The sequence below is a fragment of the Aeromonas popoffii genome (assembly GCF_037818705.1).
GTDB classification, from domain to species: domain Bacteria; phylum Pseudomonadota; class Gammaproteobacteria; order Enterobacterales; family Aeromonadaceae; genus Aeromonas; species Aeromonas popoffii.
In genome coordinates, this window is record NZ_CP149129.1 from 1 (window position 1) to 82,500 (window position 82,500).

At 58.6% G+C, this 82,500-nt stretch carries 74 protein-coding genes, 4 tRNA genes, 3 pseudogenes and 1 riboswitch; of the genes and pseudogenes, 41 read left to right on the forward strand and 40 right to left on the reverse strand.

Features of this window, described 5'->3' with window-relative positions; translation table 11 throughout:
• Genes dnaA through gyrB form a run of 4 tightly spaced genes read left to right on the forward strand, consistent with a single transcriptional unit; the run spans position 1 to position 6,010 of the window.
• Entirely contained in the window at positions 1-1,371 is a 1,371-nt protein-coding gene (dnaA, locus tag WJM78_RS00005) for a chromosomal replication initiator protein DnaA (protein WP_043135284.1), read from the forward strand.
• A gap of 18 nt (positions 1,372-1,389) precedes the next feature.
• Entirely contained in the window at positions 1,390-2,493 is a 1,104-nt protein-coding gene (gene dnaN / locus WJM78_RS00010; RefSeq protein ID WP_005319542.1) for a DNA polymerase III subunit beta, read from the forward strand.
• A gap of 2 nt (positions 2,494-2,495) precedes the next feature.
• Positions 2,496-3,599 (forward strand): DNA replication/repair protein RecF, encoded by a 1,104-nt coding sequence (gene recF / locus WJM78_RS00015; protein ID WP_339012412.1) that lies wholly within the window; start codon positions 2,496-2,498, stop codon positions 3,597-3,599.
• Positions 3,596-6,010 (forward strand): DNA topoisomerase (ATP-hydrolyzing) subunit B, encoded by a 2,415-nt coding sequence (gyrB, locus tag WJM78_RS00020; RefSeq protein ID WP_042037145.1) that lies wholly within the window; start codon positions 3,596-3,598, stop codon positions 6,008-6,010. Before recF ends, gyrB begins: the two co-directional genes overlap by 4 nt.
• Before the next feature lie 119 nt (positions 6,011-6,129).
• Here gyrB and WJM78_RS00025 read toward each other — a convergent pair whose 3' ends face one another.
• The 4 genes from WJM78_RS00025 to WJM78_RS00040 form a co-directional block, all read right to left on the reverse strand.
• The gene (locus tag WJM78_RS00025; RefSeq protein WP_339015980.1) at positions 6,130-6,507 is read right to left on the reverse strand and encodes a VOC family protein; all 378 of its coding nucleotides are present in this window, start codon (positions 6,505-6,507) and stop codon (positions 6,130-6,132) included.
• Positions 6,508-6,576: 69 nt separating this feature from the next.
• The gene (locus tag WJM78_RS00030) at positions 6,577-7,281 is read right to left on the reverse strand and encodes a helix-turn-helix transcriptional regulator (RefSeq protein ID WP_275929695.1); all 705 of its coding nucleotides are present in this window, start codon (positions 7,279-7,281) and stop codon (positions 6,577-6,579) included.
• Positions 7,282-7,343: 62 nt separating this feature from the next.
• On the reverse strand, positions 7,344-7,547 hold the full coding sequence (locus WJM78_RS00035) for a hypothetical protein (RefSeq protein ID WP_339016001.1): 204 nt from the start codon (positions 7,545-7,547) through the stop codon (positions 7,344-7,346).
• Between the two features lie 98 nt (positions 7,548-7,645).
• Entirely contained in the window at positions 7,646-8,416 is a 771-nt protein-coding gene (locus WJM78_RS00040) for an MBL fold metallo-hydrolase (protein ID WP_339012417.1), read from the reverse strand.
• Between the two features lie 280 nt (positions 8,417-8,696).
• Here WJM78_RS00040 and WJM78_RS00045 point away from each other — a divergent pair, with 280 nt between their 5' ends.
• Positions 8,697-9,110: an Hsp20 family protein gene (locus tag WJM78_RS00045; protein ID WP_042037136.1), complete on the forward strand. Its 414-nt coding sequence runs from the start codon at positions 8,697-8,699 to the stop codon at positions 9,108-9,110.
• Between the two features lie 92 nt (positions 9,111-9,202).
• The gene (locus tag WJM78_RS00050) at positions 9,203-9,640 is read left to right on the forward strand and encodes an Hsp20 family protein (RefSeq protein WP_339012425.1); all 438 of its coding nucleotides are present in this window, start codon (positions 9,203-9,205) and stop codon (positions 9,638-9,640) included.
• A gap of 56 nt (positions 9,641-9,696) precedes the next feature.
• On the opposite strand, the gene WJM78_RS00055 is transcribed toward WJM78_RS00050, so the two are convergent.
• Positions 9,697-10,950: a valine--pyruvate transaminase gene (locus tag WJM78_RS00055; RefSeq protein ID WP_339012428.1), complete on the reverse strand. Its 1,254-nt coding sequence runs from the start codon at positions 10,948-10,950 to the stop codon at positions 9,697-9,699.
• Positions 10,951-11,242: 292 nt separating this feature from the next.
• On the opposite strand from WJM78_RS00055, the gene WJM78_RS00060 reads away from it, so the two are divergent.
• Positions 11,243-11,476, forward strand: coding sequence for a hypothetical protein (locus WJM78_RS00060; RefSeq protein ID WP_339012431.1), 234 nt, complete (start codon positions 11,243-11,245; stop codon positions 11,474-11,476).
• Here the strand turns inward: WJM78_RS00060 and WJM78_RS00065 are convergent.
• The gene (locus tag WJM78_RS00065) at positions 11,406-12,230 is read right to left on the reverse strand and encodes a helix-turn-helix transcriptional regulator (RefSeq protein ID WP_339012434.1); all 825 of its coding nucleotides are present in this window, start codon (positions 12,228-12,230) and stop codon (positions 11,406-11,408) included. The two genes, WJM78_RS00060 and WJM78_RS00065, sit on opposite strands and share 71 nt — an antisense overlap.
• Positions 12,231-12,322: 92 nt before the next feature.
• Here WJM78_RS00065 and WJM78_RS00070 point away from each other — a divergent pair.
• Positions 12,323-13,449, forward strand: a pseudogene (locus WJM78_RS00070) (multidrug effflux MFS transporter).
• 4 nt (positions 13,450-13,453) lie between these two features.
• On the opposite strand, the gene WJM78_RS00075 reads toward WJM78_RS00070, so the two are convergent.
• From WJM78_RS00075 to WJM78_RS00120, 10 genes are all read right to left on the reverse strand, one after another.
• Positions 13,454-14,137, reverse strand: coding sequence for a response regulator (locus WJM78_RS00075; protein WP_212514619.1), 684 nt, complete (start codon positions 14,135-14,137; stop codon positions 13,454-13,456).
• An 86-nt stretch (positions 14,138-14,223) separates the two neighbouring features.
• The gene (locus WJM78_RS00080) at positions 14,224-16,812 is read right to left on the reverse strand and encodes a sensor histidine kinase KdpD (protein ID WP_339012437.1); all 2,589 of its coding nucleotides are present in this window, start codon (positions 16,810-16,812) and stop codon (positions 14,224-14,226) included.
• A 119-nt stretch (positions 16,813-16,931) separates the two neighbouring features.
• Positions 16,932-17,441, reverse strand: coding sequence for a potassium-transporting ATPase subunit C (locus WJM78_RS00085; protein WP_042037124.1), 510 nt, complete (start codon positions 17,439-17,441; stop codon positions 16,932-16,934).
• A gap of 60 nt (positions 17,442-17,501) precedes the next feature.
• Positions 17,502-19,559 carry a potassium-transporting ATPase subunit KdpB gene (kdpB, locus tag WJM78_RS00090; RefSeq protein ID WP_042037123.1) on the reverse strand — a complete coding sequence of 686 codons (2,058 nt, stop codon included), beginning with the start codon at positions 19,557-19,559 and terminating at the stop codon, positions 17,502-17,504.
• A complete protein-coding gene (gene kdpA, locus WJM78_RS00095) occupies positions 19,559-21,241 on the reverse strand; it encodes a potassium-transporting ATPase subunit KdpA (protein WP_042037122.1) in 1,683 nt (560 codons plus the stop codon). The genes kdpB and kdpA overlap by 1 nt, the downstream gene beginning before the upstream one ends.
• Before the next feature lie 275 nt (positions 21,242-21,516).
• The gene (gorA, locus tag WJM78_RS00100; protein WP_339012444.1) at positions 21,517-22,866 is read right to left on the reverse strand and encodes a glutathione-disulfide reductase; all 1,350 of its coding nucleotides are present in this window, start codon (positions 22,864-22,866) and stop codon (positions 21,517-21,519) included.
• A gap of 76 nt (positions 22,867-22,942) precedes the next feature.
• The gene (locus WJM78_RS00105) at positions 22,943-24,910 is read right to left on the reverse strand and encodes an ATP-binding protein (RefSeq protein WP_209418510.1); all 1,968 of its coding nucleotides are present in this window, start codon (positions 24,908-24,910) and stop codon (positions 22,943-22,945) included.
• A 121-nt stretch (positions 24,911-25,031) separates the two neighbouring features.
• Positions 25,032-28,112 (reverse strand): multidrug efflux RND transporter permease subunit, encoded by a 3,081-nt coding sequence (locus WJM78_RS00110; protein ID WP_339012448.1) that lies wholly within the window; start codon positions 28,110-28,112, stop codon positions 25,032-25,034.
• A gap of 15 nt (positions 28,113-28,127) precedes the next feature.
• Positions 28,128-29,234: an efflux RND transporter periplasmic adaptor subunit gene (locus WJM78_RS00115; RefSeq protein WP_339012450.1), complete on the reverse strand. Its 1,107-nt coding sequence runs from the start codon at positions 29,232-29,234 to the stop codon at positions 28,128-28,130.
• Entirely contained in the window at positions 29,231-29,821 is a 591-nt protein-coding gene (locus WJM78_RS00120) for a TetR/AcrR family transcriptional regulator (protein WP_042037108.1), read from the reverse strand. Before WJM78_RS00120 ends, WJM78_RS00115 begins: the two co-directional genes overlap by 4 nt.
• 259 nt (positions 29,822-30,080) lie before the next feature.
• Here WJM78_RS00120 and WJM78_RS00125 point away from each other — a divergent pair.
• The 5 genes from WJM78_RS00125 (at position 30,081) to WJM78_RS00145 (ending at position 31,241) form a co-directional block, all read left to right on the forward strand.
• Positions 30,081-30,157 (forward strand) — tRNA-Arg (locus WJM78_RS00125).
• A gap of 51 nt (positions 30,158-30,208) precedes the next feature.
• Positions 30,209-30,284: transfer RNA gene (locus tag WJM78_RS00130), tRNA-His, on the forward strand.
• Between the two features lie 20 nt (positions 30,285-30,304).
• Positions 30,305-30,390, forward strand: a tRNA-Leu gene (locus WJM78_RS00135).
• 75 nt (positions 30,391-30,465) lie between these two features.
• Positions 30,466-30,542 (forward strand) — tRNA-Pro (locus WJM78_RS00140).
• 186 nt (positions 30,543-30,728) lie between these two features.
• Entirely contained in the window at positions 30,729-31,241 is a 513-nt protein-coding gene (locus WJM78_RS00145) for an RICIN domain-containing protein (RefSeq protein ID WP_339012453.1), read from the forward strand.
• 28 nt (positions 31,242-31,269) lie between these two features.
• Here the strand turns inward: WJM78_RS00145 and pyk are convergent, their stop codons facing one another.
• Positions 31,270-32,748: a pyruvate kinase gene (gene pyk, locus WJM78_RS00150; protein WP_339012455.1), complete on the reverse strand. Its 1,479-nt coding sequence runs from the start codon at positions 32,746-32,748 to the stop codon at positions 31,270-31,272.
• A gap of 67 nt (positions 32,749-32,815) precedes the next feature.
• Complete coding sequence (locus tag WJM78_RS00155; RefSeq protein ID WP_042037103.1) at positions 32,816-34,153, reverse strand: MFS transporter; 1,338 nt, start codon at positions 34,151-34,153, stop codon at positions 32,816-32,818.
• 358 nt (positions 34,154-34,511) lie between these two features.
• On the opposite strand from WJM78_RS00155, the gene WJM78_RS00160 reads away from it, so the two are divergent.
• The 4 genes from WJM78_RS00160 to WJM78_RS00175 all read left to right on the forward strand — a co-directional run bounded on the left by WJM78_RS00160 (position 34,512) and on the right by WJM78_RS00175 (position 40,087).
• The gene (locus tag WJM78_RS00160; RefSeq protein WP_287145629.1) at positions 34,512-35,726 is read left to right on the forward strand and encodes an ABC transporter substrate-binding protein; all 1,215 of its coding nucleotides are present in this window, start codon (positions 34,512-34,514) and stop codon (positions 35,724-35,726) included.
• Positions 35,723-38,176, forward strand: coding sequence for an ATP-binding protein (locus WJM78_RS00165; RefSeq protein ID WP_339012459.1), 2,454 nt, complete (start codon positions 35,723-35,725; stop codon positions 38,174-38,176). The genes WJM78_RS00160 and WJM78_RS00165 overlap by 4 nt, the downstream gene beginning before the upstream one ends.
• The gene (locus WJM78_RS00170; protein WP_212514605.1) at positions 38,160-39,437 is read left to right on the forward strand and encodes a sigma-54-dependent transcriptional regulator; all 1,278 of its coding nucleotides are present in this window, start codon (positions 38,160-38,162) and stop codon (positions 39,435-39,437) included. Before WJM78_RS00165 ends, WJM78_RS00170 begins: the two co-directional genes overlap by 17 nt.
• 335 nt (positions 39,438-39,772) lie before the next feature.
• The gene (locus WJM78_RS00175; protein WP_212514604.1) at positions 39,773-40,087 is read left to right on the forward strand and encodes a hypothetical protein; all 315 of its coding nucleotides are present in this window, start codon (positions 39,773-39,775) and stop codon (positions 40,085-40,087) included.
• 59 nt (positions 40,088-40,146) lie between these two features.
• Here WJM78_RS00175 and WJM78_RS00180 read toward each other — a convergent pair whose 3' ends face one another.
• From WJM78_RS00180 to WJM78_RS00210, 7 genes are all read right to left on the reverse strand, one after another.
• Positions 40,147-40,959: a Cof-type HAD-IIB family hydrolase gene (locus tag WJM78_RS00180; protein WP_042035626.1), complete on the reverse strand. Its 813-nt coding sequence runs from the start codon at positions 40,957-40,959 to the stop codon at positions 40,147-40,149.
• A 90-nt stretch (positions 40,960-41,049) separates the two neighbouring features.
• Positions 41,050-42,090 (reverse strand): alpha/beta fold hydrolase, encoded by a 1,041-nt coding sequence (locus WJM78_RS00185; protein WP_339012464.1) that lies wholly within the window; start codon positions 42,088-42,090, stop codon positions 41,050-41,052.
• A gap of 70 nt (positions 42,091-42,160) precedes the next feature.
• Complete coding sequence (gene trmH / locus WJM78_RS00190) at positions 42,161-42,892, reverse strand: tRNA (guanosine(18)-2'-O)-methyltransferase TrmH (protein WP_339012466.1); 732 nt, start codon at positions 42,890-42,892, stop codon at positions 42,161-42,163.
• Between the two features lie 150 nt (positions 42,893-43,042).
• The gene (gene spoT / locus WJM78_RS00195) at positions 43,043-45,160 is read right to left on the reverse strand and encodes a bifunctional GTP diphosphokinase/guanosine-3',5'-bis pyrophosphate 3'-pyrophosphohydrolase (protein WP_042035607.1); all 2,118 of its coding nucleotides are present in this window, start codon (positions 45,158-45,160) and stop codon (positions 43,043-43,045) included.
• Positions 45,161-45,295: 135 nt separating this feature from the next.
• Positions 45,296-45,571 (reverse strand): DNA-directed RNA polymerase subunit omega, encoded by a 276-nt coding sequence (gene rpoZ, locus WJM78_RS00200; RefSeq protein ID WP_005307060.1) that lies wholly within the window; start codon positions 45,569-45,571, stop codon positions 45,296-45,298.
• Between the two features lie 79 nt (positions 45,572-45,650).
• On the reverse strand, positions 45,651-46,277 hold the full coding sequence (gene gmk, locus WJM78_RS00205) for a guanylate kinase (protein WP_287145636.1): 627 nt from the start codon (positions 46,275-46,277) through the stop codon (positions 45,651-45,653).
• 299 nt (positions 46,278-46,576) lie between these two features.
• Positions 46,577-47,644: a glycosyltransferase family 9 protein gene (locus WJM78_RS00210; RefSeq protein WP_339012472.1), complete on the reverse strand. Its 1,068-nt coding sequence runs from the start codon at positions 47,642-47,644 to the stop codon at positions 46,577-46,579.
• Positions 47,645-47,817: 173 nt separating this feature from the next.
• Between WJM78_RS00210 and WJM78_RS00215 the strand changes: the two genes are divergently transcribed.
• A complete protein-coding gene (locus WJM78_RS00215; protein WP_042035611.1) occupies positions 47,818-48,531 on the forward strand; it encodes a 3-deoxy-D-manno-octulosonic acid kinase in 714 nt (237 codons plus the stop codon).
• Positions 48,532-48,601: 70 nt separating this feature from the next.
• Positions 48,602-49,465 (forward strand): GGDEF domain-containing protein, encoded by an 864-nt coding sequence (locus WJM78_RS00220; RefSeq protein ID WP_339012476.1) that lies wholly within the window; start codon positions 48,602-48,604, stop codon positions 49,463-49,465.
• Here the strand turns inward: WJM78_RS00220 and WJM78_RS00225 are convergent.
• Positions 49,462-50,316, reverse strand: a complete 855-nt coding sequence (locus WJM78_RS00225) for a carboxylate/amino acid/amine transporter (protein ID WP_339012479.1) — start codon at positions 50,314-50,316, stop codon at positions 49,462-49,464. The genes WJM78_RS00220 and WJM78_RS00225 overlap by 4 nt on opposite strands.
• Before the next feature lie 39 nt (positions 50,317-50,355).
• Here WJM78_RS00225 and WJM78_RS00230 point away from each other — a divergent pair, with 39 nt between their 5' ends.
• Complete coding sequence (locus WJM78_RS00230) at positions 50,356-50,817, forward strand: DUF6314 family protein (protein ID WP_339012482.1); 462 nt, start codon at positions 50,356-50,358, stop codon at positions 50,815-50,817.
• 124 nt (positions 50,818-50,941) lie between these two features.
• Here WJM78_RS00230 and WJM78_RS00235 read toward each other — a convergent pair whose 3' ends face one another.
• Positions 50,942-51,103 carry a hypothetical protein gene (locus tag WJM78_RS00235; protein ID WP_157013301.1) on the reverse strand — a complete coding sequence of 54 codons (162 nt, stop codon included), beginning with the start codon at positions 51,101-51,103 and terminating at the stop codon, positions 50,942-50,944.
• Positions 51,088-51,987 (reverse strand): DMT family transporter, encoded by a 900-nt coding sequence (locus WJM78_RS00240; protein ID WP_339012486.1) that lies wholly within the window; start codon positions 51,985-51,987, stop codon positions 51,088-51,090. Before WJM78_RS00240 ends, WJM78_RS00235 begins: the two co-directional genes overlap by 16 nt.
• Before the next feature lie 91 nt (positions 51,988-52,078).
• Between WJM78_RS00240 and WJM78_RS00245 the strand changes: the two genes are divergently transcribed.
• A complete protein-coding gene (locus tag WJM78_RS00245; protein ID WP_275929671.1) occupies positions 52,079-53,038 on the forward strand; it encodes a LysR family transcriptional regulator in 960 nt (319 codons plus the stop codon).
• Here WJM78_RS00245 and trpS read toward each other — a convergent pair.
• Both trpS and WJM78_RS00255 read right to left on the reverse strand, forming a co-directional pair.
• Positions 53,017-54,030 carry a tryptophan--tRNA ligase gene (gene trpS, locus WJM78_RS00250; RefSeq protein WP_339012489.1) on the reverse strand — a complete coding sequence of 338 codons (1,014 nt, stop codon included), beginning with the start codon at positions 54,028-54,030 and terminating at the stop codon, positions 53,017-53,019. The genes WJM78_RS00245 and trpS overlap by 22 nt on opposite strands.
• A 192-nt stretch (positions 54,031-54,222) precedes the next feature.
• Positions 54,223-54,657: a universal stress protein gene (locus tag WJM78_RS00255; RefSeq protein WP_042035619.1), complete on the reverse strand. Its 435-nt coding sequence runs from the start codon at positions 54,655-54,657 to the stop codon at positions 54,223-54,225.
• 377 nt (positions 54,658-55,034) lie between these two features.
• On the opposite strand from WJM78_RS00255, the gene fabV reads away from it, so the two are divergent.
• Positions 55,035-56,222 (forward strand): enoyl-ACP reductase FabV, encoded by a 1,188-nt coding sequence (gene fabV / locus WJM78_RS00260; RefSeq protein WP_339012493.1) that lies wholly within the window; start codon positions 55,035-55,037, stop codon positions 56,220-56,222.
• A gap of 21 nt (positions 56,223-56,243) precedes the next feature.
• On the opposite strand, the gene WJM78_RS00265 is transcribed toward fabV, so the two are convergent.
• Positions 56,244-57,341 carry a GGDEF domain-containing protein gene (locus tag WJM78_RS00265; protein WP_339015983.1) on the reverse strand — a complete coding sequence of 366 codons (1,098 nt, stop codon included), beginning with the start codon at positions 57,339-57,341 and terminating at the stop codon, positions 56,244-56,246.
• 208 nt (positions 57,342-57,549) lie between these two features.
• Here WJM78_RS00265 and ftnA point away from each other — a divergent pair, with 208 nt between their 5' ends.
• From ftnA to WJM78_RS00285, 4 genes are all read left to right on the forward strand, one after another.
• Positions 57,550-58,074: a non-heme ferritin gene (gene ftnA / locus WJM78_RS00270; protein WP_042035624.1), complete on the forward strand. Its 525-nt coding sequence runs from the start codon at positions 57,550-57,552 to the stop codon at positions 58,072-58,074.
• 75 nt (positions 58,075-58,149) lie between these two features.
• Positions 58,150-58,536 (forward strand): hypothetical protein, encoded by a 387-nt coding sequence (locus tag WJM78_RS00275; RefSeq protein WP_339012496.1) that lies wholly within the window; start codon positions 58,150-58,152, stop codon positions 58,534-58,536.
• 10 nt (positions 58,537-58,546) lie between these two features.
• Complete coding sequence (locus WJM78_RS00280) at positions 58,547-59,731, forward strand: NAD(P)/FAD-dependent oxidoreductase (RefSeq protein ID WP_339015985.1); 1,185 nt, start codon at positions 58,547-58,549, stop codon at positions 59,729-59,731.
• Between the two features lie 477 nt (positions 59,732-60,208).
• Positions 60,209-60,622 (forward strand): hypothetical protein, encoded by a 414-nt coding sequence (locus tag WJM78_RS00285; protein WP_339012499.1) that lies wholly within the window; start codon positions 60,209-60,211, stop codon positions 60,620-60,622.
• 781 nt (positions 60,623-61,403) lie between these two features.
• On the opposite strand, the gene WJM78_RS00290 is transcribed toward WJM78_RS00285, so the two are convergent.
• Entirely contained in the window at positions 61,404-61,613 is a 210-nt protein-coding gene (locus WJM78_RS00290) for a hypothetical protein (protein WP_339012502.1), read from the reverse strand.
• A gap of 158 nt (positions 61,614-61,771) precedes the next feature.
• Between WJM78_RS00290 and WJM78_RS00295 the strand changes: the two genes are divergently transcribed.
• The 7 genes from WJM78_RS00295 (at position 61,772) to WJM78_RS00325 (ending at position 67,625) form a co-directional block, all read left to right on the forward strand.
• A complete protein-coding gene (locus tag WJM78_RS00295; RefSeq protein ID WP_339012504.1) occupies positions 61,772-62,284 on the forward strand; it encodes a hypothetical protein in 513 nt (170 codons plus the stop codon).
• Positions 62,285-62,534: 250 nt separating this feature from the next.
• A complete protein-coding gene (locus tag WJM78_RS00300) occupies positions 62,535-63,206 on the forward strand; it encodes a fimbria/pilus periplasmic chaperone (RefSeq protein WP_339012506.1) in 672 nt (223 codons plus the stop codon).
• A gap of 75 nt (positions 63,207-63,281) precedes the next feature.
• A complete protein-coding gene (locus WJM78_RS00305; protein WP_339012509.1) occupies positions 63,282-65,795 on the forward strand; it encodes a fimbrial biogenesis outer membrane usher protein in 2,514 nt (837 codons plus the stop codon).
• A 52-nt stretch (positions 65,796-65,847) separates the two neighbouring features.
• Positions 65,848-66,303 carry an AfaD family invasin gene (afaD, locus tag WJM78_RS00310; RefSeq protein ID WP_339012512.1) on the forward strand — a complete coding sequence of 152 codons (456 nt, stop codon included), beginning with the start codon at positions 65,848-65,850 and terminating at the stop codon, positions 66,301-66,303.
• Positions 66,304-66,392: 89 nt separating this feature from the next.
• A complete protein-coding gene (locus tag WJM78_RS00315) occupies positions 66,393-66,881 on the forward strand; it encodes a hypothetical protein (RefSeq protein WP_339012515.1) in 489 nt (162 codons plus the stop codon).
• A 72-nt stretch (positions 66,882-66,953) separates the two neighbouring features.
• A complete protein-coding gene (locus WJM78_RS00320) occupies positions 66,954-67,178 on the forward strand; it encodes a hypothetical protein (protein ID WP_339012518.1) in 225 nt (74 codons plus the stop codon).
• Positions 67,179-67,247: 69 nt separating this feature from the next.
• Positions 67,248-67,625, forward strand: a complete 378-nt coding sequence (locus WJM78_RS00325; RefSeq protein WP_339012521.1) for a PLDc N-terminal domain-containing protein — start codon at positions 67,248-67,250, stop codon at positions 67,623-67,625.
• A gap of 131 nt (positions 67,626-67,756) precedes the next feature.
• Here WJM78_RS00325 and WJM78_RS00330 read toward each other — a convergent pair whose 3' ends face one another.
• Together WJM78_RS00330 and WJM78_RS00335 are read right to left on the reverse strand one after the other, a co-directional pair.
• The gene (locus WJM78_RS00330) at positions 67,757-68,614 is read right to left on the reverse strand and encodes an IS5 family transposase (protein WP_339015987.1); all 858 of its coding nucleotides are present in this window, start codon (positions 68,612-68,614) and stop codon (positions 67,757-67,759) included.
• Between the two features lie 119 nt (positions 68,615-68,733).
• Positions 68,734-68,973: pseudogene (locus tag WJM78_RS00335) on the reverse strand (transposase); the annotation flags it as partial.
• A 289-nt stretch (positions 68,974-69,262) separates the two neighbouring features.
• Between WJM78_RS00335 and WJM78_RS00340 the strand changes: the two are divergent.
• Both WJM78_RS00340 and WJM78_RS00345 read left to right on the forward strand, forming a co-directional pair.
• Complete coding sequence (locus WJM78_RS00340) at positions 69,263-69,934, forward strand: winged helix-turn-helix domain-containing protein (protein ID WP_339015989.1); 672 nt, start codon at positions 69,263-69,265, stop codon at positions 69,932-69,934.
• Entirely contained in the window at positions 69,918-70,397 is a 480-nt protein-coding gene (locus tag WJM78_RS00345; protein WP_339012524.1) for a hypothetical protein, read from the forward strand. The genes WJM78_RS00340 and WJM78_RS00345 overlap by 17 nt, the downstream gene beginning before the upstream one ends.
• A gap of 90 nt (positions 70,398-70,487) precedes the next feature.
• On the opposite strand, the pseudogene WJM78_RS00350 reads toward WJM78_RS00345, so the two are convergent.
• Positions 70,488-70,872, reverse strand: a pseudogene (locus WJM78_RS00350) (IS66 family transposase); the annotation flags it as partial.
• A 164-nt stretch (positions 70,873-71,036) separates the two neighbouring features.
• On the opposite strand from WJM78_RS00350, the gene WJM78_RS00355 reads away from it, so the two are divergent.
• The 3 genes from WJM78_RS00355 to WJM78_RS00365 all read left to right on the forward strand — a co-directional run bounded on the left by WJM78_RS00355 (position 71,037) and on the right by WJM78_RS00365 (position 74,800).
• Complete coding sequence (locus WJM78_RS00355; RefSeq protein ID WP_181364877.1) at positions 71,037-72,710, forward strand: sensor histidine kinase; 1,674 nt, start codon at positions 71,037-71,039, stop codon at positions 72,708-72,710.
• Between the two features lie 46 nt (positions 72,711-72,756).
• Positions 72,757-73,500 (forward strand): LytTR family DNA-binding domain-containing protein, encoded by a 744-nt coding sequence (locus WJM78_RS00360; protein WP_339012528.1) that lies wholly within the window; start codon positions 72,757-72,759, stop codon positions 73,498-73,500.
• A gap of 109 nt (positions 73,501-73,609) precedes the next feature.
• Positions 73,610-74,800: an L-lactate MFS transporter gene (locus WJM78_RS00365; RefSeq protein WP_339012531.1), complete on the forward strand. Its 1,191-nt coding sequence runs from the start codon at positions 73,610-73,612 to the stop codon at positions 74,798-74,800.
• A gap of 73 nt (positions 74,801-74,873) precedes the next feature.
• Here WJM78_RS00365 and WJM78_RS00370 read toward each other — a convergent pair whose 3' ends face one another.
• The 4 genes from WJM78_RS00370 to WJM78_RS00385 form a co-directional block, all read right to left on the reverse strand.
• Complete coding sequence (locus WJM78_RS00370) at positions 74,874-75,998, reverse strand: 5-(carboxyamino)imidazole ribonucleotide synthase (RefSeq protein WP_339012534.1); 1,125 nt, start codon at positions 75,996-75,998, stop codon at positions 74,874-74,876.
• On the reverse strand, positions 75,995-76,504 hold the full coding sequence (purE, locus tag WJM78_RS00375; protein WP_339012537.1) for a 5-(carboxyamino)imidazole ribonucleotide mutase: 510 nt from the start codon (positions 76,502-76,504) through the stop codon (positions 75,995-75,997). The genes WJM78_RS00370 and purE overlap by 4 nt, the downstream gene beginning before the upstream one ends.
• A gap of 63 nt (positions 76,505-76,567) precedes the next feature.
• Positions 76,568-76,870 (reverse strand): P-II family nitrogen regulator, encoded by a 303-nt coding sequence (locus tag WJM78_RS00380; RefSeq protein ID WP_005321666.1) that lies wholly within the window; start codon positions 76,868-76,870, stop codon positions 76,568-76,570.
• 4 nt (positions 76,871-76,874) lie between these two features.
• Positions 76,875-77,801 carry a sodium-dependent bicarbonate transport family permease gene (locus WJM78_RS00385; protein ID WP_339015991.1) on the reverse strand — a complete coding sequence of 309 codons (927 nt, stop codon included), beginning with the start codon at positions 77,799-77,801 and terminating at the stop codon, positions 76,875-76,877.
• A 110-nt stretch (positions 77,802-77,911) separates the two neighbouring features.
• On the opposite strand from WJM78_RS00385, the gene WJM78_RS00390 reads away from it, so the two are divergent.
• The 3 genes from WJM78_RS00390 (at position 77,912) to murI (ending at position 81,824) form a co-directional block, all read left to right on the forward strand.
• Positions 77,912-78,814: a LysR family transcriptional regulator gene (locus WJM78_RS00390; protein ID WP_042036231.1), complete on the forward strand. Its 903-nt coding sequence runs from the start codon at positions 77,912-77,914 to the stop codon at positions 78,812-78,814.
• A gap of 36 nt (positions 78,815-78,850) precedes the next feature.
• A riboswitch (cobalamin riboswitch) is annotated at positions 78,851-79,028 on the forward strand.
• A gap of 52 nt (positions 79,029-79,080) precedes the next feature.
• Complete coding sequence (locus WJM78_RS00395) at positions 79,081-80,916, forward strand: TonB-dependent receptor domain-containing protein (protein ID WP_339012542.1); 1,836 nt, start codon at positions 79,081-79,083, stop codon at positions 80,914-80,916.
• Between the two features lie 116 nt (positions 80,917-81,032).
• Positions 81,033-81,824 (forward strand): glutamate racemase, encoded by a 792-nt coding sequence (gene murI, locus WJM78_RS00400; protein ID WP_339012545.1) that lies wholly within the window; start codon positions 81,033-81,035, stop codon positions 81,822-81,824.
• Positions 81,825-81,842: 18 nt separating this feature from the next.
• On the opposite strand, the gene WJM78_RS00405 is transcribed toward murI, so the two are convergent.
• The gene (locus tag WJM78_RS00405; RefSeq protein WP_042036224.1) at positions 81,843-82,334 is read right to left on the reverse strand and encodes an RNA recognition motif domain-containing protein; all 492 of its coding nucleotides are present in this window, start codon (positions 82,332-82,334) and stop codon (positions 81,843-81,845) included.
• Positions 82,335-82,500 lie beyond the last annotated feature (166 nt).

Below are 82,500 nucleotides of genomic sequence, written 5' to 3' on the forward strand. Positions count from 1 at the left end.
GTGACTGCTTCGCTATGGCAGCAGTGCCTTAACCGGCTGCAAGATGAGTTGCCCTCGGCAGAATTCAGCATGTGGATCCGGCCGCTTCAAGCGGAGTTGAGTGACAATACTCTGACCCTGTATGCACCGAATCGCTTTGTTCTGGACTGGGTACGAGACAAGTATCTCATCCGGGTTAATGGCATCATCAACGAACTCTGTGGGGTCGACGGCCCCACCCTGCGTTTTGATATAGGTAATCGTCCCCATCCTGTCGCGGTCGCAAGAGCGCCGGCGCGGGGTGCTGCGCCTGTGAATAACTTGCAGAAGAGCTGGGAAAGCAAGGCTGAAGCCAAGCCTGAGCCGAACCACAAAAGCAACACCAACGTGAACTATACCTTTGAGAACTTCGTCGAGGGTAAGTCCAACCAGTTGGCCCGTGCGGCTGCCCGTCAGGTAGCCGACAACCCGGGTGGCGCTTACAACCCGCTGTTCCTCTATGGCGGTACCGGCCTGGGCAAGACCCACCTGCTGCACGCCGTTGGCAACGCCATCAAGGAGCGCAAGAAAGACGCCAAAGTCATCTACATGCACTCCGAGCGGTTTGTGCAGGACATGGTGAAGGCGCTGCAGAATAACGCCATTGAAGAGTTCAAGCGTTATTACCGTAGCGTCGATGCCCTGCTCATCGATGACATCCAGTTCTTTGCCAACAAGGAGCGCTCCCAGGAGGAGTTCTTCCATACCTTCAATGCATTGCTCGAAGGTAACCAGCAGATCATCCTGACCTCGGATCGCTATCCGAAGGAGATCAATGGTGTCGAGGATCGCCTCAAGTCCCGCTTCGGCTGGGGCCTGACGGTGGCGATCGAGCCACCGGAGCTGGAGACCCGTGTCGCCATCCTGATGCGCAAGGCGGATGAGAACCAGATCCACCTGCCGGACGAAGTGGCCTTCTTCATTGCCAAGCGTCTGCGATCCAACGTCCGTGAACTGGAAGGCGCCCTCAACCGGGTGATCGCCAATGCCAACTTCACCGGTCGTGCCATCAACATCGATTTCGTGCGCGAAGCGCTGCGCGATCTGCTGGCGCTGCAGGAGAAGCTGGTCACCATCGACAACATTCAGAAGACGGTGGCGGAGTACTACAAGATCAAGCTGGCGGATCTGCTGTCAAAACGCCGCTCACGCTCCGTTGCCCGTCCACGCCAGCTGGCGATGGCACTGGCCAAGGAGCTGACCAACCACAGTTTGCCGGAGATAGGTGATGCCTTTGGTGGCCGTGACCACACTACCGTTCTTCATGCCTGCCGCAAGATCGAGCAGCTGAAGGAGGAGAGCCACGACATCAAGGAAGACTATTCCAACCTGATCCGAACCCTTTCCTCCTGATAAGAACGGAGAGCACAGATGCAGCTCGAAATTAGCCGTGAGGCCCTGTTACGTCCTCTGCAACTGGTGTCCGGTGCCCTGGGTGGCCGGCCGACCCTGCCGATCCTTGGCAATGTGCTGCTTGATGTCAGCCAGGGTCTGCTGTCGCTGACCGGGACTGACCTGGAAGTTGAGATGATAGGTCAGGTCTATCTCAATAATGAGAGCCAGGATGGCCGCACCACAGTGCCGGCGCGCAAGCTGCTGGATATCTGTCGCGGCCTGCCGGAAGGGGCGGACATCCGCCTCAACACCGAAGGCGAGCGCCTGATCATCCGTTCCGGTCGTTCTCGTTTCAACCTGTCGACTCTACCGGCCAGCGAATACCCGAATATCGAGGATTGGGAATCCGTGCTCGAATTCGACATCGGCCAGCTGGAGCTGAAGAAGCTGATCGATGCCACCCAGTTCTCCATGGCCAGCCAGGACGTGCGTTACTACCTGAACGGCATGCTGTTCGAGAGCGAGGGCCACGGCCTGCGCACCGTGGCGACTGATGGCCACCGTTTGGCGACCTGCCGTCGCGAGGTAGTGGAAGAATCGCTGCCCGATCATCAGGTTATCCTGCCCCGTAAAGGTGTGCTGGAGCTGGTGCGTCTGCTGGAAGCGGAAGACAAGCCGGTACGGCTGCAGATCGGTCGCAGCAACCTGCGCGCTGCGCTGGACGGCTTCATCTTCACTTCCAAGCTGGTGGATGGCCGATTCCCGGATTGGCGCCGGGTTATCCCGCGCAACAGCGACAAGGCCCTGATCGCCGGTCGTGAGGATCTGCGTCAGGCATTTGCCCGTGCGGCCATCCTCTCCAACGAGAAATTCCGTGGAGTGCGTCTCAATCTGCAGGAAAACCTGCTGCGCATTACCGCCAACAATCCGGAACAGGAAGAAGCCGAAGAGCTGCTTGACGTACAATACGAGGCCAGCGAGATGGAGATAGGTTTCAACGTCTCTTATGTGCTGGACGTGCTGAATACGTTAAAATGTGACCAAATTCGGATTAGCCTGAGCGATTCCATCAGCAGTGCCATTATTGAGGATTTTGATCATCAGGATGCTCAGTATGTGGTGATGCCGATGCGGATCTAGTCGTGGCCCTGGTCAAACTCCAGCTCAGCGACTTTCGCAATATCCAGCAGGCCAGTCTCAAGCTGTCCCCCGGCCTCAACATCCTGGTAGGGTGCAATGGCAGTGGCAAGACCAGCGTGCTGGAAGCCATTCACTACCTTGGCCTTGGTCGCTCCTTTCGTACTCACCTGACCGGGCGGGTCATCCGCCAAGGGGAGCGGGCCTTTACCCTGTTTGCCCAGTGCGAACTGGAGGGGCGTCAGGTACCCATTGGACTCGCCAAGGACAAGAGTGGCGAGACCCAGCTCAAGATCGCCGGGGCCCAGGCCCAGCGACTGGCCGATCTGGCCGAGCTGTTGCCGGTGCAGTTGATCCATCCTGATGGCTTCAACCTGCTGACGGGCGGTCCCCAGGCTCGCCGGGCCTGGCTGGATTGGGGGGTCTTCCATCAGGAACCGACCTTTTTCTCCCTGTGGGGACGAGTGCGGCGGTTGTTGAAACAGCGCAACGCCCTGCTGCGTCAGAGTACCCAGTATCGCCAGCTGGCGTTCTGGGATCAGGAGCTGGTGCGGCTCGGGGGGGAACTGGCCATGTTCCGTGCGAGCTATTGTCAGGCCATTACGCCCCTGATCAAGGAGATGACGGCAGATTTTCTGCCGGAATTCGACATCAGTCTCGGTTTCTATCGGGGCTGGGAGAAAGAGACTCCCCTCGGCGACTTGCTGGAGGCGGGGTTTGAGCGGGATCGTTCGCTGGGTTACACAGGGGTAGGCCCACAGAAGGCTGATGTGCGACTCAAGGCGAATGGTGTGCCCGCTCAGGATATTTTGTCCAGGGGTCAGCTGAAGTTGTTGGTCTGTGCCATGCGACTGGCCCAAGGGCTCTATTTGAATCAACATAGCAGCCGTGGCTGTATTTTTTTAATTGACGATTTTGCCTCTGAACTGGATGTCGACAAGCGCCGCTTGCTGGCCGCAAGGCTGAAGCAGTGTGCGTCCCAGGTGTTTATCACCGCCATCGATACCGGTCAGCTCGCAGACATGATGGATGCGAATGACTGCAAGTTGTTCCACGTGGAACAAGGCAAGATCTCCGAAACGTTAGAGAAGGCAGAGAGTAAGCTATGAGTGAAAATACTTACGACTCCTCGAATATCAAGGTACTGAAGGGCCTGGATGCGGTCCGCAAGCGCCCGGGGATGTACATCGGCGATACGGATGATGGCTCAGGTCTGCACCACATGGTGTTTGAGGTCGTCGATAACTCCATTGACGAGGCTCTTGCTGGCTACTGCTCCGATATTCTGGTCAAGATCCATTCCGACGGTTCCGTTTCCGTGCGTGACAACGGCCGGGGTATCCCGGTAGACATGCACGAAGAGGAGGGCCGCTCCGCCGCAGAGGTCATCATGACCGTGCTGCACGCTGGCGGTAAGTTCGATGACAACTCCTACAAGGTGTCAGGTGGCCTGCACGGCGTGGGCGTCTCAGTGGTTAACGCCCTCTCTGACAAGCTGTTGCTGACCATTCGTCGCAACGGCCATGTCTACGAGCAGACCTATCACCTGGGTGAGCCGCAGGCGCCGCTCAAGCAGATTGGCGACAGCAGCAGTGGCACGGGTACCGAGGTGCGCTTCTGGCCGAGCCCGACCATCTTTACCGATACCCTGTATCACTACGAGATCCTGGCCAAGCGTCTGCGCGAGCTCTCCTTCCTTAACTCCGGTGTTTCCATCCGTCTGCAGGACGAGCGGGATGGCCGCGAGGTGCATTTCTGCTACGAGGGCGGTATCAAGGCCTTCGTGGAATACCTGAACCAGAACAAGACCCCGATCCACCCCAAGGTGTTCCACTTTTCCATAGAGCAGGACGGCATCGGCGTCGAAGTCGCCATGCAGTGGAACGATGCCTATCAGGAAGGGGTTTACTGCTTTACCAACAATATCCCGCAGCGGGATGGTGGTACTCACCTGGTAGGGTTCCGGACCGCGCTGACCCGCACCCTCAACACCTATATGGACAAAGAGGATTACAGCAAGAAGGCCAAGTCGGCCGCCAGCGGCGACGACGTGCGTGAAGGTCTGATTGCGGTCATCTCGGTCAAGGTACCGGATCCCAAGTTCTCCTCCCAGACTAAGGACAAGCTGGTCTCTTCCGAAGTGAAGACTGCGGTTGAACAGGCGATGGGCGAGAAGCTTGGCGAGTTCCTGCTGGAAAACCCGGGCGATGCCAAGATTGTGGTCAACAAGATCATCGATGCGGCCCGTGCCCGTGAAGCGGCCCGCAAGGCGCGCGAGCTGACGCGCCGCAAGGGTGCGCTGGACATCGCCGGCCTGCCCGGCAAGCTGGCAGACTGCCAGGAGAAAGACCCGGCCCTCTCCGAACTCTACATAGTGGAAGGGGACTCTGCTGGCGGCTCCGCCAAGCAGGGTCGCAACCGCAAGAACCAGGCTATTCTGCCGCTCAAGGGCAAGATCCTGAACGTGGAGAAGGCCCGTTTCGACAAGATGATCTCCTCGCAAGAGGTGGGCACCCTGATCACCGCCCTGGGCTGCGGCATCGGTCGTGACGAGTACAATCCGGACAAGCTGCGTTACCACAACATCATCATCATGACGGATGCGGACGTCGATGGTGCGCACATCCGTACCCTGTTGCTTACCTTCTTCTATCGTCAGATGCCGGAGATCATCGAGCGTGGCTACATCTACATAGCCCAGCCGCCGTTGTACAAGGTCAAGAAGGGCAAGCAGGAGCAGTATCTGAAAGATGAAGATGCACTGCTGCAGTACCAGACCGCCATGGCGCTGGATGGTGCAACCCTGCACGTCAACGAGTCTGCCCCGGCCATCGGTGGCGAGGCGCTGGAGCGTCTGGTCAACCAGCACCGTGCCGTGTCTCACCTGATCACCCGTATGTCCCGTCGGGCGCCGGATGCCGTATTGACCCAGCTGATCTATCAGCCTGAGTTGAACGAAACCCTGCTGGCCAGCGAGAGCGACTTGCTGGCCTGGTGTCAGGGCATGGAGGCCGTGCTCAACGAGAGCAACCATGGTATCCAGTACCAGATCCAGGTGCGTCGTGACGAAGAGCGTCGTCTGTTCGTCCCCCATGCCGTGGTGCGTCAGCACGGGGTCGACCGTGAATACGCGATCAGCTACGACTTCCTGCAGTCAGGTGAGTACCGTCAGCTTGTTTCACTTGGCAAGGAGATCGCCAACCTGATCGAGGAAGGCGGTTTCATCAAGCGTGGCGAGAAGGTCAAGCCGGTTGCCAACTTCGTGGAAGCGGTCGACTGGCTGATGGGCGAAGGCAAGCGCGGCATCTACATCCAGCGCTATAAAGGGCTGGGCGAGATGAACCCGGACCAGCTGTGGGAAACCACCATGGATCCGGAAGCGCGTCGCATGCTGCGCGTCACCATAGACGATGCCGTCGGTGCCGACCAGCTCTTCTCCACCCTGATGGGTGATGCAGTAGAGCCCCGTCGTGACTTTATCGAGACCAACGCCCTGCGGGTCGCCAACCTCGACGTCTAATCGACGCAGTCAGACAGCAAAAAGCCGCTCCTTGTGAGCGGCTTTTCTCGTTTTCAGGGGCGGGGAAATCGTACGTTTCACGTGAAACGTGAAACCGCCTTGGTGTTGATGATACCGACTTAGCCCAGTTCCGGAGCCAGGCAGTAGAGGCGCAGGCGATGACCATCGGGGTCAAGCGCCATGCCGGTATAGCCAAACTCCATTCGGCTCGGCTGCTGGATGATGGTCAGGCCGCGCGCCTGCCATTCGGCCAAGCCAGTATCAACACTGGCTTCATCTGGCAGCGGGAAGGCCAGCTCCATGGCACCAGCACTCTGGGTAACGGCGGGCGCGACCGTGGCACTGGACCAGAGCGCCAGTTTTGCCCCCGATTCGAATACGAACATGGCAAAGGTAGGGGATTCTTCTACTGGCGGACGACCAAACAGCTCGCGATAGAAGAGGGCGCTGAGAGCCGGATTGGCGACATAGAGAATGGTGAATGGCGGGACTAACAACATGGTGACGCTCCTTGATTCGGGGAGGGCGCATCTGCGCCGACCCCGTCAGCATGGCGCTACCTGCTGTCAGTTTCTGTCAGCAATGAATGTTGGTTGCGGGATCTGCTGGGCGGCGCGCCACTCCTTGAGCAAGATAGCCCTGCTCCTGGGATAGCCTGTCTGCTCCAGTGTCAGCTGGCTGATGCGGTCCACCCGGAAGTGGCGAAAATCCTGCCGTAGTTCGCACCAGGCCACCAGTACCCGCACCTGCTCGAAGTAGCCAAGGGCAAATGGCCAGACGGTGCGCTCGGAACTCGCTTCCCTCAGGTCGCGGTAGCTCAGGGTTATCTTGCGCTGCTGACGAATGGCACTGCGCAGGGGGGCTTCATCGGTGCAGGCGTCGTGGCGGGATGAGCCGATCAGCAGGGTATTGGCGTGGAGCTGCTGGCGGTACTCGTCGGGCAGCACGGCCTCTATCTTGGCCAGCGCACTGCGGGCACCGGCACTCAGGGCGCTGTCGGTATGTTCGGCCACCCAGCGGGAACCCAGCACCAGCGCTTCCAGCTCCTCTTCACTGAACATCAGCGGTGGCAGCATGAAGCCGGGGCGCAGCACATACCCGATACCCGGCTCACCCTCGATATGGGCACCTTGCGCCTGCAGGGTCGCCATGTCCCGGTAGAGGGTGCGCAGGCTAATGCCAAGCTGGCTGGCCAGCTCTGTGCCGGTGATGGCGTAACGGTGGCCGCGCAGCAGCTGGAGCAGGGCCAGCAGGCGTTCGGAACGGGACATGGTGTGACTCCTCGGGATCTCTGGTTAGCCTGCCATAGCGGGGTGAGCGGGTACAGCGGGCGTCATAAAGGGTTGTGGCCGTGAAAAGCGCGTCGCCACTCGCTGGGGGAGATGGCAAAACAGGCCCGGAAGTGATTGCGCAGGGCGGTGGCACTCTTGAAGCCGACCAGCTCGGCCAGGATATTGCCGAAGATAAGGCAGGGGATGGCGCAGTGAAAAGGGCTGAAGTGATCGAAGGTCACCACGGCAACGATCGGGGTGGTCATGGTGTTGGCTCCTCTCTGCGCGCAGACCCCTCATCATAAGCGTTCGGCAGTGAAAGCCGAAGGGCCATGTCTGGCATGGCCCTCCGCCCTCTTGCGGATCACAGCGATATCACCTCGCCATCTTGTGGCACCCGTACCCGATCCATCATGCTCTGTTTCGCCAGATAGTCGCGCAGCTCCTTGCGTGACAGCAGGGCGTGGTTGACTGCCTCCATATGGCTGGCGATCAGCGTGGCTTGCGGTGCGGCCTGATAAACGGCGGCGACATCCTCCTTGCCCATGATGATGGAACCGAGCCCCGGCACCTGGGCATCGCCGCAGTTGAGGATGATCACCTTAGGCCCGTGTAGCCGCAGGCTCTGTGCGACCATCTCGTTCCAGACGGTATCACCCGCCAGATAGAGGGTTTTCTCTTGCGGGTGGGAGAAGACCACACCGCACACCTCACCCAGCCGCTCGGCCAACACAGCCATGACCTGATCGTTGCCGTGTTGCCCCTCGGTCTGTTGCAGGAGGATGCCGGCAAATTCGGCCTGCTCGCTCAGCAGGCGCACATCTGTAAAACCGCTGGCGCTGATGGTGTCGGCATCTTTCTGATGTTGTACAAACAGCGGCAGATGCTTGGGGAGCTGCTGCTGAGCGACCGGGTCCCAGTGGTCCAGGTGATCGTGGGTGACGATCACCGCATCCACATCGAGTATCTCCGCCAGGGATAGAGGCAGCTCGACCAGCGGGTTGCGCAGGTGGCTGTTGGCTGTTCCGGCGAAGGCGGGCAGTGTGCCCTTCGCTGCCAGCATGGGGTCGATCAGAAAGCGGGTGCCGGCGTAGTTGATCAGCAGGGTAGCGTTGCGAACCTGGGTAATTTGCATTGTGTAGCTCCGTGATAGCGGCGAGGTGTGCAACCAGTATGACGGGGGATGCGGGGAGCCATGAGTGGCCCGCGGGTCGATTATCGATCCTATCGGGCCAGCTGAACGATACGATTGTGTGCTGGACAAACTCGAAAAATTTCTTTGATTCTCGCCCTTGAAAGCAAAAAGCCGGACCCTATATAGGTAACAAGGCCGGAACGCTCGACAGAGGTTTCGACCATACGCCCGTCCGACAGGAGGGCAAACCATCCGTTATCGCTCATAAGAGGGTAATACTATGCGTTCTATCGACTTTTCTCCGCTCTATCGTTCTGCCATCGGTTTCGATCGTCTGGCCAATCTCATCGAGTCTGCGGCCAGCAATGGCAATGCCGGATATCCCCCCTACAACATCGAGCAGCTGGGTGACAGCGACTACCGCATCAGCATGGCGGTGGCGGGTTTTACCCAGGAAGAGCTGGAGCTGAGCTTCCAGGAAAATCTGCTGACGGTGAAGGGTAACAAGCAGGCTGAGACCGACCGCAACTATCTGTATCAGGGCATAGCCGAACGGGGTTTCGAGCGCCGCTTCCAGCTGGCCGACTATGTGCGGGTAAAAGGTGCCGACCTGAAAAACGGCTTGCTGCATATCGAGCTGGTGCGTGAAGTGCCCGAGGCGATGAAGCCGCGCAAGATCGAGATCAACGGCTGATAGCCCGAATTCACTGCGATTTTCAAATTTCCCGGGTGCCGATGACGGGCCTGTGGAGAACCAAACCTGTTGCTTGTTAGAAGGATAGGATTATGCGTAACCTCGATTTTTCTCATCTCCATTCCAATGCCGTCGGCTTCGAGCGGATGGCCCGTGAGCTGGAAGGTCTGTTCGATCAGAAGACCGCCGCTTACCCCCCTTACAACATTGAAAAGCGCGATCACGACGGCTATTGCATCACGGTCGCGGTGGCCGGTTTCGAGCGCGAAGAGCTGGAGCTGGAAACCGAAAACGGCACCCTCAAGGTGAAGGGGCGCAAGGCAGCTGCCGGTGAGCGTCAGTTCCTCCATCAGGGTATTGCCGAGCGCGACTTCGAGCTCGCCTTCAAGCTGAGTCAGCACGTTGAGGTGCAGGGGGCCAAGCTCGAGCATGGTCTGCTGACCATAGATCTGGCACGCGAACTGCCGGAGGCGCTCAAGCCTCGCGCCATCCCCATCGGCAAAGCCGAGCCACTGGCGCTACCAAACTAAGCCATGGGAAATGAAAAGGCCTGCGATTGCAGGCCTTTTTGTTTTTGGCTCGCAGGTTAGTTGCTGCCGTAGAGGTCGTTGATCTCGTCCGCCAGTATGGCGATGCCACGGCGCACCAGCTCCTCGCTCTGGGAGTAGTTGAGGCGTATGCACTCCTGGCTGTGGCGCCACTCGGGGTCGTCGATGCCGGGGAAGAAGTAGTGACCCGGCACTATCAGCAGGTTCTTCGCTTTCAGTCGCTCGTAAAGCTCCTGACAGTGAATGGGCAGGTCTTCGAACCAGAGCCAGAGGAAGAGGGCGCCTTCCGGCTTGTGGATGTGGAAGCGCGGATCCGGTATCGCCTCACGCAGCAGCTGCACCACCAGCTCGGCCTTCTGCCGGTAGAAGGGTTTCACTACCTGCTCGCTCAGGGCGATGATCTCGCCGCTCTCGATCATGGGGATGGTAATGGCTGGCCCCAGGCTGCCCGGCGCCAGGTTGATGATGCCGCTCAGGTTGGTGATGGCCTGGATGATCTTCTCATCGGCGATGACGATGCCGCAGCGGGTGCCCGGCAAGCCCAGCTTGGAGAGGCTCATGCAGAGGATGGTGTTGGCGTTCCAGAACGGCTTGGCTTCGCTGAAGATGATGCCCGGGAAGGGCACGCCGTAGGCGTTGTCGATCAGCAGCGGAATGCCCTTGTCGCGAGCGATCTGATCCAGGTGCTCTATCTCGTCATCGGTCAGCACGTTGCCAGTCGGGTTGGTTGGACGGGAGACGCAGATCACCCCGATATCGTCGCCCACCTGCAGGCTTTCGAAATCCACATGGTATTTGAACTGGCCATCGGGCAGCTTCTCCATGGTGGGTTTGTACGCCACGAAGTAGTCATCGGTGAGGGCAGAGTCGGCGTAGCCGATATATTCCGGGGCCAGCGGGAACAGCACTTTCTTCTTGCGGCCATCGGCGAACTCGCCAGCCAGCAGGTTGAACAGATAGAAGAAGGCATTCTGGCTGCCGTTGGTCAGCGCGATATTTCGGGCCGAAATATCCCAACCCAGCTCTTTGCTGAGCAGGGCTGCCAGCGCCTTGGTGAACCTGTCCTTGCCTTGGGGGCCGTCGTAGTTGGCCATGGCTTTGACCAGTTCACCATTGTCGAGCAGGGTTTTGGCCTCGGCCTGAAAGCGCTCCAGCATGGCGGGGATGGGGGCCGGATTACCGCCACCCAGCATGATGGCGTCCGGATTGGTCAGCCCCTGATTGAGGTCATCCATGAGTTGGGTAATACCGGCGTGGCGAGTGAACTTCTCGCCGAACAAGGAAAATTCCATTCGGTGACGGATCCAGAGTCAGTTACGGGGATGTAGCACCATAGCTCAGTTTAAAAGCGGGTGTCGATCAAAAAAACGGGACGTTCCACGTGGAACAGGGCCAAAAATTTAAGCGTGGTTAAAAGCACCAACTGTTGGTTTTAAAATGACCGAGCAGGATGCATTTTGCGACTCATTTTGGTATCGATAGAGGGTAAATTTAAACAAAATCATCATGTTATATGTTTTTTGAGGGTTGGCACAACAATTGGAATAGCTAGCTGGTCATCTCAACCACACCGGAGCAAACCAGATGAAAACCCTGATAGCCACCCTGATTGTGAGTGCCCTGAGCCTGAACGTGATGGCCAACGACAACCCGAGACCCGAGCTGGAGAGTGCCAAGCTGGAGCAAGATGTGCAGAGCGAGCTGCAGCAGGCATCCCATGCCGTGGTGCAGGATGCGCTGCACAACCTCAAGCCGCTGGCGCTGGATACCCTGATGGTGGAGGCGAGTCAGGCGGTGGCGACTCACCCCGAGAGCTGAGATAGCGCAGGGGAGTCTGCCCCGTATGTTGTTTGAAGAAGCTGATGAAGGCGCTGTCGCTGGAGAACTCCAGCGCAGCGGCAATCCGGCTGATGGGCTCGCTTTCTGCCAGCAACTCCATGGCGCGCAACAGCCGCCACTGCTGACGCCATGCCTGATAGCTCATGCCGGTCTCCCGTATGAAGATGCGGCCAATGGTCTTGTCACTGGCACCCACCCGTTCGGCCAGCCGGTTGAGCCGCTCGGGCAGGGCATCTCCCCGTTTCAACTGCTGTAGCCAGCCGCCCAGTCTGGGATCTGTCGGTAGCGGCAACTGCCACGATTCTCGCGGCGCCAGCCCCAACTCCTCCATAAACAGCGCCACTGTTCGCTGCTGCTCTGCTTGCGGTGTGTCCCACGGCCAGAGCGCCATCCGCTCGATCAGTTCGTGCAGCAGCGGATTGACCGCCAGCACCTCCACCGTGCCGGGCAACTCGGGGTACGGCTGGAAATAGAGGGAGCGGTAGGCCACCACACCACGCATCAATATCCGGTGGGCGGTGCCCGCTGGCAGCCAGGCGGCGCGGGTGGGTGGCAGCAGGCAGACCCGACCTTCCAGCTCCATTGTCATGCAGCCGGATTGGGCAAACAGCAGCTGATGGCGTTGATGCTGATGCAGGCCCGAGTCGTGCCAACCGAGCGCGGAGGCAATGCCGATCACGCTGCCCGTCAGCTGATCAGGGTCAAAAGGGTGATCGGGAAGAATAAAGGCCATATGTCCGATTTTTGATGTTTATAGTCCTGCTTATTGTAATCAGACAATCGGCATCTCTCTAGAATGGCGACCTCTTGTGAAGGAGGTTTGTCATGAACAACAAGTTGCCACCGCTCTGGCTGGTGGTGGGATTGATGATGTTTCCCCAGATCGTGGAGACCATCTACAGCCCGGTACTGACCCAGATCGCTACCCAGTTTCGGGTGAGCGACGGACAGGCATCCCAGACCTTGTCGGTCTATTTTCTGGCGTTTGCGGTGGGGGTGGTCTGCTGGGGACGGCTCTGCGATCTGATCGGGCGGCGTCCCGCCATGCTGGCGGGTCTGCTCACCTATGGCGTTGGCACCTTGCTGGCGCTGCTGGCCAACCAGTTTGAAACCCTGTTACTGGCCCGTGTCATCTCGGCCTTTGGCGCTGCAGTGGGATCTGTGGTGACCCAGACCATGCTGCGCGACTGCTATCAGGGGAGCGAGCTGGCGCGGGTCTTCTCGGTGATGGGCATAGCGCTCTCCCTGAGCCCTGTGCTGGGGCTGGTGAGCGGCGGCTTGTTGGCCGAGCAGTTGGCTATCTCGGTGTCTTCAGTGGCTTGCTGTTGCTGGCCCTGATACTGGGGGGGATCGCCCGTTGGCGGCTGCCGGAAACCCGTCCTGTGATAACCACTCGGGTTGCCCTCTGGCCATTGGCGTGTCGCATGGTGCGGGATGGCGGACTATGGTGCTGCGCTGTGCTGGTCGCCCTGTTCAATACCATGCTGTTTGGTTACTACAGCCTGGCCCCCTTCCTGTTTGCCGAATTGGGATTGAATGCCCGTGAGTTTGGCTATTCCGGCCTGGTGTTGGCGCTGGCGACTCTGATCGGCAGCCTGCTGAACAAGCATCTGCTGGGGAAAGGTTGGCAGCCGTCATCTCTGGTCAGGCTGGCTTGCGTGCTGGCGCTGGTTGCCGGGCTGCTGGTCTGGACGAGTCAGGATTCGCTTTGGTTCCTGCTGCCCATGATGGGCGTCGTCGTGGCTTTTGGGATTGCCATCCCCAATGTGTTGAGTCAGGCCTTGCTGGGCTATCGGGAGGTAGCAGGCAGCGCCGGTGCCCTGTTCGGGCTGGCCTACTACCTGCTGCTCAGCCTGGGATTGGCACTGGCGGCCACTTTGCAGGATCTGGGTATGCTGCTCCTTGGCTGTGGCCTGGTGGCCGTACTGTGCAGCGGACGGCGTTCCACGTGAAACATCAGTTACCAATAAAACGGTAGCCGATGCCGGATTCGGTTTCGATCAGACTGGGTTGTTGGGGATTATCCCCCAGTTTCTTGCGCAGGCTGGCGATGACGATGCGCAGGTAGTGGGTATCTTCCTTGTGGCTCGGTCCCCAGATGTCGTTGAGCAGCTGGGTCTGCATTACCAGCTTTCCAGGGTGGCACACCAGCGCCTGCAGCAGGGCGAACTCCTTGCGAGACAGGGGGATCTCTTCATCCCTCATGGTCACTTTGTGGCTGCTGGCGTCCAGGGTCAGGCCGCATTGGGGGAAGTGGCGACATTCACCGCTGCTGACCCCGACTCGCTGGCGCAGCAAGACGCGGATGCGGGCCATCATCTCCCCAATGCCGAACGGCTTGCTCATGTAGTCGTTGGCGCCTGCGTCCAGCAGCCGCACCTTCTCCTGCTCCGAATCCCGCGCCGACAGCACCAGTACCGGGTGCTGATGGTGCTCACGAATCGTCTGCAGAATCTGGATGCCGTCTCCGTCCGGCAGGCCGAGATCCAGGATCACCAGATCGGGATTGAGGTGGCGATATTGCTCCAGTCCCTCATTGACGCCCACCGCCTCGCTGACCTGATGCCCCTCGGCGATCAGGCTGATCCGCAGAAAGCGGCGGATCGCCGCTTCATCATCAATGACCAGGATATGAGCCATCTAGCCTCCAGAGGCGAATGTTGGGTAGGGAACATATTATGGCAGAATGAACTCGCTACAGCCCTTATGACAAAGGATGGGATCCATCATACCTCCGGTGAGTTGAGGGTGAGCGGCAGGGAGATGCGCATGCAGGTGCCGTTGCCATTGGGGCCAGAAAACGCCCAGATGCGACCGCCATGAGCCTCTATCATAGCGCGGGAAATGGCGAGGCCAAGCCCGGTGCCGCGACTGCCGCAATCACCGACCGGCTGGGTGTAGAAGAGATTGAAGATCTTGTCCCGATCCGACTCGGCGATGCCGACCCCTATGTCGATGATATCGATGATGAGATCCGGGTCTGCCAGCATTACCTTGAACTCGATGGGCGTGCCGGCTGGCGAGTAGCGGGAGGCGTTGTCGAAGATATTGACCAGCACCTGCTCGATCAGGGCGCCGTGCACATAGAGCTGGGGGATCTGCTGATCGAAGTGCACCAGCAGTTTGTGCTGGCGCCAGGAGGAGTCCAACCGCTTGCGGGCACTCTCCACCAGATCTGCCAGGTCGACCCAGTCCCGTTTCAACTGGAAGTCCGGCGAACCTATGCGGGTCATGTCCAGCAGGTTCTGCACATAGCTGTGCAGGCGGCGCGCCTCGTCCTGCACCGAATGGAGCAGTTCGCTGCGATCCTCTGCGCTTATCCGATCACCGTATTCCAGTAGGGTGCTGCCAGCCCCCATGATGGTTGCCAGCGGCGTCTTCAGATCGTGGGAAACCGACGAGAGCAGGGCTGCGCGCATCCGATCCGTCTCTGCCTGCAGCTGGCTGTCGGCCAGCCGCTCGTTGAGGTCGATCCGGGCCAGGGCGGCGCGGATGTCGGTGAGCAGGGCCTGCAACTGGTGTTCAGCCGAAGAGGCGAGCGGATTGACCAGCCGGATGCCGAGCACCAGATCATCGGTGAGATGGTGATATTGCGCCTCGGCGGCATTGAGGGTGGCTGTGTGGGCACCCGCGCTCTGCTTCTGGGCCAGGCACCAGTCGATGGCTGCCTTGTCGGTCTGTCCGGGTCTGTGCTGAGCCGATCCCGCCCTGTGCTGATAATCCTGATCGAGGGCAAAGACCGGTTGGATCAAGGCCAGAGAAATGGCCTGGGTGCCTTGCCTGAGCACCTCTTCCGGGCTGCTGGCGGTGGCCAGTCCCTGACTGAGGGAGAGCAGGGCGTTGCCGAGCTGCTGAGTCTCGCGCAGGCCGATCAGCTGTTGTCGCTGGCGGGAGGCGAGTCGTCCCGCCGTCATGCCGACGATAAGCAGCACAAACAGGGTGAGTAGATCGCTGTGGCTGGCCACGCTCAGGGAGAAGTAGGGGGCAGTGAACAGCAGATTGTGAGCGACGAAGCCCAGTACGGCCGCCAGTATGGCGGGCACCAGGCTGGTGGTAAGCGCCGTCGCCAGCACCCCCAGCACGAACAGCAGGGGCAGGGACGCGGGCGGCAGCCAGTGGGAGAGTCCCCAGGCGGTGGCCGAGGTCACCGCCATGATGGTGATGGCCAGCAGGCTCTGGCGTATGTCCTTGGGGTGGAGTGGTTGCAGTCCCAGGCCGGGTTTGCGCTTCTCTGTATCCACCAGTGTGATTTCGAGCCCCTGCGCCTGCTTGAGCAGGTGTTGGACCAGGGAACGGCGCCAGGGGGCCTTGTGGGGTTTGCCAAGCAGCAGTTGCGAGACCTGTTGCTGCTCTGCGGTTTCCAGCAGCGTATTGGCCACCGCCGGGCTGGAGAGGGTCAGCACCTTGGCACCGAGGTGAGAGGCCAGCGCCAGCGCCTGCTCCAGCTCGGCGGAGCGTTGCCCCTTGCTGTCGATGTGCACCACCAGCCAGGGCAGCTGGCGGCGCTGGGCGAAGCGGTGGCCGTAGCGTACCAGCGCCGAGCCGTGCTGATCGCCGAGGCAGACCATCAGCTTGCCCCGCAGCGGCAGCGTGGTCTTGCCCGCAGCCTGCCACTGCAACTGCAGATCCCCCTCCACGTGGCTGGCGGCGGTCTGCATCGCCAGCTCGCGCAGGGCGGTCAGGTTGTTGAGGGAGAAGAAGGATTGCAGGGCGGCCTTGGCCTGATGGGGCACATAGACCTTGCCCTCCTTGAGCCGGCCGAGCAGCTCCTTGGGAGGCAGGTCGATCAGTATGATGCTGTCCGCCTCCAGCAGCACTTGATCCGGCAGTGTCTCCTTGACCCTGACCCCGGTCAGTTGCCACACCAGATCGTTGAGGCTCTCCAGGTGCTGCACGTTGAGGGTGGAGTAGACATCGATGCCGGCACCAAGCAACTCCTCCACATCCTGCCAGCGCTTTTCGTGACGGCTGCCCGGGGCATTGCTGTGGGCCAGCTCATCCACTACGACGATGGCGGGTTTGCGTTCGAGCAGTGCATCCAGATCCATCTCCTCGAGCCGTTGCTGGCGATGGAGATGGAGCTTGCGCGGCTGGATGGCAAGCTTGTCGAGCAGGGCCAGGGTCTCCTGACGGCCGTGGGTTTCCACCACGCCGATCAGGATGTCGACCCCTTCCCGTGCCTGTTCCCGTACTGCTTGCAGCATGGCGTAGGTCTTGCCGACGCCGGGCGCGGCGCCGAGAAAAACCTTCAGCTTGCCTTTGTGTTCCTGCTCCAGACTCGCCAGCAAGGCGTCGGCCCGCACCTCATCACGCATCCCAGGACTCCTGCTCCATGCTTGCCATCAGGGCACCAGCCTTTACCTCATCACGCATTATGATCCTTATCGAGCAACCGCTGGCTCAGTTCGAAAATGTGGGATCCCCGTCCTCTCTATCAAGCGTCCTTGTCGAGCTGCAGGTTGAGCTGGAGGATGTTGACCACTTGCGGGCCAAGGATACCAGCTTGCACTCTGGACTTGACCTGCTCCGTCAGCAAGGCGGGATCCAGCCCTCGTTGTTTGGCCACTCTTTCTACCTGAGCCAGCACGGCATCTACCGGCAGATGGGGGTCCAGGCCGGAGGCGGAGCGGGTCAGCATGGTGGGGGACTGAACATTGCCCTGCGCCTCGGCGAACTCTCTGCGCAGTGGTGAGCCCATCCCCAGATTGCTGGCACTGCCGCCAATGGTGGCGAAGTCGCTGGCGGAGGGGCGGGAGTGGAAGTACTCGGCCCGATCGAATTTCTGCGCCAGCAGGGCACTGCCGATCAGCTGTTGGTTACCGTTGGTCAGCTGGCTGCCGTTGGCCTGCCAGGGGAACATCAGCTGGGCCAGCCCGGTCACCGCCAGTGGGTAGCCGACGCCCAGCAGCAGGGTCAGGGTCAGCAGGGTTCTGATTGCTATCATGATTTTCTTGCTCCAAACAGGTTGATGGGGGGCAAGCCAGGCTTGCTCCCCGCTATAGCGTTACACCAGACCCAGGCCAGTGATGACCAGGTCGATCAGCTTGATACCAATGAAGGGCACCAGCAGACCACCGACACCGTAGATCAGCAGGTTGCGGCGCAGCAGGCTGGCGGGGGATCCCTTCAGGCTGACACCGCGCAGGGCCAGCGGCACCAGCGCCACTATGATCAGGGCGTTGAAGATGATGGCCGACAGGATGGCGCTCTGCGGGCTGCCCAGCTGCATCAGGTTCAGCGCACCCAGCTGCGGATAGGCTGCGATGAACAGGGCTGGCAGTATGGCGAAGTACTTGGCCACGTCGTTGGCGATGGAGAAGGTGGTCAGTGCCCCCCGGGTCACCAGCAACTGTTTGCCGACCAGCACCACGTCCAGCAGCTTGGTGGGGTTGGAATCCAGATCCACCAGGTTGCCCGCCTCCTTGGCGGCCTGAGTACCCTCGTTCATGGCCAGACCCACGTCGGCCTGGGCCAGCGCCGGGGCGTCGTTGGCACCGTCACCGCACATGGCGACCAGGCGGCCATCGGCCTGCTCCTGGCGGATATAGGCCAGCTTCTTCTCGGGGGTGGCTTCGGCGATGAAGTCATCCACCCCGGCCTCGGCGGCGATGGCGGCGGCTGTCAGCGGGTTGTCACCGGTGATCATCACGGTGCGGATCCCCATGTGACGCAGGATCTGGAAGCGGGCCTTGATGCCGGGCTTGATGATGTCCTTGAGGAACACAACTCCCATCAACTTCTCGTGGGTACAGACCAGCAGTGGAGTGCCGCCCTGGCGGGCGATGTTGTCGACCGACTTGAGGATCAGCTCGGGCACCGCCTTGCGCTCGAGGGAGAGATAGTTGAGCACAGCATCCACAGCCCCCTTGCGATATTGATGACCGTTGCGATCCAGCCCGCTCAACCGGGTCTCGGCGCTGAACGGGATCAGTTTGTCACTCTCCAGCTGGCTCGGCTTGGCCATGCTCTTACCTGCCAGGGTCAGGATGGACTTGCCTTCCGGCGTATTGTCCCCGAGGGAGGCCAGCATGGCCGCCTGGGCCAGCAGGGAGGGATCCACACCGGGGGCCGGGATCAGCTCGTCGGCCATGCGGTTGCCGAAGGTGATGGTGCCTGTTTTGTCCAGCAGCAGGGTACGTACATCACCGGCGGCCTCCACTGCGCGGCCCGACTTGGCAATCACGTTCAGTTTCACCAGCCGATCCATGCCGGCGATGCCGATGGCGGAGAGCAGCCCGCCTATGGTGGTCGGGATCAGGGTGATGAAGAGGGCGAGCAGGTAGATCCTGGGTACCTGGGTACCGTTGTAGTTGAGGAACCAGGGCAGGGTAGCCACCACCAGCAGGAAGATCAGGGTCAGACCCACCAGCAGGGCATCGAGCGCCATCTCGTTCGGGGTCTTCTGGCGCTTGGCTCCTTCCACCAGCGAGATCATCCGATCCAGCGTGCTCTCACCCGGATTGTTGCTGACGCGCACCCAGATCTCGTCCGAGACCACAGTGGTGTTGCCGGTCACGCCACTGCGGTCGGTACCGGATTCGCGGATGACGGGGGCGGATTCACCCGTGATGGCCGCCTCGTTCACCGAGGCAATGCCTGCCACCACTTCACCATCGGCCGGGATCATTTCACCGCTGCGTACCAGTACCAGATCACCTTTCCGCAGGCTGGTGGCGGACACCCATTCACCCTGCCCATCCTTGGCATCCGTGACCCGGCGTGCCTTGAGCTGGCTCATGCCAGCCTTCAGGCTGTCGGCCCTCGCTTTGCCGCGGCCTTCGGCCAGGGTCTCGGCGAAGTTGGCAAACCAGAGGGTCAGCCAGAGCCAGGCGGTCAGCTGCCAGGCCAGGCTGGGGGCGACCCCGGAGAAGGGTTGTCCCAGCAGCGATTCTACGGTCGCCATCACGGCAGCCAGCCAGAGGGTGAACAGTATGGGGCTGCCAAACAACGCCTTCGGATTGAAGCGATAAAGGGCTTCAATCATTGCCTGCATGACTTGCGATTTCTGTTTTTTGGCCTTCACCTTCTCGGTGCGGGCTGTCATGGAGATGGATTTGCTCATTAGAACGCTCCCTGTATCAGGCTTAGATGTTCGGCCACGGGTCCCAGTGCCAGCAGTGGCAGGAAGGAGAGGCCGCCAATCAGCAGGACTGTGATGATCAGCAAGGTAATAAACAGTGGCCCCCGGATCGGGAAGTCACCTTCACCCGTCTCCTGGCGCGGAGCGCGGGCGAGCTGGCCGGCGATGGCCAGCACCGGGATGATGTAACCGAAGCGTCCGAGCAGCATGGCCAGCGCGATGGCGATGCACTGCCAGCTATCGGCGGCGGCAAAGCCCGCGAAGGCGGAACCGTTATTGCCGGCAGCCGAGGCGTAGGCATAGATCAGCCGTGACAGGCCATGCGGGCCTTCATGACCTATGACGGTGTCGGCATTCGGCATCAGCAGGGTTACGCCACCGATCACCAATACCCCGACAGGCATCACCAGCATGCTGGCGACCACCCACTTCATCTCAGTGATGCCGAGGCGTTTGCCCAGATAGGTGGGTGTACGACCCACCATGAGGCCACACAGGAACACGGTCAGCAGCACGAACAGCATCATGCCGTAGATACCGGCACCCACGCCGCCGAACACCACTTCACCCAGCAGCATGTTGATCATGGCGACCATGCCGGCGAGGGGGGCAGCGCTGTCGTGCATGGAGTTGACCGAGCCGTTGGAGGCGGCCGTGGTCGCCACTTTCCAGATGCTGGAGAGCACGGGGCCGAAGCGGCTCTCCTTGCCTTCCCAGTTGCCCATCTGAGTGGTGAGGTGAGCGAGGTTGGGATCCGGCTTTATCTCCTGGGAGAGGGAGAGGGAAAGGCCCAGCACCAGCATGATGGTCATGGCGGTGAGGATGGCGCGACTATGGGCCACGTCCTTCACGTAGCGACCCAGCGTGCAGACCATGGCGGCGGCTATGGTGAGCAGGGCGACCATCTCCAGCCAGTTGGTCAGTGCGGTCGGGTTCTCGAACGGGTGAGCCGAGTTGATGCCGAAGAAGCCACCGCCGTTGGAGCCGAGCTGCTTGATGGCGATCTGGGACGCGGCAGGGCCCAGTGGCAGCAGCTGCTCCTGACCTTCCAGGCTGTGGAATGGCAGATAGGCCGACAGCGTCTGGGGCACGCCCTGCCATACCAGCAGCAGCGCCATGATCAGCGCCATCGGCAGCAGCACATAGAGACAGAAACGCACCAGATCCTGCCAGAAGTTGCCAAGGTTGGTGGTCTGTTGGCGGGCGATACCACGGAACAGCGCGACGGCAACGGCGGCGCCAGTGGCGGCGGAGACGAAGTTCTGGGTGGTCAGGCCTACCATCTGGCTGAAGTAGGAGAGACTGGCTTCACCGGAATAGGCTTGCCAGTTGGTGTTGGTCATAAAGCTGACCGCGGTGTTGAAGGCGAGTTGCCAGCTCATGCCCGGCATTTGCTGCGGGTTGAGGGGCAGCAGGCCTTGCGCCATCAGGATCAGGAACAGCAGGCCGAAACCGGCCCCGTTGAATGCCAGCAGGCTGAGGGCGTAGGACTTCCAGTCTTGCTCCCGTCCGTCCGTGCCGCAGCAGGCCAGGGTGGCACGCTCTATGGGCGACAGCCAGCGGCTCTGCCCCTCGAATACCCGATACAGGTAGCCGCCAAGCAGAGGTGCCGGCAGCAGGATTAGCAGCACAAAGGCCACCGGATAAATCACTTCTTGCCACATATTCAGTTCCTCACTCGTGGCTGCGTGTTAACGCACGCAACAGATAACCCAGCAGGGCGAGGACCAGCAGCAGATATAGCCAATTCATATCGACTCCATAGGTGTAATTGACGCTGAAATGGTATGTAAAACAGGCGTAAAGGCGCCATAAAGCGCCATGGGGCAGGCGTAAAATCGGCGTAAAGAACACAGGTGTTGCGAGGGAACTGGCGAGGAGGGATCAAAAAACCCGGCCTGAGCCGGGTTTGGGTGAAGGGTTATATCGTTGTATGCGTTTAGCGCATGGTCACAAACTCTTCCGCACTGGTCGGATGGATAGCCACGCAGTTGTCGAAGTCGGCCTTGGTGGCCCCCATCTTCATGGCCACGCCGAAGCCTTGCAGTATCTCGTCCATGGCAAAGCCGATGCCGTGCAGACCGACCACTTTTTCTTCCGGCCCGACGCACACCAGCTTCATCCGGGTAGGCTGGCGATGTTGGGTCAGGGCCGAATACATGGCGGTGAACTGGCTGCGGTAGACCTTCACCTGGCTCTCGCCATACTCGGCGATGGCTTCCGGTTCGGTCAGCCCTATGGTGCCTATGGGTGGGTGGCTGAACACCACGGTCGGCACCAGATCGTAGTTGAGGTGCTCGTTCGGTTTGTTGTTGAACAGCCGCTCACTGAGGCGACGGCCGGCGGCCACGGCCACCGGGGTGAGCTGGATACGGCCCGTGTTGTCACCCACCGCATAGATGTTGGCGACGGAGGTGTTCTGGAACTTGTCGCTCGGGATAAAGCCCTTCTCGTCCAGCGCGATGCCGGCGGCAGAGAGGTTGAGATTGTCGGTGGCCGGAACGCGGCCTATGGCCCAAATCAGGCAATCGACGGTCAGGTGGCGACCATCTTCCAGCTGCAGGGTCAGGCTGTCATCGGCGTTCTTGACTACCGCCTTGGGGATGGCATGGGTGTGCAGTTTAGGCCCTTCCTGCGCCATGATTTCCACCAGAGTCTCGTGGATCATGGGGTCGAAGTTGCGCAGTGGCGCGTGCTTGCGCACCACCAGATGGGTCTCGGAGCCAAGTGCCTGCATCACGCCGGCGATCTCGACCGCGATGTAGCCGGCACCGACCACGGCAACCCGCTTGGGTTGGCTTTGCAGGTCAAAGAAACCATCGGAATCTATACCCAGTTCGGCACCGGGAATGGCGGGTATTTCGGGACGACCACCGGTGGCGATCAGGATATGATCTGCGGTGTACTGCTCGCCATTGACCTCGATCGTGTTGCTATTGACGAAGCGGGCGAATCCTTTGACGACAGTGATTTGATTCTTGCCCAGCACATTCTGATAGGACTGGTGGATGCGGCCAATATAGGCCTGGCGGGACTCGACCAGTTTGGTCCAGCTGAAGTGGCTGAGTGTGGTGTCGAAGCCGTAGTCGGCACCATATTTCAGGGCATCGGCGATCTGGCCGGCATACCACATGGCCTTCTTCGGCACGCAGCCTACGTTGACGCAGGTTCCACCCAACTCTTTGGCTTCAATCAGGGCGACTTTCTTGCCGTACATGGCAGCCCGGTTGGCCGAGGCGATGCCGCCGCTGCCGCCACCGATGGCGATATAGTCAAAATGCTGTGCCATTGCGAGGTTCTCCGCTCATTAAGAATGCAATCACAGCATGATGGGGATAAAGCGGCTGGCTCACAAGAGCCAGCGTTCAGTTATGTTGGATCGGCATACGGATATGGAACTGGGCGCCGTTGCCTGGCTCACTGACGCAGTTGATGCGGCCACGCAGCAGTTGTACCACCAGGTTGTAGATGATGTGGGTGCCGAGCCCGCTGCCGCCCTGGCCCCGCTTGGAGGTAACAAAGGGGTCGAAGATGCGCGGCAGTATTTCGGGCGGGATACCGCGGCCGTTGTCGCTGTAGTCGATCATCAGATCCTCACCTTGCTGCTCCACCTTGATGGTGATCTTCTTCGGCTTGTCCCAGTCATCAAAACCATGGTTGATGGAGTTGAGGATCAGGTTGGAATAGATCTGGGTGAAGCTGCCGGGGAAGGAGAAGATCGACAGCTTGGAATCGCACTGGATGTCCACCTCGCACTGGGCCTTCTTCAGCTTGTGGCCGAGGGAAACCACCACCTGATGCAGGTTGTCGGCGAGGTTGAAGTTGTAACGCGCCTCGGACGACTGATCGACTGCCACCTGCTTGAAGCTGGCAATCAGCTCCGAGGCGCGCCTCAGGTTGCCCTGCAGCAGCTGCATGGACTCGTCGAGATTGACGGTGAACTCGTTGAGATAGGAGCGGGAGAGCTGCTTGGAGTCGATGTGCAGCTTGAAGTCGGCCACCCGTTCCTGCAGATAGGAAGAGGCGGTCACACTGATGCCAATGGGGGTGTTGATCTCGTGTGCCACCCCGGCTACCAGCGATCCGAGGGAGGCCATCTTCTCCGATTCCACCAGGGTCTGCTGCGCCTGTTTCAGGTCGTCGTAGGCCTTGCCCAGCTGATTGTTGGCGTCGCTCAGGCTGCGGGTTCGCTCCACCACCTTGCCTTCCAGCTGTTCGTTGAGGGAGATGATCTCCCGCTCTACCTTCTTGAGGCGGGTGATGTCATAGCCGAACCCGATCAGGTACTTGAGGTTGAGGCCCTCGTAGAAGGGGGCAAAGGTCCACTGCAACACCAGCTCATGGCCCTGCTGGTCATACATGATGATCTCTTTGTCCTCGATGGATCCATGATCGGCCAGGATCAGAGCCAGCTCTTCACGCTGTTCCTGGCTGACGAACAGATCCAGCCAGCTGTGCTGCAAGATCTCCTGTTGGTGGTAGCCGGTCAGCAGTATGGCGGCCGGGTTGATGCTGGCGATGGTGAGGTTGGGTTCCATGCAACAGATGAGCATGTTGGCCGAGTTGATCAGGGTGGCGGAGAAGTCCCGCTCTTGTTGCAGCTGTTCCGCCGCCTGATGGCGCGCCGCAAATTCGTCGTTCAGCCGTGTTCGCATCTGGTTGAGGGTGGCGACCAGGGTATCCAGCTCATCGGGTTTCTTACGGGGCAGGGGGCGCCCCTCCAGCGTCAGCTCGATGGCCAGCCGATCCAGATTGAATTTCTGGGCATAGGTGGCGATGCGGTTGAGGTGACGGACCACCAGATAGTAAATGATGAGCAGGATACAGAACGAGACCACCAGCGTCTTGATGGTCTGGGTGACCATGATGATCACGGATTTTTCGATCAGGCGCTGGTAGATCTGATCGAGGGAGGCGGCGACGAACAGCTTGCCGACCACTTCACCCTGATAGGTGAGATTGAATTCGCGGGAGATGTCATAGCTTTCACGCTCCACCCCCTGGATCAGCAACGGCACTTCCGAGTTGCCGAGCATCTCCTTGACCATCACGAACTGCATGTTGGGCAGGTTCATGATGCCTTCTATCTGTACCTTGACCTGCTCCTCGTCCAGGTTCCACAGACTGGCGGCGATGGGCTGCAGGAAGGAGGCTTCGATCTGGCCGATGCTGTCCTCAATGACGGCGACGTCCTTGCGGTAATCCCAGGCAAGTTGCAACACCGTAATGATCATCGCCAATACGGTACTGCACACCAGAATGTAGGAGAGCAGGCGGTATGAGAGCCCGTTACGTCCGATGGCCCTCGCGGTCTTGGAGAAAAGTCCTGACATGGCGTCCTTGCGGTCTGGAAATAATGCCATTTAGTTTAACTGCTTCATGTACTTATGTCGTGTGTCGTTAGTGGGATAAAAAAAGACCCCGAATCGGGGCCTTTTGCATTCAAGTCGGTAATCAATGACTCCCTTTCGCCTTGGGCGGAATGGATTCATCAAACACAGGCAAGGGTTTGTGCTCGGAGGCCAGGTAGGTGTAAATCACCGGCAGCACGAACAGGGTGAAGATGGTACCGATCGCCAGACCGGCCACTATCACTATGCCGATGCTGAAGCGCTGGGCTGCGCCTGCGCCAGCCGCGTAGAGCAGCGGGATCAGGCCCGCGATCATGGCCGCCGTGGTCATCAGTATGGGGCGCAGCCGCACTTTGGCCGCCTGCATCACAGCTTGGGTCCGGTTCAGACCGTTCAGTAGCTGCTCCTCCTTCGCTACCTCACAGATCAGGATCCCGTGCTTGGTAATCAAGCCTACGAGCGTGATCAGACCCACCTGGGAGTAGATGTTCATCGTGGCCAACCCCCATGCTAGTGCAATCAAGGCGCCACTGATGGCAAGCGGGACCGACACCATGATCACCAGCGGGTCACGTACCGATTCGAACTGGATGGCCAGCACCAGGAAGATGATGGCCAGTGCCAGTGCGAAGGTGGCATAGAGGGCGTTGCCTTCGGTCACGAACTGGCGAGCCTCACCCATGAAGTCGTAGCGATAGCCTTGCGGCAGCTTCTCTTCGGCTGTGGTCTTGAACCAGTTGATCGCGTCCCCCATGGCCACACCCGGTGCCGGTACGGCGCCGATGGTGGCGGAGTTCAGCTGGTTGAAGTGGGGCAGGGCACGGGGCTCGCCCACGACTTCGATGTTGATCAGGCTACCCAGCGGGATGGATCTGCCGTCGGCCGCACGCACGTAGTAACCCTTCATGGATTCCGGGTTCATACGGTATTTGCGCTCGACCTGGGGGATCACCTCGTAGGAGCGGCCATCCAGGTCGATGCGGTTGACGTAACCGTCCGCCATCATGGTGCCCATGGTGATGCCTATGTCCTGCATGGTGATGCCGTAGGCACCTGCCTTGTCCTTGTCGATCTTGATCCTCATGGTGGCGGAGTCGTAGTTCAGATCGAGATTCGAATAGACGAACTGGCCATTGGCCTGGGTGGCCGCCAGCATCTCGCTGGCGATCAGGAACAGGCTCTCGAAGCTGTTCGGGGTGGTGATGACGAACTGGATCGGCAAGCCGCTCGATGCACCCGGCAGTTCAGGGAACTGGAAGGTGGTGATGGCCATCCCGGGGATGTCCTTCACCAGTCCGGCGACCCGATCCAGCACCTCTTTCTGGCTCGCGTCACGCTGGCTCCAGGGCACCATAGAGGCGATACCAAATGCCTGATTGGCGTTGAATACCCCGGAGAAGACCTGGGAGTAGGCGATTTCCGGCTGCTCATCCAGGATCTTGTTCACGTCCGCCATGGTGTTTTCGATGTAGTCCAGGTTGGCGTTGGAGGGCGCAGTACCCAGCACCGCCATGACGCCCTTGTCTTCCGCCGGTGCCAGCTCACTCGGTATGAACTTGAACAGCAGCGGCAGGCTGCCGAATACGATGACGGCGAACACCAGGACCACGATGCGCTTCTGCATTACGGCGTGCAGCATAGTGCCGTAGCGTTCTGTCATCCGATCCAGCAGGTGGTGCACAGTGCGCTCGAACTTGCCTGGCTGCTCGTTGGCTTTGAGCATCTTGGCGCACATCATGGGTGACAGGGTCAGCGCTATGATGCCGGAGATGAATACCGCTCCCGCCAGGGTCAGCGCGAACTCCTTGAACAGGGAGCCGGTGATGCCTCCCATCAGGGCGATCGGCGCATACACGGCGGCCAGGGTGGCCGTCATGGCGATAACCGGCACGGCTATTTCGCGGGTCCCTATGATGGCGGCCCGGAAGGGTTCCTCCCCCTGCTTGATGTGGCGGTCGACGTTCTCCAGCACCACGATGGCGTCATCCACCACCAGACCGATCGCCAGCACCATGGCCAGCAGGGTCATCAGGTTTATCGAGAATCCGAACAGGTCCATCATCATCACCACGCCGATGAGACTGAGCGGAATTGTGATGATGGGGATGATGACAGCCCGGAACGAACCGAGGAACAGGGTGATCACCACCAGTACGATGGCAGCCGCTTCCAGTATGGTCTTGATGACCTCGTGGATAGACTCGTTGATGGCAATGGTGGAGTCATAGAGCACGTTGACCTGCATGGTGCTCGGCATATTGCTCTTCAGGCTCGGCAGCAGTGCCAGCACATCGTGGGCAATGTTGATGGGGTTGGCCGTCGGGGCTGCGTTGACCGCCATGACCACGGCTTCGCGGCCGTTGGCACTGGCCCGGTAGATGTCGTGGCTCTTCTCCAGCGTCACCTTGGCGATGTCGGAGAGGCGGATCACATTGCCGTCACGGGTGGCAACCACCAGTCGCCTGAGCTCCTCTATGTTGCTGACCTGGGTCTCGGCATTGCCGTTGAACAGCGTGAAGTAACCCGTCGCCTGACCGGTGGCCGACTGATAGTTGTTGCTGTTGAGCACCGTCATCACGTCGCTTGAGGTCAGGTTGAAGGCCGCCATCTTGGCCGGATCCAGCCATACCCGCAGGGCAAACTCGACACCGCCGTAGAGATCTACCTTGGACACGCCGCTCACGGTAAACAGCTGCGGCTTGATGACTCGCTCCAGATAGTCGGTGATCTGGCTGGAGTTCAGCTCCGGGCTGGTGAAGCCGAGGTAGAGCACCGCCGTGGTGGAGCCGGTGGAGGAGGTAACCGAGGGGTCTTCCGCCTCTTTCGGCAACTGGGAACGCACCGAGTTGACCTTGGCCAGTATGTCCGACAGCGCGGCGTTCGGATCCGTGTTCAGCTTCATGAAGGCCGTCACGGTGGAGCTGCCCAGCTGGCTGGAGGAGGTCATGAAGTCGATGTTGTCGGCTTGCGCCACCGCCTGCTCCAGCGGTTGGGTGATGAAGCCCTGGATCAGGTTGGCACTGGCACCGTAGTAGCTGGTGCTGACCGTGATCACCGTATTGGTGACCTCGGGGTATTCCCGCACCTGCATCTTGAAGATGGCCTGAAAGCCCAGCAGGGCGATCAGGAAGCTGAGCGAGATCGCCAGCACAGGCCGTTTTATGAATATGTCAGTAAATCGCATTGCAGATCTCCGCGCTTACAGCATCGGGGTTTGTGCCGGAACGGCCAGGGCATCATTTTCGACAACGCGCACCTTGGTGTCGTTGCTCAGGCGAACCTGGCCCGACAACACTATCTCGTCCCCGGCCTTGATACCGGACAGCACATGTACGTCATTGCCGCGACGTTCTCCCGCCTTGACCACGACCTGCTTGGCCCGTCTCATGCCGTCCACCTCGTGGATGACATAGACGTTTTCGCCATACAGAGTAAAGGTGATGGCCGATTGCGGTATCACAATCTGCTCTTTCACCGTGGGCATTATGATGCTGGCGCGGGCAAACATGCCGGAACGGAGCTGACCCTCGTTGTTCGGGATGTTAGCCTGTACCTGGATCAGGCCGCTCTGGTAGTTGACGGCCGGTTCGATGGCGGTGATGTAGCCGTCAAACTGGGTCTGGGGATAGGCATCCACGTTGATCTTGATGATCTGGCCCAGGGTGATGTTCGAGATGTCGGTCTGGGGCACGGTAAAGCGCAAACGCATCACTTTGGTGTCTTCCAGCCGCACTATATCGGTACCTGGTTGCAGGTACTGGCCGAGGAAGACGTTGCGCAGGCCGACCACACCGCTGAAGGGGGCGCGGACTTCACGGCGGGCTATGGTCGCCTTCAGGCTCTCTATATCGGCTTCCAGCGAGCGGTAGCTGGCTTCTGCATCATCCAGCTGATCCTTGGAGATGGAGCTCTTCTTGAAAAGGTTCTGGAAGCGCTCGTATTTGGCGCGTGCCGCCGGCAGCTTTGCCTGGGAAGCTCGCAGATTGGCCTTCTCCACACTGGAGTCCAGGCTCAGCAGCAGCTGCTCCGCCTTGACCGGCTTGCCGGATTCGAAGGTGATGGCATCGATGGTGCCCGCCAGCTCGGTGGACAGTGTCACCCCCTGGTTCGGTTCGATGAAGCCGATCGCTTCTATGGTTGGTACCCAGTCCTGCGCCTTGGTCACCATGGCGGTCACCGGGAACTCGGGTTCCGGCCGGTTGGCCATGAACTCTGCAATCTTCTTCTGCTTGAACATATTGAAGCCGATGACGCTGCCAAACAGGGCAAGCGCTATCAGCAACATGATGGCCATCCACTTTTTCATGAACAGGCTCCTGAGGTCGAAAAATGGGGGTTTAAAATGGCATTCCAGCTAGCCATGATGACGGCTTCCAGCTGTTCTTGCGTTAGTTCAAAGTGATGAACCTGGCGTTGCAACGCCAGACTTCCCACGCAATCCAGGCTCAGCACCTGCAATGCCCGGACGGGTAGATCGATAAACAGACCTTGTTCACGTCCCCGTTCGAAGAAGCGATCCAGAGGTGCCCAGGCGGCTATGATGACCGGGTCTTTCTCCAGTTCGGCTCCCAGTGGAGAGCTCTCATACTGCAGCTTGCATTTGAGCGCGTTGGGATCGTCGGCAAAAATGGCGTGGATGTTGAGCCACAATCGCCGAAATTGCTGAAACGACATCTCCTCTATCTGCACCCCTTCCATGACCAGTGGATGACACTGGAGTATGGTGTGCTGATAGAGCTGGCGGATCAGATCATCTTTGTCGCTGAAGTAGCGATAGATGGTACCCGCAGCGACCTTGGCTTTCTTGGCCACCATGGCAATGGATAGCCCGTGGAAACCCTGCTCGCCAAGTATTTCATGCGCCGCATTGAAAATGCGTTCTTTCTTGTCCATGACTCAATTATCGCAACGGCTGAATGAACGTTCATTCATTTTAGGGTTGCCTTGAGGCAAGTCAAGTGCTGCTGCGCGCTTGGCCACTCTGCTGTGGGGGGATAAAGTAACAGTCGAGGACTGGATCCAGCCTGAATGAAGGAAAAATGGCATAAAACAGTCATAAACGATGGAAAAACAAGCGGTTGATTCAAGGCAGGCAAAAAAGTGTAGACAAGTATGCTCCCATCATCAATAATGCGCCCCGTTCGACAGCGTAGCGCCCGTAGCTCAGCTGGATAGAGCGCTGCCCTCCGGAGGCAGAGGTCACAGGTTCGAATCCTGTCGGGCGCACCATAAAACGTGCGCCAGTTAAACGGGCGTTGTTGTGGAACGAAAACAGCTGTGGTGGCTGTAGCTCAGTTGGTAGAGTCCCGGATTGTGATTCCGGTTGTCGTGGGTTCGAGCCCCATCAGCCACCCCATTTTACAGCTTGTCAGGTATGCGAAGGTGGCGGAATTGGTAGACGCGCTAGCTTCAGGTGTTAGTGCCCCCCGGGTGTGAGGGTTCGAGTCCCTCTCTTCGCACCATACTTGCTGTATGACGAGGATGATCAAAAGTGATTGTCTTTGTGCTTTAGAGTACTTAAGTAAAGAAAATTGTCTCGGTGATTAGCGCAGCCCGGTAGCGCATCTGGTTTGGGACCAGAGGGTCAAAGGTTCGAATCCTTTATCACCGACCATATTCAGAAAAACCCCGCTTAGGCGGGGTTTTTCGCTTTCTGGCGTTTGCCATCTCTCCTTTCGTTACGTCTTGTCACGTCTGTTTACACTTCTGTTGGCACTTTCTCGCCGCGGCTTCGGGTATGCTGGGCCACAGACCCACAGCAAGTGGGCATCATTGAACACATTTCAGGCCAACATGTCATATGCACCCTAATCTCGTTCGCGTCAGCACGCTGGCGCTTGTTGTCGTGACCCTCTGCGGTTGTTCGTTCAAACCCAAGCAGGATGAGATCCTGATGGGCGCCGTGCCCAGGCAGGCTGCCAATGCCCCCTCCACCCTGGTGACCAGCGGTGGTTTCTGCGTGGCATTAAATACCCGGGATCAACTGATCACCCAGTCTTGCGACCAGACTGCCCGCCAGCAGTTCAGCTGGGATGCCGGCGCCTTGCAGCTCCAGCAGCGTTGTCTGGTGGCCAAAGAGGGGAATGAGCTCGTCATGACGGAGTGTCAGGACGAGAGTCGTCAATGGCAGTGGCAGGCGGATCGCCTGTTCAACAGCAAGGTCGAGCTGTGTCTGGACGTCGCCGGGCGCCGTCACAAGCCCGGCACACCGCTGCGGCTGGCGGAGTGTTACGGCGGCGCCAACCAGAGCTTCGAATGGAAGAGTGAAACAAGTGTTCTGGATCAGCTGAACCTCAAAAGCCTCATCTGGTGAGGCTTTTGAGGTAAAAGAGTGGCTCCCCTCAGTGTGAATGAGCGGCAGTGATTGGGCGTTCTGGCCGGTGTATCGTAACGGGCAATGGCACCAGGCGACAGACATCCTCATGGCCAGACCCCTCGAGCGAGTCGAGGCGACTGATCAGCAGGGAGTGGATCCCCTTCAGCTGATCGGCCCGGTGCAATGTGTCTATCAGCTGGCTGTGATGGTGCTGGGGGTCGCTATCCAGATAGTGGATCGGCCTGACGCCGCGCAAAATCGCCATTTGATTGAGCAGCTGGCCGTTGTCTGACAGTGCCCAGATAGGGTTGTTGAGACCGCCCCGTGAGATGGCGATGACCGCATCTCCCCGGCGGGTCAGTACGGCGATACCACAGGCGCTGTCCTGGCTGAAGGCGGAGGTCATGGCGGCCAGTGCCATACAGTGGCCGGACTGCTTTGTCTGGCTGGTGCCCCTGCGCCAGCGTGGTGGTATGGGCTCCATCTCCTGTTCGGCTCCCAGTGCGATGCGGGCCATGGCCTCGACCGCTGCTACCGGATAGAGCCCAGCCGCCGACTCGGCCGACAACATCACCGCATCCGTGCCATCCATGACCGCGTTGGCCACATCCAGTACTTCGGCCCGGGTGGGCATGGGGTTGCCGATCATCGACTCCAGCATCTGGGTCGCTGTGATGACGGGGCGACCGAGCGCGCGGCAGCGCTTGATCAGCTTCTTCTGTACGCCGGGCAGTCTGGCATCCCCGATCTCCACCCCCAGATCGCCACGGGCCACCATGATGATGTCGGCGGCGTGGATGATCTCGTCCATGGCCTCGACCGAGGCGACCACCTCTGCCCGCTCGACCTTGGCGACGATGGCTGCCTTGCTGCCAGTGGCACGAATGAGTGCTCTGGCCTCGTCGAGATCGGCGGCGCAGCGGGGAAACGAGATGGCCACGAAGTCGGCGTCGAGTTGACGGGCAGTCAGGATATCTTCCCTGTCCTTGGCGGTCAGCGCCGGGGCGCTGAGGCCGCCGCCCAGCACATTGATGCCTTTGCGATTCGACAATATGCCGCCTACCAGCACGCGGGTCGTGATGTGCATCCCCTCGATCTGTTCCACCCTGAGCTGGATACGGCCATCGTCCAACAGCAGGATGTTACCCGGGTACACCTCGTTCACCAGTGCCGGGTAGTCGATCCCGACCCGATATTGGTCGCCCTGCCTGTCATTGAGCTCGGCATCGAGTACGAAGGATGCTCCCGCCTGCAGCTGGATGCTGCCCGCGGTGAAGCTGGCTATGCGGATCTTGGGGCCCTGCAGATCCACGAGAATGCCGATGTGGGTATTGAGGCGCGCCGCCGTGGTGCGGATCAGTGCTGCCAGTGCCAGGTGCTGCGCCGGACTGCCGTGGGAAAAGTTCAGCCTAAAGACGTTGGCTCCCGCCAGGATCAGCTGCTCCACCATGGTGGCGGAGGAGCTTGACGGGCCCAGGGTGGCGATGATTTTGGTCTTGCGCATGGGGTTCTCCTGTTGTGACAACAAAGTAAAAGGGTGGTCACCAGACCACCCTTTTCTTGGGCATGTATCAGTAGTTGACAACTTTCTTGGCGTTCCACACCGTCAGCGCTAGCAGCATGGAGACCACCGAGGCTCCCAGCCAGAAGTACTGGGCACTGCTGAAGTCATAGTGGGTTACGCCATCGATCACGCTGGTCTTGATCAGCGCGGAGGAGACCAGCTCTTGGCCGGAGGCGGCGATGTAGGAACAGAGGCCGATGAATCCCTTCACGGCGCCCACGGCCGTTTTGGGCATCAGGTCACAGGCGGTCAGGCCGGCTAGGAACACCACCAGACCACCGATGGCAAAACCGATCAGGGCGAGGGCTACCGCGTCCATCATGCGGCTCTGCGGGCCCCAGAACATCAGGCACATGCCGGCTATGTTGGCCAGACCGTACAGCAGAGTCGGGATGTGGCGGTTGGCGTTGAAGATCTTGTCAGAGATAACCCCGGCCAGGATGGCACCGAGGAAGCCGGCGATGGGGTAGGCCGACATGGCGAAACCGGCATCGATCAGGCTGTAACCTTTCTGTTCTTGCAGGTAGAGCACGGCCCAGGAGCTCATGGCGTAGCGGGACATGTACATGCAGGCGCAGGCTGCGGCGATGAGCCAGACGGTGGGCTGCTTGAGGATGAACAGCTGGGCGCGGCGGATCTCGGCCGGCTCCACTTTCTTGGCGATTTCGGCCTGCTCACCAAAGGCGACAGCTGGCTCCGGCAGGGCATAAGTCTGTGGGCGATCCTTCAGTACCAGGAACATGCACAGAGCCGCAATCAGAGAGGCAATACCTGCCCCGATAAAACCTGCTTGCCAACCGAAGTAGCTGACGACGGTGGCGGTCAGGATCCAGGAGATACCTTCCCCTATGTTGCGTGATCCACCCCATATCGAATAGACGGAACCCCGCTGCTTGGGTGAGAACCACTGGAAGATGGAGACGCAGGAAGGCGCCGAGCCAACGGATTGGAACCAGCCATTCAGACCCCACATCAGTACCAGAAAGAAGGTCGCGGTGTTCATACCCATCAGGATGGTACAGATGGATGACAGTCCCAGGGAGACCGACATGAAGCGGCCTATGTTGGCGTAATCGGAGAGGAAGCCATTGGAGAACTTGCCGACGGCGTAGGTGAACAGGAAGGCGGAGCCTATGACCCCCAGTTCCTCCAGCGTCACTATGCCGGCATCCAGCAGGGGTTTCTTGACAACGTTAAGACTCATTCTGACCACGTAAAACATGGCATAACCCAGCACCAGTCCCAGGAAAACCTGCCACTGGTACTTGCGGTAAATGGAGCGGATTTTATCGGGCGAGGCATCCATGACCGGCAAGTCTGCTCGCGTCTTGAAAAAGTTGAACATGTCGTTCTCCGTTTATATGTGGCAGCATGGTTTCAGAGGAAGTTCTGATAGCGGTTGCCATCATATGAAGGGAGAATTTCAGGCGGCAAAATGTCAGATATGGGTCAACTCTGACTCAACCATAAGGGGGCATGAGTCAAAAGTGACATATTCAGACTGTCCTATCGATATTCAATGAATAACAATAGTGATCCCGACAGGGCGATATGAGTCAGAACTGGCTCACCCCCCCATTTAATAAAATATTATCATGTGCTGAATATTAGATGTGCAGCACATAATCTGACATTGATAGCGAGCCGATAGACACCCTATGCCACTATTTTGCCGACTGCTTCCCCTCTGCTTGGTCGTGGTGATGTTGCCATTCAGATCCATTCAGGCCGCGTCATTGACCGTGCTTACCTCCTTCTCGGAGACGCCGGTCAGGGCGGTGATCGACGGTTTTGCCGAACAATATCCGGAAATCCGGGTCGAGGTTATTTATCGGCGTACCACTCCATCCTTGCGATTATTAACGGAGGCGGATGCGCCTCCCGTTGATATTATCATGTCATCGTCGCCGACTTTTTTTAACACGCTGGATAAGGCGGGTTTGCTGGCCCCCTTGCCGAACGCCACTATTCCCCCAGACTGGCTGAATCCGCATACCCTGGGATTAAGTAATAAAGTGGCGGTCGTCGGATATTCCAGCAGCGGTATCATGTATAACCGCCGCTATTTGACCAAATATCAGTTGCCCCTGCCCACCACCTGGCAACAGCTGGCGTCACCGGTTTTCATGGGGCACGTCATGATGAGCTCCCCCTCCCAATCCGGTACGACCCACATGATGGTGGAGAGCGTCCTGCAGCAGTATGGCTGGGAGCAGGGTTGGGCCCTGTTGATGCGACTCGGCAGCAACCTGTCGGCCATCACTGCGCGCAGTTTCGGGGTGAGCGATGGCATCACGCGCGGGCTGGCCGGCGCCGGACTGGTGATCGACAGCTATGCCTTCAACAGCCAGGTCCGCTTCGATCACGTCGGTTTCAACATCATGCCGGACTCCGTGATCCTGCCGACCTATCTGGGGGTGACCCGCAGCAGTGCCAATCCGGCCAACGGGGCCCTGTTCATCCAATATTTGTTGTCAGCCAGGGGGCAGGCCATCATAGGGACTCCCGGCATGGCCAAGGCCACACTGAGTCAGCCGGCGCTGGCCAGGCAGACCCGTTATGTTACCGACAAGGCGCTGTTGTATCGGCGAGCTGGCCTGCTCAAGGCGCTGTTCGAACAGACCATTATCCAGCAGATGCCCAGGCTGAAAATGACCTGGCAGGGGATTAACGGAGCGGATACCCAGCAGGAACCCTGGCGGATCAAACTGCTGGAGCAGGCGCGCCGCAAGGCCAGCATGCCCCCCCTGAACGAACAGCAGGCGCAGGACCCGGCGCTGCTCGCGTTGTTCGATGGCATGTACGATCGAGAGCAGGGAAATCCGCAGGCAGAGCGGGTAATGCACCAGTGGCGTCAGGTGATGGAGGGGCGACTGAACGAGGCACAACGACTGGTAGAGCAGGCGGTCAAGCCATGAGCCGGCTGGGGCGCAGCTTGCGCATGCCGAGCAGTCTGGGGCGTCGGCTCATCCTCGCCTTTGTGGCCATCACGACCCTGACCGGGATCATGGGGATGGCCGCTTACATGGTATGGGAGCGGCTGGGACAGCAGGTCAACCTGATTGTCGAGGAGAGCCTGCCCGCCATCGGTAGCGCCTATCAGCTGGAACGCGCCAGTTCCCGCTTGTTGCTGCTGCTGGCCCAGTTGCGAGACACCCGTGATCCGGTGCAGTACCAGCGGCTCTCCAGGTCGGTTTCCTCCACCCTGCGGGATATCCAGAATGCCTATCTGCTGGGTACGCCGGGAGATCAGGAGACGCCGTCGCAGCGGCATACGTTCGATGAATTGAGCGCGCTGGTGGCGGAGCACGCCGCCTATCTAGAGCAGCAGATCGATCACTTCGAAACCCTGCAGCAGCTGCAAAAGCGCAGCAACTGGCGGCATCAGGATCTGGTGGACGACGTCGTCCCCCTGCTGCAGGAAGTGGAGTGGCATCTGACCAGCATGGTGGCCAGCTCGGATGACATGGGCGAGTTTGGCAGTGTCATCAAGGAGTTTTCCGTCCTGCAGGATCTGACGTTCAAGGAAAACGAGTTGCAGGCGCTGGTCAACGAGGTCATTACCCAGCGGTATGAACAGGATCTGGAAAGCGCATTTCTGTTCATCGGTTACAAGATTGACGAAATAGATGAGCTGACTTCCCGCCTGGCAGAGTACCCCTCGACCGTCAGCTATCGCCAGATCCTGCAGGATATAGTGACCCTGGTGAAGCCGGATGGTCAGCTGCACCAGCTGCTGCAGGCGGATGCCTTGACTCACCAGCGGCTGGCGGCTCTGCGGCCCCAGCTGGATGATGCCGTATCGCGCTATCACCAGCGGGTGAGCCTGACGGTGAGCGAGGCAAACCGTTCTCTCAGTAAGCTGGGGCACAACAGCAGCCAGATGGTGGCGACCGGCAAACTGGTGATTCTGGTGGTACTTGCGCTCGCCATCTTGCTCAGCATCTTTGTGTTGGTGGTGCTGATCGGTCGTCGCCTGATCGGGCGGCTCGATGTGCTGGGGCAGGATCTGGCACGGGTTGCGGCGGGCAAGATGGATCTGCCGGTCAGAACCAGCGGGCGGGACGAGATCGGCCAGCTGGGGGAGAGCCTGCGCCATTTCTGTCAACAGCTGCAGCAGATGGAACGGACCAACGCCCTGAACCTCATCAACAATACCCAGGCCTGTCTCATCACTTGTCATCCCGATGGCACCATTGAGTCGGTCAACCCGAGTGCGCTGACCCTGTTCCAGCAGACGACCATCAAACCGGATCAGCCGCTGTGGCAGGCTGTTCCCGAAGAAGCCAGGACTGTGCTGGCCAGCCAGTTCCTGCCGGGACAGCCGCTGTATCAGCTCGGTCATAGCGAGTGCACGGTTGCCAGCGAGCGGGAGGGCAAGCCCCGTTTCCTGCACTTCAATCTGCGTCGCTTCGAACAGGGGCGGGGACACAGATTTATCATCACCATCACGGATGTGACCCGCCAGGAGCTGACCGCCAGGGAGTTGGCGCAATTGGTGGAGGATCGTACCCGAGAGCTGACCGAGAACAACCATCTGCTGGCAGCAGAGGTGGTGCAGCGGCAGCATGCCCAGCGCAACCTGCTGCAGACCCAGGATGAGTTGATCCAGGCTGCCAAGATGGCAGTGGTGGGGCAGGCGATGACCAGTCTGGCCCATGAACTCAACCAACCCCTGTCGGCGATGATGACCTATCTCTACACCAGTCGGGCTGCGCTCGATGCCGGGCAGTTCGAGACGCTGGGCGAAGACCTTGGCAAAATAGAGAAACTTAGCCAGCGTATGAGTCGTATTATCACGGCGCTGCGCAATTTTGCGCGCAAGTCGCCGACCGAAGAGACCCGCATCCGGCTCGATCTGGGTGAGGTGGCCGAACAGGCTCTGTTGCTGCTAGAGACGAGGGCCAGACGGGATGGTTGCATCCTGAGGAACGAGCTGCCCGCCGGGCTCTGGATCGAGGCCGATCCCGTGTTGGTGGAGCAGGTGCTGGTCAATCTGTTGGTGAACGGGATGGATGCCATCGCCGGGTTGGCCACCCGCGAGATCCGCCTGTTGCTGCTGGAACAGGGGGGCAGTCAGCTCAAGATTGCCATCGCCGACAGCGGTGCCGGCTTCGGTGAGGCCATCCTGCCCAGATTGTTTACCCCCTTCACCACGTCCAAGGAGGTGGGATTGGGACTGGGGCTGACCATCTGTCGCTCCCTGCTGGCCCGTTGTGATGCCGGGATCTTGCTAGGCTCGGCCCTGACGGGTGGCGCCATGGTGATCCTGGAGTTCAGCGGGATCCGTGTACTCTGCCCATCCGGGAACCCAGTCTCTGATGAGCACATGAACGAGGAGAGGTCTGTCGATGTTGTTACCCCGTAGCCGCCCGGCCAACGTCTTGTTGGTGGATGACGATGAGGACGTGCTGGAGTCTTATTGCCACCTGCTGCGGCTCTCCGGTTATCACCCCAGAGCCACCGCTTCGGCCCACGAGGCATTGACCCTGCTCACTGCCCAATGGCCTGGCGTGGTGGTATCCGATATCTACATGCCCGCCATGAACGGTATGGATCTGCTGACCCGGGTACAGGAGATAGACACCGAGATCCCGGTCATCATGATCACGGGTCACGGCGATATTCCCCTGGCGGTGCGAGCGGTGAAGCAGGGTGCATTCGATTTTCTGGAGAAACCGCTCAACCCCCATGCCTTGCTGGCCCTGTTGGAGCGAGCCTGCCATCAGCGCAGCGCCACTCTGGCGCGCCGCAGCGAGATCCAGGCGGCAGTCGATGACGAGCTGATTGGTACCAGCCCGCAGATAGTGGCCATTCGAAACCAGATCAGCCAGTTGGCACAGACCGACAAGGATCTGATGCTGGAGGGGCCTGCCGGCTCTGGCCGGCACACGCTGGCCCTGTTGCTGCACAGGATCAGCGCGCGTAAGGCACAGCCATGCCATCTGCATGATTGCGTGTCGGCAGGCTCGCTGGCCGAGATACAGGCCAGTCTGGCTCTCGTGGAGCAGGGGACCCTGGTGTTGCAGTCTCCCGCCAGACTCACGGCCGAGTGCCAGCGCTGGCTGGGTAACCATCTGCTGGATCAGGAGCGCAAGGGGAACAAGTCCCTGCGTACCATAGCGCTGTTTGACGAGTCGCCGGAGGGGCTGGTGGAACGACACCAGTTGATGCCGGAGCTTTACTACTTCCTCTCTCAGGTGAGGCTCAAGTTGCCTCGGCTGGTCGAACGCAGTTGCGACATCATCCCCCTGTTTCGGGCCTTTCTGCGTCAGGGCTGCAAACGGATTGGCCAGCCCGTGCCAGCGGTGGACCGCGCCTATCTGGAGACGCTCAAGCGGCATCAGTGGCCCGGCAATTTGCGCGAGCTCCGGAACGTGGCCGAGCTCTATGCGGTGGGCATCGTCAAGCTGGCGGGCGTTGAGCGGGCGATGCCGCTGGCCAGCGCCAAGGAGCCGCTGGACGATCTGGTGGAAGAGTTTGAACGGCGGGTGATCGAAGATACCCTGTTCCTGTTCTCCGGCCGGGTGACCGAGGCCGCCCACTACCTCGGGATCCCGCGCAAGAAGCTCTATCTGCGAATGAAGAAACACAATCTCGACAAGGAGCAGTTCAAGCCCGCCAGCTGAATGGTCAGAGCTTGAATCGCGGCACAGTGGTGGCCAGTTGCTGGCCCTGGGCCCCAGCGGGCTACCAGTCTGGCGAATGATCTCCAGGTTCTCCAGCATGGCGCTGTCATAGCCCGCGACGACGCTCAGATGGTGGTTGAGCTCGGTGCTGACGTTGCTCGGTGCAACGGGTGTGACGTTTTGGCGAGATTCATATGAGGGTTTCAAAGTCGGGCTGGAACCGTCAAAATTTGAGTTATTACCGGTACATTATCGAGTGCGGCCGATACAGATAAGAGCGAAACTTGTTCAGGGCGTGAACAGCGGATTCTATTGTGTCGGCGAAGGGGTACATCATGAGATGTCCAAGGTGTCTGAAAGAAGGGGTTGAGAAGGCATTGGATGAGCGGGTGGGGCGGGCCTGCGCCATGGGATGTGGTGCTGCTGGTGGTTATGCCTGTGCAGCCACTTTCGCCAAGGTTGGTGCTGGCATGGGGGTAACCCTGGGAGGGATAGGCGTGCCCATTGGCGCCATTGCCGGTGCTCTGGGGGGGGCCTTGTTGGGGGGCGCAACTGGAGGCGGGCTGGGGTTATGGCTCGGCCGCACCATTGATCGCCAGATTTCACGGCAATATCGGTGCAGGGCGTGCGACCACTGCTTCCAACGTTAGGAGCGAAAGGTAGGAACGTCATGGATACCACCCACAGGCGGTATCCATGACGGCAGGGATCAGGCTTCGCCTGTGGTACTGATGTCGAACAGCTGCTCCAGATAGACGGCGACGCCATCTTCATCCGAGCTCAGGGTCTGTTCGTGGTCTGCCAGGGCCAGTTTGAGGCGATCGTGGGCGTTGCCCATCACCACGCCACGGCCCACCATGCTCAGCATCTCGAAGTCATTCATGCCATCCCCGAAGGCGATGGCCTGGGACATCTCCAGCCCGTTCTGTTCAAGCACGGCGCGCAAGGCATTACCCTTGTGCACCCCGGCGTGCATCACCTCGAGACAGTCCGGCAGGGAGAAGGTGACGTTGAGTCGATCACCATAATGCTGATTGAGCTGGTCCTCGATCTGCAGCAGCTTCTCGTGGTCGCCGATGTAAAACACCTTGTTGACCTTGTCCATCGGGTGGGTGGCGAGGTCGGTCAGGCGGTAGGTGAAACCGGATGCGTCATGGAATTGCAAAAACCAGGGCTCCTCCTCTTCCACCAGCCACTCGTCGTCATAGTAGACGTTGAGGTGAATAGAGGGGTCGCGCTCCAGCGCGATCAACTCGGCGGCCACGGTAGCTGGCAGCGCCTGATTGAAGATGAGCTGATCCTGCTTGTCGTGCACCACGGCCCCGTTGGAGGTGATGAGGTAGATGTCCAGCCCGAGCGTGTCGCGAATGCTGCGCACGTCCACATGGTGCCGGCCTGTGGCCACCACGAACTTGATCCCCTGTTCCACCAGACGGTGCAGGGTTTCACGGGTGCGGGGGGAGATCTGGTGCTGCTTGTTTAGCAGGGTGCCATCGAGATCGGATACAACTACCTTGAACATCATTACCTCGGCATCAATTGAACGCAGGGGCAGTGTACCCCAGCGTTTTGCGTCACCCCATTTATTTAGGGATCCAAAAAATAACCCGTGTCAGAAGCGATCGAAGAAGGCCAGGGTGGCGTTCAGCGCCGCCTGACGCAGGGGATCGGCCTCCATGAACAGCTCGTGCCAGGCGCCCTCTATCCGCAGCGGCTTGCCCCCTTCACACCGAGCCCGGGTGCAGAAAGCATCCTGCGCGGCATTGTCCACCACACTGTCTTCCCCCGCCTGCAGCAGCAGCAGTGGCGTTTTGATGTGATCGGCTGCGGCGATGGCGCTGTCGCCGGCGGCTATCCCCTCGCGGATCCAGTGGGCCGTCACCCCACCCAGCTTGATCTGCGGGTGTTGCTCGTAGAGCTCGCGAAATGCCTGATAGCGTGGCTTGCTGTGGCTCAGGCTATTCTCGGCAAATTCGCGGGGCTGATAGCTGCCCTGACCCGGGCCATAGGGCGGTTCGCCCAGCCAGTTGCCGACCTTGTCTATGCTGGCTGCCAGCCCCTGGGCCAGCCACTTGGGCAGGCCGCTGAGGTTGATGCCCATCATGGGGGAGGAGAGCACGGCGGCCTTGATGTCATCCGGCCAGCGTTCCAGATAGAGCGCCGAGATGGCGCCACCCATGGAGTGGGCCAGCAGGAACAGCTTGGCGGGCTGGTCTGCCATTATGACCTGGTCGTGAAATTGCTTCAGATCCAGTACATAGTCGTCGAACTGGTCGACATGTCCTTTCTCCGGGTTGTCCAGCAGGCGATCGGACATGCCCTGACCACGGTGATCGATGAGATAGAGGCTGTAGCCCTGACGCCACAGATCCCAGGCCAGCTCCTGATACTTGAGATAGCTCTCGGTCCGGCCGTTGACGATCAGGATGGCGCGATCGACCTTGGCCTGGCGCAGGGTGGCATAGCGGATGGTGACGTCATCCTTGCCCTTGAATTCCCCTTCGACGGCGTGCTCGCGCCAGAAGTCGGGCAGGGTCTGCTGATAGAGGGTGGGCACATCGGCTTCGGGAGTCAGTTGATAGGGATGGGTCACGGCAAGGGCTCCGGCAGAAAACAGGGTCAGGGTCAACAGGGAAATAGAGAGGGGTTTCATCAGGCACACTCCGTTTGCCAAGTTTGATAAAACACGGCGATATAACCTTGGTCGTGGTGCTGGCAGTACATCACTCCTCCTGCCACTCGGACTCTTCTTGCTGTGCGGCCCAACCCTTGCGTGTCAGTTGCATCTGTTGCCACCAAGCCTCGTCTGCCAGGATTTCGCCGGCCGGACCAAGCTGGGGATAGGGCATCTCTTTTTCTTTACAGAGCTGGGCATAGATGGGGTAGCCCCCCTCGAACAATATGCTGTTCTGCTCTTCAAGGTCGAGCGGGCAGCCGCGCTGATAGCAGCCGGCCAACTCGCGCTGGCGCTGTGCTTCATACAGGATGGCGGCGGCGGCCACGGAGACGTTGAGAGACTGCACCATGCCTACCATGGGGATGACGATATGGTGATCGGCCAGCGCCAGCGCCGCTTCCCCTATGCCGTGCTTCTCCTGGCCCACCAGGATGGCGGTGGGACGGGTGTAGTCTATGGTGCGAAAGTCCACCGAGCTCTCTGAAAGATGGGTCGCCAGGATCTGCATGCCGGCGGCTTTCAGCTCGGCCACGGCAGTGCCTATATCCGGGTGCAGTTTCACATCTACCCAGTTTTGGCTGCCGCGTGCCGTGCCCTTGCGTTTGTGGATCCAGCTCTTTGGCCAGACGGCATGCACCCTGTGGATGCCGATGGCATCGGCGGTGCGCACGATGGCAGCCAGATTGTGAGGCTTGTGGACCTCTTCCATGCAGACGGTCAAGTCGAGCTGGCGCTGAGCCAGCATGTCGGAAATCCGTTTAAAGCGTTCAGGAGTCATATCAGTTTCTATTGGGTGAGTCGGGTGTGCCAGGAGTGCGCAGCAAGCGGGTCGGGCTGACGCCGGGTCAGTATGGTGCGGTTTGGCTTGAGGCGTTCGGGGGTCATGGCGTGTCTCTATAAAGCAGCAGGCGGCTTGCGCCGCCTGTATTCAGTTCTTCTGTCGGTTCACCTTGAGCACATTGGGCATCACGCGGATCTTGCGCATGATGTTGGCCAGGTGGATACGGCTCTTGGTGGTGATGAGCAGGGTGACCAGATAGACACGGCCATCCTTCTCTTCGGTGCTGATGGCGTGAATGTTGGCGCCGGTGGCGGCAATCACGTTGGCCAGCTCGGCCAGCGCTCCCTGATGGTTGACTATCTCTATGCTGATACCGGTGCGGAATTCCTGCTCCTGATCCTTGTCCACCTCCCACTGTACCGGCAGGTATTTGTCCGGTTCGCGGCTGTAGCCCTTGATGTTGCGGCAGGCTTCCTGGTGGATCACCAGCCCCTTGCCCGGGCTGATGTGGGCAATGATGGCATCCCCCGGGATCGGGCGGCAGCAGTTGGCGAAGGTGACCAGCATGCCGTCGGCACCCTTGATCGGCATCTTCTTGCTGCTGGACTTGGGCTGCTCTTCCGGCGGCAGTTCATCCCCCAGCATGCGACGCGCTACCATGACGCTCATGGCATTGCCCAGACCCACGTCGGCCAGCAAGCCCTGCAGGTTCTCATGCTTGGTGTCGGTCAGCACCTGCTTGATGCGCGGCTCCGGAATATCTTCGATGTTCTTGACGCCGAGCGCATGGTTGAGCAGGCGGCGACCCAGCACCACCGACTCTTCGGTACGCAGGTTCTTGAGGAACTGGCGGATCTTGGAACGGGCCTTGGTAGTCACTACGAAATTGAGCCAGGCCGCGTTGGGGCGAGCCCCTGGCGCCGTGATGATCTCCACCGTCTGACCCGAATGCAGCGGGCTGCTCAGCGGATAGGGGTGGCGATCGACCCGCGAGCCAACGCAGGCATGGCCGATGTCGGTGTGCACCGTGTAGGCGAAGTCCACCGGCGTGGCGCCCGTGGGCAGCTCCATGATGCGGCCTTCCGGGGTGAAGACGTAGATCTCGTCCGGGAAGAGGTCGGTCTTGACCCCTTCGATGAATTCAAACGAGCTGCCGGCGCTCTGTTGCAGCTCCAGCAGGCTCTGCATCCAGCGCTGGGCGCGGATCTGGGCTGTGGTGCCCGAGCTGTCGCCATCCTGCTTGTAGGCCCAGTGGGCGGCAACCCCCTTGTCGGCCATCTGATCCATGAACTCGGTGCGGACCTGTACCTCGACCGGCACCCCGTGCGGTCCCACCAGCGAGGTGTGCAGTGACTGGTAGCCGTTGGTCTTGGGAATGGCGATGTAATCCTTGAAGCGACCGGGGCGTGGCTTGTAGAGGCTGTGCATCTGCCCCAGCACCCGGTAACAGGTATCTATGTCCTTCACCCTGACGCGAAAGGCGTAGATATCCATTACCTCATGAAATTGCAGCTCTTTTTTCTCCATCTTGTTGTAGATGGAGAACAGGTTCTTCTCGCGGCCGCTGACCTGGGAGTCGATACCGGCATCTCGCAGACGGCCCTCGATCTCGCTCTGGATGGAGTCGATGATTTCGCGGCGGTTGCCACGGGCACGGCGCACCGACTCTCGTAACACGCGGGAGCGCATGGGATAGAGCGCTTCGAAGCCCAGCTCTTCCAGCTCGTTCTTCATGGTATGAATACCGAGGCGGTTGGCGATGGGGGCGAAGATTTCGAGGGTTTCACGGGCGATGCGGCGGCGTTTGTCGGGCCGCAGTGAACCCAGGGTGCGCATATTGTGCGTGCGGTCGGCCAGCTTGATCAGGATGACCCGGATATCCTGGGTCATGGCCATCACCATCTTGCGGAAGTTTTCGGCCTGAGCCTCTTTGCGATCGCGAAATTTCAGCTTGTCGAGCTTGGAAACGCCCGCTACCAGCTCGGCGACGGCATCGCCAAACAGTTCGGCCAGGTCGGCCTTGGTCACGGGGGTATCTTCGATGACGTCGTGCAGCACGGCAGCCATCAGCGTTTCGTGATCGAGTCGCATGTCGCCGAGAATGCGGGCAACGGCAACCGGGTGGGTGATATAGGGTTCGCCACTGGAGCGCATTTGTCCCTGGTGGGCATCACGGGCCACCACATAGGCTTGCTTGAGCTTCTCAACCTGCTCTGGTGGCAGGTAGGAACTGGCTATTTCTTTAAGATTTTCAAATAAATACAAGACAGTCCCCGCAGCGGTTAAACGGCAATCCGTGGAATAGAGGGTATAGTCCCGAGTTTGCGAGGTTTTCGAGCGGTTGTAAATGGGAAGAACAGTCGGCACCCGGGCGGGCGCCGACTATGAGAAATAACTGACTTAACCGCGGCCTTCGGCGATGGCAGCAACGGCAGCCAACTCGGCGGCTTCCTGCTCTTGCTGCTCGTAGCGGTCCTGGGTGTCCATCACCTGGTTGTTCACCAGACCCAGTTCGATCTCGCGCAGGGCGATCACGGTCGGCTTGTCGTTCTCTTCGTCAACCAGGGGATCTTTGCCTTGAACCGCGATTTGGCGGGCGCGGCGGGCGGCGACCAGCACCAGGTCAAAACGGTTACCTACCTGTTTTACAGCATCTTCTACAGTAACGCGTGCCATGCAGGACTCCAGTGTTTGGGCTTTCTGTGTTTAGAAAAGCGGTGTTTAAAAATGACGCAAAAGTTTACTTGTTTTTGGCCTATTCTGCCAGTAGCTGTTGCAGCAAGTTTTGTTGGGCCTGCTGTTGCTGATGCATTTCCAGCCGTTGGCACTCAATAATGGCCCTGAGCTGGAACAGTGCCAGCTCAAAGTCTTCGTTGATAATGACATAGTCATACTCGTCGTAGTGCACCATTTCGGCAATGGCTTTCGCCATCCGGCCGGCGATCACCTCGCTGCTGTCCTGACCGCGACCGATCAGGCGCTGTTCCAGCTCGGCACGGCTGGGAGGCAGGATGAAAATGGACTTGGTCGGCATCTGCTCGCGGATCTGGCGGGCGCCCTGCCAGTCGATGTCGAGGAAGACGTCGATCCCTTTGGCCAGACAGACCTCGATGGCGGCGCGGGAGGTGCCGTAGTAGTTGCCGAACACTTCGGCCCACTCCAGAAAGTCACCGCGCGCGATCAGCGCCTTGAATGTCTCCACCGGCACGAAGTGGTAGTGCACCCCGTCCTCTTCGCCCGGGCGCATGGCACGAGTCGTGTGGGAGACCGACAGTTGCATCTTGCCTGCTACGTTATGTTTGGCCAGCAAGGCATTGAGCAGGCTGGATTTACCCGCCCCGCTCGGGGAGGAGATGATATAGAGAGTGCCTTGTTGCGCCATGTGATTACCTTTAATCGAAACCCGTGTTTTGGTTGTAGCAGAGGCTGCCGTCTTGTGCCCGAAAGGGAGACAGCCCAACGCAAAACGCGGAAAATTCTTGGATCAGGGGGATGTAAAGGCGGCGAATTTTAACAGAAGGCGGCGGATAAAAAAACGGCCGGAATCATATTCCAGCCAATCAAAGTCTTCGTAGCTTGCTGCGGGAGCGTAACCCACATCAGTCCTCATTGTGCCTTTGGGGGCGGGTAGAGGCCATCAGGTTATCCCTGCCTGATGGCTCGGAATTCCCGAGTTGCTTCTCAGTCTGGCAGATGGCGATCGGCGCAGAGCCGATCGAACGCGGCGATGACCTGTTCACTCGTGATCTTGCTCATGGCCTCTGGGTCCTTGAGGCGGGAGCGCCAGCTCAGATCGGCCAGCGGCTTGCCGGTCTCCTGTTCGATCAGTTCCTGATAGACGCTGACCACGTAGTCGCGGCATAGATAGGGGCCGGTGCGGGCCGGATTGTGATGGGCGTAGAGGCCGATCACCGGTGTGCCCACCAAGGTTGCCATGTGGGTGGGGCCTGTATCCGGGGCCAGCACCAGACTCGCTTCGCCAATCAGCGCCAGCAGTTGCTTGAGGTTGGTCTGCCCCACCAGATCCACTGATTTGCGCTGGCTCAGTCGCTGTATGTCGGCGGCCAGATCCCGCTCGAGCTTGGCTGGGCCGCCGCACAGATAGACCTGAAAGCCCTTGTTGGCGGCATGATCTGCCAGCGCAGCATAACCTTCGGCCGTCCAGTTCTTGAATGCCTTGCTGGCGGCGGCGCAGATGAGCAGCGTCGGTTTGCCGCCAATCTTCTCCTTTGCCCATGCCTGATGTTCAGGGCTTATGGGCAGTTGCCAGTCCGGGGTCAGATCCTGGATGCCGAGCTCTTTGGCGAAGGCGAGAAAGCCGTCAAGCACATGGGGCGATGCGGGGGATGGCACCCTGTGGTTGGTGAACAGCCACTGACCGTCGTTGGCGCGCTCCTTGTCGAAGCCGAGCTTGATCCTGGCCTTGATACCGAGCGTGGCAATGCTGGCGCGCATGGCAGCTTGCAGGTGGAGCAGGGCATCGAACCTGCGCCCCTTGAGGGTCTGCCAGAGATCGCGGTAGCCGCGCCAACCCTTGCTTTTGTCGAAGGCGATCACCTCCACCCCGGGCAAGTCGGCAAACAGGGTCGCTTCGATTTTGCCGGTGATCCAAGTGATGCGGGTCTGGGGCCAGGCCCGCTGGATGACGCGCACCAGTGCCAGCGCGTGGCAGCAATCCCCGATGGCGGAGAGCCGCAGTATGCAGATAGAAGAGGGCGGCGTTGGGAACAGCGGCATGATGTGGCGCAATGGTGGAAAAATGGATGGATGGCATTATGCAAACTCCCCTGTGGATTGTAAAATTGCGCGCAACTGGCCGCCGGTACTGGCCGTGATCCTTACAAGGAGCACGGGTTCGTGCTGACAAGCCGCTTTATCGTGAATCGAACCATTGCGATCACTGACCGACCGGGATCACCAAGATGCGAATACAGACCGAACACAACCAGATCTGCTGGTACGCCGAAGGGGTTTTTCGTGACCCTTCTCCCGAGCTGTTTGATCCGGCCTGGTGGCAGACCCATCGCCAGGTAGTGGGTTCCTCCATCGGTCGCGGGGTGACCTGGTTCGTGAAGGATGAATCCCGTCACCTGGTGCTACGCCACTACTATCGTGGTGGCATGGTGGGCAAGGTGGTGCGGGATCGATTCTGGTTCGAGGGGGTAGAGAGCAGTCGTGCCATGGCCGAATACAGTCTGCTGGCCAAATTGAGCGAGCAGGGCTTGCCGGTGCCGCGCCCGTTTGCGGCCCGCATGGCCAAGCAGGGCCCCTTCTATCGGGCCGATATCCTGATCGAGCGCATTCGCGGCGCCAAGGATCTGGTGGCGCTGCTCAAGCAGGGACCGATCGCTGGCGAGGTGTGGCACAAGGTCGGCCAGACGGTGCGCCAGCTGCACGATGCCGGTGTCTACCATGCGGATCTCAACAGTCACAACCTGCTGCTCGACAAGGAGGGCAAGGTGTGGGTCATCGATTTTGACAAGGGGGCGATCCGCTCGTCCGGTAGCTGGCAGCAGGCCAACCTGGAGCGGCTGCTGCGCTCTTTCACCAAAGAGTCCCAGTTGCATACCAGTTTCCACTTCGTGCCGGAAAACTGGCAGGCCTTGATGAAGGGTTATCAAGGAAAAGCGAGCTGACCCAGTTGCTCGCCGCGAGAGCCAATGTTACTTATTGAGCAGGTATTCCGATTCGGTTTCGAGGCGCTCGATGGACACGCCCAAGGCTCCCCTGAGGGACGCAATCACCCGGTTTGATCTGGCGCTGATGGCAGATGCCATGGCACTGCTGGCGGCGGGACTCTGGCGCTGGAGCCCGCAACAGGGGGTACAGCGGGATATCTCCTGCCTGCGCCTGCTGGGATTGGATGAGACCGGGCTGGACGATCTCGGCTGGCTGGAACGGGTACATCCCGACGATGTGGCCGCACGGCAGGATGCGCTTGGTGCCTGCCAGAGTGGGCGACTGGCCCAGATCCGGCTCGAATACCGCATCCTGCATCACGATGGTCACTACGTGCGGCTGGAAGAGCGGGCCCGGTGCGATCAGCTCGGTCAGGTGCTGGGAGTGGTGCGCCAACTCGACCCGCTGGCCGTGATCGTGGAGGAACGCCACGGCATGGATCCCCTCACCGGACTGGAGAGCCGCAGTCACTTCGAACAACTGCTCGACGAGCGGCTGGCGACCGAGAGTGGCAGCTTCAGCCTGCTGCAGTTCACCGTGGACCACAGCGCCAAGATACTGCAGCTGTTTGGCGAGGCCGCCTGTGATGCCATGCTGGCCAAGCTGGTGCGCATAGTACGCCACGAGCGGCAGCGGGAAGATCCCTTCGCCCGTTGGGACCAGGATGGCTTCATCCTGATGCTCTCCCAGACAGATCGGCTGAGTGGCCTGGAGATTGCCGAGCGGCTGCGCCTCGAGATCGCCGATGCCAGCCTGCTGCCGCAGCGGCCGGTGACCGTCAGCATAGGGCTGGTGCAGAGCCAGAGCGGTGAGCAGCTCGACCACCTGCTGGCCCGTCTGGCCAGCTGTCACGGTCAGGCCAGACGGGAGCACAATACCGTCGTTGGTTAATGCTTGCTCGCGTTGGCGCGCTGGCAGATCCAGAGCGAGGCCAGCATCAGCAGGCCGCCGATGGTCAGCCGGGTCAGATCGGTATCCTTGCCCCAGAGCAGCAGGTTGACCAGCAGCCCCGCCGGGATAAGGGCGTTGTTCATGATGGCCAGCACACCGCTGCTGACCCTGGTGGCGCCCTTGTTCCACAGGAAGTAACCCAGGCCGGAAGCGCCTATCCCCAGCCACAGCAGAATACCCCACTGCAAGCCGCTGGTCGGGTATTGCGGCTTGCCCAGCAGCCACCAGGCGGGCAGGGCGACAGCCAGGGCCCCCAGATAGAAGCAGCCGAACACTGCCCGCTGTGGCGGTTGCTCCGCCTCCCGCGCCAGCAGTACCTTGTAGCCCACCTGACCGAGCGCGAAACATAGGTTGGCCCCCTGCACCACCAGAAATCCCAGCACATAGCTTTCGGTCAGGCCGTCGAAGCGGATGACGGCCGCTCCGAGCACCGCCAGCAGGGCGCCCCACAGATAGGTGGGCTTGAAGCGCCCCTCCAGCAGATCGTGGAGCAGGGTGACGTAGATGGGGGTGAAGATGGTGAACACCAGCACTTCCGGCACCGTCAGCAGCAGGAAGGAGTGGTAGTAGAAGAGATACATGATGCCGAGCTGGATGGCGCCGAGCGTCATCAGCTTGGCCACCAGATCGGGGCGCAGCCAGCGGCGACGCAGGAAGGGGAGAAACACCAGACTGGCGAGGGCGATGCGGGTCAGCACCGAGAAGTAGGCATCCACCTGGCCAGCGAGGTAGACCCCGATCAGGCTGAAGGAGAATGACCAGAGCAGGGTGACCCCTATCAAGTAGTTCATGTGATTGATTTATCGTCAGTTGTCAATTTTAAGGGGGCTATGATGGCCGAGATGGAAGCGGCAATCCAGCGTTTATGGGCGCGATTGCCACAGGTCGGAGCATTTAGCTTCACCGCCAGCAATGGCGAGGGGTCGGCGACCGACTGGAATGGTCGGGGCGAGGGGAGTGTGCAGGTGACCGATCATCAGGGTGGCTGGCTGTTTAGCGAGCAGGGCCGTTACACCACACCCCATGGAAGGGAACTCGCCATTCACAATCGCTTCTGGTGGCAGCGTAGTGCGCGGGGGATCCGCCTCGCTCATTTGCGTTATGAAGCGCCGGTCGAACTGTTCGAGCTGTTGCCGCAAGGGGATGGCCGCTGGCTGACCGCCGAGCCGCATCTGTGCGGGGCGGACCACTACAGCGCCGAGCTGACCGAGATCGACGGCGGCTTTCTGCTCGGCTGGCAGATCACCGGCCCGCGCAAGAACGAGCGGCTCAGTTATCGCTATCTGGTTTGACGCTCGCTGGCAGACATAAAAAAACCGGCGCAGAGCGCCGGTAGCAGGGGACAAATCGGAGGTTTTTTAAAACGGTCCCAAAAACAGGAGAGATACACTCTCGTCACACATTCAGAGATGGACTTCAGGCATGCAGGGCATAGCTCAGCATGGCTTGCAGCTTGCTGTCGAAGAACCAGGGCAGCAGTACCATCAGCAGGCCCATGATCCCGGCCAGGCGCTGGCGATATTGCCAGCTGGCGATCAGTACCAGACCACCGCACAGTGTGGTCAGGATGCCTGACATAGGGAGACCTCGCGCTGCATGCGACGCTGTTGCGCCCACTGGTTCATGGCGACTGAGCCGAGGATCAGGGCCAGTGCCACACCGGTAGTGGAGTGGATCTGCTCGCCAAGGAATAGGGCACCCAGCATCACGCCAAACAGCGGCACCAGATAGTTGCTGAAGGAGGCGAACGTCGGGCCAGCCTTCTGGATCAGCGCCATATAGAGGAAGTAGACCAGACCGGTACAGAGAGTACCCAGCACGGTAATCGCGCTCAGGGCCTGGCTGCTCGGCATGGTCAGGCTGCCGAGATCAACCATGAAGGGTGCGACCAGCAGCAACTGGGCTGCCGAGGAGACCAGGATGTTGCGGGCAACGACCACAGGGTGATCCTTGGCGAAGCGCTTGATCATCAACAGGCCGATGGCAAAGCAGCTGGCACCGAACAGGATGGCGACGGCACCGAGCAGGCCAGCGTTCATGCCCTGAGCGAGTTTCGGCCAGAACAGGGTAAGCACACCGGCAAAGCCGATGATCACCGAGAGCAGACCGGTTTTGGTGATTCTTTCACCAGAAATAAACAGAGGTGCAGCCAGAATGGTCACAAACGGGATACAACCCATGACCACGGCGGCGATGGCGCTATCCACATACTGTTGGCCCCAGGCAACCATGATGAAGGGGATAGTGGCATCCAGCAGGGCAATCAGCATATAGGTCCGCCACGGGGTGTGCTCACTCTTGAGACGCATAAACAGGCAGAGCAGACCCAGGGTCAGGCTGCCGCACAGGGCGCGACCCGCAGCCACCAGAATGGGGGGCAACTCGGCAACAGCCTGGTGCATGAAAATGAACTGGGAACCCCAGAGCAGGCCAATGGCCAGCAATAACAAATAGCTACGCATTGTAATCTCCGATGTATTAAGCCAGCGCATTCTAGGTAATCTGTTACTATGGTAAAAATGAATTGTTGGCATTTCACTATGGCGAATATAGATGGATAGCTCACTCGCCCGTCTTGACCTTAACCTGCTCGCCGTGTTCGACATGCTGATGCAGGAGCGCAACGTCACCCATGCCGCCGATCGGCTGCATCTCTCCCAATCCACCGTCAGTCATGCCCTGGGTCGGCTGCGGGTGGCGCTGGATGATCCGCTGTTTGTGATGAGTCGACGCGAGATGATGCCGACCGAGCGGGCCAAGGCGCTGGCCGGACCGGTGCGCCAGGCATTGGCGATGCTGGAGCAGGGATTGCGGCAGGCCAAGGGGTTTGATCCCGCCACCGCGCGGCGAATTTTCCGTATCGCCACCCCGGGTTCGGTGGAGCACGGGCTGGTGCCTGTGCTGGTGGACAGGCTCTATCGGCAGGCCCCTCAATGTCGGCTTGAGGTGTGCGAGCTGGCAGACAACAACTACGAGCGGGAGCTGGAGAAGGGGGAGCTGGATCTGGTGATCGGGTTTGCCGGGGCGAATCACCTCTCACCCCGCTTGTGGCGGGAGGAGTGGTTCAACAACCCGCTGGTGTGCCTGTCGCCGCTTGGTAGCGAATTGCCCGATGTGCTGACCCCGGTCGAGCTGGTGAGCCGTCCCCATATCCACACCTCCAGTTGGGGGCACAGTCAGGCGATGGTGGAGCTCTGGCTGGCTCGCTTCGGGGTGGAGCGGGAGCTGGGGGTGCGCTTGCCGAGCTTTATGGCGGTGCCACCGTTGATGGCAACCGGCCGCTATCTGGTGGTGGTGCCCGAGATGATCGGGCGCCACTTCTGCCGTTACTATCCGCTGCGGATGCACCAGCTCGACCCCGCCATCCCCATCATCTACCTGATGGCAGGGCACCCGCTCACCGCCCACGATGAGGCGATCGGCTGGTTCAAGAGCCTGCTGCACCAGCTGGTGTTCGACCTTTATGGCGACGATGCGCTCGGTACGCCTGCTCAGCGGATGCTGGCGAAGTAGTCCAGCCCCATGGCGCTTTTCACCTCCGCCAACACCTCATCTGTGATGACGCGGGCCTGCTCGGTGCCCTGATAGAGCAGTGCCAGCAGCATCTTCTTGTCGGCGATGGCTGCGGCACGGCGCTCCCGCATCGGCGCGAGCAGGGTTTGCAGGCAGTCGTTGAGCACCTGTTTGCAGCGCATGTCGCCCAGTCCGCCGCGCTGATAGTGCGCCTTCATCTCGGCCACCAGCGCCTTGTCGGGGTGGAAGGCATCCAGATAGGCGAACACCGTATTCCCCTCCACCTGACCCGGATCGCTCACCTTGAGGTGGTTGGGGTCGGTATACATGGCGAACACCGCCTGTTTGACCTCTTCCGCCGACATGCCGAGTTCGATGGTGTTGCCGAGGGATTTGGACATCTTGGCCTTGCCGTCGATGCCGGGCAGGCGGCCGGTGTCGCTCAGGATCGGCTGGCACTCGGTCAGCACCTCTTTGCCAACTAACGTGTTGAAGCGGCGCACGATCTCGTTGGTCTGCTCCAGCATCGGCAGCTGATCTTCCCCTACCGGCACGTGGCTGGCACGAAAGGCGGTGATGTCGGCGGCCTGACTGACCGGATAGACCAGGAAACCGGCCGGCAGCGTGCGCTCGAACCCCTTCTGCTGGATCTCTGCCTTGACGGTGGGATTGCGCTCCAGCCGGGCGACGCTGACCAGATTGAGGTAATAGCAGGTGAGTTCGGCGAGGGCGGGCAGGGCGCTCTGCAAACAGAAGGTGGTCTTGGCCGGGTCGAGGCCGACCGCCAGATAGTCGGCCATCACCTCCAGCACATTGTCGGTCACTTTGGCCGGGTTGTGGCCGTTGTCGGTCAGCGCCTGCAAGTCGGCGATCATCACGAATTGACGGAAGTGGTGCTGGGCTTCGACGCGCTGGCGCAGGGAACCGACATAGTGGCCTATGTGCAGTTTGCCGGTGGGGCGATCGCCAGTCAGGATAACGGGGTTGTGCATGTCACTCTCTCCAGTTGGGTGAGCCGGGAGGCGACAAAGGGATAAAAACAGTTGACCGCCTCTCGGCGGTCACGGTGTTTTCTTTGGGAAATCTAGAATAGAAACGCGGTGCCGCCTGTTTAGGAGCAGCACCACCAGTAGTTGTGATTGAATGTGGTCATGTTCATAGCAAATCAAACTACGCCGGTTTCATCACTTCTGCAAGGGGACGACCAGCAGATCGCACGGCACTGTATTCATCAGCTGACGGGCGCTGGAGGTGAGCAGACTCCAGAAACTCTGACGATGGCCGCACACCAGCAGGTCGATCTCGTACTCCTTGACCGCCTGATTGACCCGCTCGCTCAGATCGCCGCAGATCACCAGCTTCTTCTCGATGGGGTAGTCCACCGAGGCCAGAAATGCCTCCAGCTTCTCTTTCGCTTCGGCGATCACCTGATCCTGCACGTTGTCGATGTCGATATCGATCATCTCGGTGTAGAGATCCTTGAGGTCCACATCGACATGGATAACCGACAGCTTGGCGCCGTTGGATCGGGCTCTGTCCACCGCCTTGTCGATCACCTTGCGGTTGTCTTCCGACAGGTCGATCGCGGCCAGTATGTGTTGGTAATAGGTTCCATTCATGGGAGTTCTCCTCACTGATCCTGAGTCCACTATACCAATGTCTGATGAAACTAAAATGGTGTATGTGGCACAGTTTCGGGATTTGGAAGAGTTTCTTATGGGGCTCTCTTTCAGTCGTAGACGAAAAATCGTCTATATATCGAACAGGAGTTTGAAGCAGGTCACACCCGTCGGCTTGCCCGCAAGGGGTGACGGGCATAGGATGTGCCCGTGCTTCGCAATGAACACAAAACAACAAAAAGCATCTGAATACCGCTTTGGGGAGCCTCGCGCTCCCTCTTGTTTTTCTGCCCCCTTCCTGCCGATATCCCGCCCGACATCAAGGTAATCCGTGGCTGCTTGGTTATGCTGTAGCCAGTTCCTTTGGAGATCCCTTGATGATCATTCACCCGCAGATCCAGGGTTGCGTTGCGCGCAACTGTCACCCCATCGGCTGCCGCGCCGCCGTGTTGCAACAGATTGCCAGCGTCAGGGCGGCGGGCCGGTTCAACGGGCCCAAGCGGGTGCTGGTGCTGGGGGCCTCCTCCGGTTTCGGGCTGGCCTCGCGCATCGCGCTCACCTTCGGCGCCGGTGCAGATACCGTCGGCGTTTCGTTCGAGCGGGGCCCGTCTGACAAGGGGCTCGGCAGCGCGGGCTGGTACAACAACATCTGGTTTCGCAAGGCGGCGGAGCAGGAGGGACGCATTGCCATCAACCTGATCGGTGATGCCTTCTCGGATCTCATGCGCCAGCAGGCCATCGACACCATACGCCAGCAGCTGGGGCAGGTGGATCTGGTGATCTACTCGCTGGCGAGCGGCATTCGGGTGCTGCCGGTTGGCACTCAGGTGCGCTCCGTGCTCAAGACCACCGGTCAGCCGTTTAGTGGCTGGGGGCTGGATCTGGAGCAGGATACCCTGGTGCAGCAGTCGCTGGCCCCCGCCACCCCGGAGGAGATCCGCGATACCGTCACCGTGATGGGCGGGGATGATTGGCTGCTCTGGATGAAGGCGTTGCAGCAGGCGGGTTGCCTCGCTGCTGGCGCCCGGACCGTGGCCTACTCCTATATCGGCCCCGAATCCACCTATCCCCTCTATCGGGATGGCACCATCGGCTACGCCAAGGAGCATCTGCACGCCACCGCCGAAACCATCAACCTGCAGCTAGCCGAGATCGGTGGTCACGCCTGGGTGTCGGTCTGCAAGGCGCTGGTGACCAAGGCGAGCGCCTACATTCCTGTGTTGCCGGTCTATCTGGGGCTGTTGATGGGGGTGATGAAGGAGCGCGGCGTGCACGAAGGCTGCATCGAGCAGATGCTGCGGCTGTTTGCCGCCAAGATGTACGGGCCCAATGGGATAGTGGCCGATGGCAACCGGCTGATCCGGATGGATGACCACGAGCTTGACCCGGCCATTCAGGCCGCTGTCTCAACCCTCTGGTCCAAGGTAACGCCGGACAACTTCCATGCCCTGGGGGATTTCGCCGGGCTGCGGCAGGATTTCATGCAGCTCAATGGTTTCGAGCTGCCGGGCGTGGATTACGGGGCACCGGTGGATCTGGCCTCACTGACCGATCTGGTGCCATGATCCTCCATCCCTCCCGTTTATTCAGGCCACGCTGCTGGCCAGTTCATCCTGCGCCGAAGGGATCGTCGCCAATATGGTCTGGTTGCGGCCCTGGCGCTTGGCCTGATACATGGCCATGTCGGCCCGGTGAATAAGCTGGCCCAGCCTCTCGTCGGCCGGTGAGCGCCCGGCCACCCCTGTGCTGATGGTCATGCGGGGGTTGTCTAGCAGGGCAATCCGCTGGCGCAGCTGCTCGGCCAGGTGCCAGCAATCCTCAGCCGGCAGCGGCACCGCCACCAGAAACTCCTCGCCTCCCCAACGCCCGACCAGTTGCAGGTCGGGTGCCCAGGATCTCAGCTCCCGCGCCAGCAGCTGGATCGCCCTGTCCCCTGCCTGATGACCATGGCGGTCGTTGATCTGCTTGAAGTGATCTATGTCGATGATGAGCAGGGTGAGCGGGCCCTCCTGCTGCCACCGGGTGGCCAGCCGTTCCAGCAGCGCGCGACGGTTGGGCAGATCGGTCAGCTGATCGAAGGTAGCGAGCTTGTAGAGGTGGCGTGAACTGCGGTGCAGCCTGTGGGTGGTGATCCCCAGCAGCAGCAGGGCGCTGGCCAGCAGGCCGACCAGCACCAGCTGGTAGTTGCGGGCACTCTGTTGATGCAGCAGTTGCTTGCGCTGGCGCTCGTTCTCCTGTTGCAGCGCCCGGTTGCTGGCCTCGCTGCGGGCCAGATCCATCTCGGCCTGGAAGGCGGCGGCATGCTGGCTCGGGGTCTGGTTGAAGTGCTGCTTGTACTCGCGCATGTAGTCGATCAGCGCTTGATAGGCCTCGGGATAGCGCCCCTGATCGGCCAGCAATCTGGCTTGCAGCGCTTTGCTGCTGACACTGACGTGCCCGGTGCGATAGAGGGCGAGCCCGTTCAGGGCATGCCACCCGGAGTCCGGCATCAGGTGGTCGGTGACGGTTGGCTTGCGCTTTGTCAACAGGGCGAGAGCCTTATCCGGTTCCTCCATATCCTGCTGTGGGTGGGCATCGAGGCGCCGCAGATAGCCGACGGGATCGCGCCCCGCCTGCCATTCAGCCTCTTCCTGCAAGGAGGGAGTGGCCTGCAACTGGGTTATCCAGAGCAGTGCCAGTGCCATTATGAATCTCATTGAATCCTTTCCCCGACCACTGGGGCCATCATAATGGCTGAATCCACCTACACCATGTTTCTTTGCTTCTCTATAACCGTATGGGGGGCAGGATGAGGTGCAAGCTGTCACAACTAAGAGCCTGGGCTGTCGTATCTGGTTGATTCGTGATGAAACAGTGGCGACAATCGTGACCAAATCACAGTGGAGAATCATCATGTTGGCCAAAGCCATGATCGAGAAGTTGAACGAGCAGATTAATCTTGAATTCTATTCCTCCAATCTCTACCTGCAGATGAGCGCCTGGTGCGAGGACAAGGGTTTCGAAGGGGCCGCCACCTTCCTGCGTAAGCACGCGGTCGAGGAGCGTCAGCACATGGAGCGCCTGTTCACCTACGTGAGCGAGACCGGTGCCATGCCGATGCTGGGCGCCATAGGTGCGCCTCCCCACGAGTTCAACTCGCTGGGTGACATCTTCCGCACCACCCTGGAGCACGAGTACCACATCACCAAGTGCATCAACGGCCTGGCCCATGTGGCGTTCACTACCCAGGACTACTCCACCTTCAACTTCCTGCAGTGGTACGTGGCCGAGCAGCATGAAGAGGAGAAGCTGTTCAAGAGCATCGTCGACCGTCTGTCGCTGGTGGGTGAGGATGGCAAGGGTCTCTACTTCATCGACAAGGAGCTGGCCGAGCTGGCCAAGGGCGCCCCTGCCAGCGTCATGGATGGCAACGCCTGATAGTCGTGGACACTTAGTGTTCAGCCAGTACAATAACGGCCCCTCGTATCGGGGCCGTTTTCTATTGATGCTGCCATGAAACCGCTGCGGCGGCTTCTGCTGGGTACAATGACGGTCTTTCGTATAACGGGGCCGTTTTCTATTGATGCTGCCATGAAACCGCTGCGGCGGCTTCTGCTGGGGTCAATGACGGTCTTTCGTATAACGGGGCCGTTTTCTATTGATGCTGCCATGAAACCGCGGCGGCGGCTTCTGCTGGGGACAATGACGGTCTTTCGTATAACGGGGCCGTTTTCTATTGATGCTGCCATGAAACCGCTGCGGTGGCTTCTGCTGGGTACAATGACGGTCTTTCGTATAACGGGGCCGTTTTCTATTGATGCTGCCATGAAACCGCTGCGGTGGCTTCTGCTGGGTACAATGACGGTCTTTCGTATAACGGGGCCGTTTTTATTTGGATGAGTGAGTGATGATGAAGCAGGTTGATGTGGTGGTGATCGGGGCCGGTGCGGCCGGTTTGATGTGTGCCCAGCAGGCCGGCTATCGGGGCCGCTCCGTGCTGTTGCTCGACAACGCCAAGAAGCCGGGCCGCAAGATCCTTATCAGCGGGGGGGGTCGTTGCAACTTCACCAACCATCAGACCGGGCCCCACGCCTTCCTCTCGGGCAATCCCCATTTTTGCAAGTCGGCGCTGGCGCGTTATACCCAGCAGGACTTCATCGATCTGGTGGACCGGCACGGGGTCAACTACCACGAGAAGACGCTGGGCCAGCTGTTCTGTGACGAGAGCGCCAGGGAGATAGTCGACGTGCTGCTCACCGAGTGCGACTGGGCCGGGGTGACCCTGCAGTTCCAGACCGAGATCCTGAGCGTCAGCCAGTCTGATACCGGCTTTGTGCTCGCGACGAGCCAGGGGGAGATAAGCTGCCACTCGCTGGTGGTGGCCACGGGCGGCCTCTCCATGCCCAAGCTCGGTGCCACCCCGTATGGCTTCAAGCTGGCGGAGCAATTCGGCCTTGCTGTGCTGCCCACTCGCGCCGGTCTGGTGCCTTTTACCCTCCATCAGGCCGACAAGGAGGCCTTTGCCGATCTGGCCGGGGTCAGCCTGCCGGTGGCCGTGACCGCCGAAGATGGCACCCGCTTCAAGGAGGCCATGCTGTTCACCCACCGTGGCCTCTCCGGCCCCGCCATACTGCAAATCTCCTCGTTTTGGCTGGCGGGGGAGAAGATCCACCTCAACCTGCTGCCCGAGCTGGATATTGCGGCGGCCCTCAAGGCATGGGCGCAGGCCCATCCTGCGCAGGAGCTGAAGACAGTGTTGGGACGCGAGCTGCCCAAGCGCTTCGTCGACAAGCTGGTGGAGCTGGGCCAGCTGAATAACAAGCCCATGCGTCAGTACAACGAACGGGAGCTGGAGGCCATCGCCACCCTGCTGGGGGATTGGCAGATCCTGCCGAACGGCACCGAAGGCTATCGCACCGCCGAGGTGACGCTGGGGGGCGTGGATACCAACGAGCTCTCTTCCAAGACCATGGCGGCGCGCAAGGTGCCCGGTCTCTACTTTATCGGCGAAGTGGTGGACGTGACCGGCTGGCTCGGTGGCTACAACTTCCAGTGGGCCTGGTCATCGGGTTGGGTGGCGGGGCAATACTGCTGATCGGAGCCTGTGCCCAGCGGGCAGAACGGGCAACGGGCTACCTTATACCCTTTGTTGAGTCAGGCGCGGCGGTTACCGTTGCGGCATGTGCCGTGCCATAAGGGCAAGGTGGGATGGACCGCCTGGACGCTGACAATCCAGACCTGAGCCTGGTGTTTAGCTGTTCCTTTGTTCCTTTGTTCCTCTGTGGGGGGAGGACACAAGCGGGCCATGTTCTTGACGCCTGTCCCGATTATGGTTGGATATTACAACGGTTTGTTATTTTCAATAATGAATATGGTTGCTGATGACAATAATGGGTGATGAAAGTGGGAGCGAGTAGCTATTATTGGCCATAGGATAGGTTTTCCTGAAAAAAGCAGCCTGCTTTGCTCAACCTTGGCGTTAGGGAGCGATATGAAATATATGAAAATGGCCGTTATTGCTATGATGGCGCTGGCTTTTTAATCTCAAGCCGAGAATTTAAGTGTGCCGACCTTGGCTACCGCCGATATCATTATTTCAGATCCGCAAAGTGTCAGCCACACTTTGGTGCCAGAGCGGGGGTTGATTGCTGGCCAGTTAAATGAAGGAACACCCGTCGCCCTGGGGTATGTGCAAACGATACCTAAAGAAACATCGATAGCGTTAGCCTGGGCGTCGGGAACGCCAGATACGACGAATAGCCATATCATCCCTTCGTTGGAAAACCCCAATAATACATTAACAGTCTCCTTCTTTAATCCTGATGCGGGGCAAACTTTTTTAGTGGATAACGCGATAAATGCGTTCGTGCTATCGGCCACTGAGCCAAAAAGTGATTGGAGCTACGTCGTGCGTGCGGCTCACTCGCAAAGGGTGGCAGCAGGGACATATCAACTTGTTATTAATGCCTATTTGTATGCATTATAACAATAGCTATATCGAGCATGTCGTTATCACATGTTAAGTCACCGTTTACTGGGGGCATGAAATAAAGAGGCGCCAGTCTCTTTATCCCCCTTTGCCTGTTGCATGATCCCGTCCGTATTACATGATCGCTGGCATGATAAAAAGCCATCCCTGATAGCCGGGGTGCCCGCCATTATACCCTGTCCCCGCTGGCCAACACGGTATTCACCCTTTATATGATCAGAGTGATATGACCAGAGTGATATGACCAGAGCGATATGACCAGAGCGATATGACCAGAGCGATATGACCAGAGCACAGGCCACTGTGTATGTGCAGAGTAAGCGGCGGGATAGCCGCAGCCTGCGCTAACGACAATCCAGCCGCGCCAGCAGCCAGTGAGACTGCCCAAACCCCCCATAAAAATCGCGTGCATATCACCGCCTCTCGTTACCGTCGCCGGCGTCGCTGCTGCGCCAGCGTGGGCACGCTTTATCCCCCGCAAGTGCTTGCCAACATGGCGTGTGCCTTGGCACAAGCAAGTGCACCGTGCCGCTATTCCTGAAGTTAAATTTATCTTTATGATTTTTATGTATTTTTTGTGAAAAAGCAGATTGCCATACAGAGAGTGAACGTCTCTCTGAGCAGCTCACGGTTGCTGAATAAGGAAGAGATAAGATTGTTGCAGGGGGCATAAACAGGGGCCACGGCGTGCGATCACCAGCCGCTGGCATCAGCGCGGGTGCATCAAACCCGGGCATCGGGGGCGACAACGTGGCTTTGTTGTCGATGTGCAAGCCATTTATCCCTTTTCTCGCCTGTTTGGTGACGGATGCCACAGTCGCCTGCCATGTTCGGTGGCTTCAAAAAGAGAGACCAAGGGACCTTGGGTAACTGCTTGTTCTGCATACCCTAAACCACGGCGGTCAGGCCGCTGCGGGCGAGCGCACAGCTCAACCCATTGGTTTTTATCAATATTATTAAATCTTAATAAAACGAGTTCACTCATCATTCTGGGCTGCTTGAGGCAGTATCAACATCGAAACCAACAGTGCAGTATGCACCGTGCGTAGGTAAAGCGCAGGGCGTGTAGGTAAAAAAGTGTTGGCGAGTAAGCATCGAATATTCGATGTGGGTTTTAATTCATTACTTTTAATATAGGGTACCAAAATGAAAAAATATGCACTGTCTCTTTTGGCTTTGACTATGGCACTTTCTTCCGGCGCGGCCTCTGCTGCAGGCGCAGTAGGTAGTCCTGTAGTGGCAGAAACGAACGTCATTTTTCAAGCAGCTAACGAGTTTGCTCATGCCCTCACACCTGTAACCGGGCTTGCATCGGGGCTTAATCCATCGACAAAAATGATAGCTACAGGGAATATTGTGTTGTCAGCTGCTACTTCTAATAAGATGCGACTTGATTGGGTCAGTGGAGTGGACAAGAGTACTCCTCTTCAGAGAGAGATCTCTGGTAATACCGCGACCAACAAAATTACCGTATATTTTACCGCGGTAGCCGGGGATACTGCTACAACCTTGGAGACAATAGGTAATACCTCATCTGTGCTTTTATCGAAAGCGACGTCAACTACCATGTTTAATTATCAGATTAATCTCTTGAGTGGCATCACTGTAGCTCCGGACACTTATAAAATCCAGGTTAAAGCTCAAAGCTGGGAAGCGTAAACTTACAGCGCGGTAACGGTTGTTGCCGCGCTAATATGTTAATCCCTTCTGACAACCTGCTAGAGAAATAAATCCTTGCTACACCATTTTAGCTAAAATGAAATTTTCAGTTTTTGTTTAATAATTGGGTGTTTTTATGTTAATAACAAGATATATAAACAATAAACGTAAATTACCATTACTTGCACTGGGTATTGTGCTGAGCCCGCTTTGTGCAACGGTTGGCTCCGTTTATGCAGCCGAGCAACCGGTGGAAACCGCTACCCAAGCGTTTGAGCTGAAGTTGGGAGCCAGCCGGCTTATCTATAACCCGGCTGCCAGTGGTGCCAGCATCGCGGTACATAATCAGCAGAACTACCCTATTCTGGTGCGTTCACAGGTGTTTGCCGAAGATAGAACCACAGTGGCCCCGTTTTTGGTGACACCGCCCTTGTTCCGGTTGGATGGGCAGCAGCAAAGCCGCCTGCGGGTGGTGCACACCGGCGGCCCACTGCCGGGCGATCGTGAAAAGCTGCATTGGTTGTGTGTCACCGGCATTCCCCCCCAGAGCGATGATGCCTGGGCCGCGGATAAAGAGGGCAAATCTGCAGCGCCTAAAGCGGTGGAGCTGCATGTGCAGGTCAGTGTGCAGAGCTGCATCAAGCTGCTGGTTCGCCCTTCCGGCATCGGGCAATTGGCGGACCGTGCCTCATCACTGGTCTGGACGCGGCAGGGCAATACCCTGAATGCCAATAATCCGACCCCCTTCTATATGAACCTGAGCCGGGTGACCGTGGGGGGAGTGAATGTTGAACAACTGCAACATATTGCCCCCTTCTCTTCACACAGCTTTACCTTGCCCAAAGGGGCGGCTGGACAAGTGCAGTGGCAAGTGGTTACCGATGTTGGCGGCCAGAGCCGTATGTATCAGACATCGCTCTAGTCGCAGGGTTAGCCATGGGTTGGCTGCAAGACACTGCCGGGTTATCAACGTCACTTGATGAGAGATAGACGCAATATGAAGTGTTTATTGCCAGGTTTGGCTGTGAGCTTGGTGTGCTGCTCGGTCGATGCGCGCACTTATACCTTTGATGTATCCAGTTTGGGTATAGACAACGTAGATGTGGCCCTGTTTAACCAGGGGGCGCAACTGCCGGGGGTCTACCCTGTTGATATCCTGGTCAATGGTGATCGGGTCGGTTCCCGCGATGTGCTGTTCCGGCAGGAGACCAATGCGCAAGGCCAGCCGTTTCTGCAACCCTGCCTGAGTGTGGAGATGCTGACACGTTATGGTGTCAGAGTTGAAAACTATCCTCTTTTGTCCGCGGGCAAGCAGCCACAGGCGAATGCGCAAACAGATGCCTGTGCGACCTTATCCGCTATTCCACACGCGACGGTGGATTTTCAGTTCTATGAGCAAAAACTGCTGTTAAGCATTCCGCAGGTCTCATTACGGCCAAAGGTGACCGGTATTGCGCCCAGAGAGTTATGGGATGATGGCATTCCGGTGTTGTTGATGAACTATCAGGCCAACACTAACCGGACAGAATATCGCACCGGGGCGAGTGCCAGCAGCGATTCGAGTTTTGTTCAATTGCAACCCGGCGCTAACCTGGGGGCATGGCGTTTGCGTAATGCCACGACTTGGCAGAAGTCGGGCGAGCAGGAAGGCAAATGGCAAACGGCGTATACCTACGCGGAGTATGGGTTGTATGACCTCAAAAGCCGCGTAACGCTGGGGGAGCGTTATACCCCATCAGATATTTTTGACAGCGTGCCTTTTCGTGGGGCAATGCTGGGTTCGGATGAGGCGATGGTGCCGTTTAACCAGCGCGAGTTTGCGCCCGTGGTGCGTGGTATTGCGCGCACCCAGGCGCGGGTGGAAGTCAAACAGAATGGCTTCACTATATATAATGCTACTGTGGCGCCGGGCCCATTTGCGTTAAATGATTTATCGCCGGGTATGTCTGGCGGGAATTTGCAGGTTACCGTATGGGAAACCGACGGCAACCCGCAAATATTTACTGTGCCCTTTAACACGCCAGCCATTGCGCTGCGTGAAGGCTATCTCAAATACAATCTGATGGCCGGGCAATACCGTGCGGCAGATTCCTCCGTCGATGAAGCCACGGTTGGCCAGGCAACCATGATGTATGGTTTGCCCTGGAACCTGACGGTGTATGGCGGCGCACAAGGCGCCGATCATTACCAATCGGCAGCACTGGGTCTTGGCGTTTCTTTGGGGAGCTGGGGCGGTGTGTCGGTAGATAGCACGACAGCACGCGGGCAACGCCAGGGGGAGGAGAGCGAGACGGGGGGAGCCTGGCGCACGCGTTACAGTAAAACGGTAGACGCGACCGACACCACGCTGTCGTTGTCTAATGCCCAGTACAGCTCGTCTGGCTACCGGACGCTGTCTGACGTGTTGGGCAGCTATCGCAATAATGCCGATGGCTATGACAACAATCAGGATCAGCGTAAAGCGAGCACCACGCTGACCTTGAGCCAGTCCCTGGGGGAGTGGGGATATGTCAACCTGAATGGCACCCGCGACAGCTTCCGGGATCGTTCTGGCAATAATGATTCGTTTGGTGCCAGCTATGGTGTTGGGGTGGCCGGGGGATTCCTGTCACTGAACTGGACGCAGAACCGACGTGCCAGCGTTGTCGGTGAGCAACAAAACGATAACATCACCAGCGTGATGTTCAGTATGCCGCTGCATCGCTTGCTGGGTGGCACCACCCATGCGACCTACCAGTTCGTCTCCCCGTCGAATGGCAATGATACCCAACAAGTCGGGCTTAATGGCCTGGCGTTTGATCGCCGGTTGTCTTGGGATGCTAGCCAGCGTTATCGCTCGGGTGTGGATAGTGGTGAGCGTGACAACAGCAGACTGCAGCTGAGATGGCACGGTGGTTACGGTCAGATGGGGGGTAACTACAGCTATAGCTCCAACATCCGACAAATGGGGGCCGATGTGTCGGGCGGCATGGTCATGCACCGTAACGGTGTTACCTTTGGTCAGCCGCTGAGTGATACCGTGGCATTGGTGGAGGCTCCGGGTGCTTCAGGCGTTCAGGTCGGCGGGTGGCCCGGTGTGAGAACAGATTTTCGTGGTTATACCACACAGGCTAATCTCAACCCGTATCAGGAAAACAACGTGAGTCTGGATCCGAGCCATTTTCCCTCGAATGCGGAAATCACGCAGACGGATATGACGGTTGTGCCCACTCAGGGCGCGGTGATCCCGGCAACGTTTGCCACCCGTATTGGTGCGCGAGCGCTGATGACGCTGACCCGCGAGGATGGTACTAGCGTGCCGTTCGGGGCAATAGCCATGCTGGGAGAGCAGGCGACGATTGCCGGGGTTGTAGATAATAACGGCGTGGTTTATCTGACCGGCTTACCGGCAAAAGGGGAGTTGTCAGTAAGGTGGGGGCAAAGCCAACAACAACAGTGCCGTGTGAATTTCCAGTTGCCGAAAGAGCGTGGCTCTGCGGATATGTATGTCATGAACTCAGTGTGCAGTTAGCGGCAATTAACCAGAGCAGTTGCCAAGCAGGCTACTGTAACGAGAGGCAATTATGCTAAAGCGGTTTTTTTATTGGGGTTTTGGCGTCTGGCTCGCTGTTTGCGGCGCTGGATTATCGTTAGCACAGGCTGCGGATACCCCGCAGCTTAATCTGCAAATAAACAGTGGCCTGCTCTCTGGCCGTATCAACGGTGAATTTCGTATTGGCCAGGGGCGGATAGGGTATGACGGCGAGCACCTTGGCTTTCAGGTATGGAGTGATGCTACCAAGTCAGGGTCGCAGCCTAACCGTTATGTGCTGATTGGGCAAAATAACAGCAACAATAAGTTGCGCATACGGATAGAGCATCAAGACTGGCAGCCAGACAATGACGGAGGCAAAGGGATTATCCTGAATTATGGCGGAAACAGTGCCACTTTTGATGTGGTGGTTGATGGGGATCAGACGGTGATAGCCGATCATTACTCACTGGCATTAAAAGGTGCGGTATTATTTACCCTGAAGTAACAATAAAAAATAATCCAAGAGATTTTTCGCTTGATTAGCCTTTGCTAAAGGCTTTTATCCAGAAAATATGATTATTAAAGGTGATTCCATTGTTAATATCAAGATGGGGTGGGGTTGTGCCTTTCATTTTTATCATGGTCCCACTTATTTTTATCGCTAACTTTTGGGGTGATGATGAACATGATGAAATAACAAGATGCACTGCAAATGTGCTCATAAACAGAGCCGGCCTTGACCTTTCGGCCAATGTGAAAGTTGAACTTTCAATGAGTCATAAAAATGGCGTTTTCTATATTGATGGGAACATCTATCGCAAGGGTATTTATCATGGTGCAATTAGCCGCCGGGTCCTTTTTGATGTCAACATTGTGAATGGTGATATCATATTGATTTCAAAAAGAAATTGGAAGACGGAGGTTGATGATATTGATATCACTTCTTTATCAGGAACGCTATTTTCGGATTTTTATATTACCCCGGATAATACCATGGTGATTATGTTGACAAAAAATGAAAAAGGATATTATTTGTCAACAAAAACAATGCCAATGACATACTGTGCTAAAATAACAGGCTAGATATCCTACCCATACATTAAGCTATATATTAAATTTATTTTTGAGACATTTAATCATCAGTACAGGGGGTCTATGCGTTACGTTTACGCCGCGTTAATCATCGCCATCACGACGACTGTTTTGCTGTTTAAAATTCAAAATATAAGCCTTGTCACCGTTTCGCTGCTTAATATGAGCCTGACGCTGCCGGCGTCGCTGCTGATCGTCGGTGTTTACGTGCTTGGCATGCTCACCGGCAGCGTACTCTGGTCGCTGCTGCGCGGCTGGCTAAAAGCCGTGATGCGCAAGCCCGAGTAACACTATCGCCGGCGAGTTTGCGCCGGCGACACCTCTACCAATTAGGCAACGTAAAGGAGCCGCTCTAACATGAGCAATTTCTGGGATTTCTTCTGGTTAATACTCTCAAGTTTTATCTTTATCGCTTACCTTTTGGTGCTGTTCCAGATCGTCGGCGATCTGTTTCGCAACACTGAAATGGGCGGCGGATTTAAAGCTCTGTGGATCCTCGGGCTGATATTTTTGCCGATGTTTACCGCGCTGATTTACATTGTTAGCAACGGCGCAGGCATGGCCCGGCGTCAACGTGATGCGATGCAGCGGGCCAAATCAGATACCGAAGACTATATTCGGCAAGTGGCGGGTAAATCATCGGCCCAGCAGATCTGGGAAGCCAAAGTCTTGCTCGATAATGGCGCGATCAATGCCGATGAATATGCCCAACTCAAAGCCAAAGCACTGGTCTAAGCACATGCAGCGCCGCATGTTGGCGCTCAACCGGGTGTTATTTCCTATATCAGCCATCAGGTTACAACGTCCCCAACCCCAAGTGACCGCCACACTTGGGGTTTTCTGACAGGCAGACCAAGGGTGTTTGTTTATCGCGTCACATACGCCATCACTTTCCCCACCTGACCGTTATATTTTCGCAGGCTGACTCTCCCCGCCATCAACTGCTTGAATCTAAACATCGCCGTCTCCGCCAGCGAACGACGGTCATACCCCGATATCTTCTTCCAATGAGGCCGCCCTTCTTTTCGCATCACCAGTACAGCCGCATTTCTCGCGTGTCCCTTTTTCCATAGCCCGGCGCTCTTGCGAGGTGGGATACCGGATGTCGCCCCTCTGCGCGCTATCAGCTGATGGCTGGCGTTGCTGTCAAAGGCGCTGTCTGCATAAATGGTACCCAGCTTGCGCCACAGAGGATTGAGCAATGTCGGTAACGCCTCGGCATCATGGACATTCTCCAATGACACTTCTGCTGCCACGATATCGTGGGTTGCTGGGTCCACCGCCAGATGCAGCTTGCGCCACACTCGCCGTCTTTCGGCACCGTGCTTTCTGGCTTTCCACTCGCCTTCGCCAAACACCTTCAGGCCAGTTGAATCAATAACCAAGTTGGTAACCTTCCCTTTAGATGGCTGCCGATACGCCACCTTTACCGTGCGGGCCCGCTTGCTGACGCAACTGTCACCGGGGGCGCATAGCGGCACATTCATCAACGCGAACAGGGAGTTGAGTAGCCCCGTTGTTGCACGCAGGGTGGGGCTGACAATCCCCTTGATCATCAGGAAGGCAGAGATGGTCTGGTCGATGGAGAGCTGGCTACGTCCCGGTCGCCCGTGAAACCAGTTGTCCATGGCGTCTGCATCCACCCAGAAGGTGAGAGAGCCAGGGTTAATCAGAGACTTGTTGTATTGAGGCCAGTTGGTGATGGTGTGAAGCGACTCGCCCATGATGCTGACTTGAAGGGAATGGTGGTGATCAGAGCGCCACATTTTCAGTTAGTTCCATTCAAGCCGCATCGATTTGGGAAGCAACGCCCATGTCAACCCATTCTCGCTAAACGATGACCATTCATAAGCTGGGGCGGGGAGTCAAATAACCCTTGTGCGGCCCGCAGGGTGAGGTTTAAAATCCACTTGAGTATCAGGAAGGTACAAATGATCCGGTCGGTGTAGCGCTGGCTGCGGCCCCGTCGCCCGCGATGGTCGTAGTGGAACCCGTTGTTCATGGCATCCGCATCAACCCGGAAGGTAAGAGAGCCACGGTGGACGAGAGGCTTGTCGTATATGGGGTGAAGCTGCTTGCCCATGAGTGCTGACTTGAAGGGAATGATGGTGATCAGATTGCCACGTTTTCAGTTGGTTCCATTTAAGCCGCATCGATTTTGGCATCAACGCCTAATAACGCCCATTCAAAGGATAAACAGCCGCTCATTATTGTGGCGCATTATGGTGATTTATCTATAATGAGGCTTTAATCGATGTTATCGGAAGCCGATTGAGATGATTAAGTGTTACAATATAAATGATAGCGTTTTATTTTACCCCGAAAGTGGAGACATATCGTCTTCTTTAACGGGGAACACCATTAAAATTAACATGCCAACTGCACAGTTATTCGAGGCTTTTATCACAAGAATGGGGATGGCAGTTTCACAAGAAGAACTATACGCTATAGTATGGGGTGAAAACAGTGTAAATGTAACACCAAACACTTTATATCAGAATGTCTCTCTGTTACGAAAAGCCCTTCAAGACTCTGGCATCCCCAGTGAATCACTTAAAACCCTCAGGGGTAAGGGATTTGTTTTTACGGTTACCAGTGTAGCGGAGAATTATGTTGAAAATAATGAAGTCACTCCAGAGAAAACTGAACCAGTTAAAGAAAAAAAACCTATTATTTATCATTTGATATTATCATCATCTCTGGTTGTTATTTTATTTGGCATTTTGTTTTATGACTATAGCAGCACGCCCTGGAGGGTTACTCATTACCCAAAGGACTTTGTATTTATATCAAAAATTAATGGGTGTAGTGTTTTTAATAGCACAGAAAATAAAAGCATAGAAAACAATCTGAGAGTTAATCGTTTAATTAGAACACTCCCTTTGGAATGTGAAAATTACCCTTATGTTTATATCAGTTATAGTGAGCGACATGCGACAGTATCAATAATATCATGTAAGAATGATATGAACTACACCGAGCAAAACGACTGTAAAACTGAAATTTTCATTAATTATGGTGAACTTGATGAAACTCAACCTTAAATATATTATAATTTTCGGCACTGTTTTTCTTATTATTTCAGCCTGTTTCCTTTATTTTCACTTCATTGATGAAAAAAGTGTTAAAATCCTTCACTGCAATGGTGTGCATTACACTCACAATAAAAATTACAGCATTAAATCAAATATCGAAATCACTTTTGATAACAGCAAGGGGTTTATGATCCTGAACGGTAACGTTACCGAAGATGGAGTATCTTCTCGTTTAGCCAGAAGATTACTATTTAACATTTCTGACATTGATAACAATCTAATCTTAACCTTCACAGGTATTGAAGTTGGCATGTCTGATGAGGTAGACAGAAATAACTTATATGTACCCTTGCCTGCCTTTATGTCTACGGTTGGCAGTAACCTTTTAATATCAATCTACCGTATAAACAAACATAACTACATTGTAGAGTCGAATGGCATTGCAAGCTTTCTCTGTGTGAATGACGATTAATCGTATTACCAATCAGTTATCAAATAGGACACTTTTTCTTTTAACCTGAATGAAATTCAGAGAAGAAGGAGGCATTAAAATTGTAACCGTTCACCGGTAGGGGCTTGATACACACAAGTTGACAGGGATGGGGTAATCCGTTGTCTCGATACAAGCCCTGACGATGGCGTGTAGCCACTCCTGGGGACCAGGCCCCACTCTTTTGGCCGTCTCCACCCATGACAGTATTCGCTGGCGAAACCGTTCCCCTCGATGTGAACACACCCCATTGCTCCCTTTATGCCACAGCATATAGCCACGCAGCGCTCGTTCCGCCTCGTTGTTTGTCAGTGGGATATTGTCTTCACTCATAAACCGCCACAGTATCTTGTCATCCTTAGATGAGCCACTCACAGCGCCCCCGGTAGCGCTTCGAGCATAGCACGGCCCCTTGCTCTAACTGCTTTCGCCAGCTTTGCCGATAGCGCCTGAGCTTCGTCTACCTTACCTTGTTGATTTTTGGCGATACCCTGATGGCCCGTTTCTTCCACCAGAGCCAATTAGCCTGACGCCCGTTATTCGCAATGAGCTGGCACGGGATACGGGGTATGATCCCAGGCCTTGGCACATATCTTCATGCATTGATACGGGATCCCGGTTTTGCTCGAAAATCAGATGATGTTGTTGGCGGTATTCGAACGGGCGGCGCTGATGCTGATGACTCTGTTCTTTCTGACCCGCACCCGGCCGTTCCAGCGGTTGTTTCAGAAGCGTGATCACACTCCGGCCGAGCTGGTGCTGGTGGCCTCCATCTTCTGCCTGTTCGCCGTATACAGTACCTACACCGGCATTCCGGTGGAGGGGGCGCTGATCAACGTGCGGATCATCGCCATCATCTCCGGCGGTATCCTGTTTGGCCCCTGGGTCGGCATTCCGGCCGGGGTCATCTCCGGGCTGCACCGCTACCTCATCGATATGGATGGTCACACCTCGATCCCTTGCCTCATCGCCAGCATTATCGCCGGCCTGCTGGCTACCTGGTTGCACCTGCGCTGTCGCAAGTCGCGACTCTGGCTGTACGGCATTCTGGCGGGGATGCTGTGCGAGGGACTGACCATGCTGCTGATCCTGCTGCTGACCGAGCCCCACGGGGTAGGGGTGGAGATCGTCAACCACATCGCCTATCCGATGATCGCCGGGGCGCTCTGCATCGGCCTCATCATCAAGTTGGTGCAGGATCTGGATGACGAGAAAGAGCTGATTGCCGCCAAGCAGGCCAAGCTGGCGCTGGATATCGCCAACAAGACGCTGCCCTTCTTCCAGAACATCGATCGCCACTCTCTCAGTCAGGTGTGCGAGGTGATCCGGCGCGATATCAGCGCCGATGCGGTGGCCATCACGGATACCCATGACGTGCTGGCCTACGTGGGGGTGGGAAAGGATTATTACGAGCTGGACGAGCACCACGCCATCAGCGGCATGACCCAGCAGGCGGTGCTGCTCGACCAGATCATCATCAACAACGATCTGCGCCAATATCACCTTTCCGATTTTCACTCTGTCATCATTATTCCGCTGCGGGAAAACGGCGCGGTGAGCGGCACCCTCAAGATCTACTATCGCCGCACCCACAGCATCACCAGCTCGCTGCGGGAGATGGCGGTGGGCCTCTCCCAGCTCATCTCTACCCAGATGGAGGTGTCGCGCATCGAGCAACTCAAAGAGATGACCCGCAAGGCGGAGTTCACCGCGCTGCAGAGCAAGATCAACCCGCACTTCCTGTTCAATGCCCTCAATGCCATCTCGTCGCTCATCCGCATCCGGCCCCAGCAGGCACGCCAGCTGATCGCCAATCTGGCGGATTACCTGCGCTACAACCTCAACAAGGGGGATGAGCTCATCGACATTCAGGAGGAGCTGCAGCAGGTGCGCGACTATGTGGCCATCGAGCAGGCCCGCTTCGGCGACAAGCTGGAGGTGGTGTTCGAGGTGGACGATGTCCACATCCAGGTGCCGAGCCTGCTGTTGCAGCCGCTGGTGGAAAACGCCATCCTGCACGGCATCCAGCCTCGCAGTGCGCCGGGTCGGGTCACCATCGAGGTGAAACAGCTGGCGGGGGGCATCCGGGTATCGGTGCGGGATACCGGCTATGGCATCAGTCAGGCAGTGATCGACGGGGTGGCCGCCGGTCGGGTAGAGAGCCGCAGCATCGGTCTGATGAACGTGCATCAGCGGGTCAAACTGCTCTATGGCGACGGCCTGCAGCTCAAGCGGCTGGAGCCGGGTACCGAAGTCTGTTTTTATCTGCCGGATCAGGAGTCGATGCCATGCTGAGTGCCATCATGGTTGGGGATAAGTGTGTGCCGCGAGAGGTGTTGTCATGCTGAAAGCCATTATTGTCGAAGACGAATATCTGGCTCGCGAGGAGCTCATCTATCTGGTGAATCAGCACAGCACCATCGAGATAGTGGCGAGCTTCGAGGATGGGCTGGAGGCGTTCAAATACCTGCAGGATCACGAGGTGGATGTGGTGTTTCTGGATATCCAGATCCCCTCCATCGACGGCCTGCTGCTGGCCAAGAACCTGCACAAATCGAGTCACCCGCCCCACATCGTCTTCGTCACTGCCTACAAGGAGTTTGCGGTGGAGGCGTTCGAGCTGGAGGCGTTCGACTACATCCTCAAGCCCTACAACGAGCCGCGCATCATCAATCTGCTGCAAAAGCTCGAGCATGCGGGCAAGTCGCAGCCAGCCACTACGGGGGAGGCGAGCGGCGACGTGATCAGCCCGCAGAATCGCACCGTCAATCTGGTGAAGGGGGAGCGTATCATAGTCACCCCCTGCGAGCAGATTTACTACGCAGAGGCGGATGAGAAGCTCACCTATGTCTACACCCTCACCGATCGCTACGTGATGACCATGACCATCAGCGAGTTTGTCAGCCGCTTGCCTGCCGAGGGGTTCTTCCGCTGTCACCGCTCCTACTGCGTCAACATCAACAAGATCCGCGAGATAGTGCCCTGGTTTAACAGCACCTATCTCATCCGGCTCCATGATCTGCCGTTCGAGGTGCCGGTGAGCCGCAGCAACATCAAGGCGTTCCGTCAGCTGATGCGGCTCTGATTGTCATTCATTCCCGCCGATCTGCATTTCATGCCTTAATCGGTCGGCGCGCGCGGCGTCTTGCCTATAGTGGCCTCACTTTCCTGAAGGCCATCGACCGAGACGCATCATGACCATCGATCTGAACCGCACCCGGTACCTGACACTGATCGGTACCATCATCACCCAGTTCGCACTGGGTTCTGTCTACACCTGGAGCCTGTTCAACGCCCAGCTCTCCGACAAGCTGGACGAGCCGGTGAGCCAGGTGGCCTTCGCCTTTGGCCTGCTCAGCCTCTCTCTGGCGGTGGCCTCCTGCATGGCGGGCAAGCTGCAGGAGCGGTTCGGGGTGCGCAATGTCACCCTGGGGGCCGGCGTGCTGCTCGGCATTGGCCTCTTCCTCACCGCCCACGCCAGCAATCTGGTGATGCTCTATCTCTGCGCGGGCATTCTGGTCGGTTTTGCCAACGGTACCGGCTATCTGATGACCCTCTCCAACTGCGTGAAGTGGTTCCCGGAGCGCAAAGGGCTCATCTCCGCTTGCTCCATCGGTGCCTATGGCCTCGGTAGTCTCGGCTTCAAATATATCAACCTGCTGCTGCTCTCCAGCTCCGGCCTTGAGACCACCTTCCAGCTGTGGGGGCTGATCACCATGTCCATGGTGCTGGTGGGTGGCATGCTGATGAAGGATGCACCCCAGCAGGCCGCTTCGGCGCAGCAGACCGAGCGCCGTGATTTCACCCTGGCCGAAGCGATGCGCAAGCCGCAGTACTGGATGCTGGCGCTGATGTTCCTCACCACCTGCATGAGCGGCCTCTATGTCATCGGTGTGGCCAAGGATATCGGCGAGAACATGGTGGGTCTGTCGGCTGCAGTGGCTGTCAATGCGGTCGCGGTGATCGCCATGGCCAACCTGGGGGGGCGACTGGTGCTGGGTATCCTCTCTGACAAGATGTCCCGCATCCGGGTCATCACCATCGCCCAGCTGATCATGCTCTGTGGCATGGGATTGCTGTTGTTCGTGCCGCTTAATGCCAATCTCTTCTTCGTGGCGGTAGCCTGTGTGGCCTTTAGCTTCGGTGGCACCATCACCGTCTATCCCTCACTGGTGAGTGACTTCTTCGGTCTCAACAACCTGACCAAGAACTACGGCGTCATCTATCTGGGCTTTGGTCTGGGCAGCATCATCGGCTCCATCGTGGCCTTCCTGTTTGGTGGCTTTATGGCGACCTTCAACCTGATCCTGGTGTTGCTGGTGGTGGCGCTGGTGCTCTCCCTGACCATCCGTTTGCCGGCGCCGGTATCGGTGGCGCGGGCCTGATTACCCTCACTGCCACAGCAAGCAATAACAAAGACCCGGGCTATGCCCGGGTCTTTGCATTTCGGATGGTCGATCAGCGTGGCGCTAGCCCCAGCAACAGACGGGCCTGACGGCAGGTATTCTCCACCGTTGACCAGTTATCACCTGTGATGGTGATGTGGCCCATCTTGCGGCCGGGGCGGGGTTTGCCCTTGTCATACAGGTGCAGATGCAGACCGGGCAGCGTCAGCAGGGCGGCCCAGTCTGGCGTGCCGTTTTTCCAGAGATCTCCCAGCAGGTTGATTAACAGGGCGGGCCGCACAGCGATCTGCTCTGGCAGCGGCAGATCGCAGAGGGCGCGTACCTGCAACTCGAACTGGCTGCATTCGGCGTTGTCGAGGCTGGGGTGGCCCGAGTTGTGAGGGCGGGGCGCCATCTCGTTGACCAACAGCTGGCCGCCCACCAGGAAGAACTCCACCGTCAGTACCCCCACGTAGTCGAGGGCGGCGATGAGATGTTCGGCAATGCGCTTGGCCTCACTCTCCAGCGCCGGTGCATTGGCCGGTGAGCGAGTCTGGTCGAGAATGCCGCCGCTGTGCCAGTTCTGCACCAGTGGCAGGGCGCTGATGGCGCCGCCTGGGCTGCGGGCCAGAGTCAGGGCAAATTCCCCCTCCAGCGCCAGCCGCTTTTCCAGCACGCAGGGCACGCCACTGCCTGCCAGCGCCGTTGCCAGTTCGTCCAGATTGTTTACCTGCCACTGCCCCTTGCCGTCATACCCCTCGCGGGCAGTCTTGAGGATGGCGGGGAAGAGTTCGCTGGCCTGTGCGGGGATGGGATCTTCCGCCAGCAGCGCCAGATAGGGGGCAACCGGGATGTCTGCTCCGCGCAGAAAGGCTTTCTCCTCGCGGCGATCCTGACAGATACGCACCGCGCTGGCGGCCGGGCGCACCGGCTTGCGTTGCTCCAGCAGTGCCAGGGTGGCGGCGGGTACGTTCTCGAACTCGCAAGTGATGGCGGCGCAGCGGCTGGCCAGATCGTGCAGGGCCGTTTGGTCGTCATAGGAGGCGACAATATGGTGATCGGCGGCGGCACCGGCGATGCTGGCCGGGTCGGGATCCAGTACCACCATCTTGTAGCCGAGGCGGTGGGCGGCCATCACGAAGTAGCGGCCAAGCTGGCCGCCGCCGAGCATACCGAGGGTGGCGGGTGGCACTATCATGTCGGCTCCTCCAGTTGCAGCGCCAGCACCCGGTCACGCTCGTTGGCACGGAAGTCGTCGAGCTGTTGCTGGTAGCGGGGAGCCTCCTCGTCCCGGGTGACCGACAGCAGGGAGACCGCGAACAGTCCGGCGTTGGCTGCCCCCGCCTCGCCGATGGCGAAGGTAGCGACCGGCACCCCCTTGGGCATCTGCACAATGGAGAGCAGCGAGTCCATCCCCTTGAGCTGACGCGAGGGAATGGGGACTCCCAGCACTGGCAGCGTGGTCTTGGCGGCGACCATACCCGGCAGGTGGGCGGCGCCACCGGCCCCGGCGATGATGGCGCGCAGACCGCGTTCGCGGGCACTGGCGGCATATTCGAACAGCAGATCCGGCGTGCGATGGGCAGACACCACGCGCGCCTCGTAGGGCACACCGTGCTCCTTGAGGATGCGGGCTGCGGCCTGCATCACGGGCCAGTCGGAGTCGGAGCCCATCACCAGGCCAATCAGGGGAGGGGTGTTCATGTTTGTTGGTTCCTTGCTGTTAAACGTTTGCTTTTGGTAAACAAAAAGAGCCGGCAAGCCGGCTCAGAATTTCTCGGGTCGCACGATTTCGACCGGTTGCAGAAAGGCGATCATGGCGTAGTCGGGGTAGTAGCGACTCTGCAGGTGGGCCAGCAGCCGCTCCGCCTGCTCACGGCTGCAGATCGCCTCCAGCCGGATGTTGCCGCTCTCGCTCCAGCTGGCGTTGCGCTCGCCATGATCACCCCGGCCGCGGGCATCGGTGATGGTGTAGCCGCGCAGCCCCTCGCGGGTGAGGGTGCGCAGCAGGGTAGGCTCCAGATTTGCTTCCGTGATAACGGTCAGCAGGGTGCGGGTCTCGGTCTGCATGTTGCTACTCCGTGAAGTGGCGGGCCCAGCTGTGGTAGAGCGGGATCCCCAGCATGATGTTGAACGGGAAGGTGACCCCCAGCACGGCGCTGAGGGACAACCCCGGGTTGGCTTGTGGCAGGGCGATACGCATGGTGGCCGGCACGGCGATATAGGAGGCGCTGGCCGCCAGGGTGGCCAGCAGGGTCAGACCGCCGAGGGAGAGCCCCATCAGCTGGCCAGCTGCCAATCCTAGTCCCGCTGAAGCGAGCGGCATCAACAGCGCGAAGCCGAGCAGGAAGAAGCCATGCTTGCGCAAGTCCTGACACTGGCGGGCGACGATGAGGCCCATCTCCAGCAGGAACAGTGCCAGCGCGCCCTTGAACAGGTCGACGAACAGCGGTTTGAGCGGGGCAACGCCATCGGGGCCTGCCAGATAGCCGATGGCCATACCGCCCAGTAGCAGGGTCACCCCCTTGCCGAGGAAAGATTCGTGAGCCAGCATGCGCCAGCGAGTTTCGCGGCTGATGCCACGGGCTAGCACTATCCCCACCAGGATGGCCGGGATCTCCATTACCGCCAGGAAGATAGAGAGTTGTGATTCAAAACCGATACCCCGTTCGGTCAGCCAGTTCACCCCGACCGCAAACGTGGCCACGCTGACCGAGCCGTAATGGGCTGCGGTAGCGGCGGCATCCACCCGGTTCATCTTGATGCGCAGCACGGCAAAGCCGAGCAGGGTCTGCATCACGCCAAGCAGGATTACCAGCGCCAGCTGTGGCAGCAGGGGCAACAAGGATTGCTGGGCCAGACCGACACCGCCCTTGAGGCCGATGGCCAGCAGCAGGAAAAGGGAGAGTGTATCGTAGAGCGCGGGCGGTAATTTCAGCTCGGAGCGCACCAGACCGGCCAGCAGCCCGAATAGAAAGAAGAGAACAACGACATCCAGCATGATGGCTCGCAGGAGGAGTGCAGATAATGATTGCATGCTAGAGCCCGCGATGTTTCGATAAAATCAGATTGTGACTGATGGTTGTTCGGTAAAAACTGATAAGGGATGGCATGCTCAACTACAAACAGCTCTACTATTTCTGGCATGTGGCGCGCTGCGGTAGCGTGACGCAGGCGGCGCAACAGCTTCATCTAACGCCGCAAACCATCAGCGGTCAGGTCGCCGAGCTGGAGATCTCCCTCGGGGTCGCGCTGTTTAGCAGAGTGGGTCGACGCCTCGTGCTGACCGTCGCCGGACGGCAAGCACAGGAGCAGGCGGGGGCGATTTTCTCGCTGGGGGCCGAGCTGGAACACACCCTGCGCCACGCCAGCCAGGAGCTGATCATGCAGGTGGGGATTGCCGACTCCGTGCCCCGCACCCTGGCGTTCGAGCTGCTGGCCCCCGCCATGGCGCTGGCGACGCCGGTGCGGCTGATCTGCCATGAAGAGCGGGCCGAACAGCTATTCAGCGAGCTGGCCCGCCACAAGCTGGACATGGTGCTGATCGATCGCCCACTGCCACCGGACAGCGGCGTACGTGGCTACAACCATGAACTGGGGCGTAGCCCGCTGGCACTGTTTGCGAGCCCGGCGCTGGCGGCGCGGGCGCGGGATGGCTTTCCCGCCTCGCTGGAGGGGTTACCGCTGCTTATTCCCGGAGAGAAATCGGCCACCCATGACCGGCTGCTGGCCTGGTATCGCCAGCAGGGCATACATCCCCATCTGGTCGGTCAGTTTGACGACTCAACCCTGATGAAGTCGTTCGGCAAGGCGGGCATGGGGATCTTTCCAGCCCCCCTTGCGATGCGTGACGAGATTGAGCGCCTCTATGGCGTCGAGTTGCTCGCCACCTTGCCCGAGGTCACGCTCTCCTATTATCTGGTCTCTGCTGGCCGCCAACTCTCCCACCCCGGTGTACAGGCGGTGATAGAGGGCGCCAGACAGCGGCTGGTAGAGATGGAAAAGCATAAATAGAAATCTGGATGGCTATACATCCAATCTGGCTCTGCCTATAATCCTCGCCGCTTTGGCGCATCATGCTTAATAGGGAATCCGGTGAAAATCCGGAGCTGGCGCGCAGCGGTAAGGGGGAACGAAGTGACATCAGGGCACTGCCGTCAGGTGGGAAGCCGTCGCGTTAGGCCATCAGCCCCTCAGCCCGAAGACCTGCCAAAGTTCATATTTCGGGCCGAGAGAAACCGGCCACGAAGTAGATGCTTACGCGAACTTAAGGATCTCTCATGTCCAAGAAATTATTGGTGGCAGCCCTGTTGCCAACGGCTGCCTTCGCCCAGACGACCATCCCCGTCAATCCTACCCTGGTGATCACCGCCAATCGCGTGGAACAACCGGTCAGCTCGGTGCTGGCGCCCGTTGTGGTGATCGAGCGCGCCGAGATCGAATCTCGTCAGGTACAGAGTTTGCCTGATCTGCTGAAAACCCTGCCTGGCGTGCAGATGGCGACTCTGGGAGGGCGGGGCCACATCAGCAGCCTGTTCATCCGCGGTACCAACTCCAACCATTCGCTGGTGCTGATGAATGGGCGCCCCATCGCCGCCATGGTGGCGGGCACGCCCGATCTCAGCCAAATCCCGCTCGGCAATATCGAGCGCATCGAGTATATCCGTGGCCCACGAGCGGCGGTGTATGGTTCCGATGCCATCGGTGGCGTTATCAACCTCATCACCAAAACCTCCGCCAAGCATGGCAACGAGACCCACCTGAAAGGTGGCGTGGGCAGCAATGGTTATGGCCAGGGTCAGGCGCGTACCGTGCAGGCCCTGGGTCAGCAGACCGACATGAATATGATGATCGGATACGAGCGTACCGATGGTTTCGATGTGGTGGCCAATGCCCAGCAGCCGGATCGGGATGGCTTCGACAGTCTGCACGGCCAGATCGGGCTGAACCACGCCTTCAATGATGCCTGGAGTGCGGACTTCAACGCCCAGGGCTACGACAACCAGACCGAGATAGATGATGCCTATCAGTCGGCCGATCAGAGTCGCGTACAGGCCTTCCAGTATGATGGCGGTCTCAAGTTTCAGAGCGAGACGCTGACCAGCCGGCTGGAGGCCAGTTATGGCGAGAACAAGCTGAAGAGCTGGCTGGAGAGCAAGGGGGAATCCAGCGCCCAGCCGATCCACACCGGCTTGACCCGTTTCTCCTGGATCAACAGCTGGAGCGGCGTTGAGGGGCTCAATCTGACCGGTGGTGCAGACTGGCAGCAGGAGCAGTTGAAATCCAACTCGCGCAGCGCTGGTCAGGCGTTCAATGCCCCCGATCGCGACAACACGGGTCTGTTTGCGGTGGGCAGCTATCGCTGGCAGGCTCTGCTGTGGGAGCTTTCGGGTCGCACCGATGACAACCAGCAGTATGGCCGTCACAACACCTGGTCTGCCGCCAGTGGTCTGGACATAGATGACAACCACAATGTGCGGTTGAGTTATGGCACCGGCTTCAAGGCGCCGACCTTCCTCGATCTCTACTATCCCGGTTATGAGAGTCCTGATTTGAAACCGGAGGAGAGCAAGAACCTGGAGTTGGGCTTCAGCGGTCGTTATACCGGTTGGGACTGGTCGCTGAACCTGTATCGCAACAAGATCCAGAACCTTATCGCCTGTCAGAGTGCGTTCTCCAGCTGCGAGCCTGACAACACGGATGCCGAGATCCGCGGCGTGGAAGTGGCGCTGGGTTTGGAAACCGGACCGCTCCATCACGACGTCAGCTTCGATTACACCAAGACCGAAGACAAGAACGATGGCGACCAGCAACTGTTGCGCCGCGCCAAGCAGAAGGTCAGCTGGCTGACCCAGGTACAGCTGGGTCAGGTCGATCTTTCAACCGAACTGCTTTATGTGGGCAAGCGGGATGACAAGAACTTCAGCAGCTTCCCGGCAGAGCGGGTAGAACTGGGTTCCTACACCCTGATCAATCTGGCGGCCAGCTATGGGGTGACGCCTCAGCTCACTCTGGGTGGTCGCATCGACAACCTGTTCGATCGTGACTATACCCCGGCCTATGGTTACGCATCTGCGGGTACCGAGTTCAAACTGACGGCGGACTACCGCCTCTGATTGCCAGCGCAGCTATATATAGAAGAGAAAAAGCGAGGCCCTGCCATGTGCAGGGCCTTTTCTATTGGCGGCAGGCGGGAGTATGATCGCCACCTTGCACCAAAGGGGGAGGTCAGGTGGCCAATATTCTAGTGTTCGACTCCGGCATGGGTGGCTTGACCATCTATCGCGAGATCCGCCGTGCGCTGCCAGCACACAACTACTTCTATTGTTTCGACAACGCCAATTTCCCCTATGGCGAGTTGAGTGAGGCTGCCCTCATTACGGCTTGCACCCGGCTGGTCAGTCAGATGGTGGCCGAGCATGCCATCGATCTGGTGGTGATTGCCTGTAATACTGCCAGCACCATAGCCCTGCCGTCCTTGCGTGCGGCCCTGACCATTCCGGTTGTCGGCGTGGTGCCTGCCATCAAACCGGCTGTCGCTTTGACTCAAAATGGGTGTATCGGTCTGCTGGCGACCCCGGGCACCGTCAGCCGTGAATATACTCACCACCTTATTACCCAGTTTGCCCCGGGCCAGCGGGTGTTGCTCAAGGGTGCGACCGAGCTGGTGATCGAAGCCGAGCACAAGCTGGCGGGACGGCCGGTAAACATGGCGCTGTTGCAGGAGGTGCTGATGGACTGGATGGAAGGAGAGGCAAGGCCGGATACACTGGTGTTGGGCTGCACCCACTTCCCGCTGCTCAATGACGAGATCCGGCAACTGATGCCAGGATGTCAGCTGGTGGATTCAGGGGACGCGGTGGCAAGACGGGTGGCCCATCTACTGGCCACGGTCGCTGGGCAACCTTCCCAGGCCGTGGTGCAGGCGAGGGCCTATTGCACCCGACTGGATGCAGAAGCCCAAAAACTGACAGCCCCCTTGCAAGCTTGGGGGCTGTCATCACTCGAAGAGGTTCGGTACTAGTTCGTTACCGCCAAGGGATCAGGCGTCGACCTCGCTCCCTTCTCTCTCATCCTTATCCCGCTTGTCGTTGGCTTCGCGTACCTTGAGGGTACGTTGCTGATACTCCTTGTCATTGAGTGCCGTGATTGCCTTGGCTGCATCGGCAGCGGGCATCTCCACAAAACCAAACCCTCTGCGCTTGCCGGTAGCCTTGTCCTTCATCAAACGGACAGAGATTACCTGACCTTGTTCGGCAAACAGCTCGCGTACTGCAATCTCGTTGGCGCGATAGGGCAGGTTGCCTACATATAAGGTGCAAGTCTCTTGGCCGGAGACCAGCTCTGCCGTGGCGGCAGGTGTCCGCTTAAGAAGCAGCGGCACGATGAAACCACCAATGGCCAGACCCACAGCAAAAATCACTTCGGCTTTCAAAGAAAACTGCAGAGCTTGGGCAACCAGATAACCAACCAGCGCCAATACCAGGGCAAGGATGGCCGCCTGCACATAAACGGGAAACTTGGATAAATTCATCTTTAAAGACCTTTTGTAAATGAAAGCAAAAAAGGTGCAACACTCTATTCACCTCCATGGTAACCAGCTTTCCAGCCGGGCGCTACCATGGACCACTTGGGACACATTATCCGTTCCAGTATGGCATCCCTTAATGGGGGAAGACCCACTTAAATGATGATAAAAC

Coding starts and splice junctions, on each gene's coding strand:
- dnaN (WP_005319542.1), top strand. CDS start 1,390: ATGCAGCTCGAAATTAGCCGTGAGGCCCTGTTACGTCCTCTGCAACTG.
- gyrB (WP_042037145.1), top strand. CDS start 3,596: ATGAGTGAAAATACTTACGACTCCTCGAATATCAAGGTACTGAAGGGC.
- WJM78_RS00030 (WP_275929695.1), bottom strand. CDS start 7,281: ATGTCCCGTTCCGAACGCCTGCTGGCCCTGCTCCAGCTGCTGCGCGGC.
- WJM78_RS00035 (WP_339016001.1), bottom strand. CDS start 7,547: ATGACCACCCCGATCGTTGCCGTGGTGACCTTCGATCACTTCAGCCCT.
- WJM78_RS00040 (WP_339012417.1), bottom strand. CDS start 8,416: ATGCAAATTACCCAGGTTCGCAACGCTACCCTGCTGATCAACTACGCC.
- WJM78_RS00045 (WP_042037136.1), top strand. CDS start 8,697: ATGCGTTCTATCGACTTTTCTCCGCTCTATCGTTCTGCCATCGGTTTC.
- WJM78_RS00050 (WP_339012425.1), top strand. CDS start 9,203: ATGCGTAACCTCGATTTTTCTCATCTCCATTCCAATGCCGTCGGCTTC.
- WJM78_RS00055 (WP_339012428.1), bottom strand. CDS start 10,950: ATGGAATTTTCCTTGTTCGGCGAGAAGTTCACTCGCCACGCCGGTATT.
- WJM78_RS00060 (WP_339012431.1), top strand. CDS start 11,243: ATGAAAACCCTGATAGCCACCCTGATTGTGAGTGCCCTGAGCCTGAAC.
- WJM78_RS00065 (WP_339012434.1), bottom strand. CDS start 12,230: ATGGCCTTTATTCTTCCCGATCACCCTTTTGACCCTGATCAGCTGACG.
- WJM78_RS00075 (WP_212514619.1), bottom strand. CDS start 14,137: ATGGCTCATATCCTGGTCATTGATGATGAAGCGGCGATCCGCCGCTTT.
- WJM78_RS00080 (WP_339012437.1), bottom strand. CDS start 16,812: ATGCGTGATGAGGTGCGGGCCGACGCCTTGCTGGCGAGTCTGGAGCAG.
- WJM78_RS00085 (WP_042037124.1), bottom strand. CDS start 17,441: ATGATAGCAATCAGAACCCTGCTGACCCTGACCCTGCTGCTGGGCGTC.
- kdpB (WP_042037123.1), bottom strand. CDS start 19,559: ATGAGCAAATCCATCTCCATGACAGCCCGCACCGAGAAGGTGAAGGCC.
- kdpA (WP_042037122.1), bottom strand. CDS start 21,241: ATGTGGCAAGAAGTGATTTATCCGGTGGCCTTTGTGCTGCTAATCCTG.
- gorA (WP_339012444.1), bottom strand. CDS start 22,866: ATGGCACAGCATTTTGACTATATCGCCATCGGTGGCGGCAGCGGCGGC.
- WJM78_RS00105 (WP_209418510.1), bottom strand. CDS start 24,910: ATGTCAGGACTTTTCTCCAAGACCGCGAGGGCCATCGGACGTAACGGG.
- WJM78_RS00110 (WP_339012448.1), bottom strand. CDS start 28,112: ATGCGATTTACTGACATATTCATAAAACGGCCTGTGCTGGCGATCTCG.
- WJM78_RS00115 (WP_339012450.1), bottom strand. CDS start 29,234: ATGAAAAAGTGGATGGCCATCATGTTGCTGATAGCGCTTGCCCTGTTT.
- WJM78_RS00120 (WP_042037108.1), bottom strand. CDS start 29,821: ATGGACAAGAAAGAACGCATTTTCAATGCGGCGCATGAAATACTTGGC.
- WJM78_RS00145 (WP_339012453.1), top strand. CDS start 30,729: ATGCACCCTAATCTCGTTCGCGTCAGCACGCTGGCGCTTGTTGTCGTG.
- pyk (WP_339012455.1), bottom strand. CDS start 32,748: ATGCGCAAGACCAAAATCATCGCCACCCTGGGCCCGTCAAGCTCCTCC.
- WJM78_RS00155 (WP_042037103.1), bottom strand. CDS start 34,153: ATGTTCAACTTTTTCAAGACGCGAGCAGACTTGCCGGTCATGGATGCC.
- WJM78_RS00160 (WP_287145629.1), top strand. CDS start 34,512: ATGTTGCCATTCAGATCCATTCAGGCCGCGTCATTGACCGTGCTTACC.
- WJM78_RS00165 (WP_339012459.1), top strand. CDS start 35,723: ATGAGCCGGCTGGGGCGCAGCTTGCGCATGCCGAGCAGTCTGGGGCGT.
- WJM78_RS00170 (WP_212514605.1), top strand. CDS start 38,160: ATGTTGTTACCCCGTAGCCGCCCGGCCAACGTCTTGTTGGTGGATGAC.
- WJM78_RS00175 (WP_212514604.1), top strand. CDS start 39,773: ATGAGATGTCCAAGGTGTCTGAAAGAAGGGGTTGAGAAGGCATTGGAT.
- WJM78_RS00180 (WP_042035626.1), bottom strand. CDS start 40,959: ATGTTCAAGGTAGTTGTATCCGATCTCGATGGCACCCTGCTAAACAAG.
- WJM78_RS00185 (WP_339012464.1), bottom strand. CDS start 42,090: ATGAAACCCCTCTCTATTTCCCTGTTGACCCTGACCCTGTTTTCTGCC.
- trmH (WP_339012466.1), bottom strand. CDS start 42,892: ATGACTCCTGAACGCTTTAAACGGATTTCCGACATGCTGGCTCAGCGC.
- rpoZ (WP_005307060.1), bottom strand. CDS start 45,571: ATGGCACGCGTTACTGTAGAAGATGCTGTAAAACAGGTAGGTAACCGT.
- gmk (WP_287145636.1), bottom strand. CDS start 46,277: ATGGCGCAACAAGGCACTCTCTATATCATCTCCTCCCCGAGCGGGGCG.
- WJM78_RS00215 (WP_042035611.1), top strand. CDS start 47,818: ATGCGAATACAGACCGAACACAACCAGATCTGCTGGTACGCCGAAGGG.
- WJM78_RS00220 (WP_339012476.1), top strand. CDS start 48,602: ATGGACACGCCCAAGGCTCCCCTGAGGGACGCAATCACCCGGTTTGAT.
- WJM78_RS00225 (WP_339012479.1), bottom strand. CDS start 50,316: ATGAACTACTTGATAGGGGTCACCCTGCTCTGGTCATTCTCCTTCAGC.
- WJM78_RS00230 (WP_339012482.1), top strand. CDS start 50,356: ATGATGGCCGAGATGGAAGCGGCAATCCAGCGTTTATGGGCGCGATTG.
- WJM78_RS00235 (WP_157013301.1), bottom strand. CDS start 51,103: ATGTCAGGCATCCTGACCACACTGTGCGGTGGTCTGGTACTGATCGCC.
- WJM78_RS00240 (WP_339012486.1), bottom strand. CDS start 51,987: ATGCGTAGCTATTTGTTATTGCTGGCCATTGGCCTGCTCTGGGGTTCC.
- WJM78_RS00245 (WP_275929671.1), top strand. CDS start 52,079: ATGGATAGCTCACTCGCCCGTCTTGACCTTAACCTGCTCGCCGTGTTC.
- trpS (WP_339012489.1), bottom strand. CDS start 54,030: ATGCACAACCCCGTTATCCTGACTGGCGATCGCCCCACCGGCAAACTG.
- WJM78_RS00255 (WP_042035619.1), bottom strand. CDS start 54,657: ATGAATGGAACCTATTACCAACACATACTGGCCGCGATCGACCTGTCG.
- fabV (WP_339012493.1), top strand. CDS start 55,035: ATGATCATTCACCCGCAGATCCAGGGTTGCGTTGCGCGCAACTGTCAC.
- WJM78_RS00265 (WP_339015983.1), bottom strand. CDS start 57,341: ATGGCACTGGCACTGCTCTGGATAACCCAGTTGCAGGCCACTCCCTCC.
- ftnA (WP_042035624.1), top strand. CDS start 57,550: ATGTTGGCCAAAGCCATGATCGAGAAGTTGAACGAGCAGATTAATCTT.
- WJM78_RS00275 (WP_339012496.1), top strand. CDS start 58,150: ATGAAACCGCTGCGGCGGCTTCTGCTGGGTACAATGACGGTCTTTCGT.
- WJM78_RS00280 (WP_339015985.1), top strand. CDS start 58,547: ATGAAGCAGGTTGATGTGGTGGTGATCGGGGCCGGTGCGGCCGGTTTG.
- WJM78_RS00290 (WP_339012502.1), bottom strand. CDS start 61,613: ATGATGAGTGAACTCGTTTTATTAAGATTTAATAATATTGATAAAAAC.
- WJM78_RS00295 (WP_339012504.1), top strand. CDS start 61,772: ATGAAAAAATATGCACTGTCTCTTTTGGCTTTGACTATGGCACTTTCT.
- WJM78_RS00305 (WP_339012509.1), top strand. CDS start 63,282: ATGAAGTGTTTATTGCCAGGTTTGGCTGTGAGCTTGGTGTGCTGCTCG.
- afaD (WP_339012512.1), top strand. CDS start 65,848: ATGCTAAAGCGGTTTTTTTATTGGGGTTTTGGCGTCTGGCTCGCTGTT.
- WJM78_RS00320 (WP_339012518.1), top strand. CDS start 66,954: ATGCGTTACGTTTACGCCGCGTTAATCATCGCCATCACGACGACTGTT.
- WJM78_RS00325 (WP_339012521.1), top strand. CDS start 67,248: ATGAGCAATTTCTGGGATTTCTTCTGGTTAATACTCTCAAGTTTTATC.
- WJM78_RS00330 (WP_339015987.1), bottom strand. CDS start 68,614: ATGGGCGAGTCGCTTCACACCATCACCAACTGGCCTCAATACAACAAG.
- WJM78_RS00340 (WP_339015989.1), top strand. CDS start 69,263: ATGCCAACTGCACAGTTATTCGAGGCTTTTATCACAAGAATGGGGATG.
- WJM78_RS00345 (WP_339012524.1), top strand. CDS start 69,918: ATGAAACTCAACCTTAAATATATTATAATTTTCGGCACTGTTTTTCTT.
- WJM78_RS00360 (WP_339012528.1), top strand. CDS start 72,757: ATGCTGAAAGCCATTATTGTCGAAGACGAATATCTGGCTCGCGAGGAG.
- WJM78_RS00365 (WP_339012531.1), top strand. CDS start 73,610: ATGACCATCGATCTGAACCGCACCCGGTACCTGACACTGATCGGTACC.
- WJM78_RS00370 (WP_339012534.1), bottom strand. CDS start 75,998: ATGATAGTGCCACCCGCCACCCTCGGTATGCTCGGCGGCGGCCAGCTT.
- purE (WP_339012537.1), bottom strand. CDS start 76,504: ATGAACACCCCTCCCCTGATTGGCCTGGTGATGGGCTCCGACTCCGAC.
- WJM78_RS00380 (WP_005321666.1), bottom strand. CDS start 76,870: ATGCAGACCGAGACCCGCACCCTGCTGACCGTTATCACGGAAGCAAAT.
- WJM78_RS00385 (WP_339015991.1), bottom strand. CDS start 77,801: ATGCTGGATGTCGTTGTTCTCTTCTTTCTATTCGGGCTGCTGGCCGGT.
- WJM78_RS00390 (WP_042036231.1), top strand. CDS start 77,912: ATGCTCAACTACAAACAGCTCTACTATTTCTGGCATGTGGCGCGCTGC.
- WJM78_RS00395 (WP_339012542.1), top strand. CDS start 79,081: ATGTCCAAGAAATTATTGGTGGCAGCCCTGTTGCCAACGGCTGCCTTC.
- WJM78_RS00405 (WP_042036224.1), bottom strand. CDS start 82,334: ATGAATTTATCCAAGTTTCCCGTTTATGTGCAGGCGGCCATCCTTGCC.